Consider the following 115,343-nt stretch of genomic DNA (forward strand, 5'->3'; position numbering starts at 1 on the left):
TCAGGACGAGCGAGACGATCTTGAGCACGCTGACCGGCTCGCCGAACCACGCGATGCCGAGCAAGGCCGTCCCGACGGCACCGATCCCCACCCAGACGGCGTAGGCCGTACCGACGGGTAATGTCTTGAGCGCGTACGAGAGACCGGCCATGCTCGCCGCGAGCATGACGACGAACCCGACGGTCGGCCACAGACGGCTGAGCCCGTCCGAGGCCTTGAGGCTGAGTGCCCATCCGGTCTCGAGGAGCCCGGAGAGGACGAGAACGATCCATGCCATAGTGGTACGAGCGTACCACTATCGGATCGCACGACCGCGGACTAGGGTGACGACGTGAGCGCACTCCCCCGCACCGTGTCCCAGACCTTCGACCCCCAGGCGTGGCGCGACGTCGCCGGGTTCGAGGATCTCACCGACCTCACGTACCACCGCGGCGTCGCGCGGACCGCGGACGGGGAGCGCGACCTCCCCGTCGTCCGCGTCGCGTTCGACCGGCCCGAGGTCCGCAACGCCTTCCGCCCCCACACGGTCGACGAGCTCTACCGGGTGCTCGACCACGCCCGCATGACGTCCGACGTCGGGACCGTGCTGATCACCGGCAACGGCCCCTCGCCCAAGGACGGCGGCTGGGCGTTCTGCTCCGGCGGCGACCAACGCATCCGCGGCCGCTCCGGCTACCAGTACACGACCGCCGAGGACGGCGGCGGGGAGGTCGCCACCGTCGACGCCGTCGACCCCGCCCGGGCAGGACGCCTGCACATCCTCGAGGTCCAGCGCCTCATCCGCACCATGCCAAAGGTCGTGATCGCCGTCGTCGACGGCTGGGCCGCCGGTGGCGGGCACTCTCTCCACGTCGTCGCCGACCTCTCCATCGGCTGCCGCCAGCACGGACGGTTCAAGCAGACCGACGCCGACGTGGGCTCGTTCGACGGCGGGTACGGGTCCGCCTACCTCGCCAAGCAGGTGGGACAGAAGCGCGCCCGCGAGATCTTCTTCCTCGCCCGCACCTACACCGCCGAGGACGCCGAACGCTGGGGAGCGCTCAACGAGGTCGCCGACCACGACGACCTCGAGGCGCTCGCCGTCGACTACGCGCGCACGATCGCGGGCAAGTCCCCGCAGGCCGTGCGGATGCTGAAGTTCGCCTTCAACCTCGCCGACGACGGGATGATGGGTCAGCAGGTGTTCGCCGGGGAGGCGACACGCCTCGCATACATGACCGACGAGGCCGTCGAGGGGCGCGACGCGTTCCTCGAGCGCCGTGAGCCCGACTGGTCCGGGTTCCCCTACGCCTTCTGAGCGAACTTCCTCGCCGCCTGAGCTCCCGGCCGCCTGATTTCCCCGCCGAGCGGCACGTTCTGGTCCTCTCCGGGGCGCGGAGACGGCAGCAACGTGCCGCTCGGCGGACGCGATCGGCGCGGCACCGTGCCTAGCATGGGCGGGTGCCCGTCGACCCCGCCGCGAACCCTGCCGACCTGCGTCGCGCCGTCGCGCGCGCCCTCGACGGCGGGCCCACGGTCGTCGCCACAGGGCAGACCCCGGACGCGCCGGTGCCGCCCGGCACCGCGATGGTCGTCCCGACCTCGGGGTCGACCGGGGAACCGCGCGCCGTCGCGCTCTCGGCCGCTGCCCTGCGGGCGTCCGCAGACGCGACCCACGCCCGCCTCGGCGGTGCCGGCGACTGGCTGCTCGCCCTGCCTGCCACCCACGTCGCGGGCCTCCAGGTCGTCTCGCGCTCCGTCGTCGGGGGCGGAGCGCTCGTCACGACGGCGTTCGACCGCTTCACCCCAGACGTCGTCGTCCGGCTCGAGGGCAAGGCTCACGGCAAACGCCGCTACCTCTCGCTCGTGCCCACGCAGCTGCACCGGGTCATGGACGCCGGCGGCCCTGCGGTCGCGGCGCTCGCCCGCCTCGACGCCGTGCTCCTGGGCGGCGCGCCCGCCGCGCCCGCGCTCCTGGACCGCGCCCGCGCGGCCGGTATCCCGGTCGTCACGACCTACGGGATGACCGAGACCTGCGGCGGGTGCGTGTACGACGGCGTCCCGCTCGACGGCGTCCGGGTGCGGCTCGGTCATGGGCCGGCGGGGCCCGTCGTCGAGCTCGGCGGACCGGTGCTCGCCGCGGGCTACGTCGGCGACCCGCACGCGACCGACGCCGCGTTCGTCGAGTCCGACGGCCTGCGCTGGTTCCGGACTAACGACCTCGGCGCCTGGGACGGAGCCACTCTCCGGGTCCTCGGACGCGCGGACGACGTGATCCTCACCGGCGGCGTCAACGTCGCGCCCGTCGGGGTGGAAGAGGTCGTCGCAGGGCTCGACGGCGTGGGCGAGGCCTGCGTCGTCGGCGTGCCGGACGCCGAGTGGGGGCAGGTCGTCGTCGCCGTCGTCACGAGCCGGTCGCGGGCCGAGCCCCTCGACGGCGCCACCCTCCTGCCCGAGCTCCGGGCACGTGTCACGGCACGCCTCGGCGGACCCGCGGCTCCCCGCCGCGTCGTCGTCGTCGACGCCCTCCCGCTGCGCGACTCCGGGAAGGTCGACCGCGCCGCGTGCCGGGCCCTCGCCGAGCGTCAACGGGAGTAGTCCTCAAAGTCCAGGACGAGAGCCCTCGGTCGAAGCCGCCGCCCACGCGTCCGGACCGGTGCGGGCACCGGCGGCCGATACGCTGGGGGCCGCCGTCGACCCGCACAATCGTCCAGGAGGACCCATGGCCACCCGCTCCGAGTGGATCGCAGGCGCGCGCCTGCGCACTCTTCCTGCGGCCGCCGCGCCCGTCCTGGTCGGTTCCGGCGCCGCCGCCGCGATCGACGGGTTCGCCCTGCTCCCGGCGCTCCTGGCGCTCGGCGTCGCGCTCTCGCTGCAGGTGGGGGTCAACTACGCGAACGACTACTCCGACGGGGTCCGGGGCACGGACGTGGACCGGGTGGGGCCGATGCGACTGACCGCCTCGGGCGCGGCACCCGCCCGCCAGGTCAAGTACGCGGCCTTCGGCTCGTTCGCCGTCGCGGCGGTCCTCGGGTTCGCGCTCGTCCCGCCGACCGGTCACTGGTGGCTGCTCGCCGTCGGCGCGGTGTCGATCGCGGCCGGCTGGTACTACACCGGCGGGCGGAGTCCCTACGGCTACCGGGGACTCGGAGAGGTCGGCGTGTTCGTGTTCTTCGGCCTCGTCGCGACCGTCGGGACGACGTACGTGCAGGCCGACCGGGTCCCGTGGTTCGGCTGGGTCGGTGCGGTCGCCGTCGGTTCGATCGCCTGCGCGATCCTCATGGTCAACAACATCCGCGACATCCCGACCGACTATGTGGCGGGCAAGCGGACCCTCGCGGTCCGGCTCGGCGACCGTCGGGCCCGGTGGGCCTACGTCGGTATGATCTGGGTGCCGCTCGCGCTCGGCGTCGTCTGCGCGATCGCCGCGCCGTGGAGCCTGCTCGTGCTACTCCTCCTCGCACCGGCGGTTTTGCTCTGCCTACCGGTCCTGGCCGGTGCGACCGGACCCGGCCTCGTCCGCGTGCTCGCCGGGACCGGGATGTTCGAGCTCGCCTTCGGCATCCTTCTCGGGCTCGGTCTCGCCCTCTAGCTCCGCGCCCCCGCCGCGCCGGTCCAGCCCGCGCGCGGCATCGTCCGCCGCGTCCTCGTAGGCGGCCTCGTCCTCGATCTCCCGGGAGAACTTCTCGCCGGTCGCCCTGCGGTGCTCGGACCGCGCGGCGAGGTACTCGGACGCGCGGGTCCGCGGGCCGTTCAGGGCGAGGTAGGACACGAAGAACGCCGCCAGTGCGGCGATGACGATCAGTAACCAGTCCCGCATCCCCACCGCGTAGAGCGCGACGAGCACCCCGGCGAAGACGGCGAGGCGGAGCAGGGAATACACGACGAAGGGCACGGGACCCAGCCTAGGCCCTTAGGCTGTGCGCATGGCGCGCGTAGCAATTGTCCTGGTCGTCGTCGGCCTCACCGTGTATGCGCTGACCGACTGCATCGGCAGCGAGGAGTCCGAGCGCAACGGAATCCCCCGTGGACTCTGGATCCTCATGATCGTGATCCTTCCGGTGCTCGGCCCCGTCGCGTGGCTGATCACGAGCCGCAACGGCCGGGCACGCCCGGCGGCACGCCGCGGACCTGTCGCCCCCGACGACGACCCCGACTTCCTGTGGCGTCTGCGCCAGGAGGAGCGTCGCCGCAAGCAGGACGGCACCGACGCCTCCGACGACGCGGAGTAGCCACGCGCACCGCAGGGTCGGGCACGCGGGTCGACCACACGAGGGGTCACATGCCCGAGTACGAGTGCTTCCCGTTGAAGATCAGGTTCACGCCGGTGAAGTTGAAGATGACGCACGCGTAGCCGACGAGCACGAAGTAGGCGGCACGACGTCCGGACCAGCCCCGGGTGGTGCGGGCGTGCAGGTAGGCCGCGTAGACCACCCAGACGACGAAGCTCCAGACCTCCTTGGGGTCCCAGCCCCAGTACCGGCCCCACGCGTGCTCGGCCCAGATCGCGCCGGCGATCACCGTGAAGGTCCACAGGACGAACCCGACGGCGTTGAGCCGGAAGCTGAGCCCCTCGAGGCGCGTCGGGGTCGGGGTCAGCTCGAGCCAGCCCCAGCCGCGGCGGTTGAGGATCGCACTGCCCTCGTCCCGCGAGTCACGCAGCAGCTGCAGGACCGACATCAGGAACGCGACGGTGAAGATCCCGGAAGCGATGATCGCGACACCCACGTGGATGACGAGCCAGTAGGACTGCAGCGCCGGCTGGAGCCCGTCGGCCGGGACGAAGAAGTTGACCTGCGCGACCGCGATGAACAGGATCGCGATGCCCGTGACGAACGCACCGAGCCAGCGGATGTCGCGGCGTACGTTCACACCGAGGAAGACCACGAGCGCGACGAATGCGCCGACGAGCGTGAACTCGTACATGTTGGCCCAGGGGGCACGGCCCGCGGCGACACCTCGGGCCGCGATGGCGACGCCGAGCAGGATCGTGCCGAGCCAGGCCGTCGAGACCCCGATCCCCGCGGCACGACGACGCTGCGGGGCCTCGTCGGTCGCGGTCACCGTCGCCGTGGACCCGCCGGCGGGTGTTCCACCCTCGACCGCTGACGAGACCGAGGCGCCGGCGGAGTCGGCCGACTCGGCCGCCGGGGCGGCGTCGGACTCCTCCTCGGCGCGGGAAGCCTCGGCCCGACGGGCGGAGACCTGCGCGAGATCCATCGCGAAGGCGATCAGGGACACCGCCAGCACGGTGGCAGCCCCCCAGACCAGGTCGGTGCTGAACTCGGCGATGCTCATCGGTCGGCCTTCCTTGGTGCGGGGCCGTCGGCCTCGCCGTTCGTGGTGGTGTCGTCGCTGCTCGTGTCGTCACTGCTGGTGTCGCCGTCGCCGGCCCCGATACCGGGCAGGTCTGCGAGGAGGTCGTCGACCTGCCCCTGGAGCCCCGCGTCGTCGTGCCGGGCCAGGCCCGCGACCTCTACGACGGTACGCCCGTCCTCGGCCCACGTGCGCAGCCAGACGCGGCGCCGGGGCGTGAAGAGCGACACGGCGAGCCCGCCGAGGGCGAGGAGCGAGAACGTGAGGATGAAGCCCAGCGCGGGGTCGTGGCGCAGGTCGAGGGCCACGTACCGGGGCAGGTCCTCGAAGGTGATGCTCCCGCCGTCGGGCAGGTTGACGGTGTCACCGACGCCCAGGACGATCGTCGTCGGGGTCCCGTCCTCCTCGGTCGACGGCGTCATGTCGTCGGTGTCGAGGCTGTAGACGTTCTGCGGGACACCCTCGTCGAGGCCGAGGTCACCCGTGTAGACGTCGAGGACGAGCTGCGGGTTCCCGGGCTGGGGGTAGACCGAGCGTGCACCGCCGTCCTCCATCACCGCGGTGGGCAGGAGGTACCCGACGAACCCGATCTGCTCGAGGCCCGGCGAGACGTCCGGGACCTTGATGACCCCGCGGGAGGTGTAGACCTGGTCCTCGGGGATGAAGGGCACCGGTCCGGCGAACGCGACCTCGCCGTCGGCGTCGCGGACGGTGACGTCGGGCGCGTAGCCGTTGCCCTGGAGGTAGATCTTGGCGTCGCCCGCGTCGAGCGGATGGTTGACCTTGATGGTCTCGGAGGTCGGCTCCCCGCCGGGCTCGGTCACGGTCACGTAGGCCGTGAAGTCGCGAGGGGTCCCGACGGCGTCGAACTCCGACTCGAACCGGTCGAGCGTCATCGTGAACGCCTCGAGCGACGTCGGGTCGAACAGTGCGCCGTTCTCGAACGTGTCGTAGTCCACGACCGAGTTCCCGAACCCGCGTTCCTCGACGAGGATCGCCTGTCCGCGGTAGTGCAGCATCTGGCCGGTCGCGACGGAGACGAGCAGCCCGAGCAGCGCCAGGTGGAAGAGAAGGTTGCCGGACTCGCGAAGATACCCGCGCTCGGCGGCGACGGTCGCCGTCGCCGGTCGGTTCGCGGTCGCAGGCTCCTCGCCGCGTTCCACCCGGAAGATCGGGAGCACCCGACGACGTCCGCGCAGGTGAAGCACCGCGGCGTCGGCGACGGCCTCGGGTGCGGCCGACGACGTCCCCGTGGCCTGCGCGGGGAAGCGTGCGAACCGTCGGGGGGTCCGTGGTGGCCGGCCCCGCAGCGCGCGCCAGTGCGCGGCCGTCCGCGGCAGGATGCAGCCCACGAGGGAGACGAAGAGCAGGAGGTAGATGGCCGAGAACCAGACGGACGAGTACACGTCGAAGAACCCGGCGGCCTCGAGCCAGGGTCCGGTGGTCGGGTGGTCGACGAGGTACGCGGCGACGGCCGCGGCGTCCTGAGAGGTCTGCGGAAGCACCGAGCCGGGAACGGCCGCGACCGCCAGCAGCATCAGCAGGAGGAGCGCGACGCGCATCGACGTCAGCTGACGCCACATCCACCGCAGCATGCCGCGGACGCCGATCGCGGGCGCGGTCGGGCGCGCGGCCGGCGCCGGGGCGGAACCGTCCGGACGGGCGGACGAGGACTCCCCGGTGGAGAACGCGTCGTCGATGCCCTCGGGGCGGTACGGGGTCCGTGCCATCAGATCACCGGCTCGAATCCGCCGATCCACACGGATATCTGCGACATCCACGCGGACCAGACCCCGGTCACCAGCAGGACCCCGAGGGCGACGAGCAGGCCGCCGCCGATCCGCATGATCGCGAGCCGGTGACGGCGCAGGAACCCGACCATGCGCTCCGACGACTCGAGGCCGAGCGCGATGGCGAGGAACGGCAGGCCGAGCCCGATCGAGTAGGCGACCCCGAGGATCGCGCCACGACCCGCCGAGCCGGAGTCGAGCGACAGGGCGAGGACGGCAGCGAGCGTCGGGCCGATGCAGGGCGCCCAGCCCAGGCCGAACACGACGCCGAGCACGGGCGCGCCCCACAGTCCGGCCCGAGGCGCGACGTGGATGCGCCGCTCGCGCTGCAACGCCGGGAACGCGCCGAGGAACACGAGTCCCATGGCGATCACCACGACGCCGAGCACGCGCATGACGGTGTCCTCGACGGCCAGGATCTGCGCACCGATCACGCCGGCGAGCACCGTGAGCGTCACGAAGACGAGCGCAAAGCCGGCGACGAAGAGCGCCACACCGCCGACGACGCGGCCTCGGCCCGGGCGCTCCTTCTCGCCCGCGGTCGCGGCGGCCATACCGCCGACGTACCCGACGTAGCCCGGGACGAGCGGAAGGACGCACGGCGACGCGAACGACACGAGGCCCGCGAGAAGCGAGACCGGGACCGCCAGGAGGAGCGAGCCGGAGAACGCGGCGGTCGCGAAGTCTCCGCCCACGGTCAGAGCTCCCCGGCGTCGTCGACGAGATCGTCGAGGGTCGACGGCTCGACCTCGCCGATCACCCGGGCTGCCACGCGCCCCTCGGGGTCGAGCAGCACCGTGGTCGGGACCGCCTGGAGCGGCACCGTCCCCTGGAGCGTCGCGACGGCGGAGCCGTCCTTGTCGTCGATCGACGGGTACGACACCTCGAAGGTGCGCTCGAAGGCCTGGGCCGTCCCGGCGTCGTCGGTCCCGTTGATCCCCACGACCTGGACGTCGTCACGGTTGGTGTCGACGTCGACGAGCGTCGGCGCCTCGGCGCGGCACGGAGCGCACCCCGCGTACCAGGTGTTGAGGAGCACGACCTGGCCGAGGTAGTCGCTCGTGTCGACCGCATTGCCGTCGTAGTCGGTGCCCGTGATCGTCACCGGCTCGCTGCGCTCGTCGGGCTCCCAGGCCCGCACGGACCCGTCCCCCGAGACGTACCCCTGGTCGAGGGCATCCGCGGTCCCGGTCGACCCGGAGTCCTGGGCGCAGCCCGCCAGCACCAGGGCCGGCAGGACGAGCGCGGCCAGGACACGGGCGCGCGCCAGCGGCGAACGTCGAACGAGGGGCATGCCTGGAGTTTCCATGACGATCCTGAACCGAACCTGTGAACGCCTCAGGCGCCGGGGGTGGTGGCCGCGCCAGGGAGGAGGTCGGCGACCGGCTCGGTGTAGCTCAGCCCGACGAACCGGTCGTCCTCGAATCGCAGCGACGTCAGCGAGGCGAGCGAGCACTGCCGCTTGCGCGGGTCGTGCCAGAGCCGACGGCCCTCGAGGCTCAGCCGAGTGATCCACACCGGCAGCTGGTGCGAGACCAGCACGACCTCGTGGCCGGCGTTGGCGTCGCGTGCGGACCGCACGGCCGCCGCCATCCGGGCCACCTGATCCTTGTACGGCTCGCCCCACGACGGCCGCATCGGGTTCCACAGGTAGCGCCAGTGCTCCGGGTGCTTCAGGGAGCCGTCCCCGACGCCGAACGTCATGCCCTCGAAGTGGTTGCCCGCCTCGATGAGGCGCTCGTCGGTGCCGAGCTCGAGCCCGAGCGCCCCGGCGATCGGCGTCGCGGTCTGCTGCGCGCGCTGCAGCGGCGAGGCGATCACCGCGGTGATGTCGCGGCCCGCCTCGGGGTCAGCAAGGTGTGAGGCGACGCGCCGTGCCATCTCGTGCCCACGCTCCGAGAGATGGTAGCCGGGGATACGGCCGTAGAGGATTCCGTCTGGGTTGTGCACCTCGCCGTGACGCATGAGGTGGACCGTCGTGGTGACCATGCGCCCAGTCTCCCAGACGGCGGCCCGCTACTCGTCCTCGCGGCACGCCCGGGCGATGGAGGCCATCGCCCGGCCGAGGCTCTCGAGCTCGGCGTCGTCGAGGGCGTCGACCATGTACCGACGGACCCCCTCGACGTGGATCGGGGCCTCCTGCTCGAGGGTCTCGAACCCGTTGGGTGTCAGCGTGCATTCGATCCCACGACGGTCGCCCTCCGCCTCGGAGCGGGCGACGAATCCCTTCGCCTCGAGCCGCCGCACCGTGTGCGTGACCCGGCTGCGCGAGTACGCGAGCCCGTCGGCCAGGCGCGACATCCGCATCGAGTGTCCCGGGGACTCCGAGAGGCGGACGAGGACCTCGTACTCGCTGAGGGAGACGCTCAGGTGCTCGTCGTGCCACCGGGCCAGGGCCTCGCTCAGCCGCGAGGCACCCTCGATGTAGCGGCGCCACTGGACCTGCTGGTCCGCATCGAGCCAGCGCGGCTCACCCGTCGTCTCTTCAGGCATCCCTGCTCCCCCTTGGTCGGAACACATTTTCTATCAGGCTACGAACACTTGCGCCCGGGCCGTCCACAGCCTCGAGGCGATCTGTCTCGCGACCGCGGGAATAGACCGTGACTTCCTCGGGTTCCCACGGTACGCTTTGATTGAACATTCAACTACTTCTCGAAGGAGCACCCCATGACCGCACTGCCCACCGGCCTCACCGCCGGCACCCACGCCATCGACGCCTCGCACTCGCAGGCCGCGTTCGTCGTCCGCCACGCCGGGATCTCCAAGGTCCGCGGAAGCATCGCGATCAGCGCCGGCACCATCACGGTCGGCGAGGACCTGGAGTCGTCGAGCGTGACCGCGACGCTCGACGCCGCGTCGGTCAGCACCGGCGACGAGGGCCGCGACGGGCACCTGCGCTCGGCCGACTTCTGGGACGCCGAGTCGAACCCGACCTGGACGTTCACCTCGACCTCCGTCCGCGCCGACGGGGACGACTACGTCATCGAGGGCGACCTGACGATCAACGGCACGACGCGGCCCGTCACCCTCGAGACCGAGTTCTCCGGTGCCGCGACCGACCCGTTCGGCAACCCCCGTGTGGGCTTCGAGGCCTCGACCAAGATCTCGCGCAAGGACTTCGGGCTGACCTGGAACGCACCGCTCGAGGCCGGCGGCGTGCTCATCGGCGACAAGATCACGATCACGCTCGACGTCTCGGCGATCACCGCCTCCTGAGGACGGTCGCCCGCCCGGGCGACCACCCCGGTCATGGCCTGACGGCCACGGTTCCGCTCTCCTGCGGACCGGCCGTCAGGCCATTCCCATCTCACGGGCCTGCTTGTGGAACGCAAGGATCTGCAGCTCGGAACCCACGTCGACCGCCTGCACGTCGACGTCGTCGGGCACCTGGAGCGAGATCGGGGCGAAGGAGAGGATCCCGCGGACGCCGGCCTGGACGATCGCGTCCACCGCGTCCTGCGCCGACCGCGCCGGGGTCGCCACGATCGCGAACGACACCCGCTCGCGCTCGACCACGGCATCGATGTCGGCCATCGCCTCGACGACGATCCCGCGGACGTCCTTGCCGATCACCCCGTCGTTGTTGTCGAGCAGGGCCACGACCTTGAAGCCGCGCGAGTCGTACCCGCGGTAGTCCGCGAGCGCCTGGCCCAGGTTTCCCATCCCGACGATCATCACGCGGTGCTCGGTGGCGAGACCGAGCACCCGGTTCATCGACTCCGCGAGCGCCTCGACGTTGTACCCCACCCCGCGGGTGCCGAAGGAGCCGAGGAAGGACAGGTCCTTGCGCAGCTGTGCCGAGCTCACGCCGGACAGCTCGGCGAGGCCGGAGGACGACGACGTCCCGACCCCGCGCTCGATCAGCAGGTGCAGAGCACGCAGGTAGGTCGGCAGGCGCGCGACGGTCGCCGCGGGAACCTGGTTCCCGGTGGGGTCGGCGTTCTTTCCGGTGGGGCTCACTGCGTCACTCCTCGACGATCATCGGTTCCGCCCGGCTGTCCGCGACGCAGGGCCTTCTCCAGTCGAACGGGGTCCACGGTGTAGACGGCTCGACGAACACCGTCCACGGTGACCACCGGCACGAACTCCCCGTGCTCGTCGGCGAGCGCAGGGTCCGTGTCCACGTCGGTCTCGACCCACCGGGTGTCAGTCCGCGCGCACACGTCGGCGACGACGTCGCGCGCGACCTCGCAGAGATGACACCCGTCTCGCCCGTAGAGGACGACCCGGGCAGCATTCTCCGTCACCTTCCCAGGATAGTCGCCTGTTCGACGACCGAGTGCTCTACGCCACTAGAGTGGGGACCATGCCGCACGACGTTGGACCGGAGGACCCCGATCCCCTCGACCAGAACCCCACCGCCGACGACGACGGGGCGAACGACGGCGTCGTGGCCGCGTTCTTCGACATCGACAACACGATCATCCGGGGGGCGTCGGCCGCACACCTCGCGCATGCCCTGTACCGCAGGGAGTTCTTCGGCATCCGCGACCTGCTGCGCCTGGTGGTCCACAACGCGCGGTACCTGACGTTCGGCGAGAACAAGAAGCAGATCGACACGGTCCGCTCGCACGCGCTGTCGATCGTCGCGGGGCACACGGTCTCCGAGATCGTCGCGATCGGCGAGGAGGTCTACGACCAGGTCCTGGAGCTGCGGATCTACCCGGGCACCCAACGTCTGCTCAACGAGCACATCGAGGCCGGGCACGAGGTCTGGCTGGTCTCGGCGACGCCCGCGGAGATCGGCACGCTGATCAGCCGCCGCCTCGGCGGGACCGGCGCTCTCGGGTCGGTCGCCGAGACGGTCGACGGCGTCTACACGGGCCGCATGGTCGGCGACATGATGCACGGCAAGGCCAAGGCCGCCGGCGTGCGGGCACTGGCCGAGCAGCGGGGTATCGACCTCGCGGCCTCGTCCGCCTACGGCGACTCGCTCAACGACGTCTCGATGATGGAGACCGTCGGCAACCCGTGCGCGATCAACCCGGACGCACGCCTGCGCCGGCACGCGGCCCGGGTCGGCTGGCCCGTCCGCGAGTTCCGCGGCCGCCGCAACCGTGCCGCGCGTCGCGGTGCCGCGACGCTGAGCTGGGCCGGTGCCGTCTGGGCGGCGGCGCTCGTGGCCCGGTCGATCAAGCGCACCGTCCAGCGCTGAGGCGCCGACCGGCAAAGAACCCCCGAGACGGCGACGAGCCCGGTCCCTGACGGGGCCGGGCTCGATGCGTGCAGCGAGTGCTACTTCTTGTTGCGGCGCTGGTGGCGCGTCTTACGAAGCAACTTGCGGTGCTTCTTCTTCGCCATGCGCTTACGGCGCTTCTTGATGACGGAGCCCATAGGTTCCTCGCAATACTCGTCGGCGTTCGGTCGGATGTTGACCGGGTTCGTGGATCCCGGTCACGCATGCGCGACCGATTGAAGTCCACCAGCCATCCTACTCTCTGCAGTGGCACCCCGGAAATCCACGTCAGAACGGGTCGTGGATCCCCAGCAGAGGGAACGCGGCCTTGCGGGTCGCCTGGATGGCCCGGTCGATCCCGAGGTCGGGGTCGAACCCGTCGTCCCAGGCCGCGTACTCGACGTCCGCGGCCTCGAAGACCTCGGGCGGTTCGAGCTCGGCAAGGTCGCGGACCCGCTCGCGCCAGGCGTCCGGGACGGGGGTCCCGTCGGGAATCGGCCGGTGCGCCGCGATCCCCAGCACGTGCGCCCACGCGAACGGCACGACCTCGACGACCGCGTACCCGCCGCCGCCCAGCGCGACCCAGCGGCCGTCGCAGAGCTCGTGCGTCAGGTCGTGGATCCACCGAGCCGCCTGCGCCTGGGCGCGCACCGAGACGCGCATGTCCGAGAGGGGGTCGAGCGAGTGGGAGTCGCAGCCGTGCTGGCTCACCACCGCCTGCGGCTCGAAGGCGCGCAGCACCTCCGGCACGACGGCGTCGACGGCCCGGAGCCACTCCGCCCCGGTGGTGCGCGACGGAAGCGCGATGTTCACCGCACTGCCGGGCGCCTGCGGCCCGCCCGTGTCCGTGGCGAACCCGGTGCCCGGGAAGAGCGTCGCGGGGCTCTGGTGCACCGAGACGGTCAGGACGCGCGGGTCGTTCCAGAACGCCGTCTCGACCCCGTCGCCGTGATGGGCGTCCAGGTCGACGTACGCCACACGCTCCGCTCCGTCGTCGAGCAGCCGACGGATCGCGGCGACGGCGTCGTTGTAGACGCAGAACCCGGACGCCGCCCCGGGCATCGCGTGGTGCATGCCTCCGGCGACGTTCACGGCGTGCTGGGTACGGCCCGACCAGACCGCACCCGCCGCGTCCCAGGACGCGCCGAAGATCCGGGCCGCGGCGACGTGGATGTCGGGGAAGACCGGGTCGTCGACCGTCCCGAGCCCGACGGAGAGGTCCGGCTCCTCGCCCGCGGCGGCGGCCCTGACGGCCTGGATGTACGCGACGTCGTGCACGCGCGCGATCGTCGCGTCGTCGGCCGAGACCGGCTCGACGACGTCGACGCCGTCCGCCTCGGTGATGCCGAGCGAGCGGACGAGGTCGACGGTGAGGTCGAGACGCGTCGGTGCCATCGGGTGGCCGGGACCGAAGTCGTACTGCAGGAAGTCGGGGCTCCAGAGCACCTGTACCTGGCTGCCGCCCGAGGCGCTGCCCGGTGCTCCAGCCTGGACAGGGGGGTGTGAGGACGTCGACGAAGCCATGCCCTCACGGTAACGCCGATGCACCGCCGTCCACCGTGGTGGTCGCCACGTGGGCGTCCTGACCACCGATCTGCGCCGTTCGTGGCAGAGTTGTGAAGAGTTGGAGCAGGACATCGGATCAGCGGACAGGAGCAGTGATGGCCCACGGCTGGTCCACGCGCCTGTTCGAGTGGCGCGAGTTCGTCGACCGCACCGCGCGCCAGTCCCCCGCCCGGCTCGCGGTGACGGTGTTCGGCGCCGTGATCGCCGTCTTCACCGCGCTGCTGATGGCCCCGTTCGCGACCGAGTCGGGCCGGCACGCCGCGTTCGTCGACGCCCTGTTCACCGCGACGTCGGCCGTCTGCGTCACGGGGCTCGTCGTCGTCCCGACCGGGACGTACTGGTCCACGTACGGGCAGGTCGTGATCCTGGTCGCCATCAAGGTCGGCGGGCTCGGGGTCATGACCCTCGCGTCGATCCTCGGCCTGGCGGTGTCCCGTCGCATCGGCCTGACCCAGCGCATCCTGACGGCGTCGGAGACCAAGACGCAGAAGCTCGGCGAGGTCGGATCGCTCATCCGCGTCGTCATCATCACGTCGACGACGCTCGAGCTCACCATCGCGCTCCTGCTCTTTCCCCGGTTCCTGGTCCTCGAGGAGACGATCGGGGAGGCGGCCTGGCACGGCCTCTTCTACGGCATCTCCGCCTTCAACAACGCGGGGTTCGTGCCGACGGCCGAGGGCCTCGCGCCGTACACCGCCGACTGGATGCTCTGCCTGCCCATCATCATCGGGGTCTTCGTCGGGTCGCTCGGGTTCCCCGTGATCCTGAACATCTTCAGCGCGCGCAAACGCGGCACCCGCGGGTGGAGCCTGCACACCAAGCTCACCCTGAGCGTCTCGGTGGGCCTCGTCGTTCTGGCCACCTTCCTCTTCGCGGTGTTCGAGTGGAACAACGACGAGACGCTGGGAGCGCACCCGTGGCCGGTCAAACTCCTCGCCGCCCTGTTCACCGGCGTGATGCCCCGCTCCGGCGGGTTCTCGACGATCGACACCGGCTCCATGCACGAGTCGAGCTGGCTCATCACCGACGCGCTGATGTTCGTCGGCGGCGGCTCCGCCTCGACCGCGGGCGGCATCAAGGTCACGACCCTCGCCGTCATGCTGATCGCCATCGTCGCCGAGGCCCGGGGCGACCGGGACATGGACGCGTTCGGCAAGCGCATCCCGCGCGACACGCTGCGCCTCGCGATCGCCGTGACCTTCATCGGCGCCTCCGCCGTCCTGCTCTCTTCGGTCGCGCTGCTCGAGATCACGGGATGGTCGCTCGACGTCATCCTCTTCGAGACGATCTCCGCGTTCGCGACCGTCGGCCTGTCCACCGGGGTCACCGGCTCGCTGCCCGAGGCGGGCAAGTACATGCTGGTCGCGCTGATGTTCATCGGCCGCATCGGGACGATGACCTTCGCGGCAGCCCTCGCCCTGCGCGACCGACGCCGCGTCATCCGCCGTCCCGAAGAACGTCCCATCATCGGCTGAGCGCCGATCCGTCCCACCACCGAGGAGTTCCCGTGCCCGACAAGAAGCAGAAGGACGCCGGCGTGCTCGTGATCGGGCTCGGCCGGTTCGGCACCGCGCTCGCCGAGACCCTGGAGCGACTCGGCCAGGACGTCCTCGGCGTCGAGCGCAGCCCCGACCTGATCGCCCAGTTCTCCGGCCAGCTCGCGCTCGTCGAGGCGGACGCGACCAACCCGACGGCGCTCGAGCAGCTCGGCGCCCGCGACTTCCCCGTCGCCGTCGTCGGCGTGGGGACGTCGCTGGAGGCCTCCGTCCTGATCACCGGCAACCTCGTCGACCTCGGGACGCCGCAGATCTGGGCCAAGGCCGTCTCCAAGGAGCACGGGCGCATCCTGCAGCGCATCGGTGCGCACCACGTGGTCTTCCCCGAGGCCGACGCCGGCAACCGCGTCGCCCACCTCGTCTCCGGCAAGCTGCTCGACTACATCGAGGTCGAGGACGGGTTCACCATCGTCAAGATGCGCCCGCCGCAGGAGACCCAGGGGTTCACGATCGCAGAGTCCAAGGTGCGCGAGAAGTACGGAGTGACGATCATCGGGGTCAAGTCGCCCGGTGTGGAGTTCGTCTACGCCGAGCCGGAGACCCGCATCTCGGCCAACGACATGATCGTCGTCTCCGGTCACGCCGAGCTGCTCGAACGCTTCGCCGCACGCCCGTAGCCCGCACCTCACCACCGCAGGAGGAACCATGTCGTCGATCGCGCTCTGGGGAGCGGTCATCGCGGGCATCGTCGTGCTCACGCCGCTGGCCGACCGCACCCGCGTGCCGCTGCCGGTCCTCCTGACGCTCTTCGGGCTGATGCTCCCGCTGGTCCCGGGCACTCCACACCTGAGCGTCGACCCCGACCTCATCCTCCCGCTCGTCCTGCCCCCGCTCCTCTTCGCGGCGACGCAACGGTCGACGGCGCGCGAGTTCCGCAGCCAGGCGACACCGATCCTGTTCCTGGCCGTCGGTCTGACGATCGCGTCGGCCGGGGTCGTCGCCGTCCTCGCCCACGCCGCCGGGATCCCGTGGGGACCTGCCTGGGTGCTCGGGGCCATCGTGGCGCCCCCGGACCCTGTCGCCGCGACCGCCGTCGCGCGACGCCTCCGCCTGCCCGGCCGCATCGTCACCGTCCTCGAGGGCGAGGGGATGTTCAACGACGCGACGGCGCTCGTGCTCTACCACGTGGCCGTCGCCGCGGTCGTGACCGGCGAGGTGAGCGCGGGGACGATCGGGCTCGACCTGGTGCTCGCCGTCGTGGTCGGCATCGGCGTCGGGCTGGTCGGGGGCTGGCTCGGGCACCGCGTGCTCGGGCGGATCCACCAGGCCGCCGCCGAGACGACCGTCACGATCGCGCTGCCGTTCGCCGTCTACCTCGTCGCCGAGGAGATCCACGGCTCGGGGGTGCTCGCCGTGCTGACCCTCGGGCTGCTGCTGCGGTCCGTGAGCCACACCTCCGTCACGTCGGCGGGATGGCTGCTCGGCCGCTCCGTGTGGGAGTACGCGGACTACCTCATCACCGGCGTCGTGTTCGTCCTGATCGGGTTCGAGCTGACCTACGTCATCGAGCACAGCCCCGTGGCGTCGTCGACCTGGGCCTTCGCCCTCGGCGTCGTCGCGGCGCTGGTGGCGCTCCGGTTCCTCTGGATGTTCCCCGCTGTCTGGATCCTGCGGAAGATCTCCCCCGAGAAGAGGGCATCGACGTTCAGCAACGCCGAGACGACGGTCATCTCCTGGGCGGGGATGCGGGGCGTGGTATCCGTCGCCTCCGCTCTTGCGCTGCCCGTGATCCTCGACGACGGCACGGACTTCCCCTACCGCGACACCGTCGTCTTCGTGGGCCTGATGGTCGTGCTCGTCACGCTCGTCCTGCAGGGTCTGACGCTCGCTCCCCTGGTCAAGCGCCTCGGCGTCGGGGACGAGACGGACGAGGCCGAGGAGATCGCGGCGCTGAGGACCCGTGCCACCCAGGCGGGGCTCGACTCGGCCCGGACGCGCGACGACGTCCCTCCCCTGGTCCGGCGCGCCGTCGTCGAGCAGTACGAGGGCCGTGTGGCCACGCAGAACGCTCGACGGAGCATCCGCCGGGGCGACGCGGAGGAGCTGGACGAGCCGCACGGCGAGACGCTCGCCGGGCTGCTGCGCGAGACGACCGAGGTCGAGCGCGACGTCGTCATCCACGCCCGCAACCACGGCGAGGTCAGTCCGGAGGTCGCGGACACCGTGCTCAACGAGATCGAGGCGCGGGCCGTCCGCGACGGGGACTGACACGCCCGCCGGGGCTCACCGGCGCTTGCGCGGCTCCGTCGCCCCCGGTCGGTCGGCGTCGAGCGAGGTGACGTCCTCGAACCCCGTCGTCCGTCGGAGCACTCGCCGGTTGTAGAGCCAGGTCGCGAACGAGAGCAGCAGGCCCACCGCCAGCAGTCCCGCGGCGATGACGTACTGCTGCTGCTGCTCGGTGCTGCGCGCCCACGGCCCCACGAGGAACGCGCAGGTCAGCGCTCCGAGGACGGCGACAGGGGTCCAGGTCCGGAAGTGTGCGTGGTCCACCGGGTCACGTCGCAGGACGAGGACGGCGACGTTCACCACCGCGAAGACGCACAGCAGCAGCAGCGACGTCGTCCCCCCGAGCAGACTGACGGCGTTCGCCCCCTCCTGCGTGGCGCTGGCCCGCACGACGTACACGATGAGGCCGTAGGAGAGCAGCGTGGTCACGACGATCGCGACCCACGGCGTCTGACGGCGGGCGTGGACCCGGCCGAAGACGCGGGGCAACGTGCCCTGGTTGGCCAGGCCGTAGAGCAGCCGCGACGCCATCAGCATGTTGATCAGCGCCGAGTTGGCGACGGCGAACATCCCGATGAAGGGGAAGATGACGTCGAACGGCAGGTTCGGCGCCCCGGCGGCCACGACCTGGGTGAGCGCCGAGGCGTTGTCCGGGTCCGTCAGGTCGCCGACCGGGACGAGCGCGACCGCCGTGATCGCGACGAGCACGTAGATGAGGCCCGTGATCGACAGTCCGGTGATCATCATCCGGGGAAAGTCGCGCACCGGGTCCTGGCACTCCTCCGCCATGTTGACCGAGTCCTCGAAGCCCACCATCGCGAAGAAGGCCAGCGTCGTCGCCGCGGTGACCGCCACGAAGATCCCCCGGTCGTCCGCCGACTCGAAAACCACGACGCGGGAGAAGTCCGCGCGCCCCTGCGTCATCCCCCAGAGGCCGACGAAGATGACGAGAAGCAGCCCCGAGAGCTCCACCATCGTCAGCACGACGTTGGCCTTCACGCTCTCCGAGACCCCGCGGAAGTTCACCAGCGCGACCAGCGTCATGAACCCGAGCGCGATCGCGAGCAAGCCGCCCCCGCCGTCCGACAGCTCCAGCCCGAAACCGTCGTTCAGGAAGCCCGCGAAGGCGTTCGAGGCCGTCGACGCCGAGGTGATCCCCGAGCTCATCACCATGAATGCGACGACGAACGTGAGCAGGTGGATGCCGAATGCCTTGTGCGTGTACAGCGCCGCCCCGGCGGCCTGCGGGTACTTGGTGACGAGCTCGAGATACGAGAACGCGGTGAGCGTCGCGACCGCGAAGGCGATCAAGAACGGCGCCCACGCCGCGCCGCCGACCTCGCCCGCGACCTCACCGGTCAGGGCATAGACCCCGGTGCCGAGGATGTCCCCGATGATGAAGAGCAGAAGGAGCTTGCGCCCCATCACCCGCTTCAGCTCCGGTTGCGCGGCAGCCGTGCCGGCCGGTGCCTCCTGATCGGACGGACGTTCCATCGCGAGCCTCCCCTGCACCGCGCCGACCCACCCTTGGGCCGCTCAGGTTCAGTCAAGACCCGCGCGCCGTTGCTCGCACGACGAGGGTCCCGGACGGCTCGTCCGGGACCCTCGCACCGTCACCCGACCGCTCGGGTCAGCCGGTCACCTCCCACGGCCCCCACGGAGCACCCGGAACCTGGTTCCGCGTCCACCACCGCGCCGTGTACCTCACCTGCTCGTGCACCACCACGTCACCCGCGGTGAACACCCGCGACGGCGTCCAGATCGACACACCGTCACCGTCCTGCGCCATCTCCTGCCACGGACCGGTCACCGAACCCGGCTCCTGGTTCGAGGACCACCACATCGCCTCGAACACCGAACCCTCGAACGAGACCCGATCACCAGCCGTGTAGACCGCCGACGCATCCCACACCGCGACATCCGGCACACACACCTCGCCCGAGTCACCCTTGGTCCACGTCCACGACTCCGGGTTCTTCGTCACCGACGGCGCGTCCGAGAGCACGTACCCCTCCACAGGGGTCGCCACCACCTTCACCCCACCGTCCTTCTTCCGGGACTCGACATACTCGACCCCCTCCACCACCGGCAACGGCGCACCCGTGACATTCCCCGGACCACACTCGTCCGTCCACGACGGACGCAACAGCGTCACCTCGGTCCGCTCGTCCTCCGCCTCGGCAAGGCGGAGGAAGGTCACCGACGAGGCGGGAAAGTCGTAGGTGAACTGGTTCGCGCCGCCGTCCCACAGCCGCTCGACGGGGACCACGTTGGTCTTGTCGGCCTTGGTGTTGGTCGACGACGGGTCGGCGACGATCTCCGTGACCGCCACGTCGGTGCCCACCTCGAACGACCCGGTGACGTCAACCGCCGTCCGGGCGACCGACGCCCCGGGGTTGACGACCTTGACGATCAGCTCACCGGTGGCGTCGTCGTGCGTCACGACCTGGTAGAGCGACTTCTCCGTCGGTTCGGTGTACGTCATCTGGAGCTCGCCGTCGAGATAGAGCTCGATGGTGCGCCCGTCGACGACGACCTTGACGTGGTAGTCGCGACCGATCTCCACAGACTCGCCCTCGAGAGCCTTCACCTCGCCGGCGGAACCACCGTCGGCGCGCTGGAGGACAGACCGCGAGTTGTTCCACCCGCCGAGGTTCCACCAGTAGTAGTCGTTGGCTCCTCCGGCGGCGAAGCCCACGAGGAATCCCTCCTTGCCGGAGACCTTCCGGGCGTCGAGCTCGAGCGTGTAGTTCGACCAGTCGACGTCGTAGGCCCCCGTCGGCACGGACCGGGCGTCCTCGACCGACCCCGTCTGGACGTACTCGCCGTCGTTCACGGCCCACGACCTCGCGACGGACTCCCAGCCGGACGCGTCGTCGAAGGAGTCGACGAACAGCTCGTCGCCCGAGGTGTTGTCCGTCACCCTGACGTCGTCGTACGCGGCCTGGGTGGCCCACGTCGACAGGAAGACGCCGCCGTCGAGCGCCGCAGAGTCCGCGGCACCCGTGTGGGTGCTCGGGACGACCTCGTCACCGACGTTGTTCATGAACAGGTGCTGGTTCCAGTAGTTCACCGAGCCCCACGACTCGTCGTTGTCGAACCACATCATGTCCGGGGACCACTGGACGTAGTCCTCGTTGGCGAACATCGGCGCGTACGACGCGAGCTCGACGAGGTCCGAGTTGCGCTCCAGGCCGGTCATGTAGGCCGCTTCCGCGAGGGCGTTGCCCCACGTGTTCCCGCGCGAGGCGTACTCGCCGAGGAACACGTGCGGACCCTCGCGGTCGTAGGAGTCGTAGCGCTCGGTGTTCTGCAGGAACCACGAGGGGTCGTTGTAGTAGTGCTCGTCGACCATGTCGACGCCCTGCTCGCGGTTGAACTCCCACAGCTCGTCGAACCGAGCCCCGGTGTCGTCCGGACCCGAGTTGGAGATGATCTCGACGTCCCACCCGTGCTCGGCCGCCGCTGCCTCGATCGCGTCGCGGAACGCCAGGAAGTTTGCCTGGAACGTGTCGGTGTTCTCCTCGTTCCCCAGCCCGATGTACGGCAGCTCGAAGGGCTCCGGGTGGCCCAGGTCTGCGCGGACCGCACCCCACTCGGTGTCGACGTCGCCCTTGGCGAACTCGACGAGGTCGACGGTGTCGGCGACCCAGCGGTCGAAGTTCTCGTCGCCCTCGACCATCTCAGGAATCGACGAGCCGCAACCGTTGGCTCCCACGGACACCACGGGCAGCGGGAAGGCACCGAGGTCCTCGGCCCACTCCATGTACTCGAGGTATCCGATGCCGTACGACTGGTTGTAGCCCCAGAAGTTCCAGTTGGTCGGACGCTCCTCGACCGGCCCGAGGGTCTCCTTCCACTGGTAGGTCCGGGTGCGGTCCTGGCCGTCGGAGCCGAGGTAGGTGTCGAACGTCCCGACGTTGGTGACGCAACCGCCGGGGAACCGGAGGAACTCCGGGTTGAGCTCCGCGACCATCTCCGCCAGGTCCTTGCGCAGCGGACTCTTCCCGTTGACAGGGCCGACCCACGTGTCCTCCGGGAACAGCGAGACCATGTCGAGGCGCAGCCTGCCCTCCGCTCCCGAGACGAGCTCGAGACGCGCGTCGTTCGCGGTGCCCGAGACGGTCATGGTGGTCTCGTACTGCTTCCACTCGTCCGACCCGTCGACGGCGACCGACCCTGTCGCGTAGGTGGTCTCCCCGTCGGCAGAGACCACCCGCACGGTCAGCTCCTGCGCGACGGCGGACCGCGCCCAGACCGAGGCGTCGTACGTCGCCCCGTCCTCGACGGCGACACCCTCGTTGTAGGAGGAGTTGGCCACTCCCGTGCTGCCGTCCGAGTCGACGGTGAGATAGAAGCGGTTGGACTCGTTGAGCCACTCGTCCTCGTCCGACTCGACGGCGATGTCACCACCACCGACCTGTGACCACGCGGTCAGACCCGTGAACGAGCGGTTGTCGGAGCTGTTGAACTCGAACGACCGGTTGCGGACGAGCTCGGCGTAGAGCCCGCCGTCCGCGGCGTAGTTGATGTCCTCGTAGAACGCTCCGTAGAGGTTGTCGCTCATCTCCGCGCGTGCGGCATCGGTGTCGACCACGATCTGGTGCTCGGTCATCTCGAGGGGGACGAGCACGAGACGAGCAGCGTCGGACCGGTCCCCCAGGACGAGCGCTCCGTCGACGTCCTCGACGAGGGCCTTGTCGCCGACGAGCACGACGATCGTCCCCCCACCGACGTCGGAAAGGCGGACGGCGACAGCCTCGTCACCCGGGACACCGACGGTCAGTCGGTCGTCCGCGAGCACCACCGGTGCGCCGCCGGAGGTTTCGAGCGTCACGGGCGAGCCGTCACCGTCGGCGGGCGTGGCCACGAAGCTCGTGGTCGACAACGGGCGGGTGTCGACGAGCGAAAGCGCGCCGTCGTCGGACAGGTAGCGACCGTCCGCGCCCTGCACGGTGAACGGCCCCTCCGGGACGACGTCCGCACCCTCCGACTCGACGAGCGCGAAGTAGTCGAAGGCCACGTCATGGCTCGGCGCGCTGCCGGCAGCAAGCGCGAAGATCCCGATCTGCGTGGTGTCGGCCGCCAACGTCGTGGTGCCGGCCTCGAGCCACTGAAGACCGTCCCAGGCCGAGACGGTGAACGTGTCACCAGTGCGTGCCAGCCGGAGGGTCTCACCGGTGGAGCCCTCGCGGGCCTCGAACGTCGCGGAGTACGCCGCGTCGACCTCTGTCCCGGTCTCGATGCCCACGGGCCCGCCTGCAAAGACGCTCGCGTGGGTCAGTCCGGCCCGCACGTAGTTGTCGTCGTCCTCCCAGGCGATGATGCCTGCCCCCTGGAAGTCCGCGCTCGGAGTGGCTGCGAGCGACGTCTGCGCGACGAAGTCACCGGCGGGGACGTCGACGAGGAAGATGTTCTCGTAGTTGTTGTCGCCCTGGTAGGTGTCGCCGGGCTGTGAACGCACCGTGAGGGCGCCGCCGCCGGAGGTCCAGGCAGTGGGCTCCTCGTGGGCGATCGACCACCGCGGGTCGAGGTCGTCGGTGTCGAACTGGTCGACCCAGGCACCGTCCGGCAGGGGTGCCGGCGTCGATGCCGCGACCGTCACGGCGACCGTGGCGCTACCGTGCGGCGAGGTCGCCGTGACGGTGGCCTCACCGTCGGCGACCGCGGTGATCACACCCGACTCCACCGTGGCGACGGACTCGTCGTCGCTCGACCAGGTGACGGTCCTGTCCCCGGCGGTCACCGGAGTCACGGTGGCTCGCACCACGACGGTGTCCCCGGTCCTCAGAGACACCTCGTCCCGGTCCAGCGCGAGGCCCTCGGCCAGCAGGTCGGGCTGGAGCGCCTCGAGAAGGTCCTCCTGCTCCCCGGCCGTGATCGGGACCACCGTGCCGTGGCGAGGGCTCGTCGGCAGCTCGACGTCGGGGAGCGACGTCCAGTCACCAGAGTCGAGGTCGTCGGTCTGGAAGAGCATGTAGCCCTCACCGCCGTGGTACGACGGCTGGTCGATCATCAGGTACCAGGAGTCGTCCTCGAGCGAGGGGAACATCGTCGGCCCCTCACCGTTGGCGAACTCCCCGCCCCACGGGTTCGGCTCACCGACACCGACCTGCTCGGCAATCAGGTCCCAGCCGTCCCCGGCGGTCACCCCCTGGGTGCGCAGAAGGTCGTCCGAGACCTCCTGGCGGACGGTCATGTCGCGCTCGTCCTTGGTCAGCCGGAAGTACGTGCTCCCCCCGTCATCGTCCGCGAGCTCGGCGACGGTGGAGTCGATCATGCCGCGACCGTCGCCGCGGTTCATGTCGACCCAGACCGCGGGCTCGGAGAAGCTGCCCTCGGAGAAGTCCGGCGTCGTCGCGTACATCATCCGCTGGTAGGACGTGCTGATGTCGCGATCCTCGGGGGCCACGTCGGACGGGTAGAGGGCCGAGGCCCAGTACACGACGAACTTCCGGCTCTCCGCGTCCCAGTGGGCCTCGGGTGCCCAGAGGTTGCCCGCGGTCGCCGGAGCGAGGGCGATCTCGCGCTGCTCGGACCACGTGATCAGGTCGGCAGACTCCCAGACCATCATCGAGCGACTGCCGGTCTCCTGGGCGTCCCCGAAGTTCCCTCCGCCGGAGATCTTCAGGTCGGTGGCCAGGAGGTAGTACATGCCCGTCTCGGGATGACGGATCAGGAACGGGTCGCGCAGCCCCTCTGTACCGAGACTCGACTCGATCACGGGGCGACCGTCGTTGAGCGTGTGCCACGTCTCGGGGTCGTCCGACTCACTGACGGCGAGGTAGATCTTCTCGCCCTCGGCGCCTTCCCCCTCGAAATAGGGGAAGACGTAGGCGTCGAACGCGGAGTCGTCCACGTCGACCGCGGTCGGGACGATGCTCGGGGTGGCCGCGTCGACGGGCAGGGCAAGGGCGGAGGGCACGCCGAGGGTGGCGACCATCGCTCCGGCGAGCCCGAGCGCCGTCCAGGACCTGCGTAGGCGTCGGCCACGGCCGACAGGGAGATTCGTACTCATGTCACTCGCTCTCTCATCGTTGAGAAGTCGGGATACAGAACGTGAGCGCTCAGTCCATGTGAGCGTTAACATCACCTCGGGAGGTCGGAGACCGGAACGGAGATACCGGACCGTTCATCACGGACGGTGGACCGGCGGCGGGCAGCACCCGCCGCCGGTCCAGGACGCCACCCGGGACAGCTACGTGCGCCGCGCCGCAAGAACGCGCTGCAGGACGACGAACACGAGGAGCAGTGCCCCGATGAAGATCTTGGTCCACCACGAGCTCAGGGTGCCCTCGAAGGTGATGACGGTCTGGATCAGGCCGAGGACGAGGACACCGAGCACCGAGCCGAGGACGAACCCGGTCCCGCCCGTCAGGATCGTGCCGCCGATGACGACGGCCGCGATCGCGTCCAGCTCCATCGCCACACCCGTGAGCGAGTAGCCCGAGCGCGAGTACATCGCGAACAACAGCCCGCCGAGACCCGCACAGGTACCCGAGATAACGTAGACGAGCACCTTGGTCCGGGCCACGGGCAGGCCCATGAGCCTCGCCGACTGCTCGCCGCCGCCGATGGCGTACACCGTCCTGCCGAACTGCGTGTAGTGCAGCAGGTAGAACGCGAGCGCGACGACCACGAGGGCGACGACCACGCTCGTCGTCATCCGCCACTGGCCTGCGATCCACGTGTCCCAGCTCGCTATCGCGACGAACGTCTCGTCAGAGATGGGGATCGACTCGGGAGCGATCACGAAGCACAGGCCGCGGGCAAAGAACATCCCCGCCAGCGTCGCGATAAACGGCTGTACCTCGAAGACGTGCACCATGATCCCGATCAGGAGCCCGATCACGGACCCCACCAGCACCACGAGCGGAAGCACCACGAGCACCGGCACCCCGCTCTGGAGCAGAGATGCCGCGCTGACCGCCGACAGCGCGAGGACCGCGCCGACCGACAGGTCGATGCCACCGGTCAGGATGACAAAGGTCATGCCGACGGCCAGCACGATGAGGAACGAGTTGTTGATGAACAGGTTGGCCAGGACCCCCGGAGAGAGGAAGTTGTCGTAGCGGACGCCGCCGATCACGAGGATCAGGGCGAGCACCACGAAGGTTCCCAGGACCGGCAGGTATCTGCGGTCGACGTGCAGACGACGGACCATCGAGGTCATCCGCGGGCCTTTCTCGTGAGAGCGGGAGGCCGTGCGCTCCCCGGTCGGGGTCTTCTCGGGCGTGACGATCGCCATCAGGCCGCCACCTCCTCGGGTCGGGCGGCACGTCGTCGCGAACGCGCAGCGAGCTTTTCGCGCACCACCGGGGACTGCAGCAGTGTCACGGCGATCACCACCACGGCCTTGAACAGTGGCGTGACCAACGGGGAGACGCCGACGATCGTCACGGTGAGGGTCAGCGTGGTGATGATGAAGACGCCGACCAGCGTCCCCGAGAGCGAGAACTTCCCGCCCTGGAGCGACGTGCCGCCGATGACGACGGCGAGGATCGCGTCGAGCTCGATGAACAGGCCGGCGTTGTTCGCGTCGGCCGCCATCACGTTCGACGCCAGGATCAGACCCGCGAGCCCGGAGAAGAGGCCCGAGAGGGCGAACACGGTCCAGACGATCGTGCGCGCCTTCACGCCCGCGAGTCGCGACGCCGACGGGTTGATGCCCACCGACTCGACCAGCATCCCGAGCGCCGTGCGGCGGGTCAGGGCGGCCACGAGCGCGTATACGCCGAGGGCGACGAGCGCTGCGACCGGCAGACCGAGCCAGAACCCCGATCCGAGCGTCTTGAACGGCGCGCTGGTCACCGTCGTGATCTGCCCCTCGGTGATGAGCATCGCGATACCGCGGCCGGCGGTCATGAGGATGAGTGTCGCGATGATCGGCTGGATGCCCACGACCGAGACCAGGAACCCGTTCCAGACTCCCAGGAAGAGACACAGCAGGAGGGCGATGCCCATCGCGACGAGCACCGTGGAGACGGCACCGGGGTTCGGCGAGGACGCGATGAAGCTCAGCGAGACCGCCCCCGCGATCGCGACCGTCGCACCGACCGAGAGATCGATGCCACGGGTCGCGATGACCAGTGTCATACCGAGCGCCACCAGCAGCAGTGGCGCCGAGTTGCGGAGTATGTCGATCGGGGCGCCGAAGAGGTGCCCGTCGAGAACGCTGATCGCCAGGAAGTCCGGGCTGTGGACGGTGTTCGCCAGAAGAAGCACCGCCAGGGCGACGAGCGGCCAGAAGAGCGGGTGACGGACGACGCGGCTCAGGCCGCCGGAGTAGTCAGTGCGTGAACGCGTACCGGTGGTCGGGGACATCAGCGTCCTCCTCCGCTCGCAATGAGTTCGACGACGTCGTCCACACCGACGTCCTCTGAGTTGGTGATCTCCGCGACCTTCTCGCGGTCGCGCATGACGGCGATCCGGTGGCTGAGCCGCAGGACCTCCTCGAGCTCTGCCGAGATGAAGACCACGGCCATGCCCTTCGCCGCGAGGTCCGCGACGAGCTTCTGGATCTCGGCCTTCGCCCCGACGTCGATTCCACGGGTCGGCTCGTCAAGGATGAAGAGCTCTGGTGCGGTGGCGAGCCAGCGGGCGAGGAGAACCTTCTGCTGGTTGCCGCCGGAGAGGTTGCGCAGCAGGGCGTCCGGGTTGGCCGGCCGGATGTTGAGCGCGGCTATGTAGCGCTCGACGATCTCGTCCACCTGCTTCGCCGGCACCCGGCGCATCCACCCGCGTCCGGCCTGCAGACCGAGCACCATGTTCTCGCGGACCGTCAGATCGCCGACGACGCCCTCGAGCTTTCGGTCCTCCGACGAGAAGGCGATGCCCTCGGCGATCGCCGCACGAGGGTTGCGGAGCCGGGTCGGCACGTCCTTGACGCGTGTCGTGCCCGTGTCGGCGCGGTCGGCACCGCTGAGCAGTCGTGCGACCTCGGTACGACCGGACCCGAGCAGGCCGGCCAGCCCGACGACCTCACCGGGGTAGACCTCGAGGTCGAAGGGTTGGACGCTGCCCTTGCGGCCGAGCCCCACGGTCTGGATGAAGGGCGCGGCTCCGTCCGTCGGGTCGATCGCGTGGTCGGTCCGCACGTGCAGGTCCTCGAGGACCTCCATGGACCGGCCGATCATCGTCGAGACGAGCTCGAGCCGTCCCATCTCGGAGACCAGGTGCTCTCCGACGAGCCGGCCGTTGCGCAGCACCGTCATCCGGTCGGAGATCTCGTAGACCTGCTCGATGAAGTGGGACACGAAGAGGATCGCGACCCCGTCGTTCCGCAGCCGGCGGACGACCGCGAACAGCTGCGCGACCTCGTCGGCGTCGAGGCTCGACGTCGGCTCGTCGAGGATCAGCACCTTGGCGTCGACCACCATCGCACGACTGATCGCGACGAGCTGTTGCACGGCGATCGAGTGGGATCCGAGAGAGGACGACGGGTCGATGTCCAGGCCCATCGTCGACAGGTGGCGGGCAGCCTCACGCCGCGTCGCCCGCCAGTTGATGGCACCGAGTCGCCGAGGCTCGTGCCCGAGCATGATGTTCTCGGCGACCGAGAGGTTGTCGCACAGGTTGACCTCCTGATATACGGTCGCAACACCTGCGTCCTGTGCCTCGCCGGGCCCGGAGAACCGGTGGGGCGTCCCGCTGACGAGGATCTCGCCGGCGTCGATCCCGTAGACGCCCGTGAGCGCCTTGATCAGGGTGGACTTCCCGGCGCCGTTCTCGCCCATCAGGGCGTGCACCTCCCCCGGGAACAGGCGGAAGTCGACCTGGTCGAGAGCCTTGACGCCGGGAAACTCGATCGAGATCCCGGTCATCTCGACGACCGGCCGCGTCGCGGTCTCGTGGTTCGTCATCGTTGACCTTCCATGGATCGCGGCGGTGCGGGCGCGCCGCACCGCCGCGGTGCGGGGCCGCCGGGGCGTGGTCGGTGCCACGCCCCGGCGGGTCGGTGTGGATCAGTACTCGCGCGAGGGCAGAGCCTCGACAGCCGCCTCCTGGTCGAACGCCTTGTCCTTGACGACGATGCGCTTCTCGACGGCCTCGCCCGCGATGACCTTCTTGGCGACGTCGGCCAGGTCCGGGCCGAGCAGCGGGTTGCACTCGACGATGTAGTTGATCTTTCCGTCGGCGAGCGCCTGCATGCCGTCCTTGACGGCGTCGACCGTGATGATCTTGATGTCCTCGCCGGGGACCATGCCCGCTGCCTCGATGGCCTCGATGGCCCCGAGACCCATGTCGTCGTTGTGCGCGTAGACGAGGTCGATGTCGTCGTACTTCTGGAGGAAGCCCTCCATGACCTGCTTGCCCTCGGTCCGCGTGAAGTTGCCCGTCTGCGAGTCGATGATCTCGAGGTCGCTGCCCTCGATCGCCGTCTCGAAGCCGGCCTTGCGGTCGATCGCCGGTGCGGCACCGGTGGTGCCCTGCAGCTCGACCACCTGGTAGCCCTCGCCGTCGTACTGCTCGACCGCCCATTCGCCTGCCGTCTCTCCCTCGAGGACGAAGTCGGAGCCGATGAACGACTCGTAGAGGCTGTCGTCGTCGGAGTCGACGGCACGGTCCGTCAGGATCACGGGGATGTCGGCCGCCTTGGCCTCCTCGAGGACGGCGTCCCAGCCGGTCTCGACCACGGGCGAGAAGGCCAGGACGTCCACACCCTGCTGGATGTAGGAGCGCAGGGCCTGGATCTGGTTCTCCTGCTTCTGCTGGGCGTCCGAGAAGCTGAGGTCGAACCCGTTCTCCTGGGTGAGCGTGTCCTGGATGGACTTCGTGTTGGCGGCGCGCCATCCGGACTCCGCACCCACCTGGGAGAAGCCGATGCTGATGGTCTCCTCGGCCGCCGAGCCGGTGTCCCCGCTGTCGGAGCCGGCGTCGGTGGAGGCCTGCTCCGAGCTGCAGGCAGCGAGGCCCAGCACGGCGAGGCTGGCAATCATGGCGCCGGCGGTGCGACGTCGGGTGCTGCTGAACATGTTCTCCTCCTTGAGACCCGGGGCGCGTCGGTGCGACCCGGAAGTTGTGCGATGTTGATGCTCTTTGTGAGATTCTGCTGACGATCGTGCGGCGTCATGTGCTCCCCGGTCCATACCGTGGCGGTCACGATCACGTCACGGTTCACACCCCCTGAGCCAGGCGGTAGTAGACCTGGTTCCAGCGCAGCTCCTGGCGGAACGACGCCGGGGTCGTGCTCTCGTCGATGACGACGAGCTCGGAGCCCGTCATCTCGGCGAAGTCCTCGAAGACCTCGCGACTCAGGGCCGTCGTCATCACGGTGTGGTGGGCGGCGCCCGCCATCAACCACGCCTCCGCTGAGACCTCCAGCGACGGCTCCGGCTCCCAGACCGCGTGCGCGACGGGCAGGCTCGGCAGATCGGGATGCTCCACGCACCGGACGACGTTCGCGGTGAGTCGGAACCGGTCGCGCAGGTCGCTCATCGCCACGACCAGGGCGGGCCCCGGGTCGGTGTCGAAGACGAGTCGCACCGGGTCCTCGCGGTCGCCGATCCCGAGAGGGTGAATCTCCAGGCGCGGCCGGCTCGTGGTCAGTGACGGACAGATCTCGAGCATGTGCGCCCCGAGGATCCGCTCCTCACCAGGCGTCAGGTCGTAGGTGTAGTCCTCCATGAGGCTCGCGCCTCCCGGCAGCCCGTGACCCATCACCTTGGCCAACCGGACGAGCACCGCGGTCTTCCAGTCGCCCTCGGCGCCGAACCCGTACCCGTCCGCCATCAGGCGCTGGACCGCGAGGCCCGGTAGCTGGCGGAGTCCGCCCAGGTCCTCGAACGTCGTCGTGAAGGCGGAGAACTTCCCTTCCTCCAGGAAGGACCGCAGCCCGAGCTCCTGCCGGGCGCCGTACCGCAGCGCCTCGTGCCTCGCGGCGCCGGACCGCAGCTCCGGTGCGACGTCGTAGGTCCACTCGTACTCCGCGACCAGCTTGTCCACGGCTTCGTCGGCGACGGCGTCGACCCGCTCGGCGAGCTCGGCGACGCCCCACGTGTTGACGGAGACGCCGAAGTGGATCTCCGCCTCGGTCTTGTCGCCCTCGGTGACCGCGACGTTGCGCATGTTGTCGCCGAACCGGGCGAGCCGCATCGATCGCGCCGCGTCTCGACCGACGGCGGCCCGGACCCACGAGCCGACCCGTTGCTGCACCTGCGGAGAAGAGACGTGACCGACGACCGTCTTGCGCGTCATCCCGAGCCGCGTCTGGATGTACCCGAACTCCCGGTCACCGTGCGCGGCCTGGTTCAGGTTCATGAAGTCCATGTCGATCTCGGACCAGGGCAGCTCGACGTTCGCCTGCGTGTGCAGGTGCAGGAGCGGCACCGTCAGCGCCTCGAGGCCACGGATCCACATCTTCGCCGGAGAGAAGGTGTGCATCCAGACGACCACACCGACGCACGCGTCGTCGGACGACGCCGCGGTCAACGTGCGACGGATCTCCTCCGAGCTCTTGAGCACCGGCTTCCAGACGACCGAGACCGGGACGGCGTCCGCGTCGTCCAGCTCCTCCGCGATCGCGAGCGACTGGTCAGCGACCTGGGTGAGGGTCTCCGGGCCGTAGAGGTCCTGCGACCCGGTGAGGAACCAGATCTCCTTGTCCTCGAACGGATTCTTCATGCGTCTTCGTCCTCTTTCCTGGTCGAGCCGGCCGAGGCCTGCCCGTAGACGTTCTGATATCGCGCGTGGAGCGCGTCGATCTGGGGCTCGGGGATCCGCGTCGGCTCTCCGAGCTCGCGGCTGACGTGCACCGCGCGGGCGACCTCCTCGCACATCGCCGCCGCCTTCACGGCCGCCCGCGCGTCCTTGCCGACCGTGAACGGCCCGTGGTTGCGCATCAGCACCGCCGGGCTGCGCGAACCTCGCAGGGTCTCGACGATGCCGCGGCCGATCGAGTCGTCCCCGATCAGGGCGAACGGACCGACGGGGATGTCCCCGCCGAACTCGTCCGCCATCATCGTCAGGACGCACGGCACGGGCTCGCCGCGGGCGGCCCAGGCGGTCGCGTAGGTCGAGTGCGTGTGGACGACACCGCCGACCTCGGGCATGTGGCGGTAGACGTACGCATGGGCCGCCGTGTCCGATGACGGCGCACGTGTCCCCTCGACGAGGCGGCCGTCGAGGTCGCAGACGACCATCGAGTCGGCCGTGAGGTCTTCATACGTGACTCCCGACGGCTTGATCACCATCAGGTCGGCGCCGGGCACCCGCTCGGAGACGTTGCCCGCCGTCCAGACGACCAGGCCCCACCTCGTCAGCTCCGCGTGCAGTCGCGCCACCCGCTCTCGGGTCGCGTCGACGACCGCGCGGAGATCGTCGTTCACCAGGGCAGTCATCGGACGAGCTCCCCTGCTGCACGCGAGACGCGCGCCCCGTCCACGCGGACGGCTGCACGCTCGACGTCGAGACCGACCTCGTACCGCTGGAGGAAAACCGCGAACCCCGCGAGGTCCTCGGGGTCCGGGGCGACGACCGTGACCGGCGCTCCGGCGAAGACCTGCTCGGCAAGATAGCCCGCCAGGTCGACGCGATGCGCGTGCCCGAGGTACACGGCGAGCAACGCGGCGCCCCACGCACCCCCCTCCCCTGCACCCGCCCCGACCGAGACCGGCACACCGAGGGCAGCGGCGAGCAGACGCTGACCCGCCCCCTCCGTACGGAACAGGCCGCCGTGGGCGCGGATCGCGTCGAGCTCGACACCGTCACGACGCAGCACCGCCATTCCCAGGCTCAGGGTGCCGAAGATGCCGTAGACCTGGGAGCGGGCGAAGTTTGCCAGCGTCAGCTCGCTCTCCGGCGAGCGCACGACCAGCGGGCACCCCGCGTCGGTCCCGACGACAGGCTCTCCGGCGAGGTGGTTGTACGCGAGGATCCCTGCTGCGTCTGGCGCCCCGAGGAGCGCGGACCGCAGCAACACCTCATACACGTCGTCGGCCGCGACCTCGTTGCCCGTCGCGTGCGCGAACTCACGGAAGACACCCGCCCAGGCGGCGAGCTCTCCGGCGCCGTTGTTGCAGTGCACCATTGCGACGGGGGCACCCGCCGGCGTCGCCACCTGGTCGATCTCGTCGTGGACCGCAGAGAGTCCCTGCTCGAGCACCACCATGGCGAAGACGCTCGTCCCGACGCTGACGTTGCCCGTACGGGCCGCCACCGCGTTCGTCGCCACCATGCCGGTCCCGGCGTCGCCCTCGGGGGGACAGAACGGGATACCAGGCTGCAGCCGACCCGCCGGGTCGAGCAGCAGGGCGCCCTCGTCGGTCAACCTGCCGGCGTGCTGTCCCGCCGTGAGAACACGCGGCAGCAGCTCGGAGAGGGACGGGTACTCGTGCTGCGTGGCGACGGCCGAGTCGAACAGTCGGAGCCTGTCCACGTCGTACGAGGCGGCCGCCGCGTCGACGGGGAACATCCCGGCTGCGTCGCCGATCCCGAGGACCTTCTGGCCGGTCAGCCGCCAGTGGACGTATCCGGCCAACGTGGTCAGGTGCGCCACAGCAGCCACGTGCGGCTCCTCGTCGAGGATCGCCTGGTAGGCGTGCGCGACCGACCAGCGCTGCGGGATGTTGACACCGAGCAACGCGGTCAGCCCGGCCGCGGCCCGGCCGGTACCGGTGTTGCGCCAGGTACGGAAGGGCGTGAGCAGGTTGTCGAACGCGTCGAATGCCAGGTAGCCGTGCATCATCGCCGAGATGCCGATCGCCCCAAAGTGGTCGGGGCGTGCGCCGTACTGGTCGTGCGCAGATTCGAGGAGCGCGCGGACGGCCGCCTGGACGCCGACCCACACCGCGTCCAACGAGTAGGTCCAGACACCGTCGACAAGCTCGTTCTCCCAGGTGTGACTCCCGGACGCGAGCGGCGTGCCGTCGGAGTCCACGAGGCACGCCTTGATGCGCGTCGAACCGAGTTCGATGCCGAGAGCCGTACGGCCCTCCATGATCGTCGCGGCGATGCTTGCCGTGTTCACCAGGCCTCCTTGCCCGTTCGATCGTTGCCAACCGTCATCGTGTTAACGCTCACATTATGTGAGCGTTAACAATCGGATGTCAACCCCGCGGCACGACCGTGCTCAGCCGACCCGTGCCGTGGTCTCCCTGACGACGAGCTCCGGCGCGATGGCTGCGACCGAAACCGGGCCAGGCTCGGCGCGTGCCGGACCGGCCATCAACAGGTCCAGACAGGCGCGTCCCAACGTCGCGAACGGCTGACGCACGGTCGTGAGCGACGGCGCGAAGTACCGCGAACCCTCGATGTCGTCGAACCCGACAACCGAGATCTGTGCGGGCACGGAGACGCCTTGCTCCCAGAACGCGTGGAGCATCCCCAGCGCAAGCTGGTCGTTCCCGGCGAAGACCGCGGTCGTCGGCTCTCGGCCCGCGAGGTCCTCGGTCAGACGACGTCCCACGTCGTATCCGCATGCCGAGGACCAGTCACCCTGGACGAGAAGACCCTCCGGCGACACCCCGGCCGCGCCGAGCGCGTCTCTCCAGCCCTCCGTCCGTGCCCTCGCGTCGAACCAGTCGGTCGGGCCGGCCACATGGACGATCCGGCGATGACCAAGCTCTAGAAGGTGCTCGGTCGCCAGCCGCGCCCCCGCGTACTGGTCCACACCGATCGTCCGGACGACCCCGGCGCCGACCGCCGACGCGTCCGCGACGAGCACCACCGGGACCGGCGAGACGAACGTCTCGACCGCGGCCGCGACGTCGACCTGCGGCGCGATGACCACGATTCCCTCGACCCCCTGGGAGAGGAAGTGGTCGAGCACGTGGTTCATGGTCTCGGCGTCGTAGCTCGAGAGCGTCGCCACGGAGACGAAGAGCCCGACCTCTCGCGACGCCTGCTCGATCGCGATCAACGTGCTCGTCGGTCCGTAGAGCGCGGAGTCGGGTGTGACGATGCCGATCGTCCCGGAACGTCGGGTCACGAGGGCGCGTGCGGCGCTGTTGCGCCGATACCCGAGCTTCTCGATCGCGGCGAGAACTCGGTCACGGGTCTCCGGGCGAACGCTCGGGTGCTCGTTCAGCACCCGCGAGACCGTCTGGTGCGAGACGCCGGCGACCTTCGCGACGTCGGACATCGCGGGCGCTCGCCCGGAGCTCGCCACTAGACGTCGGCCTCGAGCTCGGCCGAGAGCTCGCCCGCGCGCGCCTTTGCCGCCGTGAGCGCGTCGACGAAGGCGGCACGCACGCCGCCGCGGTCGAGCTCGCGCAGCCCCGCGATCGTGGTCCCGCCGGGTGACGAGACCTTCTCGCGGAGGATCGCGGGGTGCTCGCCGGTCTCCTGGACCATCGTGGCCGCACCGAGCACGGTCTGCGCCGCCAGCTGGGCGGCGGTGGCGCGCGGGATGCCCATGAGCGTGCCCGCCTCGGACAGCGCATCGAGCACGTAGAAGACGTACGCCGGGCCGGAGCCGGAGAGCGCCGCGACGGCCGCCTGGTCCTTCTCCGCGATGCGGATCACGAGGCCGGTCGAGGCGAGCAGCGTCTCGACGAGCTCGAGGTGCTCGTCGGTCGCGGCGACCCCGGGGCTGATGGCGCTGACACCCACGCCGATCGAGGACGGGGTGTTGGGCATCACGCGGACGAAGGGGGTCCCCTCGGGCAGGCGCTTCTCGTAGAACGCGCAGGAGAGGCCGACGGCGACGGTGAGGACGAGGGTGCCCGGGCGGACCGCCGACGAGATCTCCTCGGTCAGCGCACCGATGTCCTTCGGCTTCACGCCCAGGATCACGACGTCGGCCTCGGCCGCGGCGGCCACGTTGTCGTGCGTGGTCCGCACCCCGTGGGTGCGGGCGAGCTCGTCGGCCCGTTCAGGACGGCGCGCCGTCGCGACGACGCGCTCGGGGTCCCAGCCTGCGGAGAGGATGCCGGTGAGCGCCGTCTCGCCCATGACCCCGGTGCCGAGGACCGCGATCAGTGCCTGCTCCTGCGTCTGCGTCATTCGATTCCCATCTCGTCGATCACGCCGTACCGTCAGAACGGGTACGCCGCGTAGAAGTCTTCAATGTCCTCGCTCGGGCCCGTCGCGCTGACGACGACCGTCCCGTTGCGCCACACCACGGTCCCACGACCGTCGCCGGTCGTGCGACGCGTCCACGTGCCGACGGTCTCGTCGTCGGCCTCGACGACCCCCGTCGTCGCCTCCGCCGGCCCCGCGGTCTCGTCGATCACCTCGAAGGCCTCCAGCGCCTCGCTCGGTCCCGACCACTGCCCGACGACGACGTCGACCGTGTCCGCGTCCGACCCCTCGCCGTCCGCGTACGTCAGGCTCCACATCTCGACGGGACCCGTCGCGTCGAACTCGGGCTCGTTGCGCTCGTCGACGAGGACGAAGCGCAGGACCTCGTCCGGCAGGGCGGACTGCAAAGCAGTGAGGTCGTCGGCCCGGTCCACGGGGTCGATCGTGGGGGTGGTCGGGTCGGGCTCCTGCGTCTCGGACGCGGCCTCCCCACTCGTCCCCGCGTCTTCCTCGTCGCCACCGGTGGCCCATCCCGGCCAGACGAAGAGGAGGACGGGAAGGAGGACGAGGAGCGTCAGGAGAAGGAGGACGACCGCCCGACGACGTCGGTACACCTGCGGGCTGATCCCCGCCCGTCCGTTGCCCATCGAGCATGCCCTCCCTGGTCGCCGTGCCGAGACCGCCTCACGGCGATGCGGGCCCAGCCTAGTGCGCAGATCCGCGCGTCGGCGGCGCCACCCGGCGATGTCAGGGGGTGCGGCTAGCGTCACACGGGTGAAGAGCGCCACGAAGCAGACACGTCCCGGGTACCGGTGCACCGAGTGCGGCTGGACCACCGCCAAGTGGGTGGGCCGGTGCGGCGAGTGCCAGGTGTGGGGCAGCGTCGTCGAGGCGGGGGCGAGCACCTCGGGTCCGCGGACGACGGCGTCCCCCACCCGTGCGCCGGCGCGCCCGATCGCGGACATCGACGTGGACTCCACGCGGGCCGCGCCGACCGGTATCAGCGAGCTCGACCGTGTGCTCGGTGGCGGGATCGTCCCGGGCGCGGTGGTTCTCCTGGCGGGCGAACCCGGCGTCGGGAAATCGACGCTGCTCCTCGCGGCCGCGAGCGAGGTCGCCACCTCGGGGCGCACGGTGCTCTACGTGACGGGCGAGGAGTCCGCCGGGCAGGTGCGGCTGCGAGCCGAGCGGATCGACGCGCTCGCCCCGAGGCTCCTGCTCGCCGCCGAGACCGACCTCGGCTCCGTCCTGGGGCACGTGGAGGCGGCGCAGCCCGACCTCCTGGTCGTGGACTCCGTGCAGACCATCGCGTCGGGCGAGGTCGACGGCGCTCCGGGCGGCGTCTCACAGGTCCGCGAGGTCGCGGGCGCGCTGATCGCGGCCGCCAAGGAGCGCGACATGCCCGTCATCCTCGTGGGCCACGTCACGAAGGACGGTACGGTCGCCGGCCCGCGGACCCTCGAGCACCTCGTCGACGTCGTGTGCCAGTTCGAGGGCGACCGTCACTCCCGGCTGCGGTTCGTCCGTGCCGTGAAGAACCGCTACGGGCCCACCGACGAGGTGGGCTGCTTCGACCTCACCGAGACCGGGATCGTCGGACTTGCCGACCCCAGCGGCCTGTTCCTGTCGCACACGGGCGAGCCCGCACCGGGGACGTGCCTGACCGTGACGCTCGACGGGCGACGCCCGTTGGCCCTCGAGATCCAGTCCCTCGTCGTGCCGAGCTCCCTCGCCAACCCCCGGCGTACCACCGCTGGGGTGGAGTCGAGCAGGCTCGCGATGATCCTGGCCGTGATGCACCGTCACGCCGGTGTACGGCTGCACGACCACGATGTGTACGTGTCCACGATCGGCGGCGCGAAGGTCGGGGAACCCGCCGCGGATCTCGCGACGGCCATCGCCACCGTCTCCGCCAAGGAGAACCAGGCGCTGCCTCAGGGCACTCTCGCGATCGGGGAGGTCGGCCTCGCCGGGGACATCCGCCCGGTCACCGGCCTCGGACGGCGGCTCAACGAGGCTGCGCGGCTCGGGTTCCGGCGCGCGGTCGTCCCGGACCGCTCCGACGTGACAGCCCCCGAGGGGCTCGAGGTGCTCCGGGCCGGCCATCTCGCCGAGGCCGTGGAGCTCGCACGGAACGGGCTGCCGGCTCCAAAGCGCTCCCGGAGCGAGCCCGCGCCCTTCTAGACCGCACCCTGACCTGCGACGTCGTGGTCCGTACGTTCACGATCCGCGCACGTCCTCCACACGATGCCCACACCTCACCCGACGGATACCCCGCGAGACACCTAGGATTCTCTCTGTGCCGATGAACCCCCGCCCTGACGACGAACGACTCCGCGCCACGCTCGCGCGCGTCGCGCCCGGGACGGAGCTCCGCGACGGACTTGAACGAATCCTCCGCGGACGCACCGGCGCACTGATCGTGCTCGGCCTCGACCCCGTCGTCGAGTCGATCTGCTCGGGCGGGTTCGTCCTCGACGTCGAGTTCTCCGCGACGCGCCTGCGCGAGCTGTCGAAGATGGACGGCGCCGTGGTCGTCAACGACGACGCGACGCGCATCCTGCGGGCAGCCGTCCAGCTGCTGCCCGACCACTCGATCGAGACGACCGAGTCCGGCACCCGGCACCGCACCGCCGAGCGCGTCGCCAAGCAGACCGGCCTGCCCGTCGTGTCCGTCAGCCAGTCGATGAACATCGTCGCGGTCTACCTGCAGAACAAGCGCTACGCGCTCGAGGACTCGGACACGATCCTCTCCCGCGCCAACCAGGCGCTCGCCACGTTGGAACGCTACCGGTCACGCCTGGACGAGGTCAGCGGCACGCTCTCCGCCCTCGAGATCGAGGACCTCGTCACCGTCCGAGACGTGTGTGCCGTCGTCCAGCGGCTCGAGATGGTCACCCGCATCTCCGACGAGATCGCGGGCTACGTCACCGAGCTCGGCAGCGACGGACGACTCCTCTCGCTCCAGCTCGACGAGCTCATGGGCGGGATCGGGGCCGACCGGGACTTCGTGATCCGCGACTACGTCGACGCCGACCGCCACGGTCGCAGTGCCGAGAGCGTCCGTGCGTCGCTCGACGCACTCACCTCGGCGCAGTTGCTCGACCTCGGCGAGATCGGACGCGTCCTGGGCATGCCCGGCGGCGGCGACGCGCTCGACGCCCCCGTCGCACCGCACGGCTACCGACTGCTGTCGAAGGTGCCGCGCCTTCCTCCGACGATCCTCGACCGGCTGGTCCGCCACTTTGGGAGCCTCCAGAAGCTCCTGGCCGCCGGCATCGAGGACCTCATGGCCGTCGACGGCGTCGGCGAGCAGCGGGCGCGTGCCGTCCGTGAGGGCCTCTCGCGCCTCGCCGAGTCGTCGATCCTCGAGCGGTACGTCTAGGACTTTTCGACGGAGTCCTCGGCCGCGGGCTCGTCCGCACCGGACTTCTCGTCCTGTGCAGGAGTCTCGGCGTCGGCCTCCTTGTCCGCCTTCTCGCCCTCGGCCTCGTCGTCAGCCGGCTCCTCGGTCTTCGCCGCGGCATCCTCGGCGTCCTCGGCGGGTTCCGTCGTGGGGTCGGGCTCCGGTGCAGGCTCGAGGGTGAACGACACGGGAGGCGTCGTCGCGTCCGGGACGTCCGTCACCTCGGCGCGCGCGGTGTAGTCCCCCGCCGTGGCGCTCCCCGCAGCCTCGCACGACCCGTCTGTCCGCGTGAGGTCCCAGGTCACGTCGTTGGTGTCGACGTCACCCGGGCTCATCAGCAGCATCCGCTCGTCCACCGGGCAGTCGGCCGAGGACCACACGGCCCCGTCGTCGTCCGCGACCGTCACGGCCACGCCGTTCTGCGAACCGTTCACCAGGCAGGGTTGCCGGCCGACGTGCGTGACGCGCACGGCGAACCGTGGCCGGTCCCCTGCCTCGAAGCTCTCGGCAGCGGGCTGCAGGGCGATGTCGAGGTCGTCAGCCTCGCAGGCGACGGTCGCGCTCGTCGTCGCGGGCTCCGGGGGCGCGGACTTCTCGGCGGACTCCATCGGTGACGCGTCGGCCGGGTCGGCGATCAGCGCACGGACTCCGAGGACGACGCCCACCACCACCGCGAGCGCGACGGCGAGGACGAGCAGCCGACGCACGAGGAACGTCCCCCTGCCGGGGCCTGTGGTGCTCACGACTACCTCCAAGATCTGCGTGGTGGGGACCACCGTAATCGGTCCCGCATGCCCCACCGCCCCACCGCGCCGGGCACAATGGGCCTGCCATGCCGACCACACACCGCCCCGACGTCACCGCCCGGCTCCGGACCGCCGTCGTGCGGTGGTTCGACGAGTCCGCCCGCGACCTCCCCTGGCGCGCCTCGAGCTGCTCGGCCTGGGGGGTGCTGGTCAGCGAGGTGATGCTGCAGCAGACGCCCGTCGTCCGGGTCGAGCCGCGCTGGCGCGCGTGGATGGAACGGTGGCCGACCCCGGCCGACCTTGCCGGCGCCTCGACGGCCGACGTGCTCCGCGCGTGGGACCGGCTCGGGTACCCGCGGCGCGCGCTCAGGCTCCAGGAGTGCGCGCGGGTGATCGTCGAGCGGCACGGTGGGCAGGTGCCGGCGGACGAGGAGGCCCTCGTCGCCCTGCCGGGGGTCGGCACCTACACCGCCGCGGCGGTCGCTGCCTTCGCGTTCGGGCGTCGCAGCGTGGTGGTCGACACGAACGTCCGGAGGGTGCTCGCGCGCACGATCACCGGCACGGCGCTCCCCCCACCCTCGCCCCGCGCGGAGGAGCGTCGGCTCGCGGCGTCGGTCGTGCCCGACGACGCGCGGGACGCCGCACGGTGGGCGGCCGCGTCGATGGAGCTCGGGGCGGTGGTCTGCACCGCACGGTCACCTCGCTGCGACGAGTGTCCCGTGCGGTCCCTGTGCGCGTGGAACCTCGCGGGTCGTCCGGCGGACGAGCACGCCTCACGACGCCGCGGACAGGCCTGGGAAGGCACGGACCGCCAGGTCCGCGGTCGTGTGATGAGGATCCTCCGGGATGCCTCCGGCCCGGTCCTGACGTCCGCTCTCACCGACGTCTCGGCCGACCCCGCCCAGGCGTCCCGGTGTCTTGCCGGCCTGGTCGAGGACGGGCTGGTCGAGATCGACGGCGAGGTCGCGAGGCTCCCTGCCTGACCGACGTCGGCCACGGTGCGCAGGTCACGAGTCGCGGTTGCCGGTCACGTGTGCATGGTCACAGGTCGCAGGCCCTGGGCCGCCGGCACCCAGGCGTCAGAGGTGGGCGATCATCCGCGTGTTCCCCAGGGTGTTCGGCTTGACCCTCGCGAGATCCAGGAACTCCGCGACCCCGTCGTCGGGCGACCGGAGCAGCTCTGCGTAGACCTCGGGGGTCACCGCCTCGCCCGTGAGCTCGGCGAAGCCGTGCCGGCCGAAGAACTCGACCTCGAACGTCAGGCAGAAGACGCGCTGCAGACCGAGGGTCCGCGCCCGGTCGAGCAGCTCACGGACGAGGAGATGACCAAGTCCGCGACCGCGCCAGCCCGGGTCGACGGCAACCGTGCGCACCTCGGCGAGGTCTTCCCAGAGCACGTGGAGCGCCCCGCATCCCACGACGACGCCGTCGGCCTCGGCGACGAGGAACTCCTGCACGGACTCGAAGTAGACGACGAGGTCCTTGGCGAGCAGGCGTCGATCCACGGCATACGGCTCGACGAGAGAGGCGATCGAGCGCACGTCCGCGGGCAGGGCCGGGCGGATGCTCACGATCGACTGCATATCCATGCGAGCGACTGTATACCCGAGTGCCGCCGAGGGGCACGTTGTTGTCCTCCGAACCCCCGCGTGAGGACCACAACGTACCGCTCGGCAGGGGACGCTAGTCCCGCAGCAGCCGCAGCGCCGTCGCCTCGTCGATCACGAGCGACGTGATCGTGCCGGCCGCGAGCGCCGCCCGCAGGGGGACAACCTTGTTGTCACCGGCGACCGCGCAGACCCGCCGCGGCACGGTCATGAGATCCGCGGGGCTCGGCCCGGTGGCCCGCTCGTTGAGCGCGATGTCCGAGTACGTCCCGTCCTCACGGAGAAAGACGGTGCACACGTCACCGACCACGCCCTCCTCGTCGAGCACGGCGATGTCCTCGGGCTCGAGGTATCCCGCGGAGTAGACGTGGCTCGGGAGCCCGCCCGAGAGCGCCCCGACGGAGAAGAGTGCGATGTCCGCCCGGTGCTGGACGTCGAGGACCCGCTGGATCGAGCGCTCTCTCCACATCGCCCGCTTGGTCTCGGCGTAGTCGAAGAAGGCTGGCACCGGGAAGTGGTGCGGGTGCGCCTCGAAGGCGTCGGCGAACGCGGTGACGAGGTCACCGGCGTAGTGCACCCCGGAGGTGCGGACGTTCGCGGCGCCGTTGAGCTGGACGATCGCGCTGCCGCGCGTGGGCTTGCGCGTGAGGTGCCGGGCGATCGCGACGAGCGTGGTGCCCCACGCGATGCCGACGATGGTGTCGGACTCGACCCAGGTGTCGAGGAGCCGTGCCGCCGTGCGCGCCACCTGGTCCAGCCTCTCGACCTCGGTCGCCGACTCCGGGACGGGCACCACCCAGACGTCGACGCCGAACCGGTCCTCGATCCGCTGGGCGAGCCCGGGCGCACGGCTTCCAGAAGGCCGGAGCGTGATCTCCACGAGCCCCGTCTCCCGTGCACGCTTGACCAGCCGCGACACCGTGCTGCGCGAGGTGTGCAGATGTTTGGCTATCGCCTCCATCTTCATGTCCTGCAGGTAATACATGGATGCGGCCCGCAGGACGTCCTGCTCCCGGTCGATTGATCCCAACCCCTCACCACGGTTCGCCTTGCACATGTGTGCACACCGGTTGCGCGCACGTTCCAACCGTGGTCACGTTAACCCGTACGAGGCAGTAACACCTGACGGAGGAGAACCGATGGCGTCCGCACGACTCACCACCCATTCACGCCAGCAGGCCCTCGACGCGTTGCAGGCGAGCTCGGCCCCCAGCGAGGAGCTCGACGTGCTCGTCATCGGGGGCGGAGTCACGGGCGCCGGAATCGCCCTCGACGCGGCGACGCGCGGACTCTCGACCGGGATCGTCGAGTCCCAGGACTGGGCCTCCGGGACCTCGAGCCGCTCCTCCAAGCTCGTGCACGGAGGACTCCGGTACCTCCAGATGCTCGACTTCAACCTCGTCCACGAGGCACTGACCGAGCGCGACCTCCTGCTCAAGACGATCGCGCCGCACCTGGTCAAGCCCGTCGCCTTCCTCTACCCGCTCGAGCACCGTGTCTGGGAGCGCGCTTACGTCGGCACCGGCATCGCGATGTACGACACGCTCGCGAGCCTCGCGTCCGGCAAACGCGCCCTCCCGCTGCACCGCCACGTGTCCAAGCGCGGGATGGAGCGCAAGTTCCCCGACCTCGCCCACGACGCCGCGATCGGCGCAGTCCAGTACTGGGACGCCACCGTCGACGACGCCCGCCTCGTCACCACCCTCGTCCGCACGGCCGCCTCGTACGGCGCCCACGCGGCGTCGCGCACCCAGGTCGTCGAGCTGACCAAGGGGGCGACCGGGACCGTCAACGGCGCCGTCGTCGTCGACCTCGAGACCGGTCGCGAGATCACCGTCCGCGCCCGCTCCGTGATCAACGCGACCGGCGTCTGGACCGAGGACACCGAGGCACTGTCGGGTGACGAGGGCGGCCTCAAGGTGCTCGCGTCCAAGGGCATCCACATCGTCGTGCCCCGCGAGCGCATCAAGGGTCAGGTCGGCCTGATCCTGCAGACCGAGAAGTCGGTCCTCTTCGTCATCCCGTGGTCGCGCTACTGGGTGATCGGCACCACCGACACCCCGTGGGAGCAGGAGCTCACCCACCCCGTCGCGACGTCGGCCGACATCGACTACGTCATCGAGCACGCGAACGCGGTGCTCGCCAAGCCGCTGACCCGCGAGGACGTGATCGGGACGTGGGCCGGGCTGCGCCCGCTGCTGCAGCCGGGCACCAAGGAGGGCACCAGCTCGTCCAAGGTGTCGCGCGAGCACACGGTGGCAAGCCCCACGCCCGGCCTCACCGTCATCGCGGGCGGCAAGCTGACGACCTACCGCGTCATGGCCGAGGACGCCGTCGACTTCGCGATCGGTCAGCGCGCCTCGGCCCTCCCGTCCATCACGGACCAGATCCCGCTCGCGGGCGCCGTCGGTCTCAAGGCCGTCCAGCGCCAGGCCCGCACGTGGGCGCACCGCTACGGCTGGACCACGCAGATGGTCGACCACCTGCTGCACCGGTACGGCTCCAACCTCCGCGAGATCGTCGAGCTGTGCCAGCAGGACCCGTCGCTGGCCAAGACGCTCGAGGCCACCGACGCCTACCTGCGCGCCGAGATCCTCTACGCCGCCACCCACGAGGGCGCCGTCCACCTCGAGGACATCCTCCTCCACCGCACACGCATCAACTACGAGGTGCCCGACCGTGGGGTCTCCGCGCTGCAGGAGATTACCGACCTCGTCGCCCCGGAGCTCGGGTGGGACGAGGAGCGGAAGGCGCACGAGATCGAGTCCTACACCGCACGAGCCGCGGCAGAAGATGCCGCAGAGAAGGAACCAGATGACGCGAGCGCCGAGCGCACCCGCCTCGACGCCCCTGATATCGCACCGTTCAAGCCACTTCGCACCAACTGACAACCGCGACGTCGCACCTGCGCGGCGTGACGCCACTCCGACGACGAAGTCGACACGAAAGAGAGAATGACCATGGACGTCTGGTCCGACCTGATCCTTCCCGAGTTCCTGGGAACGATGATGCTGCTCCTGCTCGGTGCCGGTGTGGTGGCCAATGCCATCCTGCCCAAGACGAAGGGTGAGGGCGGCGGCTGGCTGATGATCAACTTCGGCTGGGGCCTCGGTGTCTTCGCCGGTGTGTACGTCGCGTTCTCGACCGGCGCGCACATCAACCCCGCCGTCACGTTCGGCATCTGGGCCTCGGGCGCCGAGGAGTTCGCCCCCGGCATCCCCGTCACGGCGGCGAACGGGTTCTGGTACGTCACCGCACAGATCGCCGGTGCCGCGGTCGGTTCCGCGCTCGCCTTCCTCGCCTACAAGAAGCACTTCGACGAGCAGGCCGACCCGGCCGTCAAGCTCGGTGTCTTCTCCACCGGTCCGGAGCTGCGCTCGTACGGATGGAACTTCGTCACCGAGGTCATCGCGACCTTCACGCTCGTGTTCGTCGTCCTGAGCTTCGGCAACTCGCCCGTCGACCTGGGCCCGCTCGCCGTCGCCCTCCTTGTGGTCGGCATCGGCGCCTCGATCGGTGGACCGACCGGGTACGCCATCAACCCGGCACGTGACTTCGGCCCCCGTATCGCGCACGCTCTGCTCCCGATCAAGGGCAAGGGTTCCAGCGACTGGGCCTACTCGTGGGTCCCGATCGCCGGACCGCTCGTCGGCGGTGGCATCGCGGGCGTGCTCGCCGGCGCCATCTACTGAACCGTCCCCTGACACACGATCCATCAACGCTGAAGGACTGAGGAAAAACTATGGCTGACTACGTTCTCGCCATCGACCAGGGCACGACCAGCTCCCGCGCCATCGTCTTCGACCACTCTGGGTCGATCGTCTCGACCGGCCAGCTCGAGCACGACCAGATCTTCCCGAAGGCCGGCTGGGTCGAGCACAACCCCGAGCAGATCTGGAACAACGTCCGCGAAGCCGTCGGCCTCGCGCTGACGCGCGGCGACGTCACCCACCAGGACATCGCCGCCGTCGGCATCACCAACCAGCGCGAGACCGCCGTCGTGTGGGACAAGAACACCGGCAAGCCCGTGTACAACGCGATCGTGTGGCAGGACACGCGGACGCAGAAGATCGTCGACGAGCTCGGCGGCGACGAGGGCGCGGAGAAGTACAAGGCGATCGTCGGCCTGCCGCTGGCCACCTACTTCGCCGGACCCAAGGTCAAGTGGATCCTCGACAACGTCGAGGGCGCCCGGGAGAAGGCCGAGAACGGCGACCTGCTCTTCGGCACCACCGACACCTGGGTGCTGTGGAACATGACCGGCGGTCCCGACGGCGGTGTGCACGTCACCGACGTCACCAACGCCTCGCGCACCATGCTGATGGACCTCGACACGCTCTCCTGGCGTGAGGACATCGCCGCAGACATGGGCATCCCGATGTCGATGCTGCCGGAGATCAAGTCCTCGTCCGAGGTCTACGGCAAGGGCCGCGAGCGCGGCATGGTCCCCGGCGTCCCGATCGCGGGCATCCTCGGCGACCAGCAGGCGGCGACCTTCGGGCAGGCCTGCTTCGAGGTCGGCCAGGCCAAGAACACCTACGGCACCGGCAACTTCATGCTGATCAACACGGGCACAGAGAAGGTCATGAGCGAGAACGGCCTGCTCACCACCCTCTGCTACAAGATCGGCGACAACGACGCGGTCTACGCCCTCGAGGGTTCGATCGCCGTCACAGGCTCGCTGGTGCAGTGGCTGCGCGACAACCTCGGCCTGTTCGAGGACGCCCCCGACGTCGAGTGGCTGGCCGGCAAGGTCGAGGACAACGGCGGGGCGTACTTCGTCCCGGCGTTCTCCGGCCTCTTCGCCCCGTACTGGCGCTCCGACGCCCGCGGTGCGCTCGTCGGACTGACCCGCTTCGTCAACCGCAACCACATCGCTCGCGCAGCTCTCGAGTCGACGGCCTTCCAGACCCGCGAGGTGCTTGACGCGATGAACGCCGACTCGGGCGTCGACCTCAAGGAGCTGCGCGTCGACGGCGGCATGGTCGCCAACGAGCTGCTCATGCAGTTCCAGGCCGACCAGCTCGGTGTCGACGTCGTCCGTCCCAAGGTGGCCGAGACGACGGCGCTCGGTGCCGCGTACGCTGCTGGGATCGCCGTCGGATTCTGGAGCGGTGAGCAGGACGTCATCGACAACTGGGCCGAGGGCAAGCGCTGGTCCCCGTCGATGGACGAGGGGGAGCGCGAGCGTCTCTACCGCAACTGGAAGAAGGCAGTGACGAAGACGATGGACTGGGTCGACGACGACGTCGAGCAGTAGCACCGGAGCCCGCTAGCCAGGGGTCGACACCCCTCCGAAGGCCGTCCGGTATCTGCCGGACGGCCTTCGGCGTGTGAAAGGACAACTCGATGGACCCGCGTTCTGAGCGCACCGTACGACTTCTTCAGGATGCCGTGACGACTCTCGTGTCGGAACGCGACCTCGGCGATATCTCGGTCTCGGCGCTGGCTGCGGCGGCCGATGTGAACCGCAGCTCGTTCTACCAGCACTACGAGCGCATCGAGGACGTGCTCGCGGACGCCCTCGACCGCGAGCTCGAGGCGGTCGACGCCGACTTCCGGGTCGTCGACCCGCGACCGCACACCCCGCCCCCCGAGACCCTGGTCCGGTACCTGACCGTCGTGGACGAGAACCGCACCCTGTATCGCCGGGCCCTCGGCGCGCACGGGTCCCCCCAGGCGCTGTCGAGACTCCTCCATCGGCTGGAGGGCTCCACCAAGCGTGCGCTCACGGCGCTCAGCGGCAGCCACACCACCGTCGACATCCCGATCGACGTGATCGCGGCGGCGACCGCGGGCAGTGTGCTCGGGATGATCGTCCACTGGGTCGAGTCAGATGCTCCCGCATCCGTCGACCAGCAGGCCCGGTGGATCTGGTCGTACCTGACCGAGGAGCGCCTGACGCACCAGGTGCGCCCCTGACCCGAGTTATCCACAACCCCTCGGCAGGTGGGTGGCGATTCTCGCTACCGTGCGCGGACTGTCGCCTGCTGAGGAGTTCCCATGCGCGTCCGACGCCGCACGCTCGCCCTTGTCCTGCCCGTCGCACTCGCCCTCAGTCTGGGAGGCTGCTCGTCCGACGACGAGCCCGAGCCCGGTTCGGGTGTCACCACGAGCGCGGCATCGACCGCATCGGCGTCCGAGACGCCTGAGCCGGCCGAGAGCCCCGAGCCGGAACCCGCCGAGACCGCACCGACACCGCCACCACGCCCGACGGCGATGGACGACACCGGAAAGAAGGGCGCGCAGGCTGCCGCTGAGTACTTCATCGCGCTGCTCAATTTCGGGTTGGCAAGTGGGAACTCGCAGCCACTCGCTGCGATCAGACTTCCGGATATGTGTGTCACCTGCGGCAACTTCATCGATCGGATCGATTCATATGACGACTCGAACTACAGCGTCGAGGGAGGTGTGGGTTCGCTTTCTGATCTGGACGTCAGCGAGCGCGACACGCTCACGGGCGGCTACGCAGTCTTCGCAAAGTTCGCGACGGAAACGATGACCGTCACGGACCCCGGTGGTGACGTGGTCGAATCGGTCGGCGGCGACGATGGGAATCTCCAGATCGACGTCATGCACGACGGCACCGACTGGAAGGTCATGTCGATGGTCACCGACCAAGGACGCGCCGAATGATCGAGGTCGGTGCGGCATTGGCGCTTCTTGCACTCACTGCCTCAGGGGGGCTCTACGACTCGGATGCTCAAGGTGACCAGGTCACCGTCAACGTCGAGATGTCCACCGCGTACCGGAAAGTCCCCACGAGCACTGCCCCCGACACCGAACGCTACCGACGCATCCCTGTGTTTCTCTGTCTGGACGCGGAAGCTCAACGGTCCGCCGAGATCGCCGCGACCTGCGCCGCAGTACTGACCCTGGGCGAGCTACCCGAGTGCACCGACGACGAGATCCTCCTCGACCCGCTCTTCGTCTCCACCCGCGACAACGAGACCACGCCCTGGAGCACCTGCGCCGACGTTCCCGACACCGCCACCACCACCTCTACCAGCAACCCCCTCGACGTCCTCGAACTCACCCCACGACTCGTCACAGACCCCCTCACCCAGTACTGAAGGCACGAGGGTTCGGTGAACTAACGGCAGGAGGGGTCAGTGAAGTCGGACCAGGCCCTCGTTATCCACAGCCCTTCCGCGGACAGGTGTCAATTCTCGCTACCGTGCGCGAACTGTCGCCTGCTGAGGAGTTTCCATGCGCGTCCGACGTCGCACGCCCGCCCTTGCCCTTCCCGTCGCCCTGATCCTCGGTCTAGGAAGCTGCTCGTCCGGCGACGAACCCGGGCCCGGTACGGATGCCACCACGAGCACAGCACCGACCGGGTCGGCGTCCGAGACGACCGAGATCCCCGAGTCGGAACCGAGCGAGACCGCACCGACACCGCCACCACGCCCGGCGGCGATGCACGACACCGGAAAGAAGGGCGCTCAGGCTGCGGCTGAGCACTTCATCGCGCTGGTCGGATATGCGCTTCAGGGCGGGGACACGGCCCCGCTTCAAGAGATCCGATTCGCAGGGATGTGCAGTTCGTGTCAGAACTTCATTGATACAGCCGATCAATATTCAGCGGACGGAGCATTCGTAGAAGGTGGCGCGATCTCCCTCTCCGACTTCACCGTGAGCGACCGGGATTCACTCACAGGTGGGCACGCGGTCAGTGCTGCTTTCTCCATGGAAGAGATGATCGTCACCGCGTCGGACGGAGACGAGGTGGAGTCGTTCGAGCCCGACACTGGGTATCTTCAGATTGACGTGGTCCATGACGGCGACGACTGGCGAGTCATGGCGATGACTTCGGATCAGGGCGCCGCTCAGTGATCGCGGGGCTCGTGTACGCGATTGCAGTTCACTCCCTGATCGACGTCTCCTTCATCGATGTTCAGACGAGCGACGAGTCCGTCGCGATTCACGTGGGCAAGGCGTCGATCTCCAGCAGCGCCCCGAGGCTCAACGCTCCGCTGAGATCGCCGTGACCTGCGCCGCAGCGCTGACACTAGGCGACCTACCCGAGTGCACCGACGACGAGATCCTCCTCGACCCGCCCTTCGTCTCCACCCGCGACAACCACACAACGCCCTGGAGCACCTGGACCCTGGCCCCGAGTGCATCGGCCCCGCCGAACTCCTCGGCATCGACGTCCAGATCCGCGCCCAACCCACCGAGTGCACCTGGGACTTCGGCGACGGCACCATCCAGACCACCTCGATGTCGTCAAACTCATGCCACTACGCGTCACCGACCCCCATCGGCCAGTACTGACGGCATGAGGGCGTCGGTGAGCTCGAACGAGATCCTCGTTATCCACAAGCCACCTGCAACCAGATCGCGAATCTCGCTACGGTGCCCGGACTGTCACCTGCGGAGGAGTTCCCATGCGCGTCCGACGTCGCACGCTCGCCCTTGCCCTGCCCGTCGCCCTGGTCCTCGGTCTGGGAGGCTGCACGTCCGACGACGAACCCGAGCCAGGAGCGAGCGCCACCACGACCACGGCACCGACCGCGCCAGCGCCCGAGACGCCTGAGCCGACCGAGAGCCCAAAGCCGGAACCCACCGCGACCGGCCCGACACCGCCACCACGGCCAGCAGCGATGGACGACACCGGAAAGAAGGGCGCACAGGCTGCGGCTGAGTACTTCATGCTCGTCATGAACTACACGTTCCGATCGGGCGACACCTCTGAGATAATCGCGATTTCTTACGAGACATGCGCGACATGCGACTACGTCGTCGCGAACAGCAGCGAGTATGCATCCAAAGGCTGGCTTGTCGATGGCGGAGCCGTTGAACTCATGGACGTCGAGGTCTCTGAAAAGGACGAACTCACGGGTGCCTTCGGCGTGACCGCGAGGTTTGAGTCCGAAGAGATGCTTGTACTGGACAAAGACGGCGAAGTGGCAGAGAACTTTGACGCAGACACCGGCTATCTTCAGTTCGACACCATGCACGATGGTGAGGACTGGCGGGCGGTCGGGATGATCTCCGACCAAGGAGAGGCCGAGTGATGTCGCGGACAGCAGCGGTGGCCCTCGCGGCCCTCATGCCGCTGTCAGTCATCGATTCGTCGACCTCCGAAGATAGCGTCGTTGTTCAGATCGACCTCTCAACCCGGTACAGCCCGGCACCCGCAAGTCTGGAGCCGCAGACAATTCGCTATCGGCGCATTGACGCGCTTCTATGCCAAACATCAGAGGCTCAGCGATCTCCCCAGATGACGACCACCTGCCAACAGCTGGCGTTGGCACGACGAGATGTCCCTGATTGCTCACCCGACGAGATTCTTCTCGAAGCTCTCTTCACATCGCAGCGAGACGAGGGAGACACCTGGGGAACTTGGGAGCTAGTGAGTTCCGGCGAGTGCATCGGCCCCGCCGACCTCGCCGACGAAGCCGCCCGCGCCTTCCACGAGATGCAGATCCAACCCGCAACCCTCACCGTCCAACCACCCAACGGCTGGACCATCGTCCACTTCGACACCATCGTCCACACCCAGAACCCCGACACAGCAGCCCAAGAAACCACCACCGAGCTCCTCGGCATCCCCGTCCAGATCCGCGCCCAACCCACCGAGTACACCTGAGACTTCGGCGACGGCACCACCCAGACCACCACCGACCCCGGCAAGCCCTACCCCGACCACACCATCACCCACCAATACACAGCCCTACAGACCTACACCATCACCCTGACCACCCAATGGACCGGCCAATACCGCATCGCCGGAGCCACCACCTGGACCGACATCCCCGGCACCGCCACCACCACCTCCACCAGCAACCCCCTCGACGTCCTCGAACTCACCCCACGACTCGTCACCGACCCCCTCGCCCAGTACTGACGACACGAGGGGGGGCCTTGACCCCAGATAGTGGACACGCGCTGGGTGGTTAGGCGACCAGTCGCAGCGTAGCGGTGGTCGTGGTCTCGTAGGTGATCGGTGAGCGGTATCCGCACCAGGAGTGGCGGCGGCGCTTGTTGTAGTGGTTGATCCAGCGGAACACGGTCCGGCGGGCGTGTTCGGGGCCGTGGTAGGCGTGCGCGCCGGCGAGGGTTTCGCGTTTCATCGTGGCGTTGAACGACTCCGCCAGGGCGTTGTCCGCGCTGGAGCCCACGGCGCCCATGGACTGCAGCACGCCGTGGCGGGCGCAGGCAGCGGCGTAGTCCTTGGAGGTGTAGACCGCCCCATGGTCGGCGTGGAAGATCGCGTCAGTCAGGGTGCCGCGTTCACGGGCTGCGGCATCCAGGGCGTCGATGACGAGCTCGGTGCGCATGTGGTCGGCGATCGACCAGCCGACCAGTCGGCGTGAGTAGCAGTCGATCACGGTGGCCAGGTAGAGGAATGTGCCGTCACCGCAGGGCAGGTAGGTGATGTCGCCGACGTACTTGCGGTTCGCCTCGACGGCGGTGAAGTCGCGGCCCAGTAGATCGGGGTACTTGCGATCGGCGGGTTCAGGGATCGTGGTGCGTACACGTCGGCGCAGCCGCAGCCCGGGCAGAGCGTGCTGACGCATCACGCGGGCGACTCGCTTGCGGTTGACCCGCTCAGGCTCGGCGACGCCGTCGTTGAGGTCCGCGGTCACCCGCGGCGCCCCGTAGGCCTTGTCCTTCTTCTGCACCGCCACGATCCGCGCGGCCAGGGCGTCGTCAGCGGCCTTGCGGGCGGCCCTGGCGCCAGCGGTGGCGACCCACTTGTAGTACGACGAACGGGCGATCCCCATGACCCTGCACAGCCGCTTGACCTCGAAGGTGTCGCAGTGGTCGGCGACGAACTGGAAGCGGCTCACCAGTTCGTCTCCCCGGCGAAATATTTCGCCGCCTTCTTCAAGATGTCCTTCTCGGTCTCGGTGCGCTTGAGATCTGCCTCCAGGCGGGCGACCTGGGCGCGCAGCCGGGCGTTCTCCTCCTCGGCGGTCCCGGCCCCACCACCGGTGGTCGACGACGCCGTCGTCCCGGAGGCCGACCTTGTCGGCACGCCGGCTGCCTTGAGCCAGCTCGACAACGTCGCGTCGTAGACCCCGAGCTCGTCCGCGATCTGTCTGATCGTCGCGCCATCGGTGCACCGGTAGAGCTCGACCGCATCGAGGCGGAACTCCTCGGAATAGTTCTTCCTCGCCATGAGTGGATCATCTCGCTTCCTCCAGGACGAACCTGGATCAAGCGTGTCCACTATCTGGGGTCAAGGCCCGGGATCGAAGAACTCGGACCAGGCCCTCGCTATCCACAGCCCCTCCGCGGACAGGTGTTCATTCTCGCTACCGTGCCCGGACTGTCACCTGCTGAGGAGTTCCCATGCGCGTCCGACGTCGCACGCTCGCCCTTGTCCTGCCCGCCGCCCTGGTCCTCGGTCTGGGAGGCTGCTCGTCTGCCGACGAACCCGAGCCCGGTTCGGGTGTCACCACGAGTGCGGCACCGACCGCGTCGGTGTCCGAGACGCCTGAGACGCCCGAGCCAACCGAGAGCCCGGAGCCGGAACCGACCGAGACCGGCCCGACGCCGCCACCACGCCCGGCGGCGATGGACGACACCGGCAAGAAGGGCGCGCAGGCTGCGGCCGAGTACTTCATTTCATTGCTCGGCTACGCGTTTCAGTCGGGCGAATCCGAATCCATTCGAGAGATGTCCCTGTCCGCCACGTGCATCTCCTGCGAGAACTTCGCTGAACGAGCGGACTCACACCGCGATAGTGACTACGTGGTCGTCGGCGGCGAGACCACTCTCTCCGGATTGAAGGTCAGCGATCGGGATCCACTCACAGGTGGCTTCGCAGTCAGCGGCGCGTTCGAGACGAGTGAGATGGCCGTCTCGACGTCCGATGGTGAGAACGTCGGCGTGTCGAGGTCCGACGACGGCTTCATTCAGATCGACGTTCTACATGACGAGAACACGTGGCGCGTCATGGCCGTCGTCACCGACCAGGACTCTGCAGAATGACGTGGCTTCTCGCGCTGAGCGTACTTTTCACCACGCCGGAACCACCTCCTCTCTTGAACGGCGACACGCAGGCGCAACAGGTCGCGATCTATGCCGAAGACTCGACGATCTACAGCGCCGCGCCGGTGAGTTCATCGCCGACGACGAGCCGGTACCACCGCTTCCCGGTCTTTGCGTGCATCAACCCCGAGGCCCAGCGGTCCGCCGAGATCGCCGCGACCTGCGCCGCAGCGCTGGCCCTGGGCGAGCTACCCGAGTGCATCGGCCCCGCCGAACTCCTCGGCATCGACGTCCGAATCCGCGCCCAACCCACCGAGTTCACCCGGGAGTTCGGCGACGGCGCCATCCAGACCACCTCGACGTCGTCGACCTCATGCCACTACGCGGCGCGGAGCCCCATCGGCCAGTACTGACGGCATGGGGGCGTCGGTGAACTCGAACGAGACCCTCGCTATCCACAACCCATCTGCAGCCAGATTGTGAATCTCGCTACCGTGCGCGCACTGTCGCCCGCTGAGGAGTTCCCATGCGCGTCCGACGCCGCACGCTCGCCCTTGCCCTGCCCGTCGCCCTGATCCTCGGCCTGGGAGGCTGCTCGTCCGACGACGAACCCGAGCCCGGTACGACCGCCGCCACGAGCGCGGCACCAACCGCGTCGGAGCCCGAGACGACCGAGCCCACCGAGAGCCCCGAGCCGGAGCCCACCGAGACCGGCCCGACACCGCCACCACGCCCGGCGGCGATGGACGACACCGGCAAGAAGGGCGCGCAGGCTGCGGCTGAGTACTTCATCGCACTGACGGAGTACTCCGCCATATCAGGCGACTCGAGATCACTTCGTGCGATGACGTACTCCTCCACATGCACGACATGCGAAGCACTCATCGCCGAGGCAGAAGGGATCAAGTCGAACGGATACATCGTGAGCGGCGGGAAGAACGACCTGACGAACATCACGGTGAGCAACCGAGACCAGCCGACAGGCGGGTACGCCGTACTGGCATCGTTCGATTCCGAGGAGATGACGATCTCTGAGGCCGGGGGCAAGGCTGTGCAGGTCTATGACGGAGATTCGGGAAACGTCCAGATCGACGTTGTACACGACGGCGATGACTGGCGCGTGATGGCGTTGGTCACCGACCAAGGCCGTGCCAAGTGAAGGCGGCACTCTTCATCCTCATTGCCAGTGTCGTCCTTCCTTTTGACTGCCGCCTCGACGGACGAATCGATCGTCGTCAGCGTTGATGAGTCCACTGTCTACCGCAAGGTTCCCGCAAGCACCGCGCCCGCGACGCGCCGGTACCACCGCTTCCCGGTCCTTGCGTGCATCGACCCCGAGGCTCAACGGTCCGCCGACGAAGCCTCCCGCGCCTTGAACCAGATGCTGATCCAACCTGCATTCCAAGAAATCACCACCGAGCTCTTCGAACAGTAGTAACGGCACGAAGGAGACGGTGAACGCAGAGCAGGCCCTCGTTATCCACAGCCCCTCCGCGGACAGGTCTTGATTCTCGCTACCGTGCGCTGACTGCCGCCTGCTGAGGAGTTTCCATGCGCGTCCGACATCGCACGCCCGCCCTTGCCCTGCCCGTCGCCCTGATCCTCGGGCTGGGAGGCTGCTCATCCGACGACGAACCCGAGTCAGGTGCGAGCGTCACCACGAGCGCGGCACCGACCACGTCGGAACCCACACCGACCGAGCCGAGCGAGACGCGCGAGCCGGAACCCACCGAGACCGGCCCGACACCGCCACCACGGCCGGCGGCGATGGACGACACTGGCAAGAAGGGCGCACGAGCTGCGGCTGAGTACTTCATCGCGCTGACTGAGTACGCAATGACCACTGGTGACACGCGAGCTCTGACGGAGATGGCCTACGAGTCGACGTGTACGACGTGCGAGAGCTTGATCGCCGATGCGAAGGATTGGGCGGAACGCGATTTGGTTGTCGACATGGCCGGCACTGAACTCTCCGACTTCGAGGTCAACGATCGAGACTCGCTGACCGGCGGATACGCCGTGACCATGGCATTCGTCCAGCCCGCTGGTTCGCTGACCGACGTCGACGGAAAGGTTCAGGATCAGTGGGGTGAAGACACAGGGTGGATGCAGTTTGATGCCATGCACGACGGAGAGCGCTGGCGCGCGCTACAACTAACGACGGATCAGAGTTGATGCGCGTACTCGTCAATCTCGCAGTGATGAGCATGGCCCTTCTTCCCATGGTTCTCCCTCTGTGGAGTTGGGACGGCAGCGCCGAGGAAAAGAGCATTGCCATCAGCGTTGAACGGTCCTCGCTGTATCGCGCAGACCCAACAAGCACTGCGCCCGCGACCAGCCGGTACCACCGCTTCCCGGTCTTTGCGTGCACCAACCCCGAAGCCCAACGCTCCCCCGAGATTGCCGCGACCTGCGCCGCAGCACTGACCCTGGGCGAGCTACCGGAGTGCACCGACGACGAGATCCTCCTCGACCCGCTCTTCGTCTCCACCCGCGACAACGACACCGCCCCCTGGAGCACCTGGACCCTGGCCTCCGGCCCCGAGTGCATCGGCCCCGCCGACCTCGCCGACGAAGCCGCCCGCGCCTTCCACGAGATGCAGATCCAACCCGCAACCCTCACCGTCCAACCACCCAACGGCTGGACCATCGTCCACTTCGACACCATCGTCCACACCGAAAACCCCGACGAAGCAGCCCAAGAAACCACCACCGAGCTCCTCGGCACCCCCGTCCAGATCCGCGCCCAACCCACCGAGTACACCTGGGACTTCGGCGACGGCACCACCCAGACCACCACCGACCCCGGCAAGCCCTACCCCGACCACACCATCACCCACCAATACACAGCCCTACAGACCTACACCATCACCCTGACCACCCAATGGACCGGCCAATACCGCATCACCGGAGCCACCACCTGGACCGACGTCCCCGGCACCGCCACCACCACCTCCACCAGCAACCCCCTCGACGTCCTCGAACTCACACCACGACTCGTCACCGACCCCCTCGCCCAGTACTGACAACGAACCGAGCGCGCAGCACCGCCGGTGCTACGCCTCGCCGTCCTGGGGTTCGGCCGGCGCATGCCGCTCGAGGAACCGGTACACCTCCGCGTCGTCGACGCCGGGGAACGCCCCGCGCGGCAGGGCGGCGAGCACCTGCTGGTGCATCCGGGCGCTCGGCCAGGCCGCCGGGGCCCATCGTTCCGCGGCGTCGCCCTCGGGGCGTCGGCAGCACGCCTCGTCCGGGCAGGTGGACGAGTGACGCACGGTGGTGTCGCGCCCGCGGAACCACTTGGCCGAGGAGAAGGGGGTGCCGACGGTGATCGAGAACTCTCCGCCGGTCGTCGAGCCGGTCTGGGTCGAGCACCAGAACGTGCCCGCGGGGGTGTCGGTGTACTGGTAGGACTCGGTGGCCCGGTCGCGGTGCCCGAACCCGACCCGGGCCGCCCACCACCGGCAGACCATCTGCCCCTCGATCGCGCCGGTCACGTCGGCGGGCAGCGGGAGGCCGTCGTTCGCGTACCCGCGAAAGAGCGCTCCGTCGTCCCCGACGCGCAGGAAGTGGACGGGGATCTGCAGGTGATGGGTCGCGAGGTTGGTGAACCGCTGTGCCGCGGCCTCGTGGGTGACGCCGAACGCGTCGCGGAAGTCCTCGACCGCGAGGTCGCGAGCCCGTTTGCGGTCTTCGAGGAACTCGACGGCTGCGGTCTCCGGCATCAGGCAGCATGCGGCGAAGTAGGTGATCTCGACGCGCTGTCGCAGGAAGTCCGCGTACGACGTCGGACGCTCGTGGCCGAGCACCCGGTGCGCGATGGCCTGGAGTGCCAGCGACCGGAGTCCGTGACCGCCGGGGATCGACGCCGGCGGGAGGTAGATCCGCCCGTTGGCGAGATCGGTGACCGTCCGGGTGGAGTGCGGCAGGTCGGCGACGTGGATGATCGTGAACCCGAGCTGCTCGGCCATCCGTGCGACGGTGCGGTGCGTGAGCGGACCGTTCAGGTAGCCCGCCTCGCGTGACATCGCCTCGGCGTGCGCCTCGATGTCCGGCAGGTAGTTGTCGCGGGCCTGGCGCTCGAGCCGGAGCTCGGTGTTCGCCCGGCGCGCCTCCTCCGGCGTCGCGATCGCCTCGGTGGCTCGTCGCTGGAGCTCACGGTGCAGGCCCACGAGGTTCTCGAGCACGGCGAGCGGCATCCGGCGGCTGCTCGGCACCGGCGGCAGGCCGAGCGTCGCGTAGAGGGGGCCACGTTGCGCCCGGTCGAGCTCGATCTCCAGGCCGGCACGGTGCGACGGAGCCTCGTCGGTCAACAAGTCGGGCACGGAGACGTCGACCGCGGCGGCGATCTGGTGGAGGAGAGTCAGCCGCGGCTCACGCCTGCCGTTCTCGATCATCGACAGGAGGCTCGGGGCGACCCCCACCTCGGCACCGAGCGCATCAAGAGTGAGCCCGCGTGCGGTGCGATGGTGCCGGATACGTCGGCCGAGGGTGATCAGATCCGTCTGGTTCGACTGCTCGGGCGTCATGGATTCACTGTAGAGAAAGATTTGCGATTCTTCACAGCGAGATTCGCCGTCATGAACCTCCTTCAGCACGCAGAGTGGTCTACAAGGCACCGATTCACGACCGGAGGACACCATGAGCATGACCGCGAACCCCCGCCGCACCCGCAGCGTGACGCTCACCGAGGAGGCGCCCACGGCCACCGCCGGGTCCGCCTTCCGTCGATCGACCGGGCTCGCGGACGCGATCGCGTGGGTCGACTCGATCGCGGCGCTCGCCAAGCCCGACCGGGTCGTCTGGTGCAACGGCTCCGCGGAGGAGCGGGAGCAGTTGTCGGCGGAGCTCGTCGAGGCGGGCACCTTCATCCCGCTCGACCCCGAGCTGCGCCCGGGTTCCTTCCTCGCCCGGTCCGACCCGTCCGACGTCGCGCGCGTCGAGTCGCGGACGTTCATCTGCTCCGAGGACGAGAAGGACGCCGGCCCGACGAACAACTGGCGCGAGCCCGACGTCATGCGCGCGGAGCTCCGAGGCGTCTTCGACGGCGCGATGCGGGGCCGGACGATGTACGTCGTGCCGTTCTCGATGGGTCCGGTCGGCGGACCGATCTCCCAGGTCGGTATCGAGGTCACGGACTCCCCCTACGTCGTCGTGAGCATGGGGATCATGACGCGCATGGGCCGCGAGGTCCTCGGCCTGATCGAGGACGGCGCGCGGTGGGTGCCCGCCGTCCACTCCGTCGGAGCGCCGCTCGAGGAGGGGCAGGACGACGTCGCGTGGCCGTGCAACGACCTCAAGTACATCGTGCACTTCCCCGAGTCTCGCGAGATCTGGTCGTACGGCTCCGGGTACGGCGGCAACGCGCTGCTGGGCAAGAAGTGCTTCGCGCTCCGGATCGCCTCAGCGATGGCCCGGGACGAGGGATGGCTCGCCGAGCACATGCTCGTCATCCGTGCGACGTCGCCCGAGGGCAACACCTACCACCTCACCGCGGCCTTCCCGTCGGCCTGCGGGAAGACGAACCTCGCGATGCTGCAGCCCACGATCCCCGGCTGGAAGGTCGAGACGATCGGCGACGACATCGCCTGGCTCCGCCCCGGCCCGGACGGCCGGCTGCGGGCGATCAACCCGGAGGCGGGCTTCTTCGGCGTCGCACCCGGTACCGGCATCGACACCAATCCGACGGCCGTCGGCACGTTCGACCGCGACACGATCTTCACGAACGTCGCGCTGACCGACGACGGCGACGTGTGGTGGGAGGGCCTGACGCCCGAGGCCCCGGAGCACCTGACCGACTGGAAGGGCGAGAGCTGGACGCCCGCCGACGGGGAGTCCGGCCGTCCCGCCGCACACCCGAACTCTCGCTTCACCGTCGCCGCCGCCCAGTGCCCCTCGATCGCGGACACGTGGGACGACCCTGCTGGCGTCCCGATCGACGCGATCATCTTCGGTGGACGGCGCGCCACCAACGTTCCGCTCGTCACGCAGGCGTTCGACTGGTCGCACGGCGTCTTCATGGGCGCGACGATCTCCTCCGAGCGCACCGCCGCCGCCGAGGGAACACTCGGGGAGCTTCGCCGCGACCCCTTCGCCATGCTGCCGTTCTGCGGGTACAACATGGCCGACCACTGGTCGCACTGGCTCCGGGTGGGTGCATCGCTCGACGCCGACAAGCGCCCCAAGATCTTCAACGTCAACTGGTTCCGCCGAGGCGACGACGGCTCGTTCCTGTGGCCGGGGTTCGGTGAGAACTCCCGCGTCGTCGAGTGGATCGCCCGTCAGGTCGACCGGGCGCGTGGCGACCGGACCGACGTCGGCGCGGTCACCTCGCCCGTCGGCCTCGTGCCCGCCCCGGGAGCACTGAACGTCGACGGCCTCGACCTGACCGAGGAGGCCCTCGACGCCCTCTTCGACGTTCCCGCCGAGCAGTGGTTGGCCGAGGCGGACCTCACCGAGGAGTTCTTCGACCTCTTCGGTGACCGGACCCCGGCTGCGCTGCAGGACCAGCTCGTGCGACTGCGGGCTCGCCTGCGTCGCTGACGCCGGATGCCGGACCAGCGGGCGTCGTCGGAGACAATAGGTGCGTGAGTACCGACGACGCCCGCGAGGTCCTGGACCTGACCCAGATGCCCGACGACGCGGCACGCCTCACCGGCGTGCCGCACCTTGTGTTCTACGAACCACGCATCGCCGGCAACACCGGGAACGCCATCCGCCTGTCGGCGCTCACGGGAAGCACACTGCACCTCGTCGAGCCGCTCGGGTTCGACCTCGGCGAGTCGAAGCTCAAACGTGCTGGCCTGGATTACCACGACCTGGCGTCCGTCGTCGTGCATCCGCACTTCGACGCACTGCTGGCCGCACTGCCGAGCTCCCGGGTCTTCGCCTTCACCACCCAAGCCACGACCCGGCACACCGACGTCGAATACCGCCCCGACGACATCCTGCTGTTCGGCCCCGAACCCACGGGCCTCCCCGACGAGGCGCTCGCACATCCCCGCATCACCGAGCAGGTCCGCATCCCGATGGTTCCCGGGCGCCGGTCGCTCAATCTCACCAGCAGCGCGTCGATCGTCGCCTACGAGGCCTGGCGGCAGCAGGACTTCGCCGGCGGTCAGTAGCCCCACCGTCATTGGTACCTGATCACCGAGATCGGATCAGCAATACTCCTTGATGCAGCCGGTCGGTTCGCCGGCGGCGCGGCCCCGCCTTGGGCCAAGGATGCGAACGGGGGAAATGTTCCAACGTGGTACATGGCGGGGCCTTGACCCCAGATAGTGGACACGCTTGATCCAGGTTCGTCCTGGAGGAAGCGAGATGATCCACTCATGGCGAGGAAGAACTATTCCGAGGAGTTCCGCCTCGATGCGGTCGAGCTCTACCGGTGCACCGATGGCGCGACGATCAGACAGATCGCGGACGAGCTCGGGGTCTACGACGCGACGTTGTCGAGCTGGCTCAAGGCAGCCGGCGTGCCGACAAGGTCGGCCTCCGGGACGACGGCGTCGTCGACCACCGGTGGTGGGGCCGGGACCGCCGAGGAGGAGAACGCCCGGCTGCGCGCCCAGGTCGCCCGCCTGGAGGCAGATCTCAAGCGCACCGAGACCGAGAAGGACATCTTGAAGAAGGCGGCGAAATATTTCGCCGGGGAGACGAACTGGTGAGCCGCTTCCAGTTCGTCGCCGACCACTGCGACACCTTCGAGGTCAAGCGGCTGTGCAGGGTCATGGGGATCGCCCGTTCGTCGTACTACAAGTGGGTCGCCACCGCTGGCGCCAGGGCCGCCCGCAAGGCCGCTGACGACGCCCTGGCCGCGCGGATCGTGGCGGTGCAGAAGAAGGACAAGGCCTACGGGGCGCCGCGGGTGACCGCGGACCTCAACGACGGCGTCGCCGAGCCTGAGCGGGTCAACCGCAAGCGAGTCGCCCGCGTGATGCGTCAGCACGCTCTGCCCGGGCTGCGGCTGCGCCGACGTGTACGCACCACGATCCCTGAACCCGCCGATCGCAAGTACCCCGATCTACTGGGCCGCGACTTCACCGCCGTCGAGGCGAACCGCAAGTACGTCGGCGACATCACCTACCTGCCCTGCGGTGACGGCACATTCCTCTACCTGGCCACCGTGATCGACTGCTACTCACGCCGACTGGTCGGCTGGTCGATCGCCGACCACATGCGCACCGAGCTCGTCATCGACGCCCTGGATGCCGCAGCCCGTGAACGCGGCACCCTGACTGACGCGATCTTCCACGCCGACCATGGGGCGGTCTACACCTCCAAGGACTACGCCGCTGCCTGCGCCCGCCACGGCGTGCTGCAGTCCATGGGCGCCGTGGGCTCCAGCGCGGACAACGCCCTGGCGGAGTCGTTCAACGCCACGATGAAACGCGAAACCCTCGCCGGCGCGCACGCCTACCACGGCCCCGAACACGCCCGCCGGACCGTGTTCCGCTGGATCAACCACTACAACAAGCGCCGCCGCCACTCCTGGTGCGGATACCGCTCACCGATCACCTACGAGACCACGACCACCGCTACGCTGCGACTGGTCGCCTAACCACCCAGCGCGTGTCCACTATCTGGGGTCAAGGCCCGCGAAGGGGTCAACGCTCATCCAGCACGTTGACCTCTCCTCAGCACGTTCTTTCCCGGTGGCTGCCGACCCCTGGCTTGGCAGGAATCTCTTCAGGTCACTTACACGAGACACATATCGTGGACAGTGGAGAATTAATGCGAGAAGGTCATTCTGGGGAAACTCGATGCATCTGCCAAATGACACCGGAAATCGGGTGATGCCCAAGTACGGGTAGCAGGAAATTCTTGACAAGCACCCTAAAACTGCAACCTCGAAGAAAACGCCTTCCTAGCAGTACCAATGTCACGTTGCTGGCGGGGACTTCAATATTGCCGGGGACTGGAACCTGGAACGGTTCAGGCCGACCAGAACGACGCACTGGCCCTTGGGCGCTGCTCGGCATCGCTGCAACTGGTCCGCTTCCGACGGCATCTGACGCGAAATAGGGACGTGATGATATGAGCCGGATATCTGATGATGCCAGGACTCCGACTCGCGGGTTAAATTGGTGGTTCGCAGGAATCCTTGTCTCCATGGGACTTGCGACTCCTTTAGTTCCCGGTCTGCCCTTATTAGGTCCCGTCGTCGCCATATTCACACCGGTGCGTTATTCAGCGTGGCGCATGTGGGTGATCTGGGGAATTGCTGGGGTGTGTGCGGTCTTCCTGCTTCTCGCACTCGCGTCGTCGCTCGGATGGGCAGACTGGCTCGTGCTCGACCAGGAGGACTACACGCCGTAGCGACCGCTGTGCGGGTGTGTCTATCGATCCTCACCGACACCGAGCAATCCAACTCACTCGTGACCACTGGTCAGCAGTTCCCGGCACTTGCACTCACGACAAGTCGCGGACCTCGGCGTAACGCTGGCGGATCGCGGGGACTGCCTCTGCCTCGTAGGTGCGGGTCGACGACGTCGTCCACGCCGGCGGGTTCTCGTCACCCGTGAGCACCCACGCCGCCTGGCGTGCAGCCCCGTCGGCGACGTACTCGCCGGGCTCCGGGACGACGACCGGCATCCCGAAGACCTCGGGCGCGACCCGACGCACGGCCTCGGACTGTGCACCGCCACCGATCAGCAGCAGTCGCTCGACGGCGACGCCCTGCTCGCGCAGCGCGTCCAGACCGTCGGCCAGGCCGCAGAGCATTCCCTCGACGTAGGCGCGGGCGAAGTGCTCGGGTGTCGAGCTCTTGAGAGTCAGACCGTGCACGGTTCCGGTCGCGTCCGGACGGTTCGGGGTCCGCTCCCCCTCGAGATACGGGACGAGGACGAGCCCGTCAGCGCCGCCCGGAGCCTGGAGCGCCAACCGGGACAGTCCGGCGTGGTCGACCCCGATCACGGCGCGCGCGGCGTCGAGCACCCGCGAGGCGTTGAGCGTGCAAGCGAGCGGGAGGTAGGCGCCGGTCGCGTCGGCAAACCCCGTCACCATGCCGGAGACGTCCGACGTCGGAGCCCCGGCGATCGCCGACACGACACCGGAGGTCCCGATCGAGACCGCGACGTCGCCTGTCACCATCCCGAGGCCCAGCGCGGCTGCGGCATTGTCGCCCGCTCCCGCACCGAGCACAGCGCCGCCGACCGCGTCGCCCACGACCTGTGCGTCACCCGAACCTGCCGACTCGGCGGGCGCCACCACGCGCGGCAGCACGATCGACTCCACGTCGGCGACGTCGCGGCGCAGCGCCAGAGCGAGCAGGTCACGGCGGTACTCCCCCGCGCCGTCCGATCCCGCGGCGTCGAAGTACCCGGTGCCCGACGCGTCGGAGCGATCGGTCGTCAGGGCCGCGAGGTCGGGCTCGAGACCTTGCGAGCGCGGCCCGAACCCGGCGATCCGCCACGTCAGCCAGTCGTGCGGGAGCGCGACGGCCGCGATCCGCCCGGCGTTCTCGGGCTCGGCGTCGGCCAGCCACCGGAGCTTCGTGGCCGTGATCGATGCGACCGGGACGGTCCCGACGGCCTCGGCCCACGCCTGCTCCCCGGGCACGCCTGCAGCTGCGCCCAGATCCACGATCAGGTCCGCCGCAGCCTGCGCGGAGCGGGTGTCGTTCCACAGCAGGGCAGGACGGATGACCTCGCCCTCGGAGTCGAGGACGACCATGCCATGCTGCTGCCCACCGACCGCGAGCGCCGAGACGTCCGCCAACCCTCCGGCCGCGATCGCCGCCTCCTGGAACGCGGTCCACCAGGCGCCGGGGTTCACCTCGGTGCCGTCGGGGTGCCTCGCCGACCCCGAGCGGACGAGCGCCCCGGTCGCGGCGTCACGGACGACGATCTTGCAGGACTGCGTGGACGAGTCCACGCCGGCGACGAGGGGCATCGGTGCTCCAGTGGTGTCAGGGATGGGGACGGTGGTCTCGACGAGCTCGACCGACGGTGTTCGCGGGTCGGGCCTGTCGAGACCTGGTTTCGACCGGCTCAACCAGCCGCGCTCGCCGGTCGAGCCTGTCGAGACCTGGTTTCGACCAGCTCAACCAGCCGCGCTCGCCGGTCGAGCCTGTCGAGACCTGGTTTCGACAAGCTCAACCAGCGCGGTTTCGGCAAGCTCAACCAGCGGCGTTCGGCGGTCAGCCGATGAGGTGCTTCAGCGCGAGCTGGTGCAGGCGCACCAGGCCGTAGTCGCGCGTGGCGGCACCCTCGACGTCGAAGTCCTCGTACGCCGAGCGGTCGGCGAGGAAGGTGTCGAAGTTCTCGTCGGCATCGAGGGTCGGCTCGCCGAGCTCGATGATGCCGGCGTGCTTGAACGCCTCCTGGACCTCGGCGTCCGCGCGGTACTCGGCGGACTTGGCGGCGAGCATCGAGTAGGTCTCCATGTTGGCCTTGGCGGACTCCCAGACGCCGTCGAGGTACTCGGTGCGCGAGGGCTTGTAGTCGAAGTGACGAGGGCCCTCGTAGCGCGGTCCGCCGTTGGGGAAGCCGTTCTCGAGCATGTCGACCGTGAAGAACGCGGAGAGCAGGTCGCCGTGCCCGAACACGAGGTCCTGGTCGTAGCGGGGCCCGTGCTGGCCGTTGAGGTCGATGTGGAAGAGCTTGCCCAGGTGCAGGGCGAGGGCGAGTCCGTGCGTGTAGTTGAGTCCGGCCATCTGCTCGTGCCCGGTCTCGGGGTTCACGCCGACGATGTCGCCGTTGTCGAGCGAGTCGATCAGCGCGATGGCGTGGCCGATGGTGGGCAGGAAGATGTCGCCGCGGGGCTCGTTGGGCTTGGGCTCCAGGGCGATCTTGAGGTCGTAGCCGCGGTCCTTGATGTAGGCGGCGACGGTGTCGATGCCCTCGGCGTAGCGGGCGTGCGCGGCGTTGAGGTCCTTCGAGTTGTCGTACTCCGTGCCCTCGCGGCCACCCCACATGACGAAGGTGCTGGCGCCCATGTCGGCGGCGAGGTCGACGTTGCGGAGCACCTTGCGCAGGCCGAAGCGGCGGACTCCGCGGTTGTTCGAGGTGAACGCGCCGTCCTTGAAGACGGGGTGGCTGAACGTGTTGGTCGTGACCATCTCGCAGACCATGCCGGTGTCCGAGGCGGCCTTCTTGACCGAGTCGATGCAGCGCTGGCGTTCCGTGTCGTCCGAGCCGAACGCGAACACGTCGTCGTCGTGGAACGTGAAGCCCCAGGCGCCGAGGTCGGCGAGCTTGCGGACCGACTCCGCCGGGTCGAGCTCGGGGCGGGTCGAGGGGCCGAAGGGGTCGGTGGCCGACCATCCCACGGTCCAGAGGCCGAACGAGTACTTGATGTCCTGTGTCTGCGCCACGATGTCTCCTCGTCGAGAGCGGCTCGACCGTTCGAGCCCTATTAGTTGTTCCGTTAAACATAAATGGCGAAGCCGATAGGGTCAAGAGGTGCCGACACCCACCGCCGCTCGTCAGCAGTCCCTGCGCGAGCAGAACCTCGCGCTCGTCGCGCGTGCGGTCTTCGACGCGCCCCGGCCGCCGTCGCGCGCGGCCGTCGCCCACCACACCGGCCTGACCCGCGCCACGGTCTCCTCGCTCGTCGACCTGCTCGTCCGCGCCGGGATCGTCGCCGAGCTCGCCCCCCGCGCACCGAAGTCCGCCGGGCGCCCGGCCGTGCCGCTCGTCGCCGCCCCCCGGACGATCGTCGGCCTCGGGCTGGAGCTGAACGTCGACTACGTGGCCGGCCGCGTCGTCGACCTCGCGGGCACCACCGTCGCCGAGGCCGTGCAGCCCGGAGACTTCCACGACACCGACCCCACCGCGGCGCTCGGGCTCGTCGGTCAGATGGCGCGCGCGCTCGTCACCGAGGTCGAGGCGCAGGGCATGCGGGTGGCCGGTGCCCGCCTCGCCCTGCCCGGGCTCGTGGACGTCCGGCACGACCGCCTCCAGGTGGCCCCGAACCTCGGGTGGTCCACGCTCGACCCACTCCCCCTCCTCGGGCTTCCCGACGACGTCCCTGCCCACGTGGCCAACGAGGCGAACCTCGCCGGGCTCGCCCAGCTCCGTCCGGCCCGCACGGTCGGCACGGTCGACACGGCGCACGACGACGTCCCCGGCCCCGGGACGTCGTCGTACCTCTACGTCTCCGGCGACGTCGGGATCGGGGCAGCCATCGTCGTCGACGGCGAGCTCTGGCTCGGTCGGCACGGCTGGGGCGGCGAGATCGGCCACGTGGTGGTGGACCCGGCCGGCACCCGCTGCCGGTGCGGCGCCACGGGATGCCTCGAGCAGAGCGCGGGCAAGGCCGCGCTGCTGCGCGCCGCGGGGCTGCCGTCGTCGTCGACGGCCGACGACCTGGCGCGGGCCGCGGACGACGGCGATCCCCGCGCGCTCGCGGCCCTCGCCTCGGCGGGCCGAGCCCTGGGCACCGTGCTCGCCGGGACGATCAACCTGCTCGACCTCGACACCGTGCTGCTCGGCGGGGTCTACGCCGTCCTGGCGGACCACCTCGTGCCCACGGTCCGCGCGGAGCTGGACGCCCGCGTGCTCGCCTCGCCCTGGGCGCCGGTTGGCGTCCGCACCGCACCCGTCTCCGACTACGCCGCGACGACGGGCGGCGCGCAGGACGTCCTGCGCGCCGTCGTCGAGTCCCCCAGCGCTCTCGTGGAGGAGGCGCGGGCCTAGCGCCCCGTGCCGTCGACCGCGAACTCCTCGATCGCAGCCAGCTCGTCCGCGCCGAGCGGAGCGGCCTCGAGCGAGGCGACGGTGTTCTCGAGCTGGCGCACGCTCGACGCCCCGACCAGCGTCGACGTGACGCGCTCGTCACGGCGCAGCCAGGTCAGCGCCAGCTGCGCCAGGCTCTGCCCGCGACCCCTGGCGATCTCGTCGAGGCCACGCGCCCGGGCCAGGTACTCGTCGCCGAGGTTCTTGTCGGACAGGAACGGCGACGACGACGCCGCACGCGAGCCCTCGGGGGCCGTCCCGCCCAGGTAGCGGTCGGTCAGCAGACCCTGCTGCAGCGGCGAGAACGCGATCACGCCCACCCCCAGGTCCCCGGCGACGTCGAGCAGGGACTCGGACTGCACGCCGTCGTACCGGTCTTCGTGCATCGGGTCCTCGACGTGACGGTTGAACATCGAGTAGCTGGGCTGGTGGATCGTCAGCGGCGTGCCGAGATCGGCGAGGATGCGGGCCGCCTCGCGCGTCCGCTCCGGCGAGTAGTTCGAGACGCCGACGTACAGCGCCTTGCCCTGCTGGACGATCGAGTGCAGCGCGCCCATCGTCTCCTCGAGCGGCGTCTCGGGGTCCGGGCGGTGGTGGTAGAAGATGTCGACGTACTCGAGCCCCATGCGCTGCAGCGACTGGTCGAGCGACGCCGTCAGGTACTTGCGGGACCCGAAGTCGCCGTACGGACCCGGCCACATGTCGTAGCCGGCCTTGGACGAGATGATCATCTCGTCGCGGTAGGCGCCGAGCCCCTCGCGCAGGTGCCGGCCGAAGTTCTCCTCGGCGGCGCCCGGCTGCGGACCATAGTTGTTCGCCAGGTCGAAGTGGGTGACGCCCAGGTCGAACGCCCGGCGCAGCGTCGCACGCTGGGTCTCGAACGGCGACAGGTCACCGAAGTTCTGCCAGAGCCCGAGCGACAGCGCGGGCAGGTCGAGCCCGCTGCGTCCGCAGCGGCGGTAGGTCATCGAGTCGTAGCGGTCCTCGGCGGCGAGGTAGCGGGGTGCAGACATGCGGTCCATCCTGCCACTCCCGGATAGGAGCGCTCCCTGCACTCCGTCCCCCGCCAGCAATTAGAGGATCGAGCGGTAGAACGCCTCGATCTCCGAGATCGGCACTTCCTGAGGACTCCCGCCAGCTTAAACATCATCAAAGGCCGATCGAGCCAACGTTGAGAGATTCGTTTCTATATCGCCGACCCCTCGCCGCCTTGCCAGGTTACCGAGTTCACGATTAAGGAGCGACACCGCGCTGACGGCTGCCGTCTGCATGTCCTCCAGCGGAACTTCCATCGAATGCGGCACCTCGAACGCTCGTGCGATATCACGGCATTTCTCCCAGGTGAATTCGCGTTGAACGTCACCACTGGCGCAAGGAGGATTCCGCTTGCGACGCCGTGGGGCGCCATGTGGCGCCGAAAAGAACGCATCGAGCGGGTGAGCCATTTCCTACACGAGACCTAGGTCGACGTTCGAGCACCCCATCCGTGCCACGTACTGCCTGGGAGCCATTTGTTCTGCCGCGGCAGGCTCGCCGGACGTACCACCGTCAAGGCTCGCTTCAATGACGTCGATCGCCTTCAGGTGGAACAATTCTGAAAACTCCCACCAACCGTGGGCGACAAAATCCTGAATGGCGTGCGAAAGCGTGTCGAGACTGTGGCCACTGCGGGCTCCCGTGATTCCGTCGCCATCATTTCCGGGTCAACGATGACGAGCATCGGATTTGCATGCGGGCCAGCGCATAAAGATTCTTGCTGTCGCCCAACGCCTGTTGTGAAGTAGTTGGTTGTCATCTCGGACGCGGCCCCCGCCGTGGCGGGGACCGCGACGATCGAGACCGAGGGTCTGCTAGGCGCTGACGCTCCGTCAAGCGATCGGACATTCGCAAACGCACGATTCGTAACGACAGCCCCGACGGCTTCGGGCGTGTCTAATTGCGACGCTCCACCGAAAGCCACCAGCACGTCAGCGCCGGCTTCCTTCAAAGCAGAAGTGCCCGCATGCACGTTCTCGATCGTCGGGTTCGGTTGGATCTCGCTGAGAGTCGCTAGTCGAAGCCTGCCGCATCAAGGTACCGCGTGACGCGCACGGCCAAATCCGGCTCGACCGAGGTTCTGTCAGTCACGACTAGCGCCGTCGTAGAGTTTCGTGCCACCCACTTCCGTGGTATCACGGTCATGCATCCCGCCCCGAAGAGCGCTGCTTCATTCCAAGTCATCCGACGAACCGTTGGTGCTCAACCCTATTCCTCAGCGTGAAACTCTTCACAAATCGGGTCCAATAGATCCTCTCCCACACGCAATGGTGGGAAGCGGGGTTCGAGCGGAACTAGGTCACGATCGCTGACGTGGACCCAGGCCGTAGCGACGGCGACGATGACCGCGACGCCGTTGCGTGAGCAATCGAACGCGACGGCGGTTTACTACTACTCACTCGTCACACCCACGGTGATTCGATGCCGAACGTACGAGCAGTCTGGCTGACTTCGTCATCAGTGAGGCGCTCGGCGAGCCCACCAGCAGCCAAGTTCATGTACTCGTACTTCGCTCCAGTCTCAGCGTATTCGACGCGGTCGGTGGCTCGAGTGACAGAAATGTCGGAGCGAGACATCGTTCCGTGCTTACTCCAGAGCGTGATGTCGGTCACCTGAAGTCCCGCAACGTTTGCATCCATCATCTCTTGCGACCCTGGCACGAAGAACGGCAGCACCCGAATCCCCTGGGAGAGCGAGACAACCGACTCTGGTTCCCACCGCATGATCCGGCGATTCATATACTCGTCGTCCCGATACTGCGGGATGTGTGAGAGGAACGTCAGATGCGGCGGCTGTGCGTGAACCACGGCCTGGTAGTCGACTCCGCGACGCTTGACCTGGTCCTCGTGGACTCCGAGGTGCGAGTTGAATTCGCTCGTCAGCTTCTCGAACCGGCGCCGAGGTGAGCTATAGAGCGTGGCCGTCAACCCTCCCTCATGGATCTTCAACACACCGATGGACGATTCGGGGTCAGCTTCAATCTGCCGAAGCCGGCGACCAGAACCAGTCACAAGGATGGTTCCCCCGACGAGAGAGGGCGCCGGGATCGGCAACTCAACGTCTTCGGTCAGCGGGAACCTGCGGCGCACCTCGGTATCCCACCCGAGATAGACCGAGATGTTCCCGGCACCGGCCTCTGACGCATCAATCTCGCAGATCCGGCGCCCTGCCTCACCCATCTGAGCAAGAACCTCACCGAGACCCGGACGGATCTTTTCTGTGCCAGCCATGCGATCGCTCCTCGCTTGATGCGGTCGTGCGGTCATCCGCACGAAGCCTGTGGGACGTGCCGGTCGGCACGTACGTGATCGGGTTGGAAGAGCGGTGCGCCACGGCGCGCAGCGCTGCGAGATTGCCATGCACTGCTCCGACTGCCCGAGCTTGCACGAGGACATTCCCTAGTGCGGCACCCTCTGCCGGGCCAGCGAGGACGGGGACCCCGATGGCGTCTGCCGTCAGTTGGCAGAGCAGGGCGTTCTGGGAACCTCCACCAACGATGTGCACGACGTCAAACTCCTTACCGGAGAGTTCACGGACCTCACCGAGCGCTCGACGATACGACGCCGCAAGAGAGTCCAGGATGCAACGGACGACTTCGCCGGGTGACACCGGAATCGGCTGACTCGTGGCACGAGCTGCCGCTGCAATACGCGATGCCATATCGCCCGGGGGGAGGAACTCGGGTCCATCAACATCGACGACCGTTCGGTCCGCCGTAGCATCTGCTGCAAGCACGAGCGCCTTGGCGAGACTGATGTCCCGGCCTGCCTCTCGCCATGACCGCAGGGTCTCGGACAGCACCCAGAGACCCGTGACGTTCTTGAGATAGCGGACCGTGCCGTCAACACCAAGCTCGTTCGTGAAGTTCGCCCTGCGGCTCGCCTCACTCAGTACGGGAACCTCGAGTTCAACTCCTACGAGTGACCAGGTTCCAGATGAGACGTATGCAAAGCGGTCGTCGTCAGCAGGGATTGCCACGACGGCCGAGGCCGTGTCGTGAGAGCCAACAGTTATCACTGGTACGCGCCCCAGACCCGTAGAGCGTCGAACTGAGTTCGTGAGGTGCCCGACGACGCTGCCCGGCTCGACGAGATCAGCAAGCCGCGAGCGAAGATCACCAAGGGACGGATAGCCACGTTCAAGCCCATCGATGACCGCATCGGACCACTTCCTCGTCGACACATCGATGAGTCCTGTTGTCGACGCATTCGTCACCTCGGTGACCACCCGACCAGTGAGCCACGATGCCAGGAGGTCCGGGATAAGACGGATGCTCGCGGCTGCGGGCCAGACCTCGTCGTCTCGTCCAGCGACCAACTGGAACTCAGTATTGAACGGCTGAGTCTGCAGGCCATTGGCACGGTAGTGCCCACTTGCTCCAAGTCGGTCGAGAACCTCGGTCGAAGTCCCTGCGAGCGCAGAGTCTCGATAGCACCGTGGGTCCTCGAGCAACTCACCGTCGGCACCGATGAGCCCGTAGTCCACAGCCCATGAATCAATACCAATTCCTGAAAGCACCAGGCCTCGCTCCGATGCGGCGACGCACGCTATGCGCAGCCCGTCGACGACCTCGTGCCAAATACGGCGCACATCCCATCGGAGACGAGCTGTGTCGCTCTCAGGTGTCACGAACGGCCCGTTCGCGAACCGCGCTACCTCGACGAGGTCGACTCGCTCGTGCCCTGCAGCACCCGAGAGCAGCGCGAGCATGACGCGGCCGCTCGTCGCACCGAGGTCGACAGCAGCGAACGCCGCACGTGGCAGCGACTCTGGCTCACTCGTGCTCCGTGCGGACGTCATCGGCACCATCTCAACGGAGGAACGCCGCGGCGACGCCCGAGTCCACCGGGATGTGCAGACCGGTGGTGTGCGAGAGGTCCGGTCCCGTCAGCGCCAGCACGGCGGCGGCGACGTTCTCGGGCAGGACCTCGCGCTTGAGGAGGGTCCGCTGGGCGTAGAACGCGCCCAGGTCCTGCTCCTCGACGCCGTAGACCTCGGCACGCTTGGCTCCCCAACCGCCCGCGAAGATGCCGGAACCGCGGACCACGCCGTCGGGGTTGATGCCGTTGACGCGGATCTGGTGCTCGCCCAGCTCGGCGGCAAGCAGACGGACCTGATGGGCCTGGTCCGCCTTGGTCGCCCCGTAGGCGACGTTGTTGGGGCCGGCGAAGACGCCGTTCTTGGAGGCGATGTAGATGATGTCACCGCCCATCTTCTGGGCGATCATCGCGCGCGCCGACTCACGGGCGACGAGGAACGAGCCCTTGGCCATCACGTCGTGCTGCAGGTCCCAGTCCGCCTCGGTGGTGTCGAGGAGCGGCTTGGAGATCGAGAGTCCGGCGTTGTTGACCACCAGGTCCACGCCTCCGAACGCCAGCGCCGCGGCGTCAACCATCGCGGCGACGTCGTGGGCCGACGTGACGTCGCCACCGACGGCCACCGCGACGTCGTCCCCACCGAGCGCCTCGGCCACCTCACGTGCGCCCTCGACGTTGCGGTCGGCGACGACGACGCACGCGCCCTCCGCGGCCAGCCGCTCCGCGATCGCGCGGCCGATTCCCGACCCTGCGCCGGTCACGAGCGCAACGCGCGTCGCGAGGGTCTTGGGCCGTGGCATGCGCTGCAGCTTGGCCTCCTCGAGCGCCCAGTACTCGATCCGGAACTTCTGGGACTCCTCGATCGGGGCGTAGGTGCTGATCGCCTCGGCGCCGCGCATGACGTTGATGGCGTTGACGTAGAACTCGCCGGCGACCCGCGCGGTCTGCTTGTTGCGACCGTAGGAAAACATCCCCACGCCCGGGACCAGGACGATCGCGGGGTCCGCGCCGCGGATCGCCGGGCTGTCCGACGTCGCATGGCGGTCGTAGTACGCCTGGTACCGGTCGCGGTACTCGGCGTGCAGCTCGGTCAGGCGTGCGACCGTCTCGTCGACCGACGCGTCGGCCGGCAGATCGACGACGAGGGGGCTGACCTTGGTCCGCAGGAAGTGGTCGGGGCAGCTCGTGCCCAACGCGCCGAGCTCCGCCAGACGCTCACGAGAGACGAAGTCGAGGACGACGTCGGAGTCGGTGTAGTGCCCGAGCTGCGGCGAGTCCGTCGAGGCCAGACCGCGGATCACGGGCGCGAGCGCCGCAGCCTTGGCGCGCCGCTCGGCCTCGGGGAGCGCACCGAAGCCGGGACGCTCGGCCCCGAAGGGGTGCTCAGACCGCTCGGCCGTCCGCGCCGCGATGAACTCCTCGGCCGTGCGGATGATCTGCAGCGAGCGCGCCTCGGCCTCGGCGCTCGTCGCGCCCCAGGACGTGATCCCGTGCCCCCCGAGGATGCAGCCGATCGCCTGCGGGTTGGCCGCCTTGATCGCCGCGATGTCGAGCCCGAGCTGGAACCCGGGGCGTCGCCACGGCACCCAGACGACGGTGTCTCCGAAGATCTCGGTGGTCAGGGCCTCGCCGTCGGCCGACGTCGCGATCGCGATCCCGGCGTCCGGGTGCAAGTGGTCGACGTGCGGCGCGTCGACGAGCCCGTGCATGGCCGTGTCGATGCTCGGCGCGGCCCCGCCCTTGCCGTGCAGGCAGAAGTCGAACGCCGCGACCATCTCGTCCTCGCGCTCGACCCCCGGATAGACCCCCGCCAAGGCACGGAGCCGGTCGAGCCTCAGTACTGCGAGGTTCTTCTCGGTCAGCGTCCCCAGGTCTCCGCCGGAGCCCTTGACCCACAGCAGATCGACGAGCTCACCAGTGACTGGGTCAATCTCGGAACCTTTTGCGGAAGTGTTCCCGCCCGCGTAGTTCGTCACCCGAGGGTCTGCGCCCAAACGGTTTGAACGTGCAACAAGGTCCGAGACTGCGTGCGCTGTCTGGCTCGTGTGATCTGAAATTCGGGTGCTCATACGTCGGCGTTCCTCTTCGTTTCTAGTCGGCAGGGTCTGAAACTGGGTCATGCGATGGCGTCGTTCGCCGACACAATGCGTTTCAACTGGGCAGAGTTCACAGGCTCAGTTGGTCGTGCAAGGATTCCCGTGGGGACTGGGCAGGCATGGCGTCCGCCCAGTCCCCACGGCCAGATTCATGATCCGTCGATCACCTTCTGAACAACCGCTACCGCATCAGCAGATGAGGATTGTCCGGAGGCGACGCTCGCGAGCTCCGTCTCCAAGGCTGTCTGCACATCAGCGTTTTTGATCTGTCGCGGCCCAGCCATGTCTTCAAGCGCAGGGAGTTGCGCGTCGAGCGCTTTGATCTGCTCAGGAGTTTTCACGTCCGACATGTCAATCGACACCGACTTAAGTGCTGGCTGTTGAAGTGTTTTCCCGATCAATGCTTGGCCGTCGTCCGAGGCCGTCAGCCATTGCACAAATGTCCACGCGGCGTCCGGCTCATCACTGTTCGCCGAGATCGCCCACCCGACATCTGGCCCACCGGCCAGCGAACCTGTCGTTGCATCCGGGACCACGGCCGGGAAGGGATGCGGCGTGAAGATCGTGTCGCTGATCGTCGAGTCTCCGTACGTCTCGGCGTAGGCCGACGTCACGGAGTTTGTCGCATCAGAGTTCTGCCAGGTACCGAACGCGATCATTCCCGCATCACCCTGACGGAAGGCATCCGCTGCGTCCGGATATGCGGCTGATGCAAGCGCCCCCTCTTGGATGATCCCCGCATCGAACAAGTGCTTCCATGCGTCGAATGCCTTGATCATCTCGGGGCTGTCGAACGGCTTGGTACCGCCAATCGAGTCGTAGAATGCACCTGTGTCGATCTGGTTGGCGATTGCCTGGAAGACGTCAAGATTTTGCCACCCATCCTTCGCACCTTGGACGAGGCACGCTTTGTCGATCGCTGCAAGCTTCTCGCAAACGACCTTCCACTCATCAAGTGTGGTCGGCGCCTCCACACCAGCCTCAGCGAGGACAGCATCGTTCGTCCAGATGGTTCCAGCCCCAGTGATCATCCACGGCATAGCAACCTGTTTTTCATCGACAACAAACTGGTCTGTCGCCAACATTTGATCGGTCCAGTCCTCCCCGATCCCTGCTACCGCGAGTGGCGCAAGGTCAGTTGCGAGCGGCGCGAACTGCTCCGACATCGACCCGACCTGCAGCCCGAAAACGTCAGGGCCATCATCGGACTGCAGCGCAAGACGCGAACCATTGACGTAGTCGCTGTACTGAATAAAGCGGTGCTCCACCGTGATCTCCGGGTGCGCGGCCTCGAAACCCTCGAGGTAGTCACCAACAGTGTTCGTGTCGGGATTCCACGACCACCATTGGAGTGTCGCGGTCTCCGAGGTGTCTACCGAATCCTGCTCGGAACTCGCTTCGTCGCCACATGCGGCTGTGCCAAACATGACCGCTGTTATTGTGAAAACGCTGAGTACAGACGTTCTAGCGCGCTGTGTGATCTTCATTGATCGACAACCTCCTGTTGGGTGAAGGGGATGGGAACGTTGCAGCGTCTGCTGCGGGCTCGTGCCCTGAGATACGGAACGCGTTCTCGATCCAGAGTTTGCTGTCGCCTTCGACAAGCGCAATGACCCACTCGCCGAGCGGTCGGTTCTCCGGAGGTCGCGTCACCGCAACGACGAGCTCGTGCACGCCAGGTTCTGCCGCGAAATCGATGAACTGGCCGACGGGCGCCATGTGGGGCGCCGGGAACATGCGCTGAGTGCCCTGCGAACCGTGAAGGTATTCACCGTCGTTCCAGATACGGAAGTGTTCGGTCGTGTTGAACATCAAGCGGACGTTTTCCCGCCCGCGTGCGTCGTATCGAAGTCTGACCATGAGGATTCGATCCTCGAAGTCATCCCGAGAGATGCGCGTCCATGTGCCGGCAAGGGCAGCGGGCTGCCATGGTTGCCGCAACTTCGGAATCCCCGAGCCCTCGGGCGGCAACTCCGACAAATCACGGAGTTCCCATGACTCGTGCGCGGTGTTCGTCCACGCAATGTCAACGGCGATCCGGTGCGCGGCGGGGTCAAATTCAGTGGCTGTCGGCTCCGGCTCGCGTCCGCCGAGTCGCTCAGCGAGGTCGACCACGAGGTCCGTAAACTCGTCCAGCGTCGGAGGCGGAGAGATGCCTGTGATTTCCTCGTTGAGGACAAGGTCGCGCCCAATCGGGGCGAGCCAGCGTTCTGGAATACAGTTTGGATCCAAGATCCCCAGAAGGGCGCCGATCGTCGCCGTGGAACTATCGGTGTCTGCTCCGCAGTTGTTCGTGATGCAGATGCGCTCTTCAAAGTCGTTGCCGGTGAGCCAACCGATGATCACGAACCCCGTGTTCACGCGGACATCCGTGAAGTCAGAGTTGCCGAACTCCGCAACGATGGCCGCGCGAGAAGACTGCCAATGACGGCCGCTTCGAACCAACTCGCGGGCACGGATAACCACATGCGAGATCTCGCTGTCCGACGGCACTCCCGCAAGCGCACCGTCAATCAGCTTGTCAGGGTCTGACTCAATGAAGGCCAATGACTGGAGCCGCGCGAGAAAGACAGGCGCCCAGATTCCGTCACCGTCGTGGTCAAAGCATGCATCCTCGTAGGAGTATGCCGCGGCGAGGTCTGGCGCCCCGGGTGCCAAGCATGCCCATAGTTCAGAGCGGATCGCGGCACCCTCGCCGCAAGTGAACCAGTTGTCAAAGCTACCGGTAAACGGAGGCGCAATTCCCTCGGCAAGGTTTCGCATTCCGACTCCGTACTCATTCCAAGGGAACTCCACGTGATCGCGCCAAGCTGAGGCAAGAACATGCCGGTCGACGATCGGGGCCTCCTGTTTATCCAGCACGCACGCGTAGAGCACCTGGAGATCCAGGTCGTCATTGGGGACCATCTCGGTCGGGACGGGCTCATAGAACGTGGCGTCCAGCGGCCCATCAAGCCCCTCAAACGTCTGACCGAGCGTGCCACCGACCGCCTTACCCATCCAGCAGCCCATGATCTTGTCCTTGTAGCTCATACGGTTTGGCACCTCACGTCTCGACTGTTCATGCACTACACCGGGCATCTGACGGGACGCTAGCTTCAGGCAAGCATCTGGCAGCCGGAGATGAATCGATTCATCAGTCTCTACACTATGAGTCCATCCATGTTTCGTCAACGCCAACGCGCGTCCCCTCAGATCTCTGATCCGCCTCGTCTTCAGACCTCGGCGTTTGAGGAGGCCCCCGGGCGGGTAGCGTGTCCACAAGCCATGCACACGCGTGGGCACGATTATTCGGGAGCCGATTGTGAAGCAGGGACACGCGCGCCGCGCGTCGGTATCGGACGTCGCGCGAGCAGCACACGTTTCCGTCGGGACAGTCTCCAATGTCCTGAACCGACCAGACCAGGTTTCGCCGGCGACTCGGCGACGGGTTGAAGAGGCAATCAAGACGCTATCGTTCGTTCGCAACGGCTCCGCCCGACAACTTCGTGCAGGAACGATCTCTGCTGTCGGAGCGATCGTGCTCGACATCGGCAACCCGTTCTTCACCGACCTTTCGCGTGGTATCGAGGCACGCCTCGACGAGCGAGACCTCACGCTCATGCTGGCAAGCTCACACGAGGACTCGACCCGCGAAGCGCGCTACCTCCGTCATTTCGAAGAGCAAGGAATCCTTGGCGTGATGGTCGTCCCATCGAGCGAATCCACGGACTACCTGCTGCCATTGCAGGAACGTGGAGTCTCTGTCGTCCTTCTTGACCGTCACTCACAAGACCAACGCATCTCTTCCGTGTCAGTCGATGACGTGGCAGGGGGATCACTCGCTGCGCGGCACCTCATCGGCCTGGGCCACGAGAACATCGCGTTGCTCAACGGACCGCACACAATCCGGCAGTGTGCTGATCGATCTGCGGGTGTCGTCGCTGCACTGCACGACGCCGGGCTCGACCCGGCTCACGCACTGTCCGAGATCACCATTGACACGCTGAACGCAGCAGGAGGCGAGGAGGGAATCAGTAGGGCTCTGCGACTGTCCCGTCGACCAACTGCGACCTTCTGCGTCAACGACCTTGTCGCCCTCGGCGCACTACGCAAGCTACGCCGAGAGGGAGTCTCAGTGCCCCACGGCATGGCGGTCGTTGGGTACGACGACGTCGATTTCGCGGCAGAACTCGGTACTCCGCTCACGTCCGTTCGCCAACCCACGTTTGAACTGGGCCATAGAGCAGCATCACTCGTCTTGCCCGGCTCGAACGATCCAACGCAGGTGATCTTTCAGCCGGAGCTGATCGTGCGTTCGTCGTCAGCAGGTTTCGACAGTTGAGGTAGGAACCCGGAGCTCACCGCTCCGTGCCCCTACCTCATGCCTGGAAGCGTGGCTGGACCCGGACCCGAGCCCGAGTCCGTCGACGTGTTGGTCGAGTCGTCCTTCGCTGCGGCCGTGGGCACCTCAGTCCATACCCCGCGAGCACGCGTGCCGATATCCCACTCGACGAGGTCTACCTCGCGAATATCAGCCTGTCGCGCATTCGGGACGACGAAGGTCCTGATCTGGCTCGGTCCAAACTCCGCTTCGATCGTACGGAACCCGTCGAGAACCGGTACCTGAACCCGCACCGTCGTTGTCCCTGGCTGGCCAGTCCATTCGTAGCAGCGAACCACCGCGGAGTCAGTTCCGTCATCCGCGAGATCCTCGCTACCCTTCAACGCGCTCACGAGCACTCCGCCTGGGCCGTCAACTCGCGAGTCCACAGCACCGAACGATCCGACGGGCGGAAGCGCGCCGTCATGGAACGACTCGAACATCGCGCGGGGCTTGGTCCCAACCTCCGCTGCGCGCCGCATGGGATCGGACGCCTCCCAGCCTCCGAGGTGCGGAACAAGCGCATACTCGAATCGCTGGATCCCTTGATCTTGGTAACTGAAGCGATTGGCGTCCTCGAGTTCACGCGGGTCGTGCCAGGAGTACACGGGGGACCGAACGGCTGTGATTCCCATGCTCGGGCTCTCACTGCGAGGCATGGAACTCGCCGGCGACGCGTCGTACGCGTGCTTGGCATTGTTGACCACCGTAAGTCCCGCGTGGCGCTCGCCCACCGTGCCAGAAAGGTCGATCCACGACTGTCCTGGATACTCCACGCCGTCGACAGGACGTTCAACGTGCCCCCACGGGACCTCATATGTCGCCACGGGATTGTCAACGGCCGTAGGGAATCGAAGCTTCAACAGGTGCGCCTTCTCGCGCCAGTCAATCTCCGCGCGCACCTCAAGAGAGTCACTCCCCCGCGACAAGATGAAGTCTTCGATAAGGAGGGACCGTCCCCACGACCGCTCAACTCGGACGCGGACTCGCAGCGGTCCTTCCTCGACAACGACAAGGCGATCCACAGACATTTCAACACCCGGGCCTGCGTACGAGACAACGCGATGACCCCACGTATCCGTTGGATCCTGCGAGATTCGAGCGTGATCGCCAGTTGCACCGGCAATGACGTCAACGCCCTCGTCGAGAAGTAGAAGTTCGGTCAACCACCCAGTCGACGCACCGACCGTTGCACGCAGCCGACCATTGTCCATCGTGATGCTGCCGGAGTGCGGATCAACGTGCACGGCCGGAGCGGGATCAGCATCTACCAGCGGCTCACGGGGCTCGAGCAGTGCACCCACCAGTCGGTAGAGCCGATATCCCAGCGGAGGCACTTCCACCCGGAACGCGGAAGCGCCACGCATCTCGTCGTCTGTGCTTGCCGTCGATTGCACCCGCTGGGAGGGCACTCGTTGCCCCGACTCGTCGACAACAAAGACGCCATTGGGCTCACCCCCGTAGTGGAGTTCAATCACCGTCGTCAACGGCCACGAGTGCGGGTTGAACACAACGACTGGCTGCGTCGCTGTGTCCACGTCGATCTGAATCTGTCGCGCGATAGCATTGTGAGTGCGAGTGATAATCCGCTTCGAAATCGCCACCGCCTCACCCAGCTGATCGCGGACGTCATCGTACGCCGACTCAATCGCAGATCCGGGAAGAATGTCGTGAAACTGGTTCAAACTGACCTGTTCCCACGCGCGAGTGAGGTCATCCCGTGGGTAGGTGATCCCAAACCGCTGAGCTGCCACTGCTCCCCACCGCTCCGCAACAAGTACGTTTGACTGAGCTCGTCGAAGCCATGCCTTAACACCCGAGTGCGCGGAGTAGCAGCCTGGTGCATGGTGTTGAAGTTCCGTCTTCCGGACCGGAAGCGGAGGCTCCGAGGATTCCGCAATCTCAGCACGGAGATCCGCGAAGAACTGCGGCGGTGACGAGAAGATCATCTTCCCGAAAGAACCCATCGCATCGTAGCGCCGGATTGACTCAATATTGTCAATCGTCGGACCACCCCCATGGTTTCCGACACCGTAGAAAACCATCTTGTGGCCAGAAAGCGATCCGATCTGCCCCAGCGCCTTCTCAGTCTGTCGAGCGACCGGGCCAGCAGGAGACATGTATTCGTACGGAATCCGCCACGCGAGTACTCGCGACCCGTCGGGAGACTCCCACCAAAATGCACTTTCTACCAGGTCCGATTCATGTGGCCCAGGGCGGAGGAACGTGTAGGCGTCCATACCTTGGAGCTGCAGAATCTGCGGAATCATCCCGTTATGGCCAAACGGATCCACGTTCATTCCCACAGGCGCAGGCTTTCCGAAACGAGACTGTAGGTACCGCTGTCCCAGGAGCCCCTGCCGCGCGAAGGACTCCCCTGTCGGGATATTGCAGTCGGGTTCGACCCACCAACCACCGACGTTGACCCAGCGCCCCTCGGCAACGCGTTCACGAATCCGCTCAAAGAGGATCGGGTCAGACTCTTCGATCCATGCCAAAAGCACAATTTGGTCGCACGTGAAAACGAAATCCGGGTACTCGTCCATCCGGTTGATCGCAGACCAGAACGTTGCCCGCGCCTCCTGATAGGCCTCTTGCCACGGCCACAGCCAGACAAGGTCGAGGTGCGCATTGCCAATCATATGAAGCGTCCGATCGCGTGCAGCACTCGGTCGCTCGAATTCGCCCGGGGTCGGCCTGGACGACGGATTCGACTCAGGTGCTCTGTTCATCACGCTGCAGGCTCCTCACCGGCGGCCCACGCGTCCAACCGCTCCGAGAGCATATGAAGCATGAGTGTGTGCATCTCTTGGATTCGTGGCGTCAGCGTTGATGGCGATGCGAGTTGATAGTCGGCGAACTCAGCAGATGGCCCACCATCTGCGCCGCTAAAGAGAAGTGTCGTCGCACCGCGTGCCTTGGCTGCAGCCAGCGCGCTGACAACATTCGCCGACCGGCCCGACGTCGTAAAGGCTGCAACGACATCATGCGGTCTCGCAAGCGCTAGAACCTGCCGGGAGAAACAATCGTCGTACGAGTAGTCGTTGGAAATGCAGGTCATGGTCGTCGGGTCCGTGGAGAGAGTCACTGCCGGTAGTGGCTTTCGGTCGCGCTTATAGTGACCGATTACCTCACCCGTGAAGTGCTGAGCATCTGCGGCGGATCCCCCGTTGCCGAAAGTGTACAGAACCCCGCCATTTTCAAATTGGCTGCACAACATGTCGCTGGTCGCGAGAATTTGAGGCAGCAAGTCCGCCATATTGTCAACAACATCTCTGTGCTGCTTGAGATGCTGGAAGATCCACGATTTCATCCGAAGCCTGCTTTCATTCGAGGAGCGTGCCAGCATGCTCCAAGGTGGCTAATTCCTCGCGAGACGTGCGAGTCCGTCCTGTGCAATCGCGCCAGCACCTACGAGCCCGACGAGGTCCCCGAGCTCCGCGAGCCGGACCGAAATTGTTGCGGCTACTGGCCGCATGGCGTGTGCAAGCACGAAATCTCGGACAGGATCGAGAAGCATCTTGCCCGAGCGCGTTACCCCGCCACCGAGTACGAGAACTTCTGGTTCGAAGACATTAGCCAGGTCGGTGCACGCCTGCGCCAGAAGCTCTGTCGTTTCGTCCCAGATCTCGCGCGCCACTTCATCGTCGACCTGAGCCAAGCGCGTGACGTCCACTGCCGTCGACGATGCCGTGAGGCCGGTTGAGCGCCTTGACGCTGCGGCAATCTGAGCCGCTTCTCGACCCCGGAGACCAATGGAGGTTCCAGAACAGTACGCCTCGAGGCACCCGTATCGGCCACAACTACATGCCCGTCCACCCGGACGAACCGTGATATGTCCGTGCTCTCCACCGTTGCCGGCAGAGCCCCGCATGAGGCGCCCGTCAACGACAGAACCACCGCCGATCCCGGTCGATACCGTGAGATAGACAAGAGTCGACGATCCCCGCCCCGCACCGAAGTGAAATTCACCGAGCGCCGCAGCAGTCGCATCATTTTCCAGGAACGCTGGCACGGAAAACTCGTCAGCGAAAAGGTCAGTGATCGAGACGTCCACCCAGTCGGGAAGGTGAAGCGGTGACCGCAGGATTCCCGACGCAGCGTCCAAGGGCCCACCGCAGGAAATCCCGACTGCGTCGAAGTCTCCAATATGCCTCGTGGCTCCGACCACGCGACGGGCCATATCAGAGAGGTGATCAAGTACTGCGTCAACGCCGCGCTCTTTGTGCGTCGGCTCAATGATGGCTCCGTGCATAGCACCGTCGGGAGACATCATCCCGACTGCGAGTTTGGTACCCCCGACATCGATCGCAAGGATGTTCCTGGCCACTAGCCCCCCTCGAAGTTACGTTCTGCGTCTGACAACTCCACGCGGAACGTACGGATCTGGAACGGAGAAAAGGTCAGCGACTGTGTCAGATCAAGGTCAGCACAGATGCGGTTCTCGAGAAGATCCACATCGTAGACAGCATCAGCGTCGACGCTGACAGAGAACTGAACCTCTTGTCGCGCGCCTAGAGATTCGTACGCACGGACGATGAAATCGCCCGACCTGTCGTCTGCCATCTTCACGGTGTCGATGACTACGCCGCGACCCCGAAATTCCGCAAGAGCAGGTACCGGCGTTCCTCCCGAGACCTCTCGTGCCGAATCCGTGAACTCGTATCCTGCGCGAACAGCGTCCTCGATGTCAGCTCCGACGTGCACCGCGTAGCGGAAAGTGTGCGCCCCCTGGTCCGCCTTAGGATCCGGGTAGCGAGGCCCGCGCACCAATGACAGTTCAACACTGGTGCGAATACCCCCCGAATCCCTCGAGCCAACCCGTCGGACCGAATGCCCATATGTTCGGTCGTTGATGACGGCGACGCCATACCCCGGCTCCCCCACGTGTACCCAACGGTGCGCGCACGCCTCAAACTTTGCCGTATCCCACGACGTGTTGGTGTGTGTGGTTCGGTAGGTGTGCCCGAATTGCGTCTCAGCCGCCCATCGCTCAGTGGACAGCGCAAGCGGGAACTCGACCTTGAGCAGTCTGTCTCGTTCATGCCAGTCCACCCTGGTCGTGAAATCGACCTGCGCACTCCCCGCAGTCACGACGATCTCTTGCGACGCGGTCGAGCTACCGAACGCCCGATCGACCACGAAAGCGCACCGTGATCCACGTTCTTCAATTCGAGCTGAGACAACCGAATCAACATCCAAACCAGTCGCTCTATATCCCGCATCAATGTCCCACGCATCCCATTTTGTTGGCACGTCGCGGTAGATTCTTAAAAGGTTCCCGCGATCACCATTAGAAATAACGCGCCGGCTGCGCTGCAAGTCGGTCAATTCAACGACGGTACCGTCTTCCGCGATCGCTACACGAACGACTCCGTTATCCAGAATGACCAAGCCGTCAGAAGAGTGCGCGGAGACTGCACCATCTCGAACGACAGGCGTACTGATCGAGTGCCCACTGACTCCACTGCGGGCAAATGGCGATGCATTCGCAATGGATGCGCCAGGCCCAGGACCCGACAGCGCAACGAGAGAGGACTCAACAATCGAGACCAGTTCAGACTCAACACGAGCATACGTTTGCTCTGCCTCGTTGTGCACCCACGCAATTGAAGTCCCGGGCAAAACGTCATGGAATTGAAGGACAAGAACCTCTTGCCATAGTCGTTCAAGCGCATGAAACGGATAGTCTTGATCCGCACGTACTCGAGCTTGCGTCGCCCATAGTTCCGCTTCACGGAACAGTTGCTCGACTCGTCTGTTTCCACACTTGGTTCGAGCTTGCGACGTATATATTCCTCGGTGAAACTCAAGGTACATTTCACCGAGCCAAACCTGAGGGTCGGCGAATTCTTGCTCGACCTGGTCGAAGAATTTCACCGGCGAACTGACCTCAACCCGTGCAGATCCTTCGAGGTCGCGCATACGCGCCGCACGCTCCATCATCTCACGAGTCGGTCCACCACCGCCGTCTCCGAATCCGAAAGGTAGAACCGAACGATTCACCCAACCCTTGTCGGCGAAATTAGACGCAGCGTGTGCTACGTCAGCAACCGTGACGTTGGAGTTGTACATGTCTGCACTGGGGAAGTGCGTGAGAACCCGACTTCCGTCGATCCCCTCCCACCAAAATGTGTGGTGGGGGAACTTGTTCGTGGTGTTCCACGAGATCTTTTGCGTGATGAAGCGGTGATAGCCCGCTAGTTTCAGTATTTGAGGCAAGGCAGCGCTATACCCAAACGAGTCGGGGAGCCAACCAACCTTCGCGACATCACCGAACTTCTCCTCGAAGTAGCGAGTCCCAGTCACCAGCTGCCGAACCAAGGACTCTCCACTCGGCATGTTGACGTCCGACTCAACCCACATTCCACCAACCGGGAGGAATCGCCCTTCGGCAAACCGCGCAGACAGACGCCTGAACAGGTCAGGGTGGTCCTCTTCGAGCCAGGCGAATTGCTGCGCGCTGGACATCGCATAGAGTAAATCAGGGTCCTCATCCATCAACTGCAGCACGTTCGCAACCGTCCGTGCGACCTTGCGACGTGTCTCTCGCAGCGGCCATAGCCATGCCGAATCGATGTGCGCGTGACCGATCGCATTCAGAATGTGCGCTGAGCCAACCGCCGGTTGGTCCAGAACGGCTACGAGAGCCTGCCGTGCGGCTCTACTAGTGGCACCGACATCATGCACATCGAGTACGTTGAGGGACGCCTCGAGTGCCACGAGGATTTCCCACCTGCGCGCCGACTCTGCAGGCAGCGACCGGGCAAGTTCCGAGAGGACCTCAAGATCGTGAATGAGAGCGCGCGCACCCTCATCCACGAGAGCGAGCCGTGAGTTACCCAACACGTACTGCGGTCGGAGGCCCGCGGTCGCTGGGTCGCCCAATGGAGTCGGAGCGAAGACAAGCTCGTCCTGAACCTTCGGGAGCAGCACAGGGTTTGACGCGGCCTCCACAATGTAGGCCACGTCGAGCGCACCTACCTCGACCGGCAACCACCGAGACTGGGGGTTGAGCGCCTTCACCGCTTCGCCGCTCTCGGCGTATGCGATGCCCTCGACCTGAAACCCTTCCATCTCATCGTTGAACCCGAGTTCAACGATCAGTTCGGTCCTCCGGCCCCGCCATTCGACTGGAACATCTGCCCGGATACTCAGCCACGTCGTCCCCCACGGCGCGCCCCACGCATCCCCAGGACTTCGCGGCGTGAACCGATTCCGCAACGCAGTGGCGAAGGAGACGGGCTCGCCGGGCGCCTCCCACGCTGTGCATTCCGCTGCGACCGAGGCCGCTTCCACGGCGGGGTAGATGTATGACGTGAGCGTGCGGTTCACCCTCGCAAGGGTGGCCGCTGAATCTCGATGCATGACGCGACTCCATTCTCCAAGAAACGTGACTCCGAATGCCCATGTCCACCCGGCGCAGGTCTCAGCTACTTAATGGCCCCCGCCGTCATACCTTTCTCGAAGAACTTCTGGAATACGAGATAGAGGATCACGACTGGTAAACTAATGAGGACGAGCGCAGCAAAGATCTTCGGCTGATCTGATCCGTAGGTACTTGTGAAGTACATCGGGATGGTTGTGACGGTCTGCATATTCGGATCCTGCAGGAAGATCAGAGGCAGGAAGAACTCGTTCCATGCGCCGAGGAAGGTCCATACAACGACGACAGCGCTGATCGGCTTCGCGAGAGGGAGAACGATACGGATTAAGGTCGAGAATGACGAACAGCCGTCAATCGTTGCAGCTTCCAGAACCTCAGTAGGGATTGACTGCATGTAGTTGCGCGTGAGCAGCAATGTGAATGGCGTCGTAGTCGCGGCGAGTGGGATGATCACAGCCAGATAGTTGTTGAACATGCCGAGCGCCTGAACTCCGATGAATAGTGGAACTATGAGCGCAATGTTCGGTAGAATCAAACCGACGAGGATCGCATTGAAGACTAACTTCTTGCCTTTGAAGCCCATTTTCGCGAAAGCGTACCCAGCGAGCATCGTGATCACGTAGACGATAGATATGACGCCAATTGCAATAATTGCGCTGTTCATAGCTGACCGCAGAATCGGCGTGGTCGTTAGAACTGTGGAGTAGTTCTCGTAGAACCCTGCACCTTCAAACGACTTGCTGACAATCGCAACCAATGGAAAGAGAAAGGGGATTGCAATGAGTGTGGCGACAATCTGAGCGATCAGAAGCTTTCCTGGATTCAGACGTTCTAGCATTGTCATTCCTCCCCAAACTTGTAAGCCCGCAACTGTACAGTAGTCAACGCCAATGCAAGAACGAGCAAGACCATCGCAAGCGCCGCTGAATAGCCAGCGTGGTAAAGATCAATGACCTGCTCGTAAATGTACGTTCCCAGGAACTCAGTACTCCGTCCCGGACCGCCACCGGTGGTCAGGAAAACGACATCGAACGTCTTGAGCGAACCGATGACGCCCGTGAGGGCAAGAGTCGCGTGCGTCCCCTTCAACTGAGGAACGACGACGTACCACAAAGTCTTAAAGAACCCAGCACCGTCGATCGATGCAGCATCGATAACGTTCTGGTCGACCTGCGACAACGCTGCTTGGTAAAGAATGAAACTGAATCCAGTCCACTGCCAGATATTGATACCGATGATCGCATATAGGGCAATCGATGGGTCTGCGAGCCATCCGATATCGACGTTAAACCCGAAGATATTTATGAACGAGTTGAGGGAACCGTCGGGACTCAAGATTCCCCGGAACGCCGTGGCAACAGCTGACGGTGCCAGGACGACCGGCAGGAACATAATGACCTTGTAGATCGGTCGCATCTTGAGTCCTGGTCCGCTCAGGAGGACTGCCATGATCAGACCGAGGAATGCCTGAATCAAGATTGACCCGATGGCAAAGATCACTACGTGCTTGAGCGCTGTCCAGAATACTGGATCGTGATAGATCGCTATGTAATTTTCGAATCCTACGCTTGTGGCATTGTCGTCGATTCCGTTCCAGTCAAGCGTACTGACATAACCCGTATATCCGATCCCCACGTAAATTATTCCAACTATGAGGATCAGAGCTGGAAGAATGTAGAGCCACGGGGTGTAGCGCCCGTGCAGCGGAGTGCGACGGGCAGGGCGACGCGTCGTTGTTGTCAACTTCAATGCCCCGGCATCAACATGCTGAGTTGTAGTTTCCATGGTTTGCGGTACCGGACCCGATGGGCCCGGCACCGCGCTCCTTTCTAACTATGACGCGTCGATGGCTGCTTGGACCGACTTGGCGGCATCCTCCGCGCTCAGGCCTTCCGTGGCTGTACTGGCGAGTGCCTGGTAGAGCGCGTTCTCGATGTCCGCGTTCGGGAAGCTCCCCGATCCGGACTCATCGGCCATCGCGGTCGCCTGCGAGTCGAGTGCGGGGTTCTGAAGTTCTGGATCGACGAGATCGCTACGGTCGATCTCCGCCGAGACGAGTGCAGGAGTCTGCAATGTCGATCCGATCTTGTCTTGAGCGGCATCGCTAGTCGTCAGCCAGTCAATAAAGGTCCAAGCAGCTTCTTTCGCATCCGACTCTTCAGAGATCGCCCAGGCAATATCCGGCCCGACACGCAGTATGTCTGTCGCCATCGGGCTGTCTACTACCGTCGGGAACGCGCCAGAGGTGAATACCTGGTCATTGGCCACATCACCGTAGGTCTCAACGTTTCCGTCTCGTGCAGCCTTCGTCATGTTGCTGTTGTTCCAGGTGCCTAGGGCGATCATTCCTGCCTCGCCTCTATTGAACTCGTCGTATGCATCCGGGTACTGCGCGAGTCCGAATGCACCGTCCTCAATAATTCCCTCGTCAAATAGCGACTTCCAGGCCTCGAAGCCCTCGATGAACTCTGGCGAGTCAAACGGGACTTCGCCGGCTGCGGCGTCCCAGACAATTCCGGGACTGATCTGATTCATGATCGCCACATAAATATCACGGTTGAAGTCTGAGGACTTTGCACCCTGCGTGAAGCAGGTCTTGTCGATCGCCTCAATCTTCTCGCAGGTCTTCTTCCATTCGTCGAGGTTCGTCGGGTACGTAGCGCCCGCCTCGTCGAATACGGTCTGGTTGTACCAGAGGGTTCCACCGCCAGTAACCATCCAGGGAAGAGCCACCTGCTTGTCGTCGACTCGCAGCTGGTCTTCACCGAGCAACTGGTCCTGCCAGTCGGCCCCAATATTCTCTTCGGCAAGCGGTGCGAGGTCAATGGCCGCAGACCCGAACTGGTCCGCCATTGGTCCATAGTTTAAGCCAAAGACATCTGGGCCCGAAGGTGTCGTGATCGCGAGTCTCAGCGCATTCGCATAGTCGTCGAACGCAATATAGCGGTAGTTGATGGTGATATCGGGGTGCTCTTTGTTGAAGAGGTCCACCCAATCACCAACAACTGCCTGGTCTGGGTTCCAGGTCCACCAATCAACGGTTTTGTTGGCACTGGTGTCCTCAGAGGCGTCAGCGTCGTCAGCACCTGAGTTTGAGCATCCCGCGAGCGCGCCCACACTCAGGGCAGCAACAGTGACGGCTGCGATTACCTGCTTCTTGCTCCGTCGGTTGAGATTCGTCATCAAATCCATCCTCACTGTAGTTTCAGGCCACACCATCGTGTGCCTTCTGCACTGCACCGATCGAAACCGATCGGTTCGGCAAGCTGCTTACGCGCCCCAGCTCGCTTGGCGCCCGCCTTGTCTAGTTTCAACGTTCCGCGTGTCGTAGCCACTCTCTCGGTGCGCGGCCATCGGGTTTCCTGGGAGCCCCCTACTCTCTCGCCACGCAAAGAGCGCCTCACGCACGTCGGTTGCATATGCGTCCATGTACACCTCGTTCGCTCGGAGAACATCGCCTGCGGACCGCGCTTCCGCGAGCGCGCATTGATCGATCAGAAGTACACGTGCCGTCATTTCTTGGACGTTGAGCACACTGCGGATCTGGCCCTCGATCTTGTTCTCGATGTTGTGGCATTCATCGAGCATGAATGCCACGGAAGACGCTGACCCAAATCCACCTCCCCGGACAACCTCGGCAATTATCCGAAAGAGTTGGAACGGATCAGCTGCCCCAACTATCAAGTCGTCGTCTGCGTAGAACCGCGAGTTGAAGTCGAAAGAGCCTAGTTTCCCTGCTCGCAAGAGTTGCATCACGATGAACTCGATATTCGTGCCGGGTGCGTGGTGTCCTGTGTCAAGACAGACAAGGGCTCGGTCACCGAGCTCCTGTACCTGAATGAGGCTTGTACCCCAGTCCGGCACGTCCATGTGGTAAAAGGAAGGTTCGAAGAACTTGTACTCAAGAACCATGCGCTGCGACTCGCCCAGCCGGGCATAGATAGACGACAGGGATTCCGCGAGCCTGTCCTGGCGGGCACGCATGTCATCTTGTCCGGGGTAGTTCGTTCCGTCGGCGAGCCAGATCTTCAGGTCCTGTGAGCCCGTCGCGTCCATGATTTCGATGCACTCGAGGTGATGATCAATTGCCTTTTGGCGGATGCGCGGATCTGAGTGCGTCAAGCTGCCGAACTTGTAGTCCGCGTCCTGGAAAGTGTTCGAGTTAATCGTTCCGAGCCGGAGACCGTTTTCGGTGGCATGTGCCGCGAGTTCGCCATAGTCGTCGACCTTGTCCCAGGGGATGTGTAGAGCAACGGAGGGCGTGAGTCCCGTCATCCGGTGCACCTGCGCGGCATCGGAGATCTTCTCGAAGGGATCACGAGGGACACCAGGCGTCTCGAATACACGGAAGCGAGTGCCTGCGTTCCCAAATGCCCACGACGGCAGTTCGATCTCTTGGCTCGCGAGCTGCTCAGCCACAGCGGAGAGATCCGGCATATGCGCTCCTCCTTGAACGGCGCCGAGTCGCTTATGAATCGATTCAGCGTTAGGCTTGGAGAGTATCCCGCGCCCCTGGTGCTGTCAACGCGGTCGTGATCATCGCCTCCTCTTTCAGCCGTGACGTGTCAAGCGACGCAGGCATGAGGTCAAGCAGATGTCGACGCTGGCGAGCTTGGGCCGCATCGCTATGCAAGGAGCCGCATGCGCATCGCCCTGTTCGCGACCTGCGTCGCCGACGCCATGTTCCCCGGCGCACCCCGCGCCACCGTCCGACTCCTCGAGAGGCTCGGCCACACCGTCGTCTTCCCCGAGAGCCAGGCGTGCTGCGGGCAGATGCACGTCAACACCGGCTACATGGACGAGGCACTCCCCGTCGTCCGCAACCACGTCCAGACGTTCGACCCGGTGCTGACCGGGGCCTGGGACGCCGTCGTCGTCCCGTCCGGCTCGTGCACCGGCTCGATCCGGCACCAGCAGGCGATGGTGGCCCGCCGTGCGGGGGACGAGGACCTGGCGACGCGCGCCGAGTCCGTCTCCGCCCGGACCTACGAGCTCTCCGAGCTCCTCGTCGACGTCCTCGGCGTCACCGACGTCGGCGCGTACTTTCCCCACCGCGTCACCTACCACCCGACCTGTCACTCGCTGCGGATGCTGCGCGTCGGAGACCGGCCCGAGACGCTGCTCCGCGCCGTCGAGGGGATCGACCTCGTCGACCTCCCGCAGGCGGACGGCTGCTGCGGGTTCGGGGGGACGTTCGCACTGAAGAACGCCCCGACGTCGTCCGCGATGCTCGACGACAAGTGCGACGCCGTCGACTCGACCGCCGCCGACGTCCTCGTGGCCGGCGACCGCTCGTGCCTCCTGCACATCGGCGGCGGGCTGTCCCGACGAGGCTCGGCCACGACGACGCTGCACCTCGCGGAGGTGCTCGCCTCGACGCGCGAACGCCCGACCCCCCTGTCGGACGCCCCCCGGACCCGCACCCGCCCGGTCGGAGGGCCGCGATGAGCACGTTCCTCGGACTCCCCCGCCACCGGTCCAGCACGCCCGACGAGGGGCCGCTCGGCCCGGTCCCGCACGCCGACGACCCCCTGCGCTGGGGCGACCCCTTCCCCGTCGCCGCCCGGCGCGCGCTCGACGACGCGCAGATGCGCCGCAACCTGGGCCACGCGACGTCGACCATCCGGGAGAAGCGCGCGAGCGTCGTCGGCGAGGTCCCGGACTGGGAGGCCCTGCGCGACACCGGATCGGCCGTCAAGGGCGACGTGATGGCCCGGCTGCCGGAGCTGCTCGTCCAGCTCGAGGAGAACGTCACCGCCCGCGGCGGCACCGTCCACTGGGCCCGGGACGCCGACGAGGCGAACGCGATCGTCACCCGGATCGCCCGCGAGCGGGCCGTCGACGAGATCGTCAAGGTCAAGTCCATGGCCACGCAGGAGATCGGCCTCAACGAGGCGCTCGCCGAGGCGGGGATCGCGGCCGTCGAGACGGACCTCGCCGAGCTGATCGTGCAGCTCTCCGAGGACATGCCCTCGCACATCCTCGTCCCCGCCATCCATCGCAACCGCGAGGAGATCCGCCGGTTGTTCCTGGCCCGCATGGAGGACGCGCCCGACGACCTTGGCGACGCTCCCCGCGAGCTCGCGGAGGCCGCGCGGGTACATCTGCGACGCAAGTTCCTCTCGGCGCGGATGGCCGTCTCGGGCGCGAACTTCGGGGTCGCCGACTCGGGGACGCTGACCGTCGTCGAGTCCGAGGGCAACGGCCGGATGTGCCTGACGCTGCCCGAGACGCTCGTGACCGTGATGGGGATCGAGAAGGTCGTGCCGACGTTCACGGACCTCGAGGTCTTCGGCCAGCTGCTGCCCCGCTCGTCCACGGGCGAGCGGATGAACCCGTACACGTCGCTGTGGACCGGCGTGACGCCGGGCGACGGCCCGCAGGACTTTCACCTGATCCTGCTCGACAACGGGCGCACCCGCGCCCTCGCCGACGACGTGGGCCGCGCGGCGCTGCACTGCATCCGCTGCTCGGCATGCCTGAACGTCTGCCCCGTCTACGAGCGGGTCGGCGGGCACGCCTACGGCTCGGTCTACCCGGGCCCGATCGGCGCGGTGCTGACACCGCTCCTGACCGGCGCCGGGACCGAGGACGCGCCGTACGGCGACGTCAACGCCTCCCTGCCCTACGCCTCGACGCTGTGCGGCGCCTGCTTCGACGCGTGCCCCGTCAAGATCGACATCCCGTCCCTGCTCGTGCACCTGCGGGCCCGCGACGTCGACTCCCGCCGCGAGCGCACGGTGCCGACCGGGTGGGACGGTGCGATGAAGGCCGCGAGCTGGGTGATGTCCGACGGCGCACGGCTCGGCCGGGCAGAGAAGGGCACCGCGGCGCTGCGCGTGCTGGCAGGCCGCAAGGGGTACGTCGGCACGCTCCCGCCGCCGATGTCGGCGTGGACGGCATCGCGCGACCTTCCCGCGCCACCGCGGCAGAGCTTCCGGGACTGGTGGGCGGACGAGCACGACGGGAACGACGGAGACGGCGCAGCGGAGGAGAACGCATGAGCGACGCACGGACGCAGATCCTCGGGAGGGTCCGCGAGGCGTTGGGGGCTGACGAGCTCGACGTACCCGTCCCCCGCGAGTACCGGGTCACGGGCGATCTCGCGCCGGGGTCCGACGACGTCGTCGACCTTCTCGTCGACCGCCTCGTGGACTACCGCGCGACCGTCCACCACGCGACGACCCCGACCGTCGCCGAGACCGTCGCTGCGTTGATCGCCGACGCGGGGACCGTCGTCGTGCCCACCGGTCTCGACGCTGCCTGGCGGGCCGACTGGGTGCCGGAGGTGCTCGAAGACTCTCGCGAGGAATCCCTCGACGTCGCCACGCTCGACACGGCGGGCGCCGTCGTGACCGCCGCCCGCGTGGCCTGCGCCGACACCGGGACGATCGTGCTGGACGGAGAGCCCGACCAGGGACGCCGGGCGATCACCCTCGTGCCGGACGTGCACGTCTGCGTGCTGCGGGCCGACCAGGTGGTCCATCTTTTGCCCGAGGCGATCCGGATGCTCGCACCCCACCCTGCACGCCCGATCACCTGGATCTCCGGGCCGAGCGCGACCAGCGACATCGAGCTCAGCCGCGTCGAGGGAGTGCACGGACCCCGGACCCTGCACGTGGTGATCGTCCGCTAGATCCCCCGACGTGCGCGCCGCGCCTCCACACCGAGGAGCACGACCGCGAGCACGGCACCGACGAGCACGACCAGCGGCCGGTAGGCGTAGACCAGACCGATGCAGCCGACGACGGCGAGCGCGACCAGGAGCGAGCCCGACCAGTCCGCGACGGTGCGGTCCCAGGCGAGACGGGAGAGCTCGGCGAAGCGGGGCGACGGCTCGCGCCGCAGGCCCGTCGTGCGCGACCACGCCGCCGCGGAGCGGACCACGACGACGGCGACCCCGAGGGCGAGGACCAGCGTCGCCACCACCACGGCGCCCGCGCCCGGCAGGGAGCCCGACCGTGCCATCAGGAGGTTCAGGTTCACGACGACCACCAGAGCCGGCAGCACCAGACCCGCGGGCCACAGCACCCGCAGGCTCCGGCCGAGGTCCCGCCAGTACAGTGCCAGGCGCGTGTCGCGGCCCGTCACGTGCCGGCGGAGGTGCGCGACGCCCGCCGCGAGCGCCGCGGGGAACGTCACCAGCAGGAGGCTGCCGATGAACGTCAGGAGCGCGACGAGCAGCCACTCGCCGACGAACGACAGGCCGGCGCGCCCGGCCCGTTCCTCCTTGGCCGCGGCTGCCTCGCGCGAACGGGACTCGTCGGGTCCGTGGCTGGTGCTCATGCCCGCACGGTACGCGAGCACCGACGTCCGGCGCCGTGCTGCTCACGTCCGCGAGCGACCGGCGACCACCTCTCAGGATTCCTGGGTACCGTTTGACCTACCGCTTGCACCGACCCCGAGGGAAGACGCCGCATGCCCCACCCCCAGACCACGCTCAGCGCCCGCGACCTGTGGGCCGGTGAGTCGTCCGACGTCGTCCGCGGTGTCTCGCTCGACCTCACCCCCGGGCAGTCACCCGTCGGGCTGATCGGGCCGATGGGGTCCGGGAAGTCGAGCCTCCTCTTCGCGATGCTCGGACTCACGAAGCCCCGCGGCGGGACGGTCACGTGGGGCGGATCCACCGTGCACCGCCTGCGCGGGAGCAGGAAGAAGCAGTTCGGTGCCGCGGTGCGCCGCGTCTCCCAGAACGGCATCCCGGTGGCCGACCGGCGCTCCACCGCGTCCCGGGAACTCACGCGTGCGCTGACCACGGCGCGGCGGACCGGCCGCTCCAGCTCCACGACCGTCGAGGACCTCATGGACCTCGTCCTGCTCGGGCCCCAGCACGACTCCCGGCCCATCTCGACGCTCTCCGGCGGCGAGCAGCAACGGCTCGCCCTCGCACTCGCGCTGGCCACCCGCCCGGAGATCCTCGTGCTCGACGAACCCCTGTCGGCGGTCGACCCGGCCATGCGCGGCGAGATCGCACGTCTGCTCAGCTCCGTGGTCGAGGACGACGGGATCGCCGTGCTCCTCGCCACCCACGACCTCGAGCTCGTCGAGCGTCTCTGCCCCACCGTGCACGTCCTGGCCGACGGGACGTTCGTGGCGTCGGGGTCGATGCGCGACATCCTCGCCGCACCCGAGCACCCGGCCGTGCGCGACCTGGCCGAGGCCGCGCCGCGCGCGGTCCAGCGCTTTCGGTAGGCCGCGCGATGTCGACCACACCGACCGGTCCCGACGAGACGCCCGTCGAGCCCGTCGAGACGCTCTTCGACCTCCCCGAGCACGTCCGCCGTCCTCGTGCACGCGTCGTCCTGATGACGGGTGCCTCCGGGTCGGGCAAGACGTCTCTGACGCGTCGCCTCGGCATCCCCGTCGTCGAGCTCGACGAGTTCTACCGGGACCAGGACCATCCGGACATGCCGAAGCGGTTCGGGATCGTGGACTGGGACGACCCGCAGAGCTGGGACGCCGACGCGGCCGTGGCGGCGCTCGTCGAGCTGTGCACAACTGGCGAGGCCGACATTCCGATCTACGACATCCCGAGCTCGCGCCGTACCGGAACGACCCGGTTGGACGTCAGCGAGGCGCCGCTCGTGCTCGCCGAAGGGATCTTCGCTGCGCACATCGTCGACCGTCTGTGCTCCGAGGGCGTGCTGGCGGATGCGATCTGTTTGGCCCGACCCGCCGTCGTCACCGCCTGGTTCCGCCTCCTGCGGGACCTCGGCGAGCGCCGCAAGCCACCGTTGACGCTGGTGCGCCGCGGCTGGGGCCTGATGCGCGACGAACCGCGTCTGGTGCGCGAGTGGACCGCGCTGGGCTGCCGGCCGTGCACCCCGACGCGGGCCGAGGCCGACCTTCGCGCGCTCCTCTCTTCCTAGCTCCGCCGCTGTCTGCCGAGCGGCACGTTCTGGTCGCTTCGGCGGATCCATCGCGACAACAACGTGCCACTCGGCAGCACTGCGGACCGCGCCGTCCACGGGCCCGGGTCCACGCTGCAAATCGGAGCCCGCCGTCCACAGATCGACTCCATGCCCGTCGGCTGGTGGGGAACCCGCGACCCTGGTGCGATGGCTCACCCACCGCGCCCGGTCCCGCACGCACTCCGGCTGCATCCCAGGAGTCGGCGCGACGCGCTCGACCACACGACGCCCGGACACCTGCGCGGCCCTGCCTTCACGACGCTGACGCGGGGGATCTACGTCGCGGCCGGCAGTCCGCTCGACCACGGCACGCGGATCCGCGCCGCGCGTGCCGCACTCGGCGAGGACGCGGTCGTCTCCGGGCTCAGCGCGCTCTGGGCACACGGCATCGACCTCGCCGAGGTCTCGTCTCCGGCGCAGATGACCCTGGCGAGACGGGTCCGCCGACGCGCGGAGATCGAGGTCAGCCGGGCGTCGCTCGCGCCGAGGGAGATCGTCCGGACCGCGTTCGGCCGCACGACGTCACCAGCCCGGACGGCGTTCGACGTCGGACGTCTCCTCCCGGTTCCTCGCGCCGTCGCCGCTCTCGACATGTTGGCGCGCGTCGATCCCGCAGCTGTCTCTGCGACCCGGGCGCTGGCTGCGACCCGTCCCGGCGCGCGAGGAATCCGGATGCTGCGTCAGGCCCTCGACCTCGTCGACCCCGGGTCAGAGTCGCCCCGGGAGTCGCGCCTGCGCGTGCTCCTGGTGCTCGCCGGGCTTCCCCGTCCGCAGACGCAGGTCGTCGTCACCCACCGCGGATCGTTCGTCGCGCGTGTCGATCTCGGCTGGCCCGAGCTCCGGGTGGCCGTCGAGTACGACGGGGCGCACCACGACACCCCGGAGCGGATCCGGCGCGACCGCGACCGGCTCAACCGGCTCAGGCTCGCGGGGTGGACCGTGCTCGTCGTCGACCGGCATCAGCTCCGACACCCCGACCGGGTGGTCGCGATGGTGCGCTCGGCGCTCGCGACGGCCGCACCGCGACCGTGACCGTGACCGTGACCCGCACCGAGCAGCACGGACCGGCACCAAGCAGCGCCCAGCAGCGCCGAGGGGCACGTTCTGGTCGTCACGACGCTGCCGTGACGACCAGAACGTGCCCCTCGGCAGCGGCAGACGCACGGCAGACGCACCGCAGGCGCTCGGCACCGGGGAGGCGAAGCGCGGCCGCACCCGGTGGCGGACCGCAGGCCGCTGACGGACGGTGGCCGCTGACGGACGGTGGCCGCACCCCGCTGGCGGACCGCAGCCGCACACAGATGACCGACGGCACCGCGATCTCCCGCGAGCGGCCGACGACTCCGCTCACCGACGACGACGGCCCCGCCCCTCCGTGAGGAGGAACGGGGCCGTCGTCGTGGGCGCCCGAGGGCCCCGGGTCGTGCGGGACCGGTCAGGCGCCGGCTTCCATCTCGCCGGTCGGCGGCAGGTCGCTCGTCGACACGCCCGTGGGGGCGTCGAGAGCGGCGGCCGCGCCGACCGAGATCGGGCCAGACTCGTGGTCGGACTTCGGGATGCCGCGGAAGGTGAACTCTCCGAGCAGACCCTCGCCCTCGGCGTCGACGATCACGACCTCGCCGGCCTTGAGCTCCGAGAACAGGATCTTCTCGGACAGCACGTCCTCGATGTCCCGCTGGAGCGCACGACGCAGCGGTCGGGCACCGAGCACCGGGTCATAGCCCTTCTCGGCGAGCAGCGTCTTGGCGGCGGGCGTGAGCTCGATGCCCATGTCCTTGTCCTGCAGACGCTTGTCGAGCTTGGCGACCATCAGGTCGACGATCTCGACGATCTCGGGCTGCGTGAGCTGCGGGAAGACCACCACGTCGTCGACACGGTTGAGGAACTCGGGGCGGAAGTGCTGCTTGAGCTCCTCGTTCACCTTCGACTTCATCCGGTCGTAGGACGTCGAGAGGTCGCCGCCGGCGTTGAAGCCGGTCTGGACGCCCTTGGCGATGTCCCGCGTGCCGAGGTTGGTCGTCATGATGATGACCGTGTTCTTGAAGTCGACGACACGGCCCTGGGAGTCGGTGAGTCGACCGTCCTCGAGGATCTGCAGCAGCGAGTTGAAGATGTCGGCGTGCGCCTTCTCCACCTCGTCGAAGAGGACCACGGAGAACGGACGGCGGCGCACCTTCTCGGTGAGCTGGCCACCCTCGTCGTAGCCGACGTAGCCGGGGGGCGAGCCGAAGAGCCGCGAGACCGTGTGCTTCTCCGAGAACTCGGACATGTCGAGCTGGATGAGAGCGTCCTCGTCGTCGAAGAGGAACTCGGCGAGGGCCTTTGCGAGTTCCGTCTTCCCGACGCCGGTCGGGCCGGCGAAGATGAACGACCCACCCGGACGCTTCGGGTCCTTCAGGCCTGCGCGGGTACGGCGGATCGCCTGCGAGAGCCCCTTGATGGCGGCCTCCTGCCCGACGACGCGCTTGTGCAGCTCGTCCTCCATGTGGAGCAGGCGCGAGGACTCCTCCTCGGTGAGCTTGACGACGGGGATGCCGGTCGACATCGCGAGCACCTCGGCGATGAGCTCTTCGTCGACCTCGGAGATCGTGTCGAGGTCGCCGGCCTTCCAGGCCTTCTCCTTGTCGGCACGCTCTGCGGTCAGCTGCTTCTCGGTGTCGCGGAGGCCCGCGGCACGCTCGAAGTCCTGCTCGTCGATCGCGGACTCCTTGTCACGACGCGCGTCGGCGATGCGGTCGTCGAGCTCCTTGAGCTCCGGCGGCGCCGTCATGCGACGGATGCGCAGACGCGCGCCCGCCTCGTCGACGAGGTCGATCGCCTTGTCGGGCAGGAACCGGTCGTTGATGTACCGGTCGGCGAGCGTCGCGGCGGCCACGAGCGCCGCGTCGGTGATCGAGACACGGTGGTGCGCCTCGTAGCGGTCGCGCAGACCCTTGAGGATCTCGATGGTGTGCGGCAGCGTCGGCTCGTTGACCTGGATCGGCTGGAAGCGGCGCTCGAGCGCGGCGTCCTTCTCGATGTGCTTGCGGTACTCCTCGAGGGTGGTCGCACCGATCGTCTGGAGCTCACCGCGGGCGAGCATCGGCTTGAGGATCGAGGCGGCGTCGATAGCGCCCTCGGCGGCCCCTGCTCCGACGAGGGTGTGGATCTCGTCGATGAACAGGATGATGTCGCCGCGGGTGCGGATCTCCTTGAGGACCTTCTTGAGCCGCTCCTCGAAGTCACCGCGGTAGCGGGACCCGGCGACGAGCGAGCCGAGGTCGAGCGTGTAGAGCTGCTTGTCCTTCAGCGTCTCCGGGACGTCGCCGCGGACGATGTCCTGGGCGAGGCCCTCGACGACGGCGGTCTTGCCGACGCCGGGCTCGCCGATGAGGACGGGGTTGTTCTTGGTGCGGCGCGACAGGACCTGCATGACGCGCTCGATCTCGAGCGAGCGACCGACGACCGGGTCGAGCTTCGACTCGCGCGCGGCCTGGGTGAGGTTGCGGCCGAACTGGTCGAGCACCGCGGACCCGGAGGGCTGCCCCTCCTGCGGGCCGCCTGCGGCGACGGCAGGCTCCTTGCCCTGGTAGCCCGAGAGCAGCTGGATGACCTGCTGGCGGACCTTGTTCAGGTCGGCGCCCATCTTGGTCAGCACCTGCGCGGCGACACCCTCGCCCTCACGGATGAGGCCGAGCAGGATGTGCTCGGTGCCGATGTAGTTGTGGCCGAGCTGCAGGGCCTCGCGCAGCGAGAGCTCCAGCACCTTCTTGGCGCGCGGCGTGAACGGGATGTGGCCGCTGGGGGCCTGCTGTCCCTCGCCGATGATCTCGGTGACCTGCGAGCGCACGCCGTCGAGCGAGATGTCGAGGGACTCGAGCGCCTTGGCGGCGACTCCCTCTCCCTCGTGGATCAGGCCGAGCAGAATGTGCTCCGTGCCGATGTAGTTGTGGTTCAGCATCCGCGCCTCTTCTTGGGCGAGGACGACGACCCGACGGGCTCGGTCCGTGAATCTCTCGAACATGGCTGCTCCCTCACGAGCGGCTTACACCTGAGTGCTGATCAGGCCTGACCGCAACGACTGTATAGGGGCACAACGGCCCGCACCCCCTCGGTATGCCGATGTTCGCCAGCGGCATACCGATCCGACGTCGCGGCGGCCGTTCAGAGCATCGGTGCGGCGGGCAGCCAGATCGCGACGACGGTCACGGCCAGGCTCATCGCAAGCTCGCCGACGCCCAGCTGCGCGGGGCTCGCCGTCGTGAACCGGGGGACGACGTCGGCCCGCACCGCGGCGACGAGGAGCACCACGGCGGCCGGCCACACGGCGAGTCCGGCAAGCGCCAGGGCGGTGCAGGCGACCACGCCGACGCCGACGTGGAAGAAGACCGAGGCGCGCCGGTAGGCAGGCTCCCCGCGCCGTCGGATCATGCTCTTGACGTACGGGACGGTCCCGAGGAAGTAGGCGAGCACGACGGCGAAGATCGCCCAGACCTGCCCGGCGCCGAGGAGGTACGGGGGTTCGGCGACGCGCCCCACGTCCGCGACGACGAACGAGACCGGGATCATGAGGCAGGCCGCGAGGATGGTCACGCCGTCGTTCAGGACCGAGCGGTCCTTGCGGCGGTACGAGCACCAGAGGCTGACCGCGACGAGCGGGAGGTAGACGGGAACCCACCAGGCGAGCGCGGGCACGAGCGCGACAAGGGCAACCCCCAGGGGCAGCACGGCCAGGGTGTAGGCGCGCGCGGGCGGCAGGAACCGGCTCTTGAGGTGCGACTTGACCCAGCGACCGATCGCGAAGAACGCGAAGTACCCGAGGAACCAGGTCAGCGCGAGGAGCAGGTGCGTCCACGCGAACCCGGAGAGCACGACGCCGACGACCAGGGGTACGGCGAGCATCGCCCAGGCCCCGTGCTGGTCCGGGATCCACCCGGCTGTGCGCCGTCGTGCGGGTTTCGTCGCCACGCCACCCATCATGACACATCGGCTGTCTGCGTCAGATAGAGAGAACAGCTTCGAGCGGCCCGGCGCCGACACGCGCGGTTGCCGTTGACCTCGCGAGCGCACGGGGGCAGTCTCGGAGTACCACGGCGACCGGTTGGAGAACGCGATGGACGACGGCGAGACCAACGAGACCGGCGAGCCCTGGGAGCAGGTCGCCGAGCGGTTCGCCCAGATGAGCGGCCTGGTGGGCGAGGTCGCCGACCCGCTCCTGTGGGGGATGGACCTGCGCGAGGAGTCGCTCGCGGTCGTCGACGACTCGACCGACGACGAGATCGACCCTGCCGCGGAACGGTTCTGCCGCGGGTACGAGACCTTCGAGGCGGAGCCGTTCGGCGTCGAGACGCTGCGCCACCCCGTCACCGACGAGGTGCTGCCGGACCTCCTGCGCGCCGCGCTGACGACGGCGATCGCCGCGCCGCTGCACACCGACGTGCGTCCGCCGACAGAGCCCGGCGGCACGGCCGGCTCCGACGACTTCGCGGACGCATACCAGGACTACCGCAGCGCGATGAGGGCCGTGCTCGACGACGTCGAGCGGGCGGGGATCGACACGTCGCCCACGGTCGTCGACGGCGTGGGGCCCGGTGCGCGGATCACGACGCGCGGCATCACCGCGCAGTACGTGCAGGTCGGCGAACGGGCGCTGCTCGTCACCGGACCGACCGACCTGGTCGAGCGCGTGGACGTCGTGATGCGGCCGCTGCGGAACCTCCTCCACGACGAGGACGGGCCGCGCTTCTAGCCTCCCGGGCGACCTTCTCCGACGTCGGACGGACCCGCTCACGTCAACGCTGACACGAATCGATTCGACCCGCGGCGCAAACCCCGGCAGGATGGATCCGTGGACCCCCTCGACGCCTATGACGGCACGCACCCCCTGCGCACTGTCGCGCACCTGTACCGCCCCCAGCGCGCACGCCTCGTCGGGGCCGCGGTCGTCTTCGCGATCAAGCACTCCCCCGTCTGGCTGATCCCCGCGCTGACGGCCACCGTCATCGACATCGTCGTGCAGCACCGGCCCCTCTCCGAGCTGTGGCTGATCGCGGCCGTGATGGCCGTCGTCGTCCTGCAGAACTACCCGCTCTCGCTGCTGTACATCCGCACGCTCTCGCGGGCGGTGCGCAGCGTCGAGACCACACTGCGCATGGCGCTGACGCGCCGGCTCCAGGAGCTGTCCATCGGCTACCACCGCCGCACGAGCGCCGGGGTGCTGCAGACCAAGATCGTGCGCGACGTCGAGAACGTGGTCGAGGCCTCCCGCACCACGTTCGACTCCGGCATGGCAGCGATCACGACGCTCGCCGGCGCACTCGTCCTCACCGGGCTCAAGGTGCCGGAGTTCCTGCCGATCTTCGCGCTCACCGTGCCGCTCGCGGCCTGGCTCGTCATGGCCATGCGCAAGCGGATGGCGGCACGCAACGCCCAGTTCCGCGGCGAGGTCGAGTCGATGTCCGCGCGCGTGTCCGAGATGGCGCACCTGATCCCGATCACGCGCGCCCACGCCCTCGAGGACCGCGAGATCAACCGCATGGACACGACGCTCGGCCGCGTCCGTGAGGCAGGCCTTCGGCTCGACCTCGTCAACGGCCGGTTCGGGACGATCGCGTGGGTGATCCTGCAGCTCCTCTCCGTCGCGTGCCTCGTCGGTGCCGCCTGGGTGGCGTGGACCGGGACGTTCGACGTCACCGCCGGCGACGTCGTCATGCTCTCGACCTACTTCGTCACCCTCACCGGGTCGGTCACGCAGCTGATGACCCTCGCACCGATCATCGCCAAGGGCCTGGAGTCGATCCGTTCGATGGGCGAGGTGCTCGAGGAGTACGACGTCGAGGAGAACGCCGGCAAGCCGACGCTCGACCACGTGGACGGGACGGTCGAGTTCCACGACGTCACGTTCACCTACGACGACGCAGCCGGCCCCGGCGAGACCGCCGCCCCCGCCGTCGACCACCTCGACCTCGTGGCCCGCCCCGGCGAGACCGTCGCGCTGGTCGGGTCGTCCGGGTCCGGCAAGTCCACCGTGCTGAACATCGTGATCGGATTCCTCCAGCCCCAGCACGGCCGCGTGACCGTCGACGGGCACGACATGTCGGCCATCGACCTGCGCTCGTACCGCAAGTTCCTCGCCGTCGTCCCTCAGGAGTCGGTGCTCTTCGAGGGCTCGATCCGCGACAACGTCACGTACGGCTCCGACGACCTCGACGACGACGCCGTACGCGCCGCCCTGGTCGACGCGAACGCCTGGGACTTCGTCGAGGAGATGGGCGGGCTCGACGCCGTCATCGGGCAGCGGGGCGGACGACTCTCCGGCGGGCAGCGGCAGCGGCTCGCGATCGCGCGCGCGCTGGTCCGCGACCCCCGGGTGCTGGTGCTCGACGAGGCGACCTCCGCGCTCGACAACACCTCTGAGCGCCTCGTGCAGCAGGCCCTCGGCCGACTCATGCACGGTCGCACCACGTTCGTCGTCGCCCACCGGCTCACCACGATCCAGGGTGCGGACCGCATCGTCGTGATGGAGTACGGCCGTGTCGTCGAGGTGGGCACGCACGCCGACCTCGTCGCGGCCGGCGGGACGTACGCGCGGATGCACGGAGCCTCGCTCTGACGCTCGGTGCCGGCGCGACCGGCGCCCGGGGTGCCCCGGTGGCACGATGGTGAGAACCCACCACCTCCGGAGGACCGATGACGAACCTTCAGCAGGCCGCACTCGCACACATGGCCTACGCGCAGGCCGAGAAGAACGGACGCAGCTCCGAGATGCTGGTGCACGACGGGCCGCTGCGACAGTCGCTCCTCGCGCTGGTCAAGGGCACCGAGCTGGGTGAGCACAACGCCCCGCCCGCCGCGAGCCTCCTCGTGCTCGAGGGCAGCGTGCGTGTGACGACGCCCAGCGGCGAGGAAGACCTGGCGCGCGGCGAGCTCGCCGTCCTGACGCACGAGCGGCACGCGGTCCTGGCGCTCGAGGACTGCGTCTTCCTGCTCACGACCGTCACGAGCATCCCGAAGCCCTGACGCCGAACGGTTTCGACAAGCTCAACCAGCGCAGAGACAAGCTCAACAAGCGCAGGTCGAGCCTGTCGAGACCTCAGTCCGCCCGCACGTCCATCCCGAACGCCTCGGCGACGACGACGGCCTGGTCGATCGTGATGCGCGCACCCCGCAGGACGGTGCCCGGGAGGTCGAGACCGGCCACGCTGCCGAGCGCGCTCCCGCGAAGGTCTGCCCCGCTGAGGTCGGCACCTGCAAGATCGGCGCCCGACAGGTCGACCTCTGCGAGGACCGCCTCCCGGAGCCGGCTCCTCGTCAGGTCCGCCTCCCGCATCCGGACGCGCTCGAACCGTGTGCCGTCGAGAACGGCACGAGACAGGGAGACGAACGACCAGTCGCCGCCCGTGGCGCGCATCAGCTCGAACCGACAGCGGTCGAAGCTCGAGCCGGTGAGCTTGCAGTCGTCGAACAGCGTGTCGAAGAAGACCGCGCCGCGGAAGGTGCAGTTGATGAACGCCGTCGTCGTGTGTGCCGAGGCGTTGAACCGGACGTCCTGGAACGTGCAGCCCGTGAAGACGGTGCCCGTCGTCGTGACCTCGCTCAGGTCTGCGCCGACGAAGGTGACGTCCGTGAATTCTCCACCGCCGACGTCGGCCCCCTCCCAGTCGTGGTGGCGGACGGTGGAACCGGGGGCAGCGCGCGGGGGCGAGTTCGGAGGCACGACGACGACGCTACCGCCGGATGCCCGACCGGTTCGCGGACGTCGGTGTCACCATGGGAGACATTTCCTTTTTGATCGCCAAACTACTTTTGGACGGGCGTTCCGAAGGAGTCCGTACTGACCGTAGACTCCGCACGAAAAGTCCCCGCCAGCGAGGTGCCCATGCGCTCTGCTCTGATTGCCGTCGTGAGCGGACTGCTCGCGCTCGCGACGATGCAGCCCGCAGCGGCAGACGACTACGTCGAACCGCCGCCGTTCTCGGTCACGATCGAGGGCGTCCAGCTCGACGGCCCCGTCGGGAACCCGGCCCGCATGTGGTATGGCCTGCGCAGTCTCGACGGGCAGCGCGAACGCACCTACAGCTCCAAGCTGCCGAAGGACGGCGGCTACGTGACGTTCGGCGGGACCGTCCACTACCCCGACGGCTACTGCGTCACCTGGGTGACGGTGCAGTGGGACTTCGCCGGCTTCTACAAGAACCCCCTGTGCACAAGCTCTGGATCGGCGGCCGCCCCCGAGTCGACCCCCGAGGCCTCCGCCACCGCCGAACCGGCCCCGGCGCCGAGTGCCGCCGCGCCCGCGGAGGACGAGTTCGACTCCGCCGTTCCCGCCGAGACGGGTACGGCCGAGGTGGCCCCGGACGACGGGACCGCCGAGGCGACGCAGACGACAGCGACTGTCGACCCGGAGGAGACCCCCTCCGAGGAGGCGAGCGACGAGCCGAGCGAACCTGCCGAGGACACCGACCTACCCGCCACGGACGCCGCCGACGACCTGCCCGCCGGCACGACCCTGGTGAGCAGCGGGACGGACCTGGGTGACATCTACGCGGAGCGTTCGGCGCAGGCCTCGGAGAGCGCGACGGACTCGACCCCGGAGCCGTCCGCACCGATGGGCGTGATCCTCGCAGCCAGTCTGGGTCTTCTCGGCGTCAGCGCAGGGGCCGGGATCTTCCTCAGCCGACTCCTCAAGGACCCGCGCTCGGGCCTCTGAGGGTCACCGGCCGGCCTCGGCACGCATCGACGCGACGGAGCAGCGCGTCGCCCGGAACGACGAAGGGCCCGACATCCTCGGATGTCGGGCCCTTCGCTGTGGAGCCGCCTACCAGAATCGAACTGGTGACCTATTCATTACGAGTGAATCGCTCTACCGACTGAGCTAAGGCGGCGCACTCGCAGGAGCGAGCGGACCCACTGTACCCAACGGATGGCCCCGGCTCCAAAACGGCCCGGGAGCCCGCCGTCGGACGGCCTCTCAGCAGGTCAGGCCGTCCTCCGGGACGTCTCCGTCGACGAGGTATCCCTCGACCGCGTCGGACACGCACGAGTTCGAGCTGCCGTACGCGGTGTGCCCCTCGCCGTCGTACGTGACCAGCACGCCGGAGTCGAGCGTGTCCGCCAGCCCCTCGGCCCAGACGTACGGCGTCGCGGGGTCGTTGGTGGTGCCCACGACGACGATCGGCGGCGCACCGGCGGCCGCGAGGTCGAACTCCTGGTCGACGGCGGCGTACGGCCAGTCCCAGCAGGTCAGGCCGTTGTACGTGAAGAACTCGCCCATGGTCGGCGCCGCGGCCTCGATCTCGGCGGCCTGCTCCTCCATGAAGTCCATGTCCGGGTTGCCGGCGTCGTCGAGGCAGTTGATCGCCCGGAACGCCTCGGAGGAGTTGGTCGAGAACGACCCGTCGGGCTCACGGTCGTTGTAGAAGTCCGCGAGATAGAGAAACGTGCTCCCCGTCCCCTGGGTGACGGCCTCGTCGACGGCCTCGGTCAGCAGGGGCCAGTTCCCCTGGCTGTAGAGCGGGAGCGCGATGCCGTAGAACATCAGCGTCTGCGTCAGGTCCCGGTCGCTGTCCGTGGGCAGCGGGTCGTCGTAGGCGCGCTCCAGCAGGTCGTGGATCTGCTCCATCCCCGCGTCGACGTCGCCGGTCAGCGGGCAGTCGGCGCCGCTCTGGCAGTCCTCGACGTAGGCGCGCAGCGCGTTCTCGAAGCCCACCGCCTGCTCGGCGGAGATCTCGTCGGACGTCAGCGTGGTGTCGATCGCCCCGTCGAGGACGAGCCGGCCCGCGGTCTCCGGGAAGAGGCCCGCATAGGTGGCCCCGAGCTGGGTCCCGTAGGAGAACCCCAGGTAGTTCAGCTCCTCGTCGCCGAGCGCGCTGCGCAGCATGTCCATGTCGCGCGCGGCGCTCTGGGTGTCGACGTGGGCGAGCTGGTCGCCGGTGTTCTCCTCGCAGGCGTCCGCCCACTCCTTCAGGGACTCCTCGAGGGCGTCGATACCGGCCTGGTCGTCCGAGAAGTCCTCGCTGAGCGCCGCGTCCTTGTCCGCGTCGTCGAGGCAGACCACCGGTGCCGACTCCCCGACGCCGCGCGGGTCGAACCCGACGATGTCGAAGGCCTCCTGCAGCGGCTGCCCGAAGACGCTGCGGGCGTCGGTGACGAAGGTGATGCCCGAGGCGCCGGGACCACCCGGGTTCACGAGCAGCGACCCCTGCTTGTCGCCGGTGGCCGGCAGGCGCTTGAGGCCGAGCTCGATCGTGCCCGAGTCCGCGTCGCCCCAGTCGACGGGAGCCTCCGCCGTCGTGCACTCGTAGCCCGCACCGCACTGCTCCCAGTCGAGCTCCTGGGTGTAGTAGTCCTCGAAGCCGTCCGGGGCGCTCTGTGCGTCCGGGGTGCCGGAGGACGTCGACCCGGACGGCGCCGGGTCGTCACCGTCAGAGGGAGTGCACGAGGCGAGGACGAGGGCGAGGGCAGCGGCGGTGGCCGCGACGAGGGCGGGGCGAGTTCTCACGCCGCAACGGTAGTGGGTCACGGCACCTTCGCGACGTTCTGCACCGTTCCGCGAGCTGGTTTCACACGACCTTCACCGGCGACGAGGCCTCAGGGACACAGCTCGACGAGCATCGCCTCGGTCGCCAGGAGCGGCGATACGTTGGTGCCGAGGCGTTCGCGCGCCGTCGAGATCGCGTTCATCTGCTCGATGGTCCGCACGGACGTCGAGCGCCCGGCAAGCATGCGGACCGTCGCTCCGTGCGCCGTGTTGACGAGCTCGACCTCCGCCCCGAGCTGGGTGACAAGGACGTCCCGGTACAGCGAGAGCAGGTCCAGCATCGCCCGGTCCAGGACGTCGCGCTGGTAGCGGGTGGCGCGTCGCTTCTGGTCCTTCTCGAGCTCGGTGACCTGCGAGCGCAGACGCGGCGGGAGCGTCTCGCCCGCCTCCGCGCCCAGCGCGCGGAGCAGCGCACCCTTCTCCTCGGCGTCACGCTCCTCCGTCGCCGACCTCGCCTCCGCCTGCGCGACCTCGACCAGCCGGCCCGCGGCGATCACGGCCTCACCGACGGACGCGACCTCGGCCGGGATCTTCAGCACCTCGTCGCGGCGCTCGCGGGCTCCTGCGTCGCGCGCCAGCCGTCGGGCCAGCCCGATGTGGCTCTGCGCGGCACGAGCGGCCTCGAGCGCCACCTCGGGCTCGGCGCCGTCCCGCGAGACGAGCAACGCGGCGACGGACTCGACGGGCGGCACCCGGAGCACCACGCCACGGCAACGCGACCGAATCGTCGGCAGGACGTCCTGGGAGCTCGGGGCGCACAGCAGCCACACGGTCTGCGGGGGCGGCTCCTCGATCGACTTCAGCAGCACGTTCGTCGTGCGCTCGAGCATGCGGTCCGCGTCCTCGACGACGATGACCTGCCAGCGCCCCGTCGAGGGCTTGCGCACGGCGCGACCGATGAGGTCGCGGACCTCGTCGATCTTGATCGTCACCTGCTCGGTCGCGACGACGGTGACGTCGGCGTGCGTGCCCGCGAGCGTCGTCGTGCACGCCTGGCAGCGCCCGCACCCGCGCTCGTCGGGATTCTCGCACTGCAGCGCCGCGGCGAAGGCCCGCGCGGCGTTGGAACGGCCCGACCCGGGCGGTCCCGTGAACAGCCACGCGTGCGTCATCGAGCGCGGCTCGGCCACGGCGGCCCGGAGGGTGTCGATGACGTGCTCCTGCCCGACGACGTCGTCCCAGACGCTCACTCGCTCGTCACCTCCTCCGCGTCGAGCCAGGCGGCCTCCTCGACGAGCGGTGCTAGGTCGAGCCGTGCCGCCAGGGCGACACGGATCTGCGCCTGCAGGTCGTCGACGTCTCCGTCGGCGTCGATCACGATCCACCGGTCGGGCTCCGCGGCGGCGCGGCTGAGGAACGCCTCGCGGGTGCGCCGGTGGAACTCGTCCCCCGCCCGTTCCAGGCGGTCGGGCGTGCTGGTGCGGCGCCGTGCGGCGACGACCGGGTCGAGGTCGAGCAGCACCGTGGCGTCGGGCATCAGGTCCTGCACGGCCCAGCGGTTGACGACCTCGACGCTGTCGTCGCCGAGCCCGCGCCCGACGGCCTGGTACGCCAGGGAGGAGTCGAGGTAGCGGTCGGTGAGCACGACGGCGCCCCGCTCGAGGGCGGGCCGGATCAGCGAGGCGACGTGGTGGGCACGGTCGGCCGCGTACAGCAGCGCCTCGGTGCGCGGGTCCATGTCGTCGCCGTGGAGGATCGCCCGGCGCAGCACCGCCCCGAGCTCGGTCCCGCCCGGCTCGCGGGTGAGGACGACGTCGCGCCCGGTGACCTCGGCCAGCCAGTCGCGCAGCAGGCGCAACTGGGTCGACTTGCCGACCCCGTCGCCGCCCTCGAAGGAGATGAAGTACCCGGGTGCGTCCACGGCGTCCACGATAGCCGCGCCGTCCACCACCGCCCGGCGTCCGACGTGACGCACCTCTCAGGATTCGCCCGGAAGGGACGGGCCGACGGTGGAATGATCGAGGTATCGGCCGAGCGCCGCTCGGCCCGGAGACCGGAGGCACCCATGACGCACGAGTCCGCCCCTGTCCGTGGCACGGTCGAGAATCTCTCGACGTCGGAGGCCACCGCGCTCCTCGGAGCGAGTCCGGTCGGCCGGCTCGGCGTGGCGATCGCCGGCGAGGTCGACATCTTCCCGGTGAACCACGTCCTCGACGACGGGGACGTGCTGTTCACCACGGCCCCCGGGTCCAAGCTCGCCGAGCTCACCGTGTCCACCCGCGTCGTGTTCGAGGTGGACGGCTGGGACGACGACGTCGCATGGAGCGTGGTCGCACGCGGCACCGCCCGGGTGCTGGACCACGAGAGCGACGTCCTGCACGCCGAGAGCCTCGGACTGGAGTCCTGGTCCTCCACCCGGAAGTCGGCGTGGGTGCGCGTCAGCCCCGACGCCGTGTCGGGGCGACGGATCTACCGCACGGGCACCGACCCCGAGGCCTGGTAGCCGGACCGGTGCTCAGCCGCCCGCCGCGCGCTGCGCCGCACGGCGGGCCGCCCCGGCGGTGAAGCCCGGGACCCCACCGCACCGGTGCGCGAGGACGAGCCGGTCGTGGCTGGTCTGCACCCACGCGCCCTGCCGCAGGGTCATCCCGTTGTGCCACGCGACGTCACGCCCCAGTCCTCCGCGCTGCCAGGCGTGCGGCGAGGGCGGGTCCGACTCGGGCGGCGGCGCCAGCGGGGAGCGCTTGCCCCCCACCCCTTTGGCTCCGAGCACGTCCGCGAGCGCCGGCAGCGTCGCCCAGAGGCCCCCGACACCGCAGAACGGACCGGTGGACAGGTCCCAGTCGGCCAGCGGCTTCCCGGAGCGGTCGAGCGGCAGGGTCGCCCCGGCGGGCGGCGCCACGGTGAACGCGTCGGGATCGGCGCCGAGGGGTTCCACCACCCGCTCGCGCAGGGCCGTCAGCCAGGACTCTCCCGTCACCGTCTCGGCCATCCGGGTCAGGACGGCGTACCCGAGGTTGGAGTAGTTGTCCCTGCCCACGGACCTGGCCGTGACGAGCCCGGCGAGGTGCGGGACGACGTCGCGGTCGAAGGCCTCCGTCGTCCAGGCCACGTAGGGGTCCTTGTCGACCGGTGCCCCGGAGGACCGTGGCAGCACGCGCGGGAGGCCCGAGCGGTGCCGCACCAGCGCCTCGACGGTGAGCGACGGTGCGGCAGGCCCGCCGAGGACCTCCGGTGCCGTCGTCGACCAAGCCAGCGACCCGTTGACCACGAGGGCGCGGACGAGCCCGGCCGTCAGGACCTTGGTCACCGACCCCCAGCCGACGGCGCGGTCCGGACCGTGCCAGGGGCCCCACGTCGTCTGGTCTGGCGCGCCGCGGGGGCGCACGAGGGTGGCGGTGCTCGTCCGAGGTCGCATGGCGCGATAGTGGCATACCTGGACAGTCCCGACAACGGGTTGGTGACACGTGCTCCGCCGGGTGCGCCGTCGGTGCAGCGCCGTAGGGTGCTCAGATGGCACTGAACCTTGCTGACCTGACGTTCGACGCCGTCCTGTTCGACCTGGACGGGACGCTCGTGGACTCCGTGCCGGCGGTCGAGCGGAGCTGGCGCACCTGGGCGCAGGAAGAGGGTCTGCCCGACGGCGCCGACTTCCGGGTCGCGCACGGGACGCCCGCGAGGGTCGTCGTGTCCCGGCTCGTGGAGCCGGAACGGGTGGATGCTGCCGTCGCGCGCATCACCGAGCTCGAGCTCGCCGACGAGGACGGCATCGTCGTGCTCCCCGGCGCGGCCGAGGCGCTGACGGCGCTCGCCGACCGCTGCGGGATCGTCACGTCCTCGACGGACGCGCTCGCCGCGCAGCGGTTCGGTGCGTCCGGGCTCGTGCCGCCCGCGGTCGTCGTCACGGCGGACGACGTCACGCACGGCAAGCCAGACCCGGAGCCCTACCGGCGCGGCGCCGAGCTCCTCGGCGTGGACCCGGCACGCTGCCTCGTCGTCGAGGACGCCCCCGCCGGGCTCGCCGCCGGCCGGGCGGCGGGCTGCGCGACGCTCGCCGTTCTCGGCACCCACGCGCGGGACGACCTCGACGCCGACGCCGTGGTCAGCGACCTGTCCTCCGTGCGGTTCACGCTGGCCGACGACGGAGCTCGGGTGTGCCTGGATCGTGCCCCGAACCACTGACGCGGCCGTCTCCGTGCGCCTCGCGGAGCCGGAGGGCCCCGGCACCTCGTTCGAGGGCGAGCACCACCGTGCCGGCGACGAAGAAGTCCTCACCACCCGCCTGCCGTTCTGAGCGCACGACGTCGCGCAGCCCGGCCGCGACCGTGTCCACCTCCGCGGAGGACTCCTCGTCCTGGCTCGCACGCAGGACGCGAGCGTAGGTCTCGAGGGCGTCGGCGACCACGGGCCGTACGCGGGGGCCGAACGCGACCTCGTGGTCGTCGTCGCGCTCCCAGCGCATGACGAGTCGACTGATGTCCTCCACCATCTCGGCGGTCACACGCAGGGTCTCCGACCGCGCGAGCAACAGCTCGACCTCCTGGGACCGCCGTCGAGCCCGGACGTTCGCCCGCACCGACTCCTTGCTCTCCTCGACCGCGGCCGTGGCGCGCTCGAGCATCGGCTGGATCTCACGACGCCGGTCGTCCCACTCCTCCGGCGACGGCGGTTCCTCGCCGTGAAGACCGTCGGCGAGGGCGTCGAGCTGGTCGGCGAGCTGGTCGCGCAGCCGGTCCAGCTCGATCGCCGACGGGACGAGCAGCAGCGGGGGCAGGGCCGCGTTGACGAGCGCGCCGATCGCGGCCCCGAGCGCGACGAGCCCGGCGTAGGCCCCGACGAACCCGAGCGAGTCGCTGCTGCCGATGATGAGCACGATCAGGGCCGACGTGATCACCCAGTCACCGAGGGGGCCGAACCCGCGCCACCCGGCGACGAGGATCGCGACCGCGACGACGACCGCGATGGCGACGAACCCGGGAAGGTCGAGCAGGGCCGTCAGCCTGGCGATCACGGCCCCGACGACCACGGCGCCCGCGGCCTGGGCCGCCGACCGCGCGGACCGCATGACGGTGCGGCCGGTGGCGACGACGGCGCCGAGCGGGGCGTAGTAGGCATAGTCCGAGAGCGGGGACGGCAGGAGCGTCGCGACGAACCAGGCGACGGAGGCGGCCAGCGCGCCCTTCGCGGCCAGCGACCACCGCGGATGTCTGGCCCAGATCCGGTCGACGCTCCGTGCTGCGTGCCCGACCCGGGTCTCGCGGAGGCGCTGCGTCAGGCTCGAGGGTGGGGGCATGCCGACACGCTAGGTGGCACTCAGGCGACTCGCCCGTCGTCACCGTCCGCGGCGAGCGGGAGCCACGCGAGAGCGGCACGGACCTGTGCGTCCCAGTAGCCCCACTCGTGGTCGCCCGGCCCGAGGTCGACGGCGACGTCGACCCCGAGGTGCCGCGCCTCGGCGAGGAAGCGCTCGTTCCCGGAGAACAGCGCGTCCTCGGTCCCGCAGGTCACACGCAGCGCCGGCAGGTCCGTCCCGGCGGCGACGCGCGTCCGCAGCAGGTGCAGAAGGTCCGAGTCGGTGCCGGCCGTCGGCTGCGATCCGAACACCGTCGCGTACAGATCCGCCCGGGCTTCGGGCAGGCCGGGTTCGGCGACGTCGAGCACGCCGGAGAACGAGGCCGCGGCGGCGAACCGCTCCGGCTCGCTCAGGGCCCAGCGGAGCGCGCCGTACCCGCCCATCGACAGTCCCGCGACGAAGGTGTCCTCCCGGGCCTGCGAGACGCGGAAGAAGGAGGCGACGACGGCGGGCAGCTCCTCGGTCAGGTACGTCCAGAACCGCTGGCCGTGCGCCTCGTCGTGGTAGAAGCTCCGCTCCACGCGTGGCATCACCACGGCGACCTGGTGCTCCGCGGCGTAGCGCTCGATCGAGGTGTTCCGCGTCCAGGCGGTGTCGTCGTCGGAGAGCCCGTGCAGCAGGTACAGGACCGGGGGCGCCTCCGCCGTTGTATGCACGGGCGCGGGGCCGCCGATCTGCTCGCGGGGGGCCTGCGGGAGGATCACGGAGACCGACGTCCCCATCTCGAGGACGTCGGAGAAGAAGTCGCAGCGCATGTGAGCCATGCGGCTCACGCTACGCCGGTCACTCGCCGGGGTAGACGACCCCGACCTGGCGTCGGATCTCGTCCATCGTGCGCATGACGGCGAGGGTCTCGTCCCAGGGCATGCGGCTGCTCTCGGTCCGGCCCACCGCGATGCAGCGCGCGACCTCCGCGGCCTGGTACTGCATGCCCTGCTCGGCGACGTTGGTGTAGACCGCCTCGACGCCGTCGTTCGGCACGACGCGGAACGACGTCGGGGTGTAGAACCACGGGTCGATCTCGATCCGACCGGTCGTCCCGGCGATCACGGCGCCGTTGCGGGTCTTGGCCCAGAGCGTCGTCGACAGCGTCGCCTGCGCCCGCTGCCCGTACCGCAGCGCGATGCTGATCTGACCGTCCACCCCGGTGTCGGTGAGGGTGCCGGTCGCCACCACCTCGTCGGGGACCCCGAGCACGTCCATCGCGAACGAGACCGGGTAGACCCCGAGGTCGAGCAGCGCACCGCCGGCGAGCTCGGGGGCGAACAGCCGGTGCGACGGGTCGGCGTCGAAGTGCTGCCCGTGGTCGGCGTGCACGGCGACGACCTCGCCGATGTCGCCGCGCTCGATCACGGCGCGCATCGCGGCGACGTGCGGCAGGTGCCGGGTCCACATCGCCTCCATGACGAACACCCCAGCCTCGCGCGCGGCGTCGAAGACCTCCTGCGCCTCCGTCGCATCGCGGGTGAACGCCTTCTCCACCAGCAGATGCTTGCCCGCGGCGACGGCGAGGAGCGCGTGGTCGCGGTGGTGCGAGTGCGGCGTCGCGACGTAGATCGCGTCGACCTCCGGGTCCGCGACGAGCTCCTCGTACGACCCGTGCGCGCGGGCACCGTTCGCGTGCTCCGCGGCGAAGGCCTCGGCCCTCGCGAGATCGCGGGAACCGACGGCGGTCACGGTCGAGACGGTGAGTTCGTCGACGGCGCGGGCGAAGGTCTGGGCGATGCCGCCGGCGCCGAGGATCCCCCACCGGATCGCCGGAGCGCTCTTCGGGTCGCGGGCGTGGTCGGCGATCTGTCGCGAGTCGGTCATGGGGTCACGGTAGACACCCCGACCGGTGCGATCGAACCGATCCGACGAGTGGAGATCCGTTCGGAGTCCGAACAGCGCTACTCCCCGGGATACACCACGCCGAGCTGGCCGCGCGCGGCGTCGAGGACGGCCATCAGGTCCAGCGTGTCCTGCCACGTCATCCGCGCGCTCTCGACCGCCCCGGAGGCGATGCACCGCGCCACCTCGGCGGCCTCGTACTGTTTGCCGTCCTCGACGAACCCGTCGAACTCCTTGCGCCCGCCGTCCGCCCACTCGACGACGAACCCCGTGGGGGCGAACGCGTGGTCGGCGATCTGGATGTTCCCCGCGGTCCCCCCGATCGTGACGGACGTCGGCGACGGTGACTGCACCGACGTCGTCACCGACGCCACCGCCCGCTCGCCGAACCGCAGCGCGATCGCCGACTGCGCGTCGACCCCCGTGCTCGTGAGGAAACCCGTCGCACGCACCTCGTCCGGCACCCCGAGCAGGTCCATCGCGAACGCGACCGGGTACACGCCGATGTCCAGGAGGGCGCCCCCGGCGAGCGCCGGGTCGAAGATCCTCGACGTCTCGTCGTACGGGAACGCGACCTGGTAGTTCCCGGTGACCGAGACGACGTCGCCGATCTCGCCCCGGGCGACGAGCGCGCGGATCGCGGCGACGTGCGGCAGGTGACGGGTCTTCATCGCCTCCATCACGAACACGCCCGCCCGTCGTGCGGCATCGAGCACCTCGACCGCCTCGGCGGCGTTGCGGGTGAACGCCTTCTCGACGAGCACGTGCTTCCCCGCGGCGATCGCGAGGAGCGCGTGGTCGCGGTGGTGCGAGTGCGGCGTCGCGACGTACACCGCGTCCACGGCCGGGTCGTCCACCAGCGCCTCGTACGACCCGTGCACCGGGGCGTCGGGCGCGTGCTTGTCGGCGAACTCTCGACCGCGCCCCGCGTCCCGGGAGCCGACGGCGACGACGCGCGACCGCGTGTATGTGCCGACCGCGGCGGAGAACGAGCCGGCGATCCGTCCCGCACCGAGCACCCCCCATCCGATCGCGGGGGCGGCCATCGGGTCGGGTGCGGCGTCCAGGACGGAGATCATCAGTTCACCGTAGGTCATGGCGAACCGCGGCGTCCGGGGTGAGGATGGAGCCCCGACGACGA

General features: G+C 68.2%; 104 protein-coding genes and 1 tRNA gene (1 of these 105 cut by a window edge). 46 read left to right on the plus strand and 59 right to left on the minus strand.

Features of this window, described 5'->3' with window-relative positions; translation table 11 throughout:
• Positions 1-277, minus strand: the 5' portion of a protein-coding gene (locus tag BLU20_RS12470; protein WP_083372706.1) for a DMT family transporter. Its footprint begins 47 nt before the window's first position; 277 of the gene's 324 nt are visible here — the first part of the coding sequence; it begins with the start codon at positions 275-277; the stop codon falls past the left edge of the window.
• A gap of 54 nt (positions 278-331) precedes the next feature.
• Here BLU20_RS12470 and BLU20_RS12475 point away from each other — a divergent pair, with 54 nt between their 5' ends.
• The 3 genes from BLU20_RS12475 (at position 332) to BLU20_RS12485 (ending at position 3,571) form a co-directional block, all read left to right on the plus strand.
• Entirely contained in the window at positions 332-1,297 is a 966-nt protein-coding gene (locus BLU20_RS12475) for a 1,4-dihydroxy-2-naphthoyl-CoA synthase (protein WP_029252112.1), read from the plus strand.
• Between the two features lie 143 nt (positions 1,298-1,440).
• On the plus strand, positions 1,441-2,577 hold the full coding sequence (locus BLU20_RS12480; RefSeq protein ID WP_083372707.1) for an AMP-binding protein: 1,137 nt from the start codon (positions 1,441-1,443) through the stop codon (positions 2,575-2,577).
• Between the two features lie 124 nt (positions 2,578-2,701).
• Positions 2,702-3,571, plus strand: a complete 870-nt coding sequence (locus tag BLU20_RS12485; protein WP_029252110.1) for a 1,4-dihydroxy-2-naphthoate polyprenyltransferase — start codon at positions 2,702-2,704, stop codon at positions 3,569-3,571.
• Here BLU20_RS12485 and BLU20_RS12490 read toward each other — a convergent pair.
• Positions 3,461-3,874 carry a DUF4229 domain-containing protein gene (locus BLU20_RS12490; protein WP_231959220.1) on the minus strand — a complete coding sequence of 138 codons (414 nt, stop codon included), beginning with the start codon at positions 3,872-3,874 and terminating at the stop codon, positions 3,461-3,463. The two genes, BLU20_RS12485 and BLU20_RS12490, sit on opposite strands and share 111 nt — an antisense overlap.
• Positions 3,875-3,905: 31 nt before the next feature.
• On the opposite strand from BLU20_RS12490, the gene BLU20_RS12495 reads away from it, so the two are divergent.
• On the plus strand, positions 3,906-4,211 hold the full coding sequence (locus BLU20_RS12495; RefSeq protein ID WP_083373060.1) for a PLD nuclease N-terminal domain-containing protein: 306 nt from the start codon (positions 3,906-3,908) through the stop codon (positions 4,209-4,211).
• A 46-nt stretch (positions 4,212-4,257) separates the two neighbouring features.
• Here BLU20_RS12495 and ccsB read toward each other — a convergent pair whose 3' ends face one another.
• From ccsB to BLU20_RS12525, 6 genes are read right to left on the minus strand one after another with little or no spacing between them, the layout of a single operon-like run.
• On the minus strand, positions 4,258-5,277 hold the full coding sequence (ccsB, locus tag BLU20_RS12500) for a c-type cytochrome biogenesis protein CcsB (protein ID WP_083372709.1): 1,020 nt from the start codon (positions 5,275-5,277) through the stop codon (positions 4,258-4,260).
• On the minus strand, positions 5,274-7,025 hold the full coding sequence (resB, locus tag BLU20_RS12505) for a cytochrome c biogenesis protein ResB (RefSeq protein ID WP_083372710.1): 1,752 nt from the start codon (positions 7,023-7,025) through the stop codon (positions 5,274-5,276). Before resB ends, ccsB begins: the two co-directional genes overlap by 4 nt.
• Positions 7,025-7,780, minus strand: a complete 756-nt coding sequence (locus tag BLU20_RS12510; RefSeq protein ID WP_083372711.1) for a cytochrome c biogenesis CcdA family protein — start codon at positions 7,778-7,780, stop codon at positions 7,025-7,027. The genes resB and BLU20_RS12510 overlap by 1 nt, the downstream gene beginning before the upstream one ends.
• A gap of 2 nt (positions 7,781-7,782) precedes the next feature.
• Positions 7,783-8,379 (minus strand): TlpA family protein disulfide reductase, encoded by a 597-nt coding sequence (locus BLU20_RS12515; RefSeq protein ID WP_083372712.1) that lies wholly within the window; start codon positions 8,377-8,379, stop codon positions 7,783-7,785.
• 44 nt (positions 8,380-8,423) lie between these two features.
• Positions 8,424-9,074, minus strand: coding sequence for a histidine phosphatase family protein (locus BLU20_RS12520; RefSeq protein ID WP_083372713.1), 651 nt, complete (start codon positions 9,072-9,074; stop codon positions 8,424-8,426).
• A 27-nt stretch (positions 9,075-9,101) separates the two neighbouring features.
• Positions 9,102-9,578, minus strand: coding sequence for a MarR family winged helix-turn-helix transcriptional regulator (locus tag BLU20_RS12525; protein ID WP_083372714.1), 477 nt, complete (start codon positions 9,576-9,578; stop codon positions 9,102-9,104).
• A 174-nt stretch (positions 9,579-9,752) separates the two neighbouring features.
• On the opposite strand from BLU20_RS12525, the gene BLU20_RS12530 reads away from it, so the two are divergent.
• On the plus strand, positions 9,753-10,301 hold the full coding sequence (locus tag BLU20_RS12530) for a YceI family protein (protein WP_029252101.1): 549 nt from the start codon (positions 9,753-9,755) through the stop codon (positions 10,299-10,301).
• A 75-nt stretch (positions 10,302-10,376) separates the two neighbouring features.
• On the opposite strand, the gene BLU20_RS12535 is transcribed toward BLU20_RS12530, so the two are convergent.
• Together BLU20_RS12535 and BLU20_RS12540 are read right to left on the minus strand one after the other, a co-directional pair.
• The gene (locus BLU20_RS12535) at positions 10,377-11,045 is read right to left on the minus strand and encodes a redox-sensing transcriptional repressor Rex (RefSeq protein WP_029252100.1); all 669 of its coding nucleotides are present in this window, start codon (positions 11,043-11,045) and stop codon (positions 10,377-10,379) included.
• Entirely contained in the window at positions 11,042-11,332 is a 291-nt protein-coding gene (locus tag BLU20_RS12540) for a glutaredoxin family protein (RefSeq protein WP_052366807.1), read from the minus strand. The genes BLU20_RS12535 and BLU20_RS12540 overlap by 4 nt, the downstream gene beginning before the upstream one ends.
• Before the next feature lie 59 nt (positions 11,333-11,391).
• On the opposite strand from BLU20_RS12540, the gene BLU20_RS12545 reads away from it, so the two are divergent.
• Complete coding sequence (locus BLU20_RS12545; RefSeq protein ID WP_083372715.1) at positions 11,392-12,240, plus strand: HAD family hydrolase; 849 nt, start codon at positions 11,392-11,394, stop codon at positions 12,238-12,240.
• Between the two features lie 80 nt (positions 12,241-12,320).
• On the opposite strand, the gene BLU20_RS12550 is transcribed toward BLU20_RS12545, so the two are convergent.
• Complete coding sequence (locus tag BLU20_RS12550; RefSeq protein WP_003792170.1) at positions 12,321-12,419, minus strand: 30S ribosomal protein bS22; 99 nt, start codon at positions 12,417-12,419, stop codon at positions 12,321-12,323.
• 130 nt (positions 12,420-12,549) lie between these two features.
• A complete protein-coding gene (locus BLU20_RS12555) occupies positions 12,550-13,785 on the minus strand; it encodes an acetoin utilization protein AcuC (protein ID WP_083372716.1) in 1,236 nt (411 codons plus the stop codon).
• A gap of 137 nt (positions 13,786-13,922) precedes the next feature.
• On the opposite strand from BLU20_RS12555, the gene BLU20_RS12560 reads away from it, so the two are divergent.
• From BLU20_RS12560 to BLU20_RS12570, 3 genes are read left to right on the plus strand one after another with little or no spacing between them, the layout of a single operon-like run.
• Complete coding sequence (locus BLU20_RS12560) at positions 13,923-15,302, plus strand: TrkH family potassium uptake protein (protein WP_029252096.1); 1,380 nt, start codon at positions 13,923-13,925, stop codon at positions 15,300-15,302.
• Positions 15,303-15,334: 32 nt separating this feature from the next.
• Entirely contained in the window at positions 15,335-16,000 is a 666-nt protein-coding gene (locus tag BLU20_RS12565; protein ID WP_083372717.1) for a potassium channel family protein, read from the plus strand.
• 28 nt (positions 16,001-16,028) lie between these two features.
• Entirely contained in the window at positions 16,029-17,591 is a 1,563-nt protein-coding gene (locus tag BLU20_RS12570) for a Na+/H+ antiporter (protein WP_083372718.1), read from the plus strand.
• A gap of 15 nt (positions 17,592-17,606) precedes the next feature.
• On the opposite strand, the gene BLU20_RS12575 is transcribed toward BLU20_RS12570, so the two are convergent.
• The 12 genes from BLU20_RS12575 to BLU20_RS12630 all read right to left on the minus strand — a co-directional run bounded on the left by BLU20_RS12575 (position 17,607) and on the right by BLU20_RS12630 (position 36,217).
• Entirely contained in the window at positions 17,607-19,103 is a 1,497-nt protein-coding gene (locus BLU20_RS12575) for an APC family permease (protein ID WP_083372719.1), read from the minus strand.
• 136 nt (positions 19,104-19,239) lie between these two features.
• Positions 19,240-24,627 (minus strand): alpha-L-arabinofuranosidase C-terminal domain-containing protein, encoded by a 5,388-nt coding sequence (locus BLU20_RS12580; protein WP_157270473.1) that lies wholly within the window; start codon positions 24,625-24,627, stop codon positions 19,240-19,242.
• A 180-nt stretch (positions 24,628-24,807) separates the two neighbouring features.
• Positions 24,808-25,782 (minus strand): galactofuranose ABC transporter, permease protein YjfF, encoded by a 975-nt coding sequence (gene yjfF / locus BLU20_RS12585; protein WP_083373061.1) that lies wholly within the window; start codon positions 25,780-25,782, stop codon positions 24,808-24,810.
• Positions 25,783-25,856: 74 nt separating this feature from the next.
• On the minus strand, positions 25,857-26,933 hold the full coding sequence (locus BLU20_RS12590) for an ABC transporter permease (protein WP_083372721.1): 1,077 nt from the start codon (positions 26,931-26,933) through the stop codon (positions 25,857-25,859).
• Positions 26,933-28,471: a sugar ABC transporter ATP-binding protein gene (locus tag BLU20_RS12595; RefSeq protein ID WP_083372722.1), complete on the minus strand. Its 1,539-nt coding sequence runs from the start codon at positions 28,469-28,471 to the stop codon at positions 26,933-26,935. Before BLU20_RS12595 ends, BLU20_RS12590 begins: the two co-directional genes overlap by 1 nt.
• A gap of 102 nt (positions 28,472-28,573) precedes the next feature.
• Positions 28,574-29,584: an ABC transporter substrate-binding protein gene (locus BLU20_RS12600; protein WP_157270475.1), complete on the minus strand. Its 1,011-nt coding sequence runs from the start codon at positions 29,582-29,584 to the stop codon at positions 28,574-28,576.
• Between the two features lie 142 nt (positions 29,585-29,726).
• Complete coding sequence (gene araA / locus BLU20_RS12605; protein ID WP_083372723.1) at positions 29,727-31,232, minus strand: L-arabinose isomerase; 1,506 nt, start codon at positions 31,230-31,232, stop codon at positions 29,727-29,729.
• Positions 31,229-31,948, minus strand: coding sequence for an L-ribulose-5-phosphate 4-epimerase (locus BLU20_RS12610; protein WP_029252086.1), 720 nt, complete (start codon positions 31,946-31,948; stop codon positions 31,229-31,231). Before BLU20_RS12610 ends, araA begins: the two co-directional genes overlap by 4 nt.
• Positions 31,945-33,546, minus strand: a complete 1,602-nt coding sequence (locus tag BLU20_RS12615; RefSeq protein ID WP_083373063.1) for a xylulokinase — start codon at positions 33,544-33,546, stop codon at positions 31,945-31,947. Before BLU20_RS12615 ends, BLU20_RS12610 begins: the two co-directional genes overlap by 4 nt.
• A 132-nt stretch (positions 33,547-33,678) precedes the next feature.
• Complete coding sequence (locus BLU20_RS12620) at positions 33,679-34,689, minus strand: LacI family DNA-binding transcriptional regulator (RefSeq protein ID WP_083372724.1); 1,011 nt, start codon at positions 34,687-34,689, stop codon at positions 33,679-33,681.
• Positions 34,690-34,715: 26 nt separating this feature from the next.
• Positions 34,716-35,552, minus strand: a complete 837-nt coding sequence (gene proC, locus BLU20_RS12625; protein WP_083372725.1) for a pyrroline-5-carboxylate reductase — start codon at positions 35,550-35,552, stop codon at positions 34,716-34,718.
• Between the two features lie 32 nt (positions 35,553-35,584).
• Positions 35,585-36,217, minus strand: a complete 633-nt coding sequence (locus tag BLU20_RS12630; RefSeq protein WP_083372726.1) for a hypothetical protein — start codon at positions 36,215-36,217, stop codon at positions 35,585-35,587.
• Positions 36,218-36,314: 97 nt separating this feature from the next.
• Between BLU20_RS12630 and radA the strand changes: the two genes are divergently transcribed.
• Together radA and disA are read left to right on the plus strand one after the other, a co-directional pair.
• Positions 36,315-37,754 (plus strand): DNA repair protein RadA, encoded by a 1,440-nt coding sequence (gene radA, locus BLU20_RS12635; protein WP_083372727.1) that lies wholly within the window; start codon positions 36,315-36,317, stop codon positions 37,752-37,754.
• A gap of 121 nt (positions 37,755-37,875) precedes the next feature.
• Positions 37,876-38,955 (plus strand): DNA integrity scanning diadenylate cyclase DisA, encoded by a 1,080-nt coding sequence (gene disA, locus BLU20_RS12640; protein WP_029252080.1) that lies wholly within the window; start codon positions 37,876-37,878, stop codon positions 38,953-38,955.
• On the opposite strand, the gene BLU20_RS12645 is transcribed toward disA, so the two are convergent.
• The gene (locus tag BLU20_RS12645; protein ID WP_157270477.1) at positions 38,952-39,719 is read right to left on the minus strand and encodes a hypothetical protein; all 768 of its coding nucleotides are present in this window, start codon (positions 39,717-39,719) and stop codon (positions 38,952-38,954) included. The genes disA and BLU20_RS12645 overlap by 4 nt on opposite strands.
• A gap of 89 nt (positions 39,720-39,808) precedes the next feature.
• Between BLU20_RS12645 and BLU20_RS12650 the strand changes: the two genes are divergently transcribed.
• On the plus strand, positions 39,809-40,705 hold the full coding sequence (locus BLU20_RS12650; RefSeq protein WP_083372729.1) for an HhH-GPD family protein: 897 nt from the start codon (positions 39,809-39,811) through the stop codon (positions 40,703-40,705).
• A gap of 96 nt (positions 40,706-40,801) precedes the next feature.
• Here BLU20_RS12650 and BLU20_RS12655 read toward each other — a convergent pair whose 3' ends face one another.
• Both BLU20_RS12655 and BLU20_RS12660 read right to left on the minus strand, forming a co-directional pair.
• The gene (locus BLU20_RS12655; RefSeq protein WP_083372730.1) at positions 40,802-41,305 is read right to left on the minus strand and encodes an amino-acid N-acetyltransferase; all 504 of its coding nucleotides are present in this window, start codon (positions 41,303-41,305) and stop codon (positions 40,802-40,804) included.
• A gap of 100 nt (positions 41,306-41,405) precedes the next feature.
• Positions 41,406-42,386 carry a sugar-binding transcriptional regulator gene (locus BLU20_RS12660; protein ID WP_083372731.1) on the minus strand — a complete coding sequence of 327 codons (981 nt, stop codon included), beginning with the start codon at positions 42,384-42,386 and terminating at the stop codon, positions 41,406-41,408.
• A gap of 82 nt (positions 42,387-42,468) precedes the next feature.
• On the opposite strand from BLU20_RS12660, the gene BLU20_RS12665 reads away from it, so the two are divergent.
• The 9 genes from BLU20_RS12665 to BLU20_RS13815 all read left to right on the plus strand — a co-directional run bounded on the left by BLU20_RS12665 (position 42,469) and on the right by BLU20_RS13815 (position 50,921).
• On the plus strand, positions 42,469-44,217 hold the full coding sequence (locus tag BLU20_RS12665; RefSeq protein ID WP_083372732.1) for a glycerol-3-phosphate dehydrogenase/oxidase: 1,749 nt from the start codon (positions 42,469-42,471) through the stop codon (positions 44,215-44,217).
• A gap of 72 nt (positions 44,218-44,289) precedes the next feature.
• Positions 44,290-45,021: an MIP/aquaporin family protein gene (locus tag BLU20_RS12670; protein WP_083373064.1), complete on the plus strand. Its 732-nt coding sequence runs from the start codon at positions 44,290-44,292 to the stop codon at positions 45,019-45,021.
• Positions 45,022-45,071: 50 nt separating this feature from the next.
• Complete coding sequence (gene glpK, locus BLU20_RS12675; protein WP_029252073.1) at positions 45,072-46,589, plus strand: glycerol kinase GlpK; 1,518 nt, start codon at positions 45,072-45,074, stop codon at positions 46,587-46,589.
• 134 nt (positions 46,590-46,723) lie between these two features.
• A complete protein-coding gene (locus BLU20_RS12680) occupies positions 46,724-47,251 on the plus strand; it encodes a TetR-like C-terminal domain-containing protein (RefSeq protein WP_083372733.1) in 528 nt (175 codons plus the stop codon).
• Between the two features lie 81 nt (positions 47,252-47,332).
• Positions 47,333-47,965 carry a DUF6318 family protein gene (locus BLU20_RS12685; RefSeq protein WP_083372734.1) on the plus strand — a complete coding sequence of 211 codons (633 nt, stop codon included), beginning with the start codon at positions 47,333-47,335 and terminating at the stop codon, positions 47,963-47,965.
• Positions 47,962-48,402, plus strand: a complete 441-nt coding sequence (locus BLU20_RS12690; RefSeq protein WP_083372735.1) for a hypothetical protein — start codon at positions 47,962-47,964, stop codon at positions 48,400-48,402. The genes BLU20_RS12685 and BLU20_RS12690 overlap by 4 nt, the downstream gene beginning before the upstream one ends.
• Positions 48,403-48,538: 136 nt before the next feature.
• Positions 48,539-49,162, plus strand: coding sequence for a DUF6318 family protein (locus BLU20_RS12695; protein ID WP_157270481.1), 624 nt, complete (start codon positions 48,539-48,541; stop codon positions 49,160-49,162).
• Between the two features lie 554 nt (positions 49,163-49,716).
• Positions 49,717-50,346: a DUF6318 family protein gene (locus BLU20_RS12700; RefSeq protein ID WP_157270483.1), complete on the plus strand. Its 630-nt coding sequence runs from the start codon at positions 49,717-49,719 to the stop codon at positions 50,344-50,346.
• A complete protein-coding gene (locus BLU20_RS13815) occupies positions 50,346-50,921 on the plus strand; it encodes a hypothetical protein (RefSeq protein WP_157270484.1) in 576 nt (191 codons plus the stop codon). The genes BLU20_RS12700 and BLU20_RS13815 overlap by 1 nt, the downstream gene beginning before the upstream one ends.
• 307 nt (positions 50,922-51,228) lie before the next feature.
• On the opposite strand, the gene BLU20_RS12710 is transcribed toward BLU20_RS13815, so the two are convergent.
• Positions 51,229-52,457 (minus strand): IS3 family transposase gene (locus BLU20_RS12710; RefSeq protein ID WP_407946453.1). Its coding sequence is split into 2 segments (ribosomal slippage): positions 51,229-52,142 and positions 52,142-52,457, totalling 1,230 coding nucleotides; the frame shifts between segments, so codons are not numbered across the junction.
• 305 nt (positions 52,458-52,762) lie between these two features.
• On the opposite strand from BLU20_RS12710, the gene BLU20_RS12715 reads away from it, so the two are divergent.
• The 6 genes from BLU20_RS12715 (at position 52,763) to BLU20_RS12740 (ending at position 56,298) form a co-directional block, all read left to right on the plus strand.
• Entirely contained in the window at positions 52,763-53,272 is a 510-nt protein-coding gene (locus tag BLU20_RS12715) for a DUF6318 family protein (RefSeq protein ID WP_157270270.1), read from the plus strand.
• A gap of 53 nt (positions 53,273-53,325) precedes the next feature.
• Complete coding sequence (locus BLU20_RS12720; protein ID WP_157270485.1) at positions 53,326-53,685, plus strand: hypothetical protein; 360 nt, start codon at positions 53,326-53,328, stop codon at positions 53,683-53,685.
• 113 nt (positions 53,686-53,798) lie between these two features.
• A complete protein-coding gene (locus BLU20_RS12725) occupies positions 53,799-54,431 on the plus strand; it encodes a DUF6318 family protein (RefSeq protein ID WP_083372740.1) in 633 nt (210 codons plus the stop codon).
• Between the two features lie 27 nt (positions 54,432-54,458).
• Complete coding sequence (locus tag BLU20_RS12730) at positions 54,459-54,707, plus strand: hypothetical protein (protein WP_083372741.1); 249 nt, start codon at positions 54,459-54,461, stop codon at positions 54,705-54,707.
• A gap of 116 nt (positions 54,708-54,823) precedes the next feature.
• Positions 54,824-55,447: a DUF6318 family protein gene (locus BLU20_RS12735; RefSeq protein ID WP_157270486.1), complete on the plus strand. Its 624-nt coding sequence runs from the start codon at positions 54,824-54,826 to the stop codon at positions 55,445-55,447.
• Positions 55,447-56,298 (plus strand): PKD domain-containing protein, encoded by an 852-nt coding sequence (locus BLU20_RS12740; RefSeq protein WP_083372743.1) that lies wholly within the window; start codon positions 55,447-55,449, stop codon positions 56,296-56,298. Before BLU20_RS12735 ends, BLU20_RS12740 begins: the two co-directional genes overlap by 1 nt.
• Positions 56,299-56,328: 30 nt before the next feature.
• Here BLU20_RS12740 and BLU20_RS12745 read toward each other — a convergent pair whose 3' ends face one another.
• Positions 56,329-57,801 (minus strand): XRE family transcriptional regulator, encoded by a 1,473-nt coding sequence (locus BLU20_RS12745; protein ID WP_083372744.1) that lies wholly within the window; start codon positions 57,799-57,801, stop codon positions 56,329-56,331.
• Positions 57,802-57,913: 112 nt separating this feature from the next.
• Between BLU20_RS12745 and BLU20_RS12750 the strand changes: the two genes are divergently transcribed.
• From BLU20_RS12750 to BLU20_RS13820, 4 genes are all read left to right on the plus strand, one after another.
• A complete protein-coding gene (locus BLU20_RS12750) occupies positions 57,914-59,815 on the plus strand; it encodes a phosphoenolpyruvate carboxykinase (GTP) (RefSeq protein WP_083372745.1) in 1,902 nt (633 codons plus the stop codon).
• A gap of 86 nt (positions 59,816-59,901) precedes the next feature.
• The gene (locus tag BLU20_RS12755) at positions 59,902-60,396 is read left to right on the plus strand and encodes a tRNA (cytidine(34)-2'-O)-methyltransferase (RefSeq protein WP_083373065.1); all 495 of its coding nucleotides are present in this window, start codon (positions 59,902-59,904) and stop codon (positions 60,394-60,396) included.
• Between the two features lie 207 nt (positions 60,397-60,603).
• Positions 60,604-61,832 (plus strand): IS3 family transposase gene (locus tag BLU20_RS12760; RefSeq protein ID WP_407946453.1). Its coding sequence is split into 2 segments (ribosomal slippage): positions 60,604-60,919 and positions 60,919-61,832, totalling 1,230 coding nucleotides; the frame shifts between segments, so codons are not numbered across the junction.
• A 620-nt stretch (positions 61,833-62,452) separates the two neighbouring features.
• Positions 62,453-62,590 carry a hypothetical protein gene (locus tag BLU20_RS13820; RefSeq protein WP_157270487.1) on the plus strand — a complete coding sequence of 46 codons (138 nt, stop codon included), beginning with the start codon at positions 62,453-62,455 and terminating at the stop codon, positions 62,588-62,590.
• A 93-nt stretch (positions 62,591-62,683) separates the two neighbouring features.
• Here BLU20_RS13820 and BLU20_RS12765 read toward each other — a convergent pair whose 3' ends face one another.
• Both BLU20_RS12765 and xylA read right to left on the minus strand, forming a co-directional pair.
• Complete coding sequence (locus tag BLU20_RS12765; RefSeq protein WP_083372746.1) at positions 62,684-64,165, minus strand: xylulokinase; 1,482 nt, start codon at positions 64,163-64,165, stop codon at positions 62,684-62,686.
• Between the two features lie 247 nt (positions 64,166-64,412).
• Positions 64,413-65,588, minus strand: a complete 1,176-nt coding sequence (gene xylA / locus BLU20_RS12770) for a xylose isomerase (protein WP_083372747.1) — start codon at positions 65,586-65,588, stop codon at positions 64,413-64,415.
• Between the two features lie 88 nt (positions 65,589-65,676).
• Here xylA and BLU20_RS12775 point away from each other — a divergent pair, with 88 nt between their 5' ends.
• Positions 65,677-66,912, plus strand: coding sequence for an ROK family protein (locus BLU20_RS12775; protein WP_083372748.1), 1,236 nt, complete (start codon positions 65,677-65,679; stop codon positions 66,910-66,912).
• Here the strand turns inward: BLU20_RS12775 and BLU20_RS12780 are convergent.
• The 7 genes from BLU20_RS12780 to BLU20_RS12810 form a co-directional block, all read right to left on the minus strand.
• Positions 66,909-67,964: an aldo/keto reductase gene (locus BLU20_RS12780; RefSeq protein WP_231959221.1), complete on the minus strand. Its 1,056-nt coding sequence runs from the start codon at positions 67,962-67,964 to the stop codon at positions 66,909-66,911. The two genes, BLU20_RS12775 and BLU20_RS12780, sit on opposite strands and share 4 nt — an antisense overlap.
• 566 nt (positions 67,965-68,530) lie before the next feature.
• Positions 68,531-68,959, minus strand: coding sequence for an iron-containing alcohol dehydrogenase (locus tag BLU20_RS14220; RefSeq protein WP_231959222.1), 429 nt, complete (start codon positions 68,957-68,959; stop codon positions 68,531-68,533).
• Between the two features lie 430 nt (positions 68,960-69,389).
• A complete protein-coding gene (locus tag BLU20_RS12790; RefSeq protein ID WP_083372749.1) occupies positions 69,390-70,217 on the minus strand; it encodes a class II aldolase/adducin family protein in 828 nt (275 codons plus the stop codon).
• A complete protein-coding gene (locus BLU20_RS12795) occupies positions 70,180-71,787 on the minus strand; it encodes a rhamnulokinase (RefSeq protein ID WP_083373067.1) in 1,608 nt (535 codons plus the stop codon). The genes BLU20_RS12790 and BLU20_RS12795 overlap by 38 nt, the downstream gene beginning before the upstream one ends.
• A 10-nt stretch (positions 71,788-71,797) precedes the next feature.
• A complete protein-coding gene (locus BLU20_RS12800) occupies positions 71,798-73,924 on the minus strand; it encodes a bifunctional rhamnulose-1-phosphate aldolase/short-chain dehydrogenase (RefSeq protein WP_083372750.1) in 2,127 nt (708 codons plus the stop codon).
• Positions 73,925-74,049: 125 nt separating this feature from the next.
• Positions 74,050-75,387 (minus strand): ABC transporter substrate-binding protein, encoded by a 1,338-nt coding sequence (locus tag BLU20_RS12805; protein WP_083372751.1) that lies wholly within the window; start codon positions 75,385-75,387, stop codon positions 74,050-74,052.
• Positions 75,365-76,933: an ADP-ribosylglycohydrolase family protein gene (locus BLU20_RS12810; protein ID WP_172829074.1), complete on the minus strand. Its 1,569-nt coding sequence runs from the start codon at positions 76,931-76,933 to the stop codon at positions 75,365-75,367. Before BLU20_RS12810 ends, BLU20_RS12805 begins: the two co-directional genes overlap by 23 nt.
• A gap of 244 nt (positions 76,934-77,177) precedes the next feature.
• Here BLU20_RS12810 and BLU20_RS12815 point away from each other — a divergent pair, with 244 nt between their 5' ends.
• Positions 77,178-78,224, plus strand: a complete 1,047-nt coding sequence (locus tag BLU20_RS12815) for a LacI family DNA-binding transcriptional regulator (RefSeq protein WP_231959224.1) — start codon at positions 77,178-77,180, stop codon at positions 78,222-78,224.
• A 32-nt stretch (positions 78,225-78,256) separates the two neighbouring features.
• On the opposite strand, the gene BLU20_RS12820 is transcribed toward BLU20_RS12815, so the two are convergent.
• From BLU20_RS12820 to rhaI, 8 genes are all read right to left on the minus strand, one after another.
• Complete coding sequence (locus tag BLU20_RS12820; RefSeq protein ID WP_083373068.1) at positions 78,257-80,995, minus strand: alpha-mannosidase; 2,739 nt, start codon at positions 80,993-80,995, stop codon at positions 78,257-78,259.
• Positions 80,995-81,576: a D-sedoheptulose-7-phosphate isomerase gene (locus tag BLU20_RS12825; protein ID WP_083372754.1), complete on the minus strand. Its 582-nt coding sequence runs from the start codon at positions 81,574-81,576 to the stop codon at positions 80,995-80,997. The genes BLU20_RS12820 and BLU20_RS12825 overlap by 1 nt, the downstream gene beginning before the upstream one ends.
• A gap of 48 nt (positions 81,577-81,624) precedes the next feature.
• Entirely contained in the window at positions 81,625-82,593 is a 969-nt protein-coding gene (locus tag BLU20_RS12830) for an ROK family protein (protein WP_269457199.1), read from the minus strand.
• Positions 82,593-85,598 carry an alpha-mannosidase gene (locus BLU20_RS12835; RefSeq protein WP_197675396.1) on the minus strand — a complete coding sequence of 1,002 codons (3,006 nt, stop codon included), beginning with the start codon at positions 85,596-85,598 and terminating at the stop codon, positions 82,593-82,595. The genes BLU20_RS12830 and BLU20_RS12835 overlap by 1 nt, the downstream gene beginning before the upstream one ends.
• Positions 85,599-85,696: 98 nt before the next feature.
• Positions 85,697-86,494: a carbohydrate ABC transporter permease gene (locus BLU20_RS12840; protein ID WP_083372756.1), complete on the minus strand. Its 798-nt coding sequence runs from the start codon at positions 86,492-86,494 to the stop codon at positions 85,697-85,699.
• Positions 86,491-87,468 (minus strand): carbohydrate ABC transporter permease, encoded by a 978-nt coding sequence (locus BLU20_RS12845; protein ID WP_157270488.1) that lies wholly within the window; start codon positions 87,466-87,468, stop codon positions 86,491-86,493. Before BLU20_RS12845 ends, BLU20_RS12840 begins: the two co-directional genes overlap by 4 nt.
• 15 nt (positions 87,469-87,483) lie before the next feature.
• Positions 87,484-88,833, minus strand: a complete 1,350-nt coding sequence (locus BLU20_RS12850; RefSeq protein ID WP_172829076.1) for an ABC transporter substrate-binding protein — start codon at positions 88,831-88,833, stop codon at positions 87,484-87,486.
• Between the two features lie 87 nt (positions 88,834-88,920).
• Entirely contained in the window at positions 88,921-90,087 is a 1,167-nt protein-coding gene (gene rhaI / locus BLU20_RS12855) for an L-rhamnose isomerase (RefSeq protein ID WP_083372759.1), read from the minus strand.
• Between the two features lie 204 nt (positions 90,088-90,291).
• On the opposite strand from rhaI, the gene BLU20_RS12860 reads away from it, so the two are divergent.
• The 3 genes from BLU20_RS12860 to BLU20_RS12870 are packed head-to-tail and all read left to right on the plus strand — an operon-like array spanning position 90,292 to position 93,286.
• Positions 90,292-91,098 carry a (Fe-S)-binding protein gene (locus BLU20_RS12860; RefSeq protein WP_083372760.1) on the plus strand — a complete coding sequence of 269 codons (807 nt, stop codon included), beginning with the start codon at positions 90,292-90,294 and terminating at the stop codon, positions 91,096-91,098.
• Positions 91,095-92,654 (plus strand): lactate utilization protein B, encoded by a 1,560-nt coding sequence (locus BLU20_RS12865; protein WP_083372761.1) that lies wholly within the window; start codon positions 91,095-91,097, stop codon positions 92,652-92,654. Before BLU20_RS12860 ends, BLU20_RS12865 begins: the two co-directional genes overlap by 4 nt.
• Complete coding sequence (locus BLU20_RS12870) at positions 92,651-93,286, plus strand: LutC/YkgG family protein (protein WP_083372762.1); 636 nt, start codon at positions 92,651-92,653, stop codon at positions 93,284-93,286. The genes BLU20_RS12865 and BLU20_RS12870 overlap by 4 nt, the downstream gene beginning before the upstream one ends.
• On the opposite strand, the gene BLU20_RS12875 is transcribed toward BLU20_RS12870, so the two are convergent.
• Entirely contained in the window at positions 93,283-93,936 is a 654-nt protein-coding gene (locus BLU20_RS12875; protein ID WP_157270489.1) for a Poxvirus protein I5, read from the minus strand. The genes BLU20_RS12870 and BLU20_RS12875 overlap by 4 nt on opposite strands.
• Before the next feature lie 132 nt (positions 93,937-94,068).
• Between BLU20_RS12875 and BLU20_RS12880 the strand changes: the two genes are divergently transcribed.
• The 4 genes from BLU20_RS12880 to BLU20_RS13825 all read left to right on the plus strand — a co-directional run bounded on the left by BLU20_RS12880 (position 94,069) and on the right by BLU20_RS13825 (position 96,940).
• The gene (locus BLU20_RS12880) at positions 94,069-94,842 is read left to right on the plus strand and encodes an ABC transporter ATP-binding protein (protein WP_083372764.1); all 774 of its coding nucleotides are present in this window, start codon (positions 94,069-94,071) and stop codon (positions 94,840-94,842) included.
• Between the two features lie 8 nt (positions 94,843-94,850).
• Positions 94,851-95,519 carry a uridine kinase family protein gene (locus BLU20_RS12885; protein ID WP_083372765.1) on the plus strand — a complete coding sequence of 223 codons (669 nt, stop codon included), beginning with the start codon at positions 94,851-94,853 and terminating at the stop codon, positions 95,517-95,519.
• Positions 95,520-95,708: 189 nt separating this feature from the next.
• On the plus strand, positions 95,709-96,593 hold the full coding sequence (locus BLU20_RS12890) for a DUF559 domain-containing protein (protein WP_172829077.1): 885 nt from the start codon (positions 95,709-95,711) through the stop codon (positions 96,591-96,593).
• A gap of 92 nt (positions 96,594-96,685) precedes the next feature.
• A complete protein-coding gene (locus BLU20_RS13825) occupies positions 96,686-96,940 on the plus strand; it encodes a hypothetical protein (protein WP_157270491.1) in 255 nt (84 codons plus the stop codon).
• A 56-nt stretch (positions 96,941-96,996) separates the two neighbouring features.
• On the opposite strand, the gene BLU20_RS12895 is transcribed toward BLU20_RS13825, so the two are convergent.
• Entirely contained in the window at positions 96,997-99,564 is a 2,568-nt protein-coding gene (locus tag BLU20_RS12895) for an ATP-dependent Clp protease ATP-binding subunit (RefSeq protein WP_029252045.1), read from the minus strand.
• A gap of 140 nt (positions 99,565-99,704) precedes the next feature.
• Positions 99,705-100,508, minus strand: a complete 804-nt coding sequence (locus tag BLU20_RS12900) for a YwiC-like family protein (RefSeq protein WP_172829078.1) — start codon at positions 100,506-100,508, stop codon at positions 99,705-99,707.
• 145 nt (positions 100,509-100,653) lie between these two features.
• On the opposite strand from BLU20_RS12900, the gene BLU20_RS12905 reads away from it, so the two are divergent.
• The 3 genes from BLU20_RS12905 (at position 100,654) to BLU20_RS12915 (ending at position 103,559) form a co-directional block, all read left to right on the plus strand.
• Positions 100,654-101,289: a hypothetical protein gene (locus tag BLU20_RS12905; RefSeq protein WP_083372768.1), complete on the plus strand. Its 636-nt coding sequence runs from the start codon at positions 100,654-100,656 to the stop codon at positions 101,287-101,289.
• A gap of 99 nt (positions 101,290-101,388) precedes the next feature.
• Positions 101,389-103,152, plus strand: coding sequence for an ABC transporter ATP-binding protein (locus tag BLU20_RS12910; RefSeq protein WP_083372769.1), 1,764 nt, complete (start codon positions 101,389-101,391; stop codon positions 103,150-103,152).
• 77 nt (positions 103,153-103,229) lie between these two features.
• Positions 103,230-103,559, plus strand: a complete 330-nt coding sequence (locus tag BLU20_RS12915) for a cupin domain-containing protein (RefSeq protein ID WP_083372770.1) — start codon at positions 103,230-103,232, stop codon at positions 103,557-103,559.
• A 73-nt stretch (positions 103,560-103,632) separates the two neighbouring features.
• Here the strand turns inward: BLU20_RS12915 and BLU20_RS12920 are convergent, their stop codons facing one another.
• Positions 103,633-104,256, minus strand: coding sequence for a pentapeptide repeat-containing protein (locus BLU20_RS12920; protein WP_083372771.1), 624 nt, complete (start codon positions 104,254-104,256; stop codon positions 103,633-103,635).
• A 162-nt stretch (positions 104,257-104,418) separates the two neighbouring features.
• Here BLU20_RS12920 and BLU20_RS12925 point away from each other — a divergent pair, with 162 nt between their 5' ends.
• Entirely contained in the window at positions 104,419-105,249 is an 831-nt protein-coding gene (locus tag BLU20_RS12925) for a hypothetical protein (protein WP_083372772.1), read from the plus strand.
• 99 nt (positions 105,250-105,348) lie between these two features.
• On the opposite strand, the gene BLU20_RS12930 is transcribed toward BLU20_RS12925, so the two are convergent.
• From BLU20_RS12930 to tmk, 4 genes are all read right to left on the minus strand, one after another.
• Positions 105,349-105,424 (minus strand) — tRNA-Thr (locus tag BLU20_RS12930).
• Between the two features lie 86 nt (positions 105,425-105,510).
• On the minus strand, positions 105,511-107,040 hold the full coding sequence (locus tag BLU20_RS12935) for an alpha/beta hydrolase (RefSeq protein WP_083372773.1): 1,530 nt from the start codon (positions 107,038-107,040) through the stop codon (positions 105,511-105,513).
• An 89-nt stretch (positions 107,041-107,129) separates the two neighbouring features.
• Entirely contained in the window at positions 107,130-108,269 is a 1,140-nt protein-coding gene (locus tag BLU20_RS12940; RefSeq protein ID WP_083372774.1) for a DNA polymerase III subunit delta', read from the minus strand.
• Positions 108,266-108,940, minus strand: coding sequence for a dTMP kinase (gene tmk / locus BLU20_RS12945; protein WP_172829079.1), 675 nt, complete (start codon positions 108,938-108,940; stop codon positions 108,266-108,268). Before tmk ends, BLU20_RS12940 begins: the two co-directional genes overlap by 4 nt.
• Positions 108,941-109,084: 144 nt before the next feature.
• Here tmk and BLU20_RS12950 point away from each other — a divergent pair, with 144 nt between their 5' ends.
• Complete coding sequence (locus BLU20_RS12950) at positions 109,085-109,522, plus strand: pyridoxamine 5'-phosphate oxidase family protein (protein ID WP_029252035.1); 438 nt, start codon at positions 109,085-109,087, stop codon at positions 109,520-109,522.
• Positions 109,523-109,534: 12 nt separating this feature from the next.
• Here the strand turns inward: BLU20_RS12950 and BLU20_RS12955 are convergent, their stop codons facing one another.
• Positions 109,535-110,437: a serine hydrolase domain-containing protein gene (locus tag BLU20_RS12955; RefSeq protein ID WP_083372776.1), complete on the minus strand. Its 903-nt coding sequence runs from the start codon at positions 110,435-110,437 to the stop codon at positions 109,535-109,537.
• Positions 110,438-110,532: 95 nt separating this feature from the next.
• On the opposite strand from BLU20_RS12955, the gene BLU20_RS12960 reads away from it, so the two are divergent.
• Positions 110,533-111,201, plus strand: a complete 669-nt coding sequence (locus BLU20_RS12960) for an HAD-IA family hydrolase (RefSeq protein ID WP_083372777.1) — start codon at positions 110,533-110,535, stop codon at positions 111,199-111,201.
• On the opposite strand, the gene BLU20_RS12965 is transcribed toward BLU20_RS12960, so the two are convergent.
• The 4 genes from BLU20_RS12965 to BLU20_RS12980 form a co-directional block, all read right to left on the minus strand.
• Positions 111,146-112,312 carry an aromatic acid exporter family protein gene (locus BLU20_RS12965; protein WP_083372778.1) on the minus strand — a complete coding sequence of 389 codons (1,167 nt, stop codon included), beginning with the start codon at positions 112,310-112,312 and terminating at the stop codon, positions 111,146-111,148. The two genes, BLU20_RS12960 and BLU20_RS12965, sit on opposite strands and share 56 nt — an antisense overlap.
• A 20-nt stretch (positions 112,313-112,332) precedes the next feature.
• Positions 112,333-113,136: an alpha/beta hydrolase gene (locus BLU20_RS12970; protein WP_083372779.1), complete on the minus strand. Its 804-nt coding sequence runs from the start codon at positions 113,134-113,136 to the stop codon at positions 112,333-112,335.
• Positions 113,137-113,155: 19 nt separating this feature from the next.
• Entirely contained in the window at positions 113,156-114,184 is a 1,029-nt protein-coding gene (locus tag BLU20_RS12975; protein WP_083372780.1) for a Gfo/Idh/MocA family protein, read from the minus strand.
• Between the two features lie 77 nt (positions 114,185-114,261).
• Positions 114,262-115,281, minus strand: a complete 1,020-nt coding sequence (locus BLU20_RS12980) for a Gfo/Idh/MocA family protein (protein ID WP_083373070.1) — start codon at positions 115,279-115,281, stop codon at positions 114,262-114,264.
• Positions 115,282-115,343 lie beyond the last annotated feature (62 nt).

Origin of the sequence: Paraoerskovia marina (genome assembly GCF_900105445.1) — a bacterium.
Taxonomy (GTDB): Bacteria; Actinomycetota; Actinomycetes; order Actinomycetales; family Cellulomonadaceae; genus Paraoerskovia; species Paraoerskovia marina.

Bases quoted from the DNA above. Each gene is read 5' to 3' on its own strand.
- BLU20_RS12745 (WP_083372744.1), bottom strand. From the start codon at position 57,801: ATGACGCCCGAGCAGTCGAACCAGACGGATCTGATCACCCTCGGCCGA.
- BLU20_RS12975 (WP_083372780.1), bottom strand. From the start codon at position 114,184: ATGACCGACTCGCGACAGATCGCCGACCACGCCCGCGACCCGAAGAGC.
- BLU20_RS12885 (WP_083372765.1), top strand. From the start codon at position 94,851: ATGTCGACCACACCGACCGGTCCCGACGAGACGCCCGTCGAGCCCGTC.
- BLU20_RS12905 (WP_083372768.1), top strand. From the start codon at position 100,654: ATGGACGACGGCGAGACCAACGAGACCGGCGAGCCCTGGGAGCAGGTC.
- BLU20_RS12590 (WP_083372721.1), bottom strand. From the start codon at position 26,933: ATGTCCCCGACCACCGGTACGCGTTCACGCACTGACTACTCCGGCGGC.
- BLU20_RS12685 (WP_083372734.1), top strand. From the start codon at position 47,333: ATGCGCGTCCGACGCCGCACGCTCGCCCTTGTCCTGCCCGTCGCACTC.
- BLU20_RS12615 (WP_083373063.1), bottom strand. From the start codon at position 33,546: ATGGAGGGCCGTACGGCTCTCGGCATCGAACTCGGTTCGACGCGCATC.
- BLU20_RS12670 (WP_083373064.1), top strand. From the start codon at position 44,290: ATGGACGTCTGGTCCGACCTGATCCTTCCCGAGTTCCTGGGAACGATG.
- ccsB (WP_083372709.1), bottom strand. From the start codon at position 5,277: ATGAGCATCGCCGAGTTCAGCACCGACCTGGTCTGGGGGGCTGCCACC.
- BLU20_RS12870 (WP_083372762.1), top strand. From the start codon at position 92,651: ATGAGCGACGCACGGACGCAGATCCTCGGGAGGGTCCGCGAGGCGTTG.
- BLU20_RS12650 (WP_083372729.1), top strand. From the start codon at position 39,809: ATGCCGACCACACACCGCCCCGACGTCACCGCCCGGCTCCGGACCGCC.
- BLU20_RS12850 (WP_172829076.1), bottom strand. From the start codon at position 88,833: ATGACGAATCTCAACCGACGGAGCAAGAAGCAGGTAATCGCAGCCGTC.
- BLU20_RS12485 (WP_029252110.1), top strand. From the start codon at position 2,702: ATGGCCACCCGCTCCGAGTGGATCGCAGGCGCGCGCCTGCGCACTCTT.
- BLU20_RS12820 (WP_083373068.1), bottom strand. From the start codon at position 80,995: ATGAACAGAGCACCTGAGTCGAATCCGTCGTCCAGGCCGACCCCGGGC.
- BLU20_RS12800 (WP_083372750.1), bottom strand. From the start codon at position 73,924: ATGACCCAGTTTCAGACCCTGCCGACTAGAAACGAAGAGGAACGCCGA.
- BLU20_RS12595 (WP_083372722.1), bottom strand. From the start codon at position 28,471: ATGACGAACCACGAGACCGCGACGCGGCCGGTCGTCGAGATGACCGGG.
- glpK (WP_029252073.1), top strand. From the start codon at position 45,072: ATGGCTGACTACGTTCTCGCCATCGACCAGGGCACGACCAGCTCCCGC.
- BLU20_RS12695 (WP_157270481.1), top strand. From the start codon at position 48,539: ATGCGCGTCCGACGTCGCACGCCCGCCCTTGCCCTTCCCGTCGCCCTG.
- BLU20_RS12525 (WP_083372714.1), bottom strand. From the start codon at position 9,578: ATGCCTGAAGAGACGACGGGTGAGCCGCGCTGGCTCGATGCGGACCAG.
- BLU20_RS12735 (WP_157270486.1), top strand. From the start codon at position 54,824: ATGCGCGTCCGACATCGCACGCCCGCCCTTGCCCTGCCCGTCGCCCTG.
- BLU20_RS12795 (WP_083373067.1), bottom strand. From the start codon at position 71,787: ATGACGTCCGCACGGAGCACGAGTGAGCCAGAGTCGCTGCCACGTGCG.
- BLU20_RS12825 (WP_083372754.1), bottom strand. From the start codon at position 81,576: ATGAAATCGTGGATCTTCCAGCATCTCAAGCAGCACAGAGATGTTGTT.
- BLU20_RS12840 (WP_083372756.1), bottom strand. From the start codon at position 86,494: ATGACAATGCTAGAACGTCTGAATCCAGGAAAGCTTCTGATCGCTCAG.
- BLU20_RS12530 (WP_029252101.1), top strand. From the start codon at position 9,753: ATGACCGCACTGCCCACCGGCCTCACCGCCGGCACCCACGCCATCGAC.
- BLU20_RS12570 (WP_083372718.1), top strand. From the start codon at position 16,029: ATGTCGTCGATCGCGCTCTGGGGAGCGGTCATCGCGGGCATCGTCGTG.
- rhaI (WP_083372759.1), bottom strand. From the start codon at position 90,087: ATGCCGGATCTCTCCGCTGTGGCTGAGCAGCTCGCGAGCCAAGAGATC.
- BLU20_RS12575 (WP_083372719.1), bottom strand. From the start codon at position 19,103: ATGGAACGTCCGTCCGATCAGGAGGCACCGGCCGGCACGGCTGCCGCG.
- BLU20_RS12620 (WP_083372724.1), bottom strand. From the start codon at position 34,689: ATGTCCGACGTCGCGAAGGTCGCCGGCGTCTCGCACCAGACGGTCTCG.
- BLU20_RS12630 (WP_083372726.1), bottom strand. From the start codon at position 36,217: ATGGGCAACGGACGGGCGGGGATCAGCCCGCAGGTGTACCGACGTCGT.
- BLU20_RS12915 (WP_083372770.1), top strand. From the start codon at position 103,230: ATGACGAACCTTCAGCAGGCCGCACTCGCACACATGGCCTACGCGCAG.
- BLU20_RS12750 (WP_083372745.1), top strand. From the start codon at position 57,914: ATGAGCATGACCGCGAACCCCCGCCGCACCCGCAGCGTGACGCTCACC.
- BLU20_RS12895 (WP_029252045.1), bottom strand. From the start codon at position 99,564: ATGTTCGAGAGATTCACGGACCGAGCCCGTCGGGTCGTCGTCCTCGCC.
- BLU20_RS12755 (WP_083373065.1), top strand. From the start codon at position 59,902: ATGCCCGACGACGCGGCACGCCTCACCGGCGTGCCGCACCTTGTGTTC.
- BLU20_RS12980 (WP_083373070.1), bottom strand. From the start codon at position 115,281: ATGATCTCCGTCCTGGACGCCGCACCCGACCCGATGGCCGCCCCCGCG.
- BLU20_RS12890 (WP_172829077.1), top strand. From the start codon at position 95,709: ATGGCTCACCCACCGCGCCCGGTCCCGCACGCACTCCGGCTGCATCCC.
- BLU20_RS12495 (WP_083373060.1), top strand. From the start codon at position 3,906: ATGGCGCGCGTAGCAATTGTCCTGGTCGTCGTCGGCCTCACCGTGTAT.
- BLU20_RS12765 (WP_083372746.1), bottom strand. From the start codon at position 64,165: ATGCCCCTCGTCGCCGGCGTGGACTCGTCCACGCAGTCCTGCAAGATC.
- radA (WP_083372727.1), top strand. From the start codon at position 36,315: ATGTCAGGGGGTGCGGCTAGCGTCACACGGGTGAAGAGCGCCACGAAG.
- BLU20_RS12690 (WP_083372735.1), top strand. From the start codon at position 47,962: ATGATCGAGGTCGGTGCGGCATTGGCGCTTCTTGCACTCACTGCCTCA.
- proC (WP_083372725.1), bottom strand. From the start codon at position 35,552: ATGACGCAGACGCAGGAGCAGGCACTGATCGCGGTCCTCGGCACCGGG.
- BLU20_RS12965 (WP_083372778.1), bottom strand. From the start codon at position 112,312: ATGCCCCCACCCTCGAGCCTGACGCAGCGCCTCCGCGAGACCCGGGTC.
- BLU20_RS12725 (WP_083372740.1), top strand. From the start codon at position 53,799: ATGCGCGTCCGACGCCGCACGCTCGCCCTTGCCCTGCCCGTCGCCCTG.
- BLU20_RS12560 (WP_029252096.1), top strand. From the start codon at position 13,923: ATGGCCCACGGCTGGTCCACGCGCCTGTTCGAGTGGCGCGAGTTCGTC.
- BLU20_RS12865 (WP_083372761.1), top strand. From the start codon at position 91,095: ATGAGCACGTTCCTCGGACTCCCCCGCCACCGGTCCAGCACGCCCGAC.
- BLU20_RS12970 (WP_083372779.1), bottom strand. From the start codon at position 113,136: ATGGCTCACATGCGCTGCGACTTCTTCTCCGACGTCCTCGAGATGGGG.
- araA (WP_083372723.1), bottom strand. From the start codon at position 31,232: ATGAAGAATCCGTTCGAGGACAAGGAGATCTGGTTCCTCACCGGGTCG.
- BLU20_RS12700 (WP_157270483.1), top strand. From the start codon at position 49,717: ATGCGCGTCCGACGTCGCACGCTCGCCCTTGCCCTGCCCGTCGCCCTG.
- BLU20_RS12555 (WP_083372716.1), bottom strand. From the start codon at position 13,785: ATGGCTTCGTCGACGTCCTCACACCCCCCTGTCCAGGCTGGAGCACCG.
- BLU20_RS12860 (WP_083372760.1), top strand. From the start codon at position 90,292: ATGCGCATCGCCCTGTTCGCGACCTGCGTCGCCGACGCCATGTTCCCC.
- BLU20_RS12960 (WP_083372777.1), top strand. From the start codon at position 110,533: ATGGCACTGAACCTTGCTGACCTGACGTTCGACGCCGTCCTGTTCGAC.
- BLU20_RS12790 (WP_083372749.1), bottom strand. From the start codon at position 70,217: ATGGCTGGCACAGAAAAGATCCGTCCGGGTCTCGGTGAGGTTCTTGCT.
- BLU20_RS12660 (WP_083372731.1), bottom strand. From the start codon at position 42,386: ATGTGCAAGGCGAACCGTGGTGAGGGGTTGGGATCAATCGACCGGGAG.
- BLU20_RS12740 (WP_083372743.1), top strand. From the start codon at position 55,447: ATGCGCGTACTCGTCAATCTCGCAGTGATGAGCATGGCCCTTCTTCCC.
- resB (WP_083372710.1), bottom strand. From the start codon at position 7,025: ATGGCACGGACCCCGTACCGCCCCGAGGGCATCGACGACGCGTTCTCC.
- BLU20_RS12600 (WP_157270475.1), bottom strand. From the start codon at position 29,584: ATGTTCAGCAGCACCCGACGTCGCACCGCCGGCGCCATGATTGCCAGC.
- BLU20_RS12520 (WP_083372713.1), bottom strand. From the start codon at position 9,074: ATGGTCACCACGACGGTCCACCTCATGCGTCACGGCGAGGTGCACAAC.
- BLU20_RS12875 (WP_157270489.1), bottom strand. From the start codon at position 93,936: ATGAGCACCAGCCACGGACCCGACGAGTCCCGTTCGCGCGAGGCAGCC.
- BLU20_RS12805 (WP_083372751.1), bottom strand. From the start codon at position 75,387: ATGAAGATCACACAGCGCGCTAGAACGTCTGTACTCAGCGTTTTCACA.
- BLU20_RS12610 (WP_029252086.1), bottom strand. From the start codon at position 31,948: ATGACTGCCCTGGTGAACGACGATCTCCGCGCGGTCGTCGACGCGACC.
- BLU20_RS12515 (WP_083372712.1), bottom strand. From the start codon at position 8,379: ATGCCCCTCGTTCGACGTTCGCCGCTGGCGCGCGCCCGTGTCCTGGCC.
- BLU20_RS12655 (WP_083372730.1), bottom strand. From the start codon at position 41,305: ATGCAGTCGATCGTGAGCATCCGCCCGGCCCTGCCCGCGGACGTGCGC.
- BLU20_RS13815 (WP_157270484.1), top strand. From the start codon at position 50,346: ATGTCGCGGACAGCAGCGGTGGCCCTCGCGGCCCTCATGCCGCTGTCA.
- BLU20_RS12925 (WP_083372772.1), top strand. From the start codon at position 104,419: ATGCGCTCTGCTCTGATTGCCGTCGTGAGCGGACTGCTCGCGCTCGCG.
- BLU20_RS12780 (WP_231959221.1), bottom strand. From the start codon at position 67,964: ATGTCTGCACCCCGCTACCTCGCCGCCGAGGACCGCTACGACTCGATG.
- BLU20_RS12665 (WP_083372732.1), top strand. From the start codon at position 42,469: ATGGCGTCCGCACGACTCACCACCCATTCACGCCAGCAGGCCCTCGAC.
- yjfF (WP_083373061.1), bottom strand. From the start codon at position 25,782: ATGACCTCGATGGTCCGTCGTCTGCACGTCGACCGCAGATACCTGCCG.
- BLU20_RS12545 (WP_083372715.1), top strand. From the start codon at position 11,392: ATGCCGCACGACGTTGGACCGGAGGACCCCGATCCCCTCGACCAGAAC.
- disA (WP_029252080.1), top strand. From the start codon at position 37,876: ATGAACCCCCGCCCTGACGACGAACGACTCCGCGCCACGCTCGCGCGC.
- BLU20_RS12880 (WP_083372764.1), top strand. From the start codon at position 94,069: ATGCCCCACCCCCAGACCACGCTCAGCGCCCGCGACCTGTGGGCCGGT.
- BLU20_RS12580 (WP_157270473.1), bottom strand. From the start codon at position 24,627: ATGAGTACGAATCTCCCTGTCGGCCGTGGCCGACGCCTACGCAGGTCC.
- BLU20_RS12550 (WP_003792170.1), bottom strand. From the start codon at position 12,419: ATGGGCTCCGTCATCAAGAAGCGCCGTAAGCGCATGGCGAAGAAGAAG.
- BLU20_RS12950 (WP_029252035.1), top strand. From the start codon at position 109,085: ATGACGCACGAGTCCGCCCCTGTCCGTGGCACGGTCGAGAATCTCTCG.
- BLU20_RS12955 (WP_083372776.1), bottom strand. From the start codon at position 110,437: ATGCGACCTCGGACGAGCACCGCCACCCTCGTGCGCCCCCGCGGCGCG.
- BLU20_RS12810 (WP_172829074.1), bottom strand. From the start codon at position 76,933: ATGAGCTACAAGGACAAGATCATGGGCTGCTGGATGGGTAAGGCGGTC.